Origin of the sequence: Pseudomonas sp. (genome assembly GCF_049300855.1) — a bacterium.
GTDB lineage: Bacteria > Pseudomonadota > Gammaproteobacteria > Pseudomonadales > Pseudomonadaceae > Aquipseudomonas.
Window position 1 is genome coordinate 1 of record NZ_JBAQKH010000052.1, and the last position, 115,343, is coordinate 115,343.

At 60.2% G+C, this 115,343-nt stretch carries 94 protein-coding genes and 1 other RNA gene (1 of these 95 running past the window's edge); 41 read left to right on the plus strand and 54 right to left on the minus strand.

Translation table 11 applies throughout. The features are described from left to right. A partial coding sequence (locus tag WA225_RS24685; RefSeq protein ID WP_422610023.1) for a DUF6531 domain-containing protein occupies positions 1-2,191 on the minus strand: 2,191 nt, incomplete at its 3' end. 245 nt (positions 2,192-2,436) lie between these two features. On the opposite strand from WA225_RS24685, the gene WA225_RS24690 reads away from it, so the two are divergent. Beyond that, complete coding sequence (locus WA225_RS24690) at positions 2,437-3,132, plus strand: HAD-IA family hydrolase (RefSeq protein WP_422610024.1); 696 nt, start codon at positions 2,437-2,439, stop codon at positions 3,130-3,132. Positions 3,133-3,204: 72 nt separating this feature from the next. Here WA225_RS24690 and WA225_RS24695 read toward each other — a convergent pair whose 3' ends face one another. Then, a complete protein-coding gene (locus WA225_RS24695) occupies positions 3,205-3,951 on the minus strand; it encodes a 3-oxoacyl-ACP reductase family protein (protein ID WP_422610025.1) in 747 nt (248 codons plus the stop codon). Positions 3,952-4,078: 127 nt separating this feature from the next. Between WA225_RS24695 and WA225_RS24700 the strand changes: the two genes are divergently transcribed. Continuing rightward, positions 4,079-5,005, plus strand: a complete 927-nt coding sequence (locus WA225_RS24700) for a LysR family transcriptional regulator (protein WP_422610026.1) — start codon at positions 4,079-4,081, stop codon at positions 5,003-5,005. Positions 5,006-5,125: 120 nt separating this feature from the next. Here WA225_RS24700 and WA225_RS24705 read toward each other — a convergent pair whose 3' ends face one another. From WA225_RS24705 to WA225_RS24715, 3 genes are all read right to left on the minus strand, one after another. Then, positions 5,126-5,854, minus strand: coding sequence for an aspartate/glutamate racemase family protein (locus WA225_RS24705; protein ID WP_064116940.1), 729 nt, complete (start codon positions 5,852-5,854; stop codon positions 5,126-5,128). Between the two features lie 55 nt (positions 5,855-5,909). Continuing rightward, the gene (locus WA225_RS24710; RefSeq protein WP_422610027.1) at positions 5,910-7,448 is read right to left on the minus strand and encodes an NCS1 family nucleobase:cation symporter-1; all 1,539 of its coding nucleotides are present in this window, start codon (positions 7,446-7,448) and stop codon (positions 5,910-5,912) included. Between the two features lie 578 nt (positions 7,449-8,026). Next, positions 8,027-8,761 (minus strand): phosphoadenylyl-sulfate reductase, encoded by a 735-nt coding sequence (locus tag WA225_RS24715; RefSeq protein WP_422610028.1) that lies wholly within the window; start codon positions 8,759-8,761, stop codon positions 8,027-8,029. Between the two features lie 164 nt (positions 8,762-8,925). Between WA225_RS24715 and thrH the strand changes: the two genes are divergently transcribed. Further along, on the plus strand, positions 8,926-9,543 hold the full coding sequence (thrH, locus tag WA225_RS24720) for a bifunctional phosphoserine phosphatase/homoserine phosphotransferase ThrH (protein ID WP_422610029.1): 618 nt from the start codon (positions 8,926-8,928) through the stop codon (positions 9,541-9,543). Between the two features lie 131 nt (positions 9,544-9,674). Here the strand turns inward: thrH and pabB are convergent, their stop codons facing one another. The 4 genes from pabB to WA225_RS24740 all read right to left on the minus strand — a co-directional run bounded on the left by pabB (position 9,675) and on the right by WA225_RS24740 (position 14,342). Continuing rightward, a complete protein-coding gene (gene pabB, locus WA225_RS24725; RefSeq protein ID WP_422610030.1) occupies positions 9,675-11,018 on the minus strand; it encodes an aminodeoxychorismate synthase component I in 1,344 nt (447 codons plus the stop codon). Positions 11,019-11,278: 260 nt separating this feature from the next. Continuing rightward, positions 11,279-12,265 carry an alpha-L-glutamate ligase-like protein gene (locus WA225_RS24730; RefSeq protein WP_422610031.1) on the minus strand — a complete coding sequence of 329 codons (987 nt, stop codon included), beginning with the start codon at positions 12,263-12,265 and terminating at the stop codon, positions 11,279-11,281. After that, on the minus strand, positions 12,265-13,800 hold the full coding sequence (locus WA225_RS24735; protein ID WP_422610032.1) for an inactive transglutaminase family protein: 1,536 nt from the start codon (positions 13,798-13,800) through the stop codon (positions 12,265-12,267). Before WA225_RS24735 ends, WA225_RS24730 begins: the two co-directional genes overlap by 1 nt. Before the next feature lie 5 nt (positions 13,801-13,805). Beyond that, on the minus strand, positions 13,806-14,342 hold the full coding sequence (locus WA225_RS24740) for an ATP-dependent zinc protease (protein WP_053116866.1): 537 nt from the start codon (positions 14,340-14,342) through the stop codon (positions 13,806-13,808). Between the two features lie 291 nt (positions 14,343-14,633). Here WA225_RS24740 and WA225_RS24745 point away from each other — a divergent pair, with 291 nt between their 5' ends. The 6 genes from WA225_RS24745 to prpD all read left to right on the plus strand — a co-directional run bounded on the left by WA225_RS24745 (position 14,634) and on the right by prpD (position 23,466). Then, a complete protein-coding gene (locus WA225_RS24745) occupies positions 14,634-15,356 on the plus strand; it encodes a GntR family transcriptional regulator (protein WP_422610094.1) in 723 nt (240 codons plus the stop codon). Further along, complete coding sequence (gene prpB / locus WA225_RS24750; protein WP_422610033.1) at positions 15,353-16,246, plus strand: methylisocitrate lyase; 894 nt, start codon at positions 15,353-15,355, stop codon at positions 16,244-16,246. Before WA225_RS24745 ends, prpB begins: the two co-directional genes overlap by 4 nt. 73 nt (positions 16,247-16,319) lie before the next feature. Next, positions 16,320-17,447: a bifunctional 2-methylcitrate synthase/citrate synthase gene (gene prpC, locus WA225_RS24755; RefSeq protein WP_422610034.1), complete on the plus strand. Its 1,128-nt coding sequence runs from the start codon at positions 16,320-16,322 to the stop codon at positions 17,445-17,447. Positions 17,448-17,653: 206 nt separating this feature from the next. Continuing rightward, the gene (acnD, locus tag WA225_RS24760; RefSeq protein WP_422610035.1) at positions 17,654-20,248 is read left to right on the plus strand and encodes a Fe/S-dependent 2-methylisocitrate dehydratase AcnD; all 2,595 of its coding nucleotides are present in this window, start codon (positions 17,654-17,656) and stop codon (positions 20,246-20,248) included. A 54-nt stretch (positions 20,249-20,302) separates the two neighbouring features. Further along, the gene (gene prpF, locus WA225_RS24765) at positions 20,303-21,493 is read left to right on the plus strand and encodes a 2-methylaconitate cis-trans isomerase PrpF (RefSeq protein WP_422610036.1); all 1,191 of its coding nucleotides are present in this window, start codon (positions 20,303-20,305) and stop codon (positions 21,491-21,493) included. A gap of 488 nt (positions 21,494-21,981) precedes the next feature. Beyond that, positions 21,982-23,466, plus strand: coding sequence for a 2-methylcitrate dehydratase (gene prpD, locus WA225_RS24770; RefSeq protein ID WP_422610037.1), 1,485 nt, complete (start codon positions 21,982-21,984; stop codon positions 23,464-23,466). Here the strand turns inward: prpD and WA225_RS24775 are convergent. Then, positions 23,459-24,388 (minus strand): DMT family transporter, encoded by a 930-nt coding sequence (locus WA225_RS24775; RefSeq protein WP_422610038.1) that lies wholly within the window; start codon positions 24,386-24,388, stop codon positions 23,459-23,461. The genes prpD and WA225_RS24775 overlap by 8 nt on opposite strands. Before the next feature lie 90 nt (positions 24,389-24,478). On the opposite strand from WA225_RS24775, the gene WA225_RS24780 reads away from it, so the two are divergent. Continuing rightward, positions 24,479-25,888: a PLP-dependent aminotransferase family protein gene (locus WA225_RS24780; RefSeq protein ID WP_422610039.1), complete on the plus strand. Its 1,410-nt coding sequence runs from the start codon at positions 24,479-24,481 to the stop codon at positions 25,886-25,888. Between the two features lie 119 nt (positions 25,889-26,007). Here WA225_RS24780 and ppsR read toward each other — a convergent pair whose 3' ends face one another. Then, complete coding sequence (ppsR, locus tag WA225_RS24785) at positions 26,008-26,826, minus strand: posphoenolpyruvate synthetase regulatory kinase/phosphorylase PpsR (protein ID WP_034152875.1); 819 nt, start codon at positions 26,824-26,826, stop codon at positions 26,008-26,010. Between the two features lie 174 nt (positions 26,827-27,000). On the opposite strand from ppsR, the gene ppsA reads away from it, so the two are divergent. From ppsA to WA225_RS24825, 8 genes are all read left to right on the plus strand, one after another. Continuing rightward, complete coding sequence (gene ppsA, locus WA225_RS24790) at positions 27,001-29,376, plus strand: phosphoenolpyruvate synthase (protein ID WP_422610040.1); 2,376 nt, start codon at positions 27,001-27,003, stop codon at positions 29,374-29,376. A gap of 98 nt (positions 29,377-29,474) precedes the next feature. Continuing rightward, complete coding sequence (locus WA225_RS24795; RefSeq protein ID WP_422610041.1) at positions 29,475-30,464, plus strand: alpha/beta fold hydrolase; 990 nt, start codon at positions 29,475-29,477, stop codon at positions 30,462-30,464. Between the two features lie 226 nt (positions 30,465-30,690). Then, positions 30,691-31,182 carry a ribonuclease E activity regulator RraA gene (gene rraA, locus WA225_RS24800; RefSeq protein WP_422610042.1) on the plus strand — a complete coding sequence of 164 codons (492 nt, stop codon included), beginning with the start codon at positions 30,691-30,693 and terminating at the stop codon, positions 31,180-31,182. Between the two features lie 22 nt (positions 31,183-31,204). Next, on the plus strand, positions 31,205-32,200 hold the full coding sequence (locus WA225_RS24805; protein ID WP_064116924.1) for a zinc transporter ZntB: 996 nt from the start codon (positions 31,205-31,207) through the stop codon (positions 32,198-32,200). Positions 32,201-32,263: 63 nt separating this feature from the next. Beyond that, entirely contained in the window at positions 32,264-32,512 is a 249-nt protein-coding gene (locus WA225_RS24810) for a hypothetical protein (RefSeq protein WP_008076827.1), read from the plus strand. A 2-nt stretch (positions 32,513-32,514) separates the two neighbouring features. Continuing rightward, positions 32,515-33,339: a mechanosensitive ion channel family protein gene (locus tag WA225_RS24815; protein WP_064116923.1), complete on the plus strand. Its 825-nt coding sequence runs from the start codon at positions 32,515-32,517 to the stop codon at positions 33,337-33,339. Between the two features lie 90 nt (positions 33,340-33,429). Beyond that, positions 33,430-34,020, plus strand: a complete 591-nt coding sequence (sigX, locus tag WA225_RS24820; RefSeq protein ID WP_064116922.1) for an RNA polymerase sigma factor SigX — start codon at positions 33,430-33,432, stop codon at positions 34,018-34,020. A 107-nt stretch (positions 34,021-34,127) separates the two neighbouring features. After that, positions 34,128-35,162, plus strand: coding sequence for an OmpA family protein (locus tag WA225_RS24825; RefSeq protein WP_422610043.1), 1,035 nt, complete (start codon positions 34,128-34,130; stop codon positions 35,160-35,162). 62 nt (positions 35,163-35,224) lie between these two features. On the opposite strand, the gene cobA is transcribed toward WA225_RS24825, so the two are convergent. From cobA to WA225_RS24865, 8 genes are all read right to left on the minus strand, one after another. Further along, a complete protein-coding gene (cobA, locus tag WA225_RS24830) occupies positions 35,225-35,992 on the minus strand; it encodes a uroporphyrinogen-III C-methyltransferase (protein WP_422610044.1) in 768 nt (255 codons plus the stop codon). A 13-nt stretch (positions 35,993-36,005) separates the two neighbouring features. Further along, positions 36,006-38,720 carry a molybdopterin-dependent oxidoreductase gene (locus WA225_RS24835; RefSeq protein WP_422610045.1) on the minus strand — a complete coding sequence of 905 codons (2,715 nt, stop codon included), beginning with the start codon at positions 38,718-38,720 and terminating at the stop codon, positions 36,006-36,008. Then, complete coding sequence (gene nirD, locus WA225_RS24840; RefSeq protein ID WP_422610046.1) at positions 38,720-39,037, minus strand: nitrite reductase small subunit NirD; 318 nt, start codon at positions 39,035-39,037, stop codon at positions 38,720-38,722. The genes WA225_RS24835 and nirD overlap by 1 nt, the downstream gene beginning before the upstream one ends. Then, on the minus strand, positions 39,034-41,487 hold the full coding sequence (nirB, locus tag WA225_RS24845; RefSeq protein ID WP_422610047.1) for a nitrite reductase large subunit NirB: 2,454 nt from the start codon (positions 41,485-41,487) through the stop codon (positions 39,034-39,036). Before nirB ends, nirD begins: the two co-directional genes overlap by 4 nt. A 423-nt stretch (positions 41,488-41,910) precedes the next feature. Beyond that, positions 41,911-43,581: a protein kinase domain-containing protein gene (locus WA225_RS24850; RefSeq protein WP_422610048.1), complete on the minus strand. Its 1,671-nt coding sequence runs from the start codon at positions 43,579-43,581 to the stop codon at positions 41,911-41,913. 7 nt (positions 43,582-43,588) lie between these two features. After that, on the minus strand, positions 43,589-44,800 hold the full coding sequence (locus WA225_RS24855) for a nitrate/nitrite transporter (RefSeq protein ID WP_422610049.1): 1,212 nt from the start codon (positions 44,798-44,800) through the stop codon (positions 43,589-43,591). A gap of 536 nt (positions 44,801-45,336) precedes the next feature. Further along, on the minus strand, positions 45,337-45,912 hold the full coding sequence (locus WA225_RS24860; RefSeq protein ID WP_007916390.1) for an ANTAR domain-containing response regulator: 576 nt from the start codon (positions 45,910-45,912) through the stop codon (positions 45,337-45,339). Between the two features lie 15 nt (positions 45,913-45,927). Further along, entirely contained in the window at positions 45,928-47,139 is a 1,212-nt protein-coding gene (locus WA225_RS24865; protein WP_422610050.1) for a CmpA/NrtA family ABC transporter substrate-binding protein, read from the minus strand. A 223-nt stretch (positions 47,140-47,362) separates the two neighbouring features. Between WA225_RS24865 and WA225_RS24870 the strand changes: the two genes are divergently transcribed. Next, positions 47,363-48,382: a quinone-dependent dihydroorotate dehydrogenase gene (locus WA225_RS24870; protein WP_422610051.1), complete on the plus strand. Its 1,020-nt coding sequence runs from the start codon at positions 47,363-47,365 to the stop codon at positions 48,380-48,382. Between the two features lie 154 nt (positions 48,383-48,536). Here the strand turns inward: WA225_RS24870 and rmf are convergent, their stop codons facing one another. Further along, a complete protein-coding gene (gene rmf / locus WA225_RS24875; RefSeq protein WP_003223300.1) occupies positions 48,537-48,752 on the minus strand; it encodes a ribosome modulation factor in 216 nt (71 codons plus the stop codon). Between the two features lie 532 nt (positions 48,753-49,284). Here rmf and rlmKL point away from each other — a divergent pair. Together rlmKL and WA225_RS24885 are read left to right on the plus strand one after the other, a co-directional pair. Then, positions 49,285-51,555 (plus strand): bifunctional 23S rRNA (guanine(2069)-N(7))-methyltransferase RlmK/23S rRNA (guanine(2445)-N(2))-methyltransferase RlmL, encoded by a 2,271-nt coding sequence (rlmKL, locus tag WA225_RS24880; protein ID WP_250603989.1) that lies wholly within the window; start codon positions 49,285-49,287, stop codon positions 51,553-51,555. Between the two features lie 145 nt (positions 51,556-51,700). Further along, positions 51,701-54,082, plus strand: a complete 2,382-nt coding sequence (locus WA225_RS24885) for a sensor domain-containing diguanylate cyclase (protein WP_422610052.1) — start codon at positions 51,701-51,703, stop codon at positions 54,080-54,082. Between the two features lie 135 nt (positions 54,083-54,217). Here WA225_RS24885 and dacB read toward each other — a convergent pair whose 3' ends face one another. Beyond that, entirely contained in the window at positions 54,218-55,678 is a 1,461-nt protein-coding gene (gene dacB / locus WA225_RS24890) for a D-alanyl-D-alanine carboxypeptidase/D-alanyl-D-alanine endopeptidase (protein WP_422610053.1), read from the minus strand. Between the two features lie 233 nt (positions 55,679-55,911). Here dacB and WA225_RS24895 point away from each other — a divergent pair, with 233 nt between their 5' ends. Further along, positions 55,912-56,256, plus strand: a complete 345-nt coding sequence (locus WA225_RS24895) for a YggL family protein (protein ID WP_007916365.1) — start codon at positions 55,912-55,914, stop codon at positions 56,254-56,256. A gap of 278 nt (positions 56,257-56,534) precedes the next feature. Here WA225_RS24895 and WA225_RS24900 read toward each other — a convergent pair whose 3' ends face one another. After that, positions 56,535-57,725 carry a benzoate/H(+) symporter BenE family transporter gene (locus tag WA225_RS24900; RefSeq protein WP_422610054.1) on the minus strand — a complete coding sequence of 397 codons (1,191 nt, stop codon included), beginning with the start codon at positions 57,723-57,725 and terminating at the stop codon, positions 56,535-56,537. 246 nt (positions 57,726-57,971) lie between these two features. On the opposite strand from WA225_RS24900, the gene WA225_RS24905 reads away from it, so the two are divergent. Continuing rightward, complete coding sequence (locus tag WA225_RS24905) at positions 57,972-58,736, plus strand: GntR family transcriptional regulator (RefSeq protein ID WP_422610055.1); 765 nt, start codon at positions 57,972-57,974, stop codon at positions 58,734-58,736. Between the two features lie 181 nt (positions 58,737-58,917). On the opposite strand, the gene guaD is transcribed toward WA225_RS24905, so the two are convergent. The 4 genes from guaD to xdhA all read right to left on the minus strand — a co-directional run bounded on the left by guaD (position 58,918) and on the right by xdhA (position 65,060). Further along, the gene (gene guaD / locus WA225_RS24910) at positions 58,918-60,222 is read right to left on the minus strand and encodes a guanine deaminase (RefSeq protein ID WP_422610056.1); all 1,305 of its coding nucleotides are present in this window, start codon (positions 60,220-60,222) and stop codon (positions 58,918-58,920) included. A gap of 13 nt (positions 60,223-60,235) precedes the next feature. After that, positions 60,236-61,093: a xanthine dehydrogenase accessory protein XdhC gene (gene xdhC / locus WA225_RS24915; protein WP_422610057.1), complete on the minus strand. Its 858-nt coding sequence runs from the start codon at positions 61,091-61,093 to the stop codon at positions 60,236-60,238. Positions 61,094-61,219: 126 nt separating this feature from the next. Next, positions 61,220-63,613, minus strand: a complete 2,394-nt coding sequence (xdhB, locus tag WA225_RS24920; protein WP_422610058.1) for a xanthine dehydrogenase molybdopterin binding subunit — start codon at positions 63,611-63,613, stop codon at positions 61,220-61,222. Next, positions 63,606-65,060, minus strand: coding sequence for a xanthine dehydrogenase small subunit (xdhA, locus tag WA225_RS24925; RefSeq protein WP_422610059.1), 1,455 nt, complete (start codon positions 65,058-65,060; stop codon positions 63,606-63,608). The genes xdhB and xdhA overlap by 8 nt, the downstream gene beginning before the upstream one ends. Positions 65,061-65,350: 290 nt before the next feature. Between xdhA and WA225_RS24930 the strand changes: the two genes are divergently transcribed. From WA225_RS24930 to ffs, 6 genes are all read left to right on the plus strand, one after another. Next, the gene (locus WA225_RS24930) at positions 65,351-66,010 is read left to right on the plus strand and encodes a GntR family transcriptional regulator (protein WP_008082296.1); all 660 of its coding nucleotides are present in this window, start codon (positions 65,351-65,353) and stop codon (positions 66,008-66,010) included. 2 nt (positions 66,011-66,012) lie between these two features. After that, on the plus strand, positions 66,013-69,501 hold the full coding sequence (gene smc, locus WA225_RS24935; protein ID WP_422610060.1) for a chromosome segregation protein SMC: 3,489 nt from the start codon (positions 66,013-66,015) through the stop codon (positions 69,499-69,501). 261 nt (positions 69,502-69,762) lie between these two features. Then, entirely contained in the window at positions 69,763-70,626 is an 864-nt protein-coding gene (zipA, locus tag WA225_RS24940; protein ID WP_422610061.1) for a cell division protein ZipA, read from the plus strand. A gap of 87 nt (positions 70,627-70,713) precedes the next feature. Further along, positions 70,714-73,071, plus strand: a complete 2,358-nt coding sequence (ligA, locus tag WA225_RS24945) for an NAD-dependent DNA ligase LigA (RefSeq protein WP_422610062.1) — start codon at positions 70,714-70,716, stop codon at positions 73,069-73,071. Between the two features lie 155 nt (positions 73,072-73,226). Then, positions 73,227-74,390, plus strand: coding sequence for a zinc-binding metallopeptidase family protein (locus WA225_RS24950; RefSeq protein ID WP_422610063.1), 1,164 nt, complete (start codon positions 73,227-73,229; stop codon positions 74,388-74,390). Positions 74,391-74,524: 134 nt separating this feature from the next. Next, an RNA gene (gene ffs / locus WA225_RS24955) (signal recognition particle sRNA small type) lies at positions 74,525-74,621 on the plus strand. Between the two features lie 210 nt (positions 74,622-74,831). On the opposite strand, the gene WA225_RS24960 is transcribed toward ffs, so the two are convergent. Beyond that, positions 74,832-75,581: a substrate-binding periplasmic protein gene (locus WA225_RS24960; RefSeq protein WP_422610064.1), complete on the minus strand. Its 750-nt coding sequence runs from the start codon at positions 75,579-75,581 to the stop codon at positions 74,832-74,834. 145 nt (positions 75,582-75,726) lie between these two features. On the opposite strand from WA225_RS24960, the gene dnaX reads away from it, so the two are divergent. The 5 genes from dnaX (at position 75,727) to WA225_RS24985 (ending at position 81,634) form a co-directional block, all read left to right on the plus strand. Further along, a complete protein-coding gene (dnaX, locus tag WA225_RS24965; protein ID WP_422610065.1) occupies positions 75,727-77,874 on the plus strand; it encodes a DNA polymerase III subunit gamma/tau in 2,148 nt (715 codons plus the stop codon). Between the two features lie 67 nt (positions 77,875-77,941). Next, complete coding sequence (locus WA225_RS24970; protein ID WP_016984747.1) at positions 77,942-78,280, plus strand: YbaB/EbfC family nucleoid-associated protein; 339 nt, start codon at positions 77,942-77,944, stop codon at positions 78,278-78,280. A 276-nt stretch (positions 78,281-78,556) separates the two neighbouring features. Next, positions 78,557-79,591 carry an NADP-dependent oxidoreductase gene (locus tag WA225_RS24975; protein WP_422610066.1) on the plus strand — a complete coding sequence of 345 codons (1,035 nt, stop codon included), beginning with the start codon at positions 78,557-78,559 and terminating at the stop codon, positions 79,589-79,591. Positions 79,592-79,658: 67 nt separating this feature from the next. Then, entirely contained in the window at positions 79,659-80,261 is a 603-nt protein-coding gene (gene recR, locus WA225_RS24980) for a recombination mediator RecR (RefSeq protein WP_064116893.1), read from the plus strand. Positions 80,262-80,485: 224 nt separating this feature from the next. Next, entirely contained in the window at positions 80,486-81,634 is a 1,149-nt protein-coding gene (locus WA225_RS24985; RefSeq protein ID WP_422610067.1) for an acyl-CoA dehydrogenase family protein, read from the plus strand. Positions 81,635-81,743: 109 nt separating this feature from the next. Here WA225_RS24985 and WA225_RS24990 read toward each other — a convergent pair whose 3' ends face one another. After that, positions 81,744-82,292: an adenine phosphoribosyltransferase gene (locus tag WA225_RS24990; RefSeq protein ID WP_003223345.1), complete on the minus strand. Its 549-nt coding sequence runs from the start codon at positions 82,290-82,292 to the stop codon at positions 81,744-81,746. 78 nt (positions 82,293-82,370) lie between these two features. Next, entirely contained in the window at positions 82,371-83,105 is a 735-nt protein-coding gene (gene fnr, locus WA225_RS24995) for a fumarate/nitrate reduction transcriptional regulator Fnr (RefSeq protein WP_007918332.1), read from the minus strand. Positions 83,106-83,259: 154 nt separating this feature from the next. Between fnr and WA225_RS25000 the strand changes: the two genes are divergently transcribed. Further along, a complete protein-coding gene (locus WA225_RS25000; protein WP_422610068.1) occupies positions 83,260-83,742 on the plus strand; it encodes a hypothetical protein in 483 nt (160 codons plus the stop codon). Here WA225_RS25000 and hemN read toward each other — a convergent pair. The 16 genes from hemN to ccoN (WA225_RS25080) form a co-directional block, all read right to left on the minus strand. Continuing rightward, positions 83,739-85,121, minus strand: coding sequence for an oxygen-independent coproporphyrinogen III oxidase (gene hemN, locus WA225_RS25005; protein WP_422610069.1), 1,383 nt, complete (start codon positions 85,119-85,121; stop codon positions 83,739-83,741). The genes WA225_RS25000 and hemN overlap by 4 nt on opposite strands. A 199-nt stretch (positions 85,122-85,320) precedes the next feature. Beyond that, a complete protein-coding gene (locus WA225_RS25010; RefSeq protein ID WP_064116888.1) occupies positions 85,321-86,004 on the minus strand; it encodes a sulfite exporter TauE/SafE family protein in 684 nt (227 codons plus the stop codon). Next, complete coding sequence (gene ccoS / locus WA225_RS25015) at positions 85,997-86,209, minus strand: cbb3-type cytochrome oxidase assembly protein CcoS (protein ID WP_422610070.1); 213 nt, start codon at positions 86,207-86,209, stop codon at positions 85,997-85,999. Before ccoS ends, WA225_RS25010 begins: the two co-directional genes overlap by 8 nt. 24 nt (positions 86,210-86,233) lie before the next feature. Continuing rightward, on the minus strand, positions 86,234-88,684 hold the full coding sequence (locus tag WA225_RS25020; protein WP_422610071.1) for a heavy metal translocating P-type ATPase: 2,451 nt from the start codon (positions 88,682-88,684) through the stop codon (positions 86,234-86,236). A 135-nt stretch (positions 88,685-88,819) separates the two neighbouring features. Next, positions 88,820-89,359 carry a FixH family protein gene (locus tag WA225_RS25025; protein ID WP_422610072.1) on the minus strand — a complete coding sequence of 180 codons (540 nt, stop codon included), beginning with the start codon at positions 89,357-89,359 and terminating at the stop codon, positions 88,820-88,822. Positions 89,360-89,370: 11 nt separating this feature from the next. Further along, positions 89,371-90,786: a cytochrome c oxidase accessory protein CcoG gene (gene ccoG / locus WA225_RS25030; protein ID WP_422610073.1), complete on the minus strand. Its 1,416-nt coding sequence runs from the start codon at positions 90,784-90,786 to the stop codon at positions 89,371-89,373. Between the two features lie 296 nt (positions 90,787-91,082). Beyond that, positions 91,083-91,502 carry a type II toxin-antitoxin system VapC family toxin gene (locus WA225_RS25035; protein ID WP_422610074.1) on the minus strand — a complete coding sequence of 140 codons (420 nt, stop codon included), beginning with the start codon at positions 91,500-91,502 and terminating at the stop codon, positions 91,083-91,085. After that, positions 91,502-91,756: a type II toxin-antitoxin system Phd/YefM family antitoxin gene (locus WA225_RS25040; protein WP_422610095.1), complete on the minus strand. Its 255-nt coding sequence runs from the start codon at positions 91,754-91,756 to the stop codon at positions 91,502-91,504. Before WA225_RS25040 ends, WA225_RS25035 begins: the two co-directional genes overlap by 1 nt. Before the next feature lie 509 nt (positions 91,757-92,265). Continuing rightward, positions 92,266-93,249 carry a cytochrome-c oxidase, cbb3-type subunit III gene (gene ccoP, locus WA225_RS25045; protein WP_422610075.1) on the minus strand — a complete coding sequence of 328 codons (984 nt, stop codon included), beginning with the start codon at positions 93,247-93,249 and terminating at the stop codon, positions 92,266-92,268. Next, positions 93,246-93,431: a CcoQ/FixQ family Cbb3-type cytochrome c oxidase assembly chaperone gene (locus WA225_RS25050; protein WP_003175465.1), complete on the minus strand. Its 186-nt coding sequence runs from the start codon at positions 93,429-93,431 to the stop codon at positions 93,246-93,248. The genes ccoP (WA225_RS25045) and WA225_RS25050 overlap by 4 nt, the downstream gene beginning before the upstream one ends. Before the next feature lie 5 nt (positions 93,432-93,436). After that, a complete protein-coding gene (ccoO, locus tag WA225_RS25055) occupies positions 93,437-94,045 on the minus strand; it encodes a cytochrome-c oxidase, cbb3-type subunit II (RefSeq protein ID WP_285416368.1) in 609 nt (202 codons plus the stop codon). Then, complete coding sequence (gene ccoN / locus WA225_RS25060; RefSeq protein ID WP_129391558.1) at positions 94,045-95,487, minus strand: cytochrome-c oxidase, cbb3-type subunit I; 1,443 nt, start codon at positions 95,485-95,487, stop codon at positions 94,045-94,047. Before ccoN (WA225_RS25060) ends, ccoO (WA225_RS25055) begins: the two co-directional genes overlap by 1 nt. A 481-nt stretch (positions 95,488-95,968) precedes the next feature. Continuing rightward, the gene (gene ccoP / locus WA225_RS25065) at positions 95,969-96,922 is read right to left on the minus strand and encodes a cytochrome-c oxidase, cbb3-type subunit III (RefSeq protein WP_422610076.1); all 954 of its coding nucleotides are present in this window, start codon (positions 96,920-96,922) and stop codon (positions 95,969-95,971) included. After that, on the minus strand, positions 96,919-97,116 hold the full coding sequence (locus WA225_RS25070; RefSeq protein ID WP_008082033.1) for a cbb3-type cytochrome oxidase subunit 3: 198 nt from the start codon (positions 97,114-97,116) through the stop codon (positions 96,919-96,921). Before WA225_RS25070 ends, ccoP (WA225_RS25065) begins: the two co-directional genes overlap by 4 nt. A 3-nt stretch (positions 97,117-97,119) precedes the next feature. Further along, positions 97,120-97,728, minus strand: a complete 609-nt coding sequence (gene ccoO / locus WA225_RS25075) for a cytochrome-c oxidase, cbb3-type subunit II (RefSeq protein WP_008082031.1) — start codon at positions 97,726-97,728, stop codon at positions 97,120-97,122. Between the two features lie 10 nt (positions 97,729-97,738). Beyond that, complete coding sequence (ccoN, locus tag WA225_RS25080) at positions 97,739-99,163, minus strand: cytochrome-c oxidase, cbb3-type subunit I (RefSeq protein ID WP_008082029.1); 1,425 nt, start codon at positions 99,161-99,163, stop codon at positions 97,739-97,741. Between the two features lie 95 nt (positions 99,164-99,258). Between ccoN (WA225_RS25080) and WA225_RS25085 the strand changes: the two genes are divergently transcribed. Together WA225_RS25085 and WA225_RS25090 are read left to right on the plus strand one after the other, a co-directional pair. Beyond that, complete coding sequence (locus WA225_RS25085; RefSeq protein ID WP_422610077.1) at positions 99,259-99,939, plus strand: alpha/beta family hydrolase; 681 nt, start codon at positions 99,259-99,261, stop codon at positions 99,937-99,939. Positions 99,940-101,340: 1,401 nt separating this feature from the next. Beyond that, positions 101,341-101,706: a DUF6124 family protein gene (locus WA225_RS25090; RefSeq protein ID WP_422610078.1), complete on the plus strand. Its 366-nt coding sequence runs from the start codon at positions 101,341-101,343 to the stop codon at positions 101,704-101,706. Positions 101,707-101,895: 189 nt separating this feature from the next. On the opposite strand, the gene WA225_RS25095 is transcribed toward WA225_RS25090, so the two are convergent. The 4 genes from WA225_RS25095 to inhA all read right to left on the minus strand — a co-directional run bounded on the left by WA225_RS25095 (position 101,896) and on the right by inhA (position 106,080). Further along, positions 101,896-102,366: a hypothetical protein gene (locus WA225_RS25095; protein ID WP_422610079.1), complete on the minus strand. Its 471-nt coding sequence runs from the start codon at positions 102,364-102,366 to the stop codon at positions 101,896-101,898. A 337-nt stretch (positions 102,367-102,703) separates the two neighbouring features. Continuing rightward, positions 102,704-104,269, minus strand: coding sequence for a methyl-accepting chemotaxis protein (locus WA225_RS25100; protein WP_025110374.1), 1,566 nt, complete (start codon positions 104,267-104,269; stop codon positions 102,704-102,706). Positions 104,270-104,371: 102 nt separating this feature from the next. Continuing rightward, a complete protein-coding gene (locus WA225_RS25105; protein WP_422610080.1) occupies positions 104,372-105,163 on the minus strand; it encodes a CPBP family intramembrane glutamic endopeptidase in 792 nt (263 codons plus the stop codon). A gap of 230 nt (positions 105,164-105,393) precedes the next feature. Beyond that, positions 105,394-106,080: an isonitrile hydratase gene (gene inhA / locus WA225_RS25110; RefSeq protein ID WP_422610081.1), complete on the minus strand. Its 687-nt coding sequence runs from the start codon at positions 106,078-106,080 to the stop codon at positions 105,394-105,396. Positions 106,081-106,169: 89 nt separating this feature from the next. Here inhA and WA225_RS25115 point away from each other — a divergent pair, with 89 nt between their 5' ends. Continuing rightward, positions 106,170-107,153, plus strand: a complete 984-nt coding sequence (locus WA225_RS25115; RefSeq protein WP_422610082.1) for a GlxA family transcriptional regulator — start codon at positions 106,170-106,172, stop codon at positions 107,151-107,153. Here the strand turns inward: WA225_RS25115 and WA225_RS25120 are convergent. The 5 genes from WA225_RS25120 to WA225_RS25140 form a co-directional block, all read right to left on the minus strand. Beyond that, positions 107,122-108,021 (minus strand): alpha/beta fold hydrolase, encoded by a 900-nt coding sequence (locus WA225_RS25120; RefSeq protein ID WP_422610083.1) that lies wholly within the window; start codon positions 108,019-108,021, stop codon positions 107,122-107,124. The two genes, WA225_RS25115 and WA225_RS25120, sit on opposite strands and share 32 nt — an antisense overlap. A gap of 12 nt (positions 108,022-108,033) precedes the next feature. Then, a complete protein-coding gene (locus WA225_RS25125; protein WP_422610084.1) occupies positions 108,034-108,666 on the minus strand; it encodes a BRCT domain-containing protein in 633 nt (210 codons plus the stop codon). A 12-nt stretch (positions 108,667-108,678) separates the two neighbouring features. Next, a complete protein-coding gene (locus WA225_RS25130; RefSeq protein WP_422610085.1) occupies positions 108,679-109,068 on the minus strand; it encodes a hypothetical protein in 390 nt (129 codons plus the stop codon). A gap of 393 nt (positions 109,069-109,461) precedes the next feature. Continuing rightward, entirely contained in the window at positions 109,462-111,288 is a 1,827-nt protein-coding gene (locus WA225_RS25135) for a glycoside hydrolase family 15 protein (protein ID WP_422610086.1), read from the minus strand. Next, the gene (locus tag WA225_RS25140) at positions 111,281-112,081 is read right to left on the minus strand and encodes a glucose 1-dehydrogenase (protein ID WP_422610087.1); all 801 of its coding nucleotides are present in this window, start codon (positions 112,079-112,081) and stop codon (positions 111,281-111,283) included. Before WA225_RS25140 ends, WA225_RS25135 begins: the two co-directional genes overlap by 8 nt. Before the next feature lie 162 nt (positions 112,082-112,243). On the opposite strand from WA225_RS25140, the gene WA225_RS25145 reads away from it, so the two are divergent. The 3 genes from WA225_RS25145 to WA225_RS25155 form a co-directional block, all read left to right on the plus strand. Continuing rightward, entirely contained in the window at positions 112,244-112,984 is a 741-nt protein-coding gene (locus tag WA225_RS25145; RefSeq protein WP_422610088.1) for a thioesterase II family protein, read from the plus strand. 39 nt (positions 112,985-113,023) lie between these two features. Then, on the plus strand, positions 113,024-114,007 hold the full coding sequence (locus WA225_RS25150; RefSeq protein WP_422610089.1) for a TauD/TfdA family dioxygenase: 984 nt from the start codon (positions 113,024-113,026) through the stop codon (positions 114,005-114,007). Positions 114,008-114,185: 178 nt separating this feature from the next. After that, on the plus strand, positions 114,186-115,343 hold the beginning of the coding sequence (locus WA225_RS25155; protein ID WP_422610090.1) for an amino acid adenylation domain-containing protein. It continues 2,244 nt past the right edge of the window; 1,158 of the gene's 3,402 nt are visible here — the first part of the coding sequence; it begins with the start codon at positions 114,186-114,188; its stop codon lies beyond the right edge, outside the window.

Below are 115,343 nucleotides of genomic sequence, written 5' to 3' on the forward strand. Positions count from 1 at the left end.
CCAGCCGCGCACGCTCGTCGTGGACGTAAACCTCTTCGGTGCCATCGACGTAATGCACCGCGACACTGCCGTCGTCCGCCCAGACGTAACGGGTGTTCATCTGCGAGAACGAGGCCCAATGGCGCACACATCGGGCCGATTTCCCCGCGCGCTCCCATTCCCAGAAGAAACTCGCTCCGCCGGTGAGCTGCCGCTGCAGAATCACGTGGGCGTCGTCGTAGTCGTAACGTTCGCTGTCGCCGATAGCATTGGTCGCTTCGATCAAGCGGTGCTGCGCGTCGTAGTGGTAGCTGGCGAGGGTCTGTTCGGTGAGCCAAGGCTCGGCAAGGTTCTGCGCCGGATCAAAACGCTGGTAATCAACTGCGACCAGGTGAGCCCGCTCATAGCGCAACAACAGCGAGCGTCCAGCCCCGTTGTCCAGTCGCTGAACCCTGTCAGACCGATCGCGCTGCACGGTCAGACGATTGCCATACGCATCGCTGATCGCGGTCAGCCGCCCGGCACGAAAGTGATAAAACCGTGGTGCTTGCCCCGCCAGCGCAAGGATCAATTCCTCCGGCGCATCGCCGAGAAAAATCGCCGCCCGCGACAGGCTGTTGTGAATCGCCGGGCGCTCGACATTCGGCAGCGGAAACCGCGTACGGCGGTTTTCATGGTCGACCCAGACCACCTCATCCTCGGCAAACTCCAGCCGATGCGCCAGCGAATGACTCCAGCCAAACCCCAGCCCGACATCAATCTCGACGGCGCTCGAGCGATACAACCGGGAGAACTCAAACGGCAACACGCCATCGAGCACCGCATCGGTCAGGGTCAGCAGTTCCTCGCCGGTGACCATCGACACCGGACAGCCGTTGGTGCAGGTGAGCGGTACGCAATCTGTGCTGTCGCCGTTGGGGTTTTTCGCCTGATCCGAGGCATCGTCATGAGGTTCATGCCGTTCCATGCGGGCCGAACCGCCAGGCTTGTCCCGCACAACAGGCGCCGGATTCGGCACCGTCAACACCAGCGAATCGGCCTGACGAATGTTCAGCGGTATCGACGGTGTCGGTTTCAACTCGACTTCACGTGCGTGAAGCATCAGCGGCCGCAAGGCGCTCGCGTGTTTGTTCAGCTGCGGCGCAGACGTCAGCTCCGCCAAGCGCAAGGCGGAAGCCGCCAGCCATTCCCGTGCGCGCGGCGACTTGATCTTCGCCAGCACCTTGCTGCTCAGGCGCAATGGCACACCGACGCCACCCGACAACGCCGTCAGCAGAAAACCGATCAGCAGTTCGGCACGCACTTCGGCGACCACTTCGGCCAAATGTTGCGGCGCCAGCATCTTCAGCCAACTGGTGAACGCGGCCAGATGAATGAACAGCAACGGCTCGTCACTGAGGATCAGCAGGCCGTTGGCGATGGCGTCGCTGGAGGCATTCAACAACGCCTCAAGCTCGGCCTCGCTGAGGTACGCCAGCAGTTTTTCACTGTTGGCCTGCAAGTCAGCGAGCAGGGCGAAGAGCTGTTGGATATCGTCCCAAACGCCGTTCAGGGCTTTCTCGAACCCGCGCCAGTCGGCCTGTTGCAACTGACCGTAACGATCGAGAAATCCGGCGCTGGAGAATTCCGTCCACTGTGGTTGAAACCCTGCCCACTCAGCGCGCAGCCAGCCTTCCAGGCCTGCAATGACACCCTCGTAAGAAGCATACAGAGCACGCACATGGTCGCTGGAAACATCGGGAAAGAAGGTGATGCGATAACGCTGGCCCCGATCGCAGTCAGTCACCTGCAGAATGCCGCTGGGGCCGATGGTGTGGTGCAGCGGCTCGCCGAACGTCAGCTCACCGCCGACATCGGCAATCACCGGCTCGAGCGTCACCGGGGTGTTGCCGATCGGCACAAACCGCGCGGTTTCGAACATGTGCACCAGCGTCAGCGGCCCACTGGCCGAGCACATGACCACCGACGCACTGACAGGCTTGCGCGTGGTGATTGGAACACTGAGGCGCACGTCGTTGCCGACGGTAAATACCTGCTCGACATCCAGCGCGGTCCCGGTCCAGAACTGTTCGGCCCAGGCCTCGTAATTGTTCAGGCACAGGCGAAACTCATGGATCAGGTTTTCAAAATCCGGTTTATCGGGATTCAAGGCAGCGACAACGAGCAGGCCGATGCTGTTGTTCAGAGCCAGAAGACGATCGGGTTGAAACATTGGCAGGCACTCGCGCACGTAAAAGAGGTGCGCGGACTTTGCGGGGGATCAAACGGGAAAGAAGTCGGGCGAGTAGGCAATGCCTGTAGGGCGTTTCGCTAAATTGCCGCGAGTAGTTCATCGCTCAACGGACATTGCCCGTTGCTCAATGTCCGTCGCGCTCGTTATGCTGCTGAACCCTTTAATCAGATCCGCGCAGCGGCGCCAAGCGTGCCGCCGGGATGTCTTTGTTAACGGATCCGATGATGAATGCACCGCTGAAGGCGTTCGGCCCGATCAAGGCCGTGATTTTCGATATGGACGGTTTGCTGCTGGACACCGAGGGCATTTACACCGAGGTCACCTCGCTGATTGCCCAGCGTTACGGGCGCACCTTCGACTGGAGCATCAAGCAGAACATCATTGGTCGCGGTGCCAACGATCTGGCGAATTATGTGGTGCAAGCGCTCGATCTGCCGATCACCGCTGAAGAGTTTCTGGTGATCCGTGAGCCGCTGATGCGTGAGCGTTTTCCCCAGGCGCAGGCAATGCCCGGTGCCGAGGAGCTGATCCGTCACCTCAAGGCGCACAACATCCCAATCGCCGTGGGCACCAGCTCGTCGCGCCAATCGTTCGGGCAGAAAACCACGCTGCACCGCGACTGGTTTGCGCTATTCGATTTCATCGTCACGGCGGACGATCCGGAAGTCGGCGCGGCGAAACCAGCGCCGGATATTTTCCTGACCGCTGCTCGACGACTGGGTGTGGCACCTGAGGACTGTCTGGTGTTCGAGGATTCGCCGTTTGGCGTGACCGCCGCGAAAGCCGCAGGCATGACCGCCATCGCCATTCCCGATGCGGCCATGGCCGATGAAAAGTACGCACACGCTGACGGGATTCTGCGCACGCTCAAAGCCTTCACCCCGAGTGCCTGTGGTTTGCCGGCGCTGGAATGGGCCTGAACAGCTGACACAAAAAACGCCGCCGCTCTGTAAAAGAGCGGCGGCGTTTTTCGTTCAGGCGACTCAGAAAGGTCAGGCGCCGAAACCACCGTCGATGGTCAGGCTGGCACCGGTGATGTAACCGGCTTCCGGGCCTGCCAGATAGGCAACGAAACTGGCGATTTCTTCGGCTTTGCCGTAACGACCGACCGCCATCAACGGGATCAGGCTTTCGGCGAAGTCACCGTGTGCCGGGTTCATGTCGGTATCGACCGGGCCGGGCTGCACGTTGTTGACGGTGATGCCGCGTGGGCCGAGATCGCGGGCCAGACCTTTGGTCAGACCGACCAGTGCCGATTTGCTCATCGCATACACACCGCCGCCGGCGAAGGGCATGCGGTCGGCGTTGGTGCTGCCGATGTTGATGATGCGCGCGCCTTCGCCCATGTGTCTGGCCGCTTCCTGGGAGGCGATGAATACGCTGCGAATGTTGATCGCCACGGTCTGGTCGAAGTCTTCGAGTTTGAAGTCTTCCAGCGGTGCGACGGCCAGGACGCCGGCGTTGTTGACCAGAATGTCGAGGCGGCCAAAGGCTTCGACGGTGGCGTTGACGGCGTGACGGATGGCGTCGGCGTCGGCGCTGTCGGCCTTGATCGCCAGGGCTTTGCCGCCGTCGGCGGTGATGCTGTTCTGCAACTCTTCGGCTTTGGCGGTGGAGCTGACGTAAGTGAAGGCTACTGCTGCGCCTTCAGCGGCCAGGCGTTTGACGATGGCAGCGCCGATACCACGGGAACCGCCTTGAATCAGAGCAACTTTACCGCTGAGGTGTTGAGTGGTCATGTTCGATCTCCAGAGTGTTCAAGGCGGGAATGCCTTGGTATTGGTGGCGAGTATCGGCGTGCCATCGACAACTGTGTAGACCATGGTTGCTATAGTCTGTGTAAACCAGAAGTTTATAGTGGCGACCATGGAAACCTTCAGCAGCATCGAATGCTTCGTGCGCAGTGCCGAGGTCGGCAGCTTTGCCGAAGCCGCGCGACGCCTGAGCCTGACCCCGGCGGCCGTCGGCAAAAGTGTGGCCAAACTTGAGGTGCGGCTCGGCGTACGGCTGTTCCAGCGTAGTACACGCAGCCTGACGCTGACGGAGGCCGGGCAGCTGTTTTTGAATCAGGTCAGCGGCAGTTTGACCACCATTCAAAATGCCGTGGCCAATCTGTCCAGCGTCGAAGGGCTTCCGGCGGGGACGCTGAAAGTCAGCATGGGCGCAGCGTTTGGCTGCCTGCACATCGTGCCGCTGCTCGGTGAGTTTTTGCGGCGCTATCCCGCGATCAGTCCGGACTGGCATTTCGATAATCGACAGGTCGATCTGATCGGGCAGGGCTTCGATGCGGCCATCGGCGGTGGCTTCGAACTGCCGCAAGGGGTGATCGCGCGCAAGTTGAGCCCGGCGCATCGAATCCTGGTGGCGTCTGCTGACTATTTACAGGCCAATCCCGAGATCATCGAGCCGGACGACCTGAGCCATCACGACGGGATTCTGATCCGCTCGCCGCAAACCGGACGTGTGCGTTCCTGGCAACTGGTGGGGCGCAATCCACAGAACTGTCGGCCGTTGATGCTCAAGGCGCGGATGACCATGAGTGATTCCGAAGCCGCTTGCAGAACGGCGGCGCAAGGCTTGGGGATTGCGCTGGTGAGCATGCCGTTTGCGGTGGGGTATCTGGAGGCGGGGACGTTACAGCGGGTGTTGCCGGACTGGTATGTCGATGACGGCAACATTTCGATCTATTACGCCGAGCATAAGTTGTTGCCGGGCAAGACGCGGGCGTTTGTCGATTTTGTGATTGAGCAGTTCGTGGAGCGGGGGTTGGCGCAGCGGTTCAGTGCGATTTGAGTAGGGCTTCGGACCGAGTTGACACCATTCGCGAGCAAGCTCGCTCCCACAGGGAAATGCATTCCAGATGTGGGAGCGAGCCTGCTCGCGAATGGGTCGACTCGGTTTTCGTTGATGACCTCAGCGGGCAAACCGCCCCGGCCAGCCAATGATGTTCTTCGGCCGTGGCGTCGCATAAGTCCGCACTTTGGACGTCGACAAACGCAAGCGCACCAGCGATTCGGCAATCGTCACCGCCGCCGTCACGCCATCCACCACCGGCACACCCGTGCGTCGACGAATCTGCTCATCCAGCCCGGCCATACCACCGCAACCCAGGCAAATTACTTCGGCCTTGTCCTGCGTCACCGCCAATTCAGCCTGCTGCACGATCGCTTCCAGCGCACGCTGCGGCTCGTGTTCCAGCTCCAGAACGGCCAGACCACTGGCGCGCACTGACGCGCAACGATCCCACAGACCCGACAATTTCAGCCGATCCTCAATCAGCGGCACGGTGCGATCCAGCGTGGTCACCACCGAATACGCATGCCCCAAAAACATCGCCGTACTCGCCGCCGCATCGGTGATATCCACCACCGGCACGTTGAGCAATTCCTGCAAGCCTTCACGACCGTGCTCGCCATAACCGGCCTGAATCACTGCATCGAACGGTTGGTCGTAGGACATCACCCGGTCCATCACGGCGATTGCCGCCAGATAGCTTTCGAAGTTGCCTTCAATCGAATCGGCGCCGAAGTACGGGGTCAGGCCGACAATCTCCGTTCCGGGAGATGCGACAGCTTGGGCCGAGCGGGCGATGGCGTCGGTGATGGATTCGGTGGTGTTGACGTTGACCACGAGAATACGCATGTGGAAATCCTTATAGCGGGCAGTTCTGCGGCCCGAAAACCGGGCCGCCAAGGGATTAATGGCAAACGTTGTCGACGGCGATCGATTCGCCGCTGACGTCGGCGTAGTGCGGCTGGCGTTTGGCGATGATCAGATAAAGCATTCCGGCGATGCCGGCACCGATCAGCCAGGAGAACGGCGAAACACTGTGGAAACCCGGTACCAGCGCCAGGACGATGGCGATCAGCGCCGCAGGAATAAACGCCGCCACCGCGCGGAAATTGATCCCGTGGCTGTAGTAATAAGCGCCGTTGGGATCTTCGCTGTAGAGTTGCGGGACGTTGACCCGGCCTTTGCGGATCAGCCAGTAGTCGACCATGATCACCCCGTACAACGGGCCGAGCAGGGCGCCGAGGCCAGACAGGAAGTACACGATGACCAACGGGCTGTTGTAGAGATTCCACGGCAGGATCAGCACGGCGATGGTTGCGCTGATCAGCCCGGCGCGGCGGAAGGTCAGGTACTTCGGCGCCAGGTTGCTGAGGACGAACGCCGGGGCGACGAAGTTGGCCATGATGTTCACCGCCACGGTGACGATCAGGAACGCCAGGCAACCGAGCACCAGGAAGAACGTGTTGGGGATCGAGGCGATGATCTCGGTCGGGCTTTCGATGATCCGGCCATTGATCTGAAATTGCGCGCCGCAGAGCAGGACAGTAATCGCGGCGAACACCAGAATATTCACCGGCAAACCCCAGAAGTTTCCTACCTTGATGGTCTTGCGGCACGGCGAGGAACGGGCGAAGTCGCAGAAGTTGAGGATCAACGTGCCGTAGATCGCCAGCCACAAGGCGCCGCCAGCGAAGATGTTGCGCCACATCTCGCCACCGGTCAGCGGTTCGCGGGTCGACCAGGCGATGGTCGCGTTGGCCTGGAAGTACATCCATGCGGCGAGGGCGGCAACGGTCAGCAGAATCACCGGTCCGGCGAAGGCTTCGTAACGGCGGACCATTTCCATGCCATAGGCGAGGATCGCCAGTTGCACGAACCAGATCGCCACGAAACACACCCAACCCAGTGTCGACAATCCGAGGATCGAGTTGTGATCGTATTCGGCGAATCCGGGATGGACGGCGGTGAGTAACACGCGGAACACCACCGAAGCCAGATACGTCTGAATGCCGAACCAGGCGATGGCGATCACCGCGCGGATCAATGCAGGAATTTGCGCGCCGTGAATGCCGAAACTGATCCGGCTGATCACCGGAAACGGCACGCCGGTTTTCTGCCCCATGTAACCGGACAGGTTCATGAAGAAATACACCAGCGCCGCGCCGATCCCCAGCGACAACAGAATCTGCCAGCCACCCAGGCCCAGGGCGTAGAGGCCAATGGCAAACGAGTAGTTGGCAATGTTGTGCACATCGTTGGTCCACAGGGCGAAGATGCTGTACTTGCCCCAGCGCCGACCTTCGGCCTTGGTGGGCGCCAGATCACTGTTGTGCAGACGGGGGCTCAGTTGCAGCGGTTCGGTCAATCCGTCATGGGGTAACGGTTGATCAACGGCAGAGGCAGGCAGATTCAGCGCGATGTTGTTGGAGAGACTTGTACGCATTCCGGCAGGCTCCTGATGTTCAGGGCCGCGATGACTGTGCATAAGCCGTCAGGCTCGACAAATCTTCGTCGCGGCAGTGAAAACATCACTGGTTACGGGGCATCTGCAGCCTGTACGGGATAGGGCGCTTCAGGCTTGCGGATCGAAAGTGTGTATGTTTTGCAGTTTTGTATACAAAACATGTATGCACTAAAGCCAGATTTGTGCCAGTTAGCGATCTATGTGCAGCCGTATTCATTTCGAAAAGTTATCGATAAGCGCTAAGTGGTTGAAAGTGATTGGTTAAAAATTGACCGTTCGAACAGGTATTTATTTTTCGCGGGGGATATTGTCGGCAGACGTGAGCGAGGATTGTTCAGGCTTGATGTAACTTTTCAGGGCGCGGAAACAAAAAAGTGCACACATAAATGGCACCGATGGTGACATTCGTGTGTACACATTTTTAGAGTCGCTAAAGGACCTTGTGGGAGCGAGCTTGCTCGCGAATGCGGTATATCAGTGACGTAAGTCAGTGACTGACACGACGCTTTCGCGAGCAAGCTCGCTCCCACAGGGAATGGCGTAACAATTCAGAAGGTTTACGCCTTGCTGATGATATTCCCGGCATGCAACCCGCACTCTTTCTGCGTCGCTTCTTCCCACCACCAGCGGCCTTCGCGCTCGTGCTGGTTCGGCAGCACCGAGCGGGTGCACGGTTCGCAGCCGATGCTGATGAAGCCGCGTTCATGCAGGCTGTTGTACGGCAGCTCGAGCATGCGGATGTAGCCCCAGATTTCTTCGCTGGTCATCTGTGCCAACGGGTTGAACTTGTACAGGGTGCGCTCCGGCGTGGAGAACGCAGTATCGATTTCCATCACCGCCACCGCACTACGGGTGCCCGGGCTCTGGTCGCGGCGCTGGCCGGTGGCCCAGGCTTTGACGTCGGAGAGTTTGCGCCGCAGCGGTTCGATCTTGCGGATGCCGCAGCATTCGCCGTGGCCGTCCTTGTAGAAACTGAACAGGCCTTTTTCCTTCACGAACGGTTCGAGTTTCGTGTAGTCCGGCGACACCAGTTCGATGTCGATCTTGTAGTGCTCACGCACCTGATCGATGAAGCGGTAGGTCTCCGGGTGCAGACGGCCGGTGTCCAGGCTGAACACCTTGACGTTCTTGTTGAGCTTCCAGGCCATGTCCACCAGCACCACATCCTCGGCGCCGCTGAAAGATATCCACAGCTCATCGCCGAACTCGGCGAACGCGAGTTTGAGGATGTCTTGCGCGGATTTGTTGGCATAGGTCGTGGCGAGTTGCACGACGTCGAACGTTGGGCTCATCAGGGCGGCTTCCTACAGGTCGGTGGCGCTGGGCGCTCTATATGGGGCCGATGGTAACAAAAAGCAGCCGCGCTCGGGGCCTCCTGTGCGTTGCGCGCCGGGGGTGGAGTCGCTAGAGTTCGGCCTCGCTCGACTCAAATAATCAATACAAACGGGAGTGTCTTGTGGAAATTGCTTGCCTGGATCTTGAAGGGGTGTTGGTGCCGGAAATCTGGATCGCCTTCGCCGAAAAAACCGGAATCGACTCCCTCAAGGCCACCACCCGGGACATTCCCGATTACGACGTGCTGATGAAGCAGCGTCTGCGCATCCTCGATGAGCACGGCTTGAAGCTGTCGGACATTCAGGAAGTGATCGCCACCCTGAAACCGCTGGAAGGCGCGGTGGAGTTCGTCAACTGGCTGCGCGAGCGCTTTCAGGTGGTGATTCTGTCGGATACGTTTTATGAGTTTTCGCAGCCACTGATGCGGCAACTGGGCTTTCCGACCTTGCTTTGCCACCGTCTGATTACCGACGAAACCGGGCGGGTGACCAGCTATCAACTGCGTCAGAAAGATCCCAAGCGCCAGTCGGTGCTGGCGTTCAAGAGCCTGTATTACCGGGTGATTGCGGCGGGGGATTCGTACAACGACACGACAATGCTGGGCGAGGCGGACGCGGGGATTCTGTTCCATGCGCCGGAGAATGTGATTCGCGAGTTTCCGCAGTTTCCGGCGGTGCATACGTTTGCCGAGTTGAAACAGGAATTCCTCAAGGCGTCGAATCGCGACATCAGCCTGTAAGCCTGGCTACCTGATGTTCGTTCCCACGCTCTGCGTGGGAATGCCTCAACGGACGCTCCGCGTTCGGCTTTGGATGGGACGCGGAGCGTCCCGGGCTGCATTCCCACGCGGAGCGTGGGAACGATCATTCCTCAGAGGTTCTGCAGGGTTTCGAGGAGAATTCTGACTTTAGTGATCGACTCCTGATACTCAGCCTGCCAATCCGAATCGGCAACAATCCCGCCACCGCCCCAGCAACACACCTGCCCATCCTTGACCAACAGACTGCGAATGGCGATGGAGCTGTCCATTTCGCCGCGCACGTCCAGGTACAGCAACGAGCCGCAATACAAACCGCGCCGGGTCGGTTCCAGCTCATCAATGATCTGCATTGCGCGAATCTTCGGTGCGCCGGTGATCGAGCCGCCGGGGAAACTGCCGGCAATCAAATCCAGCGCATCGCGATCAGCCGCCAGCTCGCCGGTGACGCTGCTGACCAGGTGATGCACGTTCGGATAGCTTTCCAGACTGAACAACTCCGGCACTCGCACCGAGCCGATGCGGCAAGTGCGGCCGAGGTCGTTGCGCAGCAGGTCGACGATCATCAGGTTTTCCGCACGATCCTTGGGGCTGGCCAGCAGTTCGGCGGCGTTGGCCGCATCTTCGGCTGGGGTCAGGCCACGCGGTCGGGTGCCTTTGATCGGGCGGGTTTCGACCTGACGCTGACTGACTTTGACAAAGCGCTCCGGCGACAGGCTCAGCACCGCGCCGCCGTCGGGCAGGCTTTGGAAGCCGGAAAACGGTGTCGGGCAGGCTTCGCGCAACTTGCAGTACGCCAACCATGGATCGCCCTGACACGCCGCGCGGAAACGCTGAGCGAAGTTGACCTGATAGCAGTCACCGGCCTGGATGTAATGCTGAATGCGTTCGAAGGCTTGACGGTAATCGTCGGCCGAGAGGTCGGCGGCCATCGGTGTATTCAGTTTGAACGGTGTCAGCGCTTCAGTCTGAGGCTGGGTGAACAGCGCGATCAGCCGTTGTTTCTCGCCATCGACTACGCACGGGTGGAAGATCAATTGGCTGGTGGCCGCTTGGTGATCGCTGATCAGTGCCCAGTCGTACAGGCCAAAACGCGCATCCGGCAATTGCAGATCATCGAGGGCCTGGCTCGGCAGATTTTCCAGATGCCGACCGAAGTCGTAGCTCAGGTAGCCGATCAAGCCGCCAGCGAATGGCAGTTCGAAACCCGTTGGCAAATCAGCCTCGCCCAAACGACCGAGATTGTCGCGCAGCCGTTGCAGGAAATGGCTGCCGCTCTCGTCCGGCAACACCGCCAGTTGTTCCAGCGGCCAGGCGCTGAGCAGGTCATAACGGCCACGGTCGGCACTTGGCCGGCCGCTGTCGAGCAGCACGGCGCCGGGGGCGTTGCGGATGGCCGCGAAGTAGTCGGCGGGATTGGTGCGGTAGGGCAGCGGGTGTACGGAACAGGTCAACATGGGCGGGGCAGATCGGCCGTTGAGGCGGGGAGGGGATTGTAGTCCTCTCCGATGCCAGATCAAAGTCAAAAGCCTCCCCCTCACCCCAACCCTCTCCCCCAAGGGGGCGAGGGGGAAGGGAGCAGATCGGGGGCTTTTCAAAACTTGGATTCGGCTCGGTATCTCAGGTCATTGTTAATCGAATAATCGACTCGGACAGTCCCCTCTCCCTCTGGGAGAGGGATAGGCGGGCGGCGTTCCGATGAGGGGCTTTTCAGCTTTTAGCCTTCGACCGCAGGAATATGCCCAAACATTTCCTGAGTAAACGCCACCCGCTCTTCAGCCGTCTCCGTCACCCCACGCGCCTTCAGCTCTTCCAGGCGCGCCTCGACGGCATGGGTACGCAACGTCAGCCCACAGTCGTTAGCGATCTGAATATTCAACCCAGGCCGCGCATTCAACTCCAGAATCAGCGGACCTTTCTCCTGATCCAGCACCATATCAACGCCGATATAGCCCAACCCGCACAGCTCATAGCAGCCGGCGGCGAGTTTCATGAAACCGTCCCAGTAGGGCAGTTGCACGCCGTCCACCGCGTTGGTGGTGTCGGGGTGTTTGGTGATGATGTTGTTCAGCCAGGTGCCGCGCAATGTCAAACCGGTGGCCAGATCGACACCGACGCCAATGGCGCCCTGGTGCAGGTTGGCCTTGCCGCCGGACTGCCGGGTCGGCAGGCGCAGCATCGCCATCACCGGGTAACCCATCAGCACGATGATGCGGATGTCCGGCACGCCTTCATAACTGATGCTTTTGAAGATCTGGTCCGGGGTCACCCGATATTCGATCAGCGCACGGTCACGGTGGCCGCCCAGCGAGTACAAACCGGTGAGGATGCTCGAGATGTGATGCTCAAGCTCTGCATGATCAATGATCTTGCCCGACACCGTGCGATAGCGGCCCTCGAAACGGTCGGCAACGACGATGATGCCGTCGCCGCCAGCGCCCTGCGCCGGTTTGATCACGAAGTCGCTGCGCCCGCCGATGATCTCGCCGAGCTTGTCGATTTCCTTCTCGGTGGAAATCACGCCATACAGCTCCGGCACGTGAATGCCGGCCTCGATGGCGCGTTCCTTGGTGATGATCTTGTCATCGACGATCGGGTACAGGCTGCGCTTGTTGTACTTGAGCACGTAGTCGGCGTTACGCCGATTGATGCCCATGATGCCCCGCGCCTCCAGAGCCTTCCAGGTCTTCCAGAAACCGAACATCAGGCGTCAGCCTTCTTCAGGAACGCCTTGAAACGCACCAGCTCCGTCAGGCGGTAGCCGCGATAACGCCCCATCGCCAGCATGAAACCGACCAGAATCAGCAGGATCGCCGGGAAGGTGAACACGAAGTACACCAGCTCAGGCACGGTCATGATCAAGTGCGCCAGAGAGGCGGCGAACAGCGTGCCGATCGCGACTTTCAGTGCATGGTTGGCGCCACGTTCTTCCCAGGTGATCGACAGGCGTTCGATGGTCATGGTCAGAATCACCATAGGGAACAGTGCCACCGACAAGCCGCGCTCCAGACCGAGCTTATGGCTGAACAGACTGATCGCCGCGATCAGCACCACGACAAAGGTCAATACCACCGACAGTCGCGGCAGCATTTGCAGCTTCAGGTGTTCCAGGTACGAACGTAATGACAGACCCAGCGCCGTGATCACGGTAAACAGCAGAATGCCGAAGCCCAGTTGCGTTTCGCGGAAGGCGAGGGCGATCAGCACCGGGGTGAACGTGCCGAGGGTCTGCAGACCGATCAGGTTGCGCAGGATCAGGATCACCAGCACGCCGATCGGGATCATCACCATGATCATGAACGTTTGCTGAGTCTGCAGCGGCAAGCCGTACAGCGAATATTCGAGGAAGTTGGCGTCGGTGTTTTCGTCGGTCAGCTTGGCCAGACGAATCGCGTTCATCTCGCTGTTGTTCAGGCTGAAGGTCACGTTGGCTTTTTTGCCGCCATCGACGGTGATCAGGTTTTCATCGCCGGTCCACCACAGCAGGCGGTCGGTTGGCAGGCCTTGCTCGCCGGTTTCCGGGTTGAAGTACAGCCAGTCGTTGCCGTTGAAGCTGCGCAGCCACAGTTCCGGGGTTTGCGGCTGGTCGGCAACGAGGCGGATGGTGTGGACTTTTTCCACCGGCACGTGGGCGATGGACAGCAGCAGTTCGACGATCTTGGCTTTGTGCGCGGTCGACGGATCGCCGGCCAGCAGCAGCTTCACGTTGTCATCGTTGAGGTTGTTGACGCGTTTGATCGCCTCGCCAATAAAGGTTTCGACGTCGGCGGAGTGCTGGCGGATCGGCGCGAGCAGGGCTTCGGCGGCGATTTTTTCCGGGCCTTCGATGGCGATGCTGTCGCGGAAGGTCGGGCCTTTGATCTTGGATTTTTCAGCGGTGTAGCGCTTGGTCAGCACCAGACGGTAATAAAGGGTCTGGTTGCCCTTGGCCCGGCGTGCCGACCAGGTGACCTTGCGGTTGCCGTCGACGCGGTTCACGGCGACGCCGTAATTATTCGAGATAAAACTCTCATTGAGGCTGACGTAGTCGCGGCTCAACGGTGGTACGAACATCTGGATCTTCACCGGATCCTTGGTGCTGGCGACGAACTCGACTTTGGCGTCGATGTTCCACAAGTCGTCGGTCGCATCTTCGGTCACCGGGATGCCGAGCACGAAAATCTGATAGGCCGTAACCGAAACGCCCAGCAACACCAGGATGGTGATCAGGATTTTCAGGTGGAAGGTTAGAGAACGCATGGAAATTACTCGGCGGTATGAGCGGCGATGGTGCAGGCGGGTTTGCCGGCAGCGTATTTAAGACTGGGGTCGACCAGCGCGTCGAAGCGTTTCAGCGCTTCGGAGCCAATCAAAAGCGGGTATTGGAACGCACTTCGGTCGGTCAGGTTCACTTCGATGCTGCGCATTGCCGTGCCCATGCAGATATCCAGCTCGATCACCGGACGGGCGGTGTACTTCTTGCCTTCTTCCGGGTCGTAATCGCCGGCGCGGCGCTTGATCTTGCTGACCCGGGCCAGCGGCCGTTCGATCGGGTGCGAATGCGCGGCGTCGATCGCCAGGTAGAAACGTACCCAGGACTCACCGTTGCGCTTGAAACGTTTGATGTCGCGGGCGCTGAGCGAGGCGGTTTTCGCCCCCGTATCGAGTTTGGCCGCGACTTCCAGATTAATGCCGTCAAGCGAAGCGTATTCGTTGAGGCCGTACACGGTTTTTTCCCCCGCGGCGGCAAGGCCGGGCAGGCAAAACAGGGCAAAGAATGTGGGAAAAGGCTTGAGTCTCATAAATCCTGGTGCGCAGCGTTCCGTGGTCGGTTCAGGCCCTTGGCAAAACTTGCGCAAGACCCTTCGTGTGCCTGGCAGCTTTTTATGACAAGCCGTACAAATGGCCAGCAAATGCGGGCGGCATTCTAGCACGGTGGTTTTATGGCGCCAGCGCCGGGGGCGGTCTATAACCCTTGGGGATGTCAGGCGCTGTTATTAGACGATTGTCGACAATACCTATTTATCCTTTGACTGATGCAGGCGAATTGGCTAGTTTTTGCCGCATTGGATTTAAAGGTGTCGACAATCATGCTGGATCAACTCGATCCCCCGGTCATCAGCGGCGACGATGCCGAGACGCTCTCGGAAAACGTCTTCCGGCGCATTCAGGCGGCCATCGTCAAAGGCGAGATCGCCCCGGGCAGCAAGATCTCCGAGCCGGAGTTGGCGCGCACTTACGGCATCAGCCGCGGGCCATTGCGTGAGGCGATCCACCGTCTCGAGGGCCAGCGCCTGTTGGTGCGCGTGCCGCACGTCGGCGCGCGGGTGGTCTCGCTGAGCCATGCCGAATTGCTCGAACTCTACGAAATCCGTGAATCCCTCGAAGGCATGGCCTGCCGTCTGGCGGCCGAGCGCATGAGTGTCGAAGAAATCGACGAACTGCGCCGGGTGCTGGAAACCCACGAGCGCGACGCCGCGTTTCAGGCTGGCGTCGGCTACTACCAGCAGGAAGGCGATTTCGACTTCCATTACCGGATCATCCAGGGCAGCGGCAACCGTACGCTGACGCAGATGCTCTGCGGCGAGCTGTATCAACTGGTGCGCATGTACCGCATCCAGTTTTCCACCACGCCGAACCGCCCGCGCCAGGCGTTTGCCGAACACCACCGGATTCTCGATGCCATCGCCGACCGTGACGGCGAGCTCGCGGAATTGTTGATGCGCCGTCACATCGGCGCCTCGAAACGCAACATCGCCCGTCATTACCAGGACGGCGCCCACAATAAGACAGCCACTGAACGAGGTGAGTCATGAGTTCCAAGCACAGCACTCCAGGCCAGCGTTTCCGCGATGCGGTCGCCAGCGAGCACCCATTGCAAGTGGTCGGCGCGATCAATGCCAACCATGCGCTGCTGGCCAAGCGCGCCGGTTTCAAGGCGATCTACCTGTCCGGTGGCGGGGTGGCCGCAGGCTCGCTCGGCGTGCCGGACCTGGGCATCACCGGTCTGGATGACGTGCTGACCGACGTGCGCCGCATCACCGATGTTTGCGATCTGCCGCTGCTGGTCGACGTCGACACCGGTTTCGGCTCCTCGGCGTTCAACGTCGCGCGCACCGTCAAGTCGATGATCAAGTTCGGCGCGGCGGCGATTCACATCGAAGATCAGGTCGGCGCCAAACGCTGTGGCCACCGTCCTAACAAAGAAATCGTCAGCCAGCAGGAAATGGTCGACCGCATCAAAGCCGCCGTCGATGCCCGCACTGACGACAGCTTCGTGATCATGGCGCGCACCGATGCGCTGGCGGTGGAAGGTCTGGAATCGGCACTCGACCGCGCTGCGGCGTGCATCGAGGCTGGCGCTGACATGATCTTCCCGGAAGCCATCACCGAGCTGGACATGTACAAGCTGTTCGCCAACCGCGTGAAGGCGCCGATCCTCGCCAACATCACCGAGTTCGGCGCGACGCCGTTGTACACCACCGAGCAACTGGCCGGCGCCGACGTATCGCTGGTGCTCTATCCATTGTCGGCGTTCCGCGCGATGAATAAAGCGGCGGAAAACGTCTACACCGCGATCCGCCGCGACGGCACGCAGCAGAATGTCATCGACACCATGCAGACTCGCATGGAGCTTTACGATCGTATCGATTACCACACGTTCGAGCAGAAGCTCGATGCGTTGTTTGCACAAAAGAAAGGCTGAATTCAAACCCTGTGGGAGCAAGCTCGCTCCCACAAGTTTTCCCCATACAAATTTAAAAAGATTGGAGAACACAATGGCCGAAGCAAAAGTACTCAGTGGCGCCGGGCTCCGTGGCCAGGTTGCCGGGCAAACCGCACTGTCCACCGTGGGCCAGGCCGGTGCCGGGCTGACCTATCGCGGCTACGACGTACGCGAACTGGCAGCCGATGCGCAATTTGAAGAAGTCGCCTACCTGTTGCTCTACGGCGAACTGCCGACCCAGGCGCAACTCGCCGAATACCAAGGCAAGCTGAGCAAGCTGCGCGACCTGCCGCAAGCGCTCAAAGAAGTGCTTGAACGCATCCCCGCCGACGCCCACCCGATGGACGTGATGCGCACCGGTTGCTCGTTCCTTGGCAACCTCGAGCCGGAGAAAGACTTCTCCGAGCAACGCGACAAGACTGACCGCTTGCTGGCCGCGTTCCCGGCGATCATGTGCTACTGGTATCGCTTCAGCCACGACGGCAAGCGCATCAACTGCGTCAGCGACGAGCCAACCATCGGCGGCCACTTCCTGCATTTGCTGCACGACAAGAAGCCGAGCGAACTGCACGTCAAAGTGATGAACGTCTCGCTGATCCTTTACGCCGAGCACGAATTCAACGCCTCGACCTTCACCGCCCGTGTTTGTGCCTCGACCCTGTCCGATCTGTATTCCTGCGTGACTGCAGCCATCGGTTCGCTGCGTGGCCCGTTGCATGGCGGCGCCAACGAAGCGGCGATGGAAATGATCGAGCGCTTCTCGTCGCCGGAAGAGGCGATCAAAGGCACCCTCGGCATGCTCGAGCGCAAAGACAAGATCATGGGCTTCGGCCACGCGATCTATAAGGACAGCGATCCGCGCAACGAGGTGATCAAAGGCTGGTCGAAAAAACTCGCGGATGAAGTCGGCGACAAGGTGTTGTTCGCGGTTTCCGAAGCCATCGACAAGACCATGTGGGAGCAGAAGAAATTGTTCCCCAACGCCGATTTCTACCATGCCTCGGCGTACCACTTCATGGGCATTCCGACCAAGCTGTTCACGCCGATCTTCGTCTGCTCGCGCCTGACCGGCTGGGCGGCGCACGTGTTCGAACAGCGCGCCAACAACCGCATCATCCGTCCGAGCGCCGAGTACATCGGCGTTGAGCAGCGCAAGTTCGTGCCAATCGAACGTCGCTGAAATGGTGAGTGCCGAATACTGATCTCGAAGCTCACCTAAATCCCTGTGGGAGCTGGCTTGCCAGCGATGACGGCGTCACATCCAACAATGATGCTGACTGACCCACCGCATCGCTGGCAAGCCAGCTCCCACAGGGTTCAGTGTGAATTTTGAGGTCGGTGTCTGGCCCCACCCTTTGCAACCACCGTGACCCGAGTCCTGACCCGATGAACACAGAATTCCGCAAAACCCTGCCCGGCAGCCCTCTGGATTATTTCGACGCCCGTGCGGCCGTCGAAGCGATCCAGCCCGGCAGTTACGACACCCTGCCGTACACCTCCCGCGTGCTGGCGGAAAACCTTGTGCGTCGCTGCGCCCCGGCCACGCTCACCGATTCGCTCAAGCAACTGATCGAGCGCAAACGCGACCTCGACTTCCCGTGGTTCCCGGCGCGCGTGGTCTGCCACGACATTCTCGGCCAGACCGCACTGGTCGACCTCGCCGGCCTGCGCGACGCGATCGCCTTGCAGGGCGGCGACCCGGCACAGGTCAACCCGGTAGTGCCGACGCAATTGATCGTCGATCATTCGCTGGCGGTGGAGGCGGGCGGTTTCGACAAGCAGGCGTTCGAGAAAAACCGCGCCATCGAAGACCGTCGCAACGAAGACCGTTTCCACTTCATCAACTGGACCAAAAAGGCCTTCAAGAACGTTGATGTGATCCCGCCGGGCAACGGCATCATGCACCAGATCAACCTGGAGAAAATGTCTCCGGTGATCCAGGTGCGTGAAGGCGTGGCGTTCCCCGACACCTGCGTCGGCACCGACAGTCACACCCCGCACGTCGATGCGTTGGGCGTAATCGCCATTGGCGTTGGTGGCCTCGAAGCCGAAAGCGTAATGCTTGGCCGCGCCTCGTGGATGCGCCTGCCGGAAAGCGTCGGCGTCGAACTGACCGGCAAGCTGCAACCGGGCATCACCGCCACCGACATGGTGCTGGCGCTGACCGAATACCTGCGCAAACAGAAAGTCGTCGGTGCGTGGCTGGAGTTCTTCGGCGAAGGCGCCGCGGCGCTGACCCTCGGCGACCGCGCGACCATCTCCAACATGGCCCCGGAATACGGCGCCACGGCGGCGATGTTTTACATCGACCAGCAGACCATCGATTACCTGAAACTCACTGGCCGTGAAGACCAGCAAGTGCAATTGGTCGAGCAGTACGCCAAGCTCACCGGCCTGTGGGCAGACAGCCTGAAAGGCGCGCAATACGAGCGCGGCCTGACTTTCGATTTGTCCTCGGTAGTGCGCAACATGGCCGGCCCGAGCAACCCGCACGCTCGCGTTGCAGTGTCGGATCTGGCCGCCAAAGGCATCTCCGGCCAATGGGATGACGTGCCGGGGCAAATGCCCGACGGCGCGGTGATCATCGCTGCCATCACCAGTTGCACCAACACCAGCAACCCGCGCAACGTCATCGCCGCCGGCCTGCTGGCGCGCAACGCCAACAAACTCGGCCTGACCCGCAAGCCGTGGGTGAAATCCTCGCTGGCGCCGGGTTCGAAAACCGTCGCGCTGTACCTCGATGAAGCAGGGCTGACCACTGAGCTGGAGCAACTCGGTTTCGGCGTCGTCGCCTTCGCCTGCACCACCTGCAACGGCATGTCCGGCGCGCTCGATCCGCTGATCCAGCAAGAGATCATCGATCGTGATCTGTATGCCACCGCCGTGCTCTCGGGCAACCGCAACTTCGACGGCCGCATCCACCCGTACGCCAAGCAAGCGTTCCTCGCTTCGCCGCCGCTGGTGGTCGCGTACGCCATCGCCGGGACCATTCGTTTCGACATCGAGAAAGATGTCTTGGGCGTGGTCGACGGCAAGGAAATCCGCCTCAAAGACATCTGGCCGAGCGACGAGGAAATCGATGCCGTGGTGAAATCTTCGGTCAAGCCTGAGCAGTTCCGTCAGGTCTACATTCCGATGTTCGCCGTCCATGAAGACACCGGCCCGAAAGTCACGCCACTGTACGAATGGCGCGAGATGAGCACCTACATCCGCCGTCCGCCGTACTGGGAAGGTGCGCTGGCCGGCGCGCGTCCGCTGAAGGGCATGCGCCCGCTGGCGGTGCTGCCGGACAACATCACCACCGATCACCTGTCGCCATCCAACGCGATCATGCTCGACAGCGCCGCCGGCGAATACCTGGCGAAAATGGGCTTGCCGGAAGAGGACTTCAACTCGTACGCCACCCACCGTGGCGACCACTTGACCGCGCAGCGCGCGACCTTTGCCAACCCGAAACTGTTCAACGAAATGGTCGTGGAAAACGGCCAGGTCAAACAGGGTTCGCTGGCCCGTGTCGAGCCGGAAGGCAAAGTGATGCGCATGTGGGAAGCCATCGAAACCTACATGGAACGCAAGCAGCCGCTGATCATCATCGCCGGCGCCGATTACGGTCAGGGCTCGTCCCGCGACTGGGCGGCGAAAGGCGTGCGTCTGGCCGGTGTCGAGGCGATTGCCGCTGAAGGTTTCGAGCGCATTCACCGCACCAACCTGGTGGGCATGGGCGTGCTGCCGCTGGAGTTCAAGCCTGGCACCGACCGTCACACCCTGGCCATCGACGGCAGCGAAACCTACGACGTGATCGGCGAGCGCAAACCGCGCGCGGACCTGACGCTGGTGATCCATCGCAACAACGGCGAGCGCGTTGATGTGCCGGTCACTTGCCGTCTGGATACCGCTGAAGAAGTGTCGATCTACGAGGCCGGCGGCGTGTTGCAGCGCTTCGCGCAGGACTTCCTTGAAGAGTCGGCGGTTGCCGTTTAAATCAACTGTCACGGGCATGGGACCTCAGGTTCCATGCCCCGGTTAAGGAGCATCATGGCTCACGCACCACAAATCAAAATCCCTGCGACCTACATGCGCGGCGGCACCAGCAAAGGCGTGTTCTTCAGCCTCAAGGATCTGCCCGAAGCGGCGCAGATTCCCGGCCCGGTTCGCGACGCTTTATTGCTGCGCGTGATCGGCAGCCCCGACCCGTACGACAAGCAAATCGACGGCATGGGTGGCGCGACGTCGAGCACCAGTAAAACCGTGATCCTGTCGAAAAGCATCAAGGCCGATCACGACGTCGATTACCTGTTCGGTCAGGTCTCCATCGACAAGCCCTTCGTCGACTGGAGCGGCAACTGCGGCAACCTCTCGGCAGCGGTCGGTTCGTTCGCCATCAGCAACGGTCTGGTCGACGCCAGCCGCATTCCGCACAACGGTGTTGCGGTGGTGCGCGTGTGGCAGGCCAACATCGGCAAAACGATTATTGCCCACGTGCCAATCACCAACGGCGAAGTGCAGGAAACCGGTGATTTCGAACTCGACGGCGTGACCTTTCCGGCGGCCGAAGTGCAGGTCGAATTCATGGACCCGGCGGCAGAAGAAGAGGGCGGCGGTGGCTCGATGTTCCCCACCGGTAACTTGATCGATGAGCTGGAAGTGCCGGGGGTTGGCACCTTCAAGGCGACCATGATCAACGCCGGCATCCCGACGATTTTCGTTAACGCTGAAGACATCGGTTACACCGGCACCGAGTTGCAAGGCGCGATCAACAGCGACCCGAAAGCATTGCAGATGTTTGAGACGATTCGGGCTTACGGCGCCTTGCGCATGGGCCTGATTGCCAATCTCGATGAAGCGGCCAAGCGTCAGCACACGCCGAAAGTCGCATTCGTCGCCAAGCCTGCGGATTACGTGGCATCGAGTGGCAAAGCGATTGGCGCGGGTGATGTGGATTTGCTGGTGCGCGCGTTGTCGATGGGCAAGCTGCACCACGCGATGATGGGCACGGCGGCGGTGGCGATTGGGACGGCGGCGGCGATTTCCGGCACCTTGGTGAACCTTGCGGCGGGTGGTGTTGAACGTAGTGCGGTGCGCTTCGGGCATCCGTCCGGGACCTTGCGCGTTGGCGCTGAAGCCAGTCTGGAGAACGGCGAATGGGTGGTGAAGAAAGCCATCATGAGCCGCAGTGCGCGTGTGCTGATGGAAGGCTATGTGCGCGTTCCGGGCGATTCCTTCTGATTCGAAAGTTTTACCCTCACCCCAGCCCTCTCCCAAAGGGAGAGGGGGCCGACCGCGGTGTCTAGGGTTGTACATCGACCTGAAGGACCGAGTCGATTATGGATTCAGGGGCCGACCGGGGTGTCTGGAGATGTACATCGACCTGAAAGATCGAGTCGATTATGGATTCAGGGGCCGACCGAGGTGTCTAGGGTTGTACATCGACCTGAAAGATTGAGGCGATTTTGGATTCAGGGGGCCGGCCGAGGTGTTTGAAATTGTGCGTTGACCAGATCGATTATGGATTCAATGGATATCGCTCACGTCGGTGAACCTCTACAGCATCCCCCAATCGGTTCCCTCTCCCTCGGGAGAGGGCTAGGGTGAGGGGCCACCCACTGAAGAAACCCAAAACAAGCAGGCACCCCAGACCTGCAATCAGCCAGACCAAACCAGCCAAGCCCTGAGGAAGACCACACCACTCATCATTCCCGCACAGGAGAACCGCAATGAGCGCCAACGTCGACCTGAACAACCGCCCCGACTACGACCGTGTCCTGCAGGACATCGCCGATTACGTCCTCACCTTCAAAGCCCCCTCTGCCGAAGCCCTCGACGCCGCCCGCAACTGCCTGATGGACACGCTGGGCTGCGGTTTGCTGGCGCTGCGTTTCCCCGAATGCACCAAGCATCTTGGCCCGATTGTCGAAGGCACCGTCGTGCCGTTCGGCGCACGCGTCCCGGGCACCTCCTATCGCCTCGACCCGGTCAAAGCCGCGTGGGACATCGGCTGTATCGTCCGCTGGCTCGACTACAACGACACCTGGCTCGCCGCCGAATGGGGCCATCCATCCGATAACCTCGGCGCGATTCTCGCGGTGGCCGATCACCTCTCGCAAAAACGCGTGGCCAACGCTGAGGCACCGCTGACGATTCGCGATGTGCTCGAAGCGATGATCATGGCCCACGAGATTCAAGGCGTGATCGCCCTGGAAAACTCCTTCAACCGCGTAGGACTCGATCACGTCATTCTGGTGAAAGTTGCCTCAACTGCCGTCACCGCCAAACTGATGGGCGCCAATCGCGAGCAATTGCTGTCGGCGTTGTCCCATGCGTTCGCCGATGGCCAGGCGCTGCGCACTTATCGCCATGCACCGAACGCCGGCTCGCGGAAATCCTGGGCAGCGGGGGATGCGTCGAGTCGCGGTGTACGTCTGGCTGACATTGCCCTGCGTGGCGAAATGGGGATTCCGGGCGTTTTAACCGCGAAGCAATGGGGTTTCTATGACGTGTTGTTCAGCCACACCAACAGCGATCTGGCGCTGAAACCGGAAGATAAACGCACCTTCACTTTTTCGCGCGCGTTCGGCAGCTATGTGATGGAAAACGTCCTGTTCAAGATCAGCTTTCCCGCCGAATTCCACGCGCAAACTGCGTGCGAAGCCGCGGTGACGCTGCACCCGCAAGTGCGCAATCGCCTGCACGACATCGACAAAATCGTCATCACCACCCACGAATCGGCAATCCGCATCATTTCCAAGGTTGGACCGTTGGCCAACGCCGCCGACCGCGACCACTGCATCCAGTATATGACCGCCGTGCCACTGGCGTTCGGCAATCTGGTCGCCGAGCAATACGAAGACGATTTCCACCGGGCGCATCCGATCATTGATGTGCTGCGCGAAAAAATGGTCATCATCGAAGATCCGCGTTTCACCCGCGAATATCTGGAGGCCGACAAACGCTCGATTGCCAACGCCGTGCAGGTGTTTTTCAAGGACGGCAGCAGCACTGAAAACGTTGTCGTCGAGTACCCGATCGGCCATCGTCGCCGTCGCGCCGAGGGCATTCCGTTACTCGAAGATAAATTCAAAGCCAATCTGGCCACGCGTTTCACCGGCCAGCGCAGCGGCGAAATCTTCGCGTTGTGCAAGGATCCGGCGCAGCTCGAAGCGACGCCGGTCAACCGCTTTGTGGATATGTTGGTTATCTGAACCACTTTTCCACAGGCAGTTTGGTGATCGCAAAACCGCTCAACAAAACCGCCGAATAGATCATCAGCTCCCGGGACAGGGTTTGCCCCTCGTACCAGGCGCCGATGATCACGGCGAACACCGGGAAAATGATAAACACGAATGACAGAATGATTGGGCTCAAGCGTTTAAGCAGTAAAAAGTAAACGATGAATCCACCGACCGATGCCACCAGCCCGAGATACAGCAGGGCGCCCCACGAACGCGTGGTCACTTGCGCAAACACCGGCGCTTCAACACTCAAGCCGACAATAAATAACATCAACCCGGCGATGCCGATCGGCAACGTGTTGTAGGTGATCACGCTGATCGCGCTGCCGTGTTTTTTCGTCACCACGTAACACAGCGCATGCATCACCGCCGCACACAAAATCGCCAGTACTCCCAGCCATTCGGCCTGATCCAGATGCAGACCCTGGCTGCGAATAATCATGAACAGACTGCCAAAACCGATGGCGATGCCGAGCATCTGCGACGGGTAGATTTTCTCGCGCAGAAACAGCGCGGAAAACAGCAGGATAAACACCGGCATGCAACTGAACAGTAACGCAGTCAGGCCAGACGATACGTGCATCTCGCCGTAGTTGAGCAGGTAGTAGGGCAGGCTGAAATACGACAGCGTGACGAACACAAAAAACCAGCGACTTTGCCGAGGAAACAGCAGCGGTTCCTTACGCACCAAGGCGAAGCTCAGAAACAGCGGAAAGGCAATCAGAAAACGCAGGCCGGCGGCCGTCAGCGGAGGCACGCTTTCCACGGCAATCTTGATCCCCAGCCACGTCGTGCCCCAACTCAGGCAGACGATGAGAAACAGCGCGCTGGTGATCAATCCGGCGAGCCAGGGTTTGCTGATGTTTATCGGTGCGCTGACAGCTGTCGACATTATTTGTACTCCGAACGGCAGAATTGACCTGATCACAGAAAGAGTCTATTTCTGATTGAACCTGTTTAAAGCACGCTATTCGGGGCGAGAATGACTGTCAAAGTAAGTATTGCCATGGTGTCAATCCTCCGTGATGGCCTCAGCAACGGCGTCGGCGTGAAGTACAAACGTCTCGCTGATGCGGTAGAGCAAGCCATCGACGAAGGCGTTATCGAAGCCGGCAGCAAACTGCCTCCGCACCGGTTATTGGCCGACAGCCTTGGTGTGACCATCGGCACCATCAGCCGTGCTTACGGCGAACTGGAGCGCGTGGGATTGGTCGTCGCCCGTGTCGGAGATGGCACCTACGTGCGTCAGCGCGGGATGGAGCGGCCGCAGGACAAAGGCTTTCGCAATGTCAGCGATGAGCCGTCAGCGTGCTTCGACATGAGCCGCAACCAGCCGATTCCGGCGCAGGAAGCGGCGTTCTTGAGCCAGAGCCTGCAAGACCTCGCCAGTGATCCGCGGGTGTTGCAGCAATTGACCGGGTACACCGCTGAAGCCGGGTTGGCCCGCCACCGATTGGCCGGGGCGGTATGGTTGCAGCATGCGGAATTTGTCCCGCACGCCGATCAGGTGTTGTGCGTCAACGGTGGCCAACATGGACTGTTGTGCGCGTTGATGGGCTTGCTCAAGGCCGGCGACACCGTTGTGACCGAGCATTTGTCCTACCCGGGATTGATCGGCGTCGCACGTCAGTTGGGGATAAAACTCATTGGCGCGGCGATGGATGACGAAGGGCTGCTCCCGTCGGCGCTGGAGGAGATCTGCCGTCAGCATCGGGTTTCGGCGCTGTATTGCACGCCGACGATCCAGAATCCTACGGCGGCGGTGATGTCCGTCCCACGGCGCGAGGCGCTTGCCGAGGTCTGTCGCCAGCACAATCTGCTGATCATCGAAGACGAAGCCCATGCGGTGCTGGATCGCCAGCGCCCGTTGCCGCTGAGTTACTTTGCGCCGGAGCGCTCAGTGCTGATCGGCAGTTTGAGCAAGGCCGTTTCAGCGGGTTTGCGCGTCGGTTATCTGCACGCGCCGCAAGCGTTGGTCGGGCGTTTGAGTGCGGCCATTCGCGCAACGTGCTGGATGGCCAATCCGTTATCGATGGAAGTGGCCAGTCTGTGGATCGAAAGCGGCATGGCGAAACAGTTGCTGGACGAGCAGATCAGCGAGATTGCTCGACGCAAGGCCTTGGTCGCGCCTGCGCTGCGGGGTTTGAACTACAAGACTCACCCTTACAGCCCGCACTTTTGGGTGGAAGTGCCTGAGCTGTGGCGGGCGTCGCAGATTGCGGCGGAGTTGAAGGAAAACAACTATCTGGTGGCCACCGCTGAGGCATTTGCGGTGGGGCATGCAGCGGTGCCGCAGTTTATTCGGGTGAGTGTGTGTAATGCGGTGGGGGATGATCGGTTGTTGCTGGCAGGCTTTGAGGCTCTGGCCAAGGCATTAACAGACACCGTGTAATCGTTCTTCGCGAGCAAGCTCGCTCCCACAGTGGACCGCATTCTTTCAGTTGGAATGCATTCCCCCCTGTGGGAGCGAGCGAGCTTGCTCGCGAAGGCGTCAGCCCAGGCACTACAACTCTACTTGAAACGCCGCTCCACACCTTTCTCCACCAGAATCTTCGCCGAAATCTCTTCCACCGAAAAATGCGTGGAGTTGATGTTGGGGATGTTCTCGCGGCGGAACAGGTTCTCCACTTCACGCACTTCGAACTCGCACTGGGCGTAGCTCGAATAACGGCTGTTGGGCTTGCGCTCGTTGCGGATTGCGGTGAGGCGGTCCGGGTCGATGGTCAGGCCGAACAGCTTGTGCTGATGGGCGCGCAGGGCCGTCGGCAGGGTCAGACGCTCCATGTCGTCTTCGGTCAGCGGGTAGTTGGCCGCGCGGATGCCGAATTGCATGGCCATGTACAGACACGTCGGCGTTTTACCGCATCGCGACACGCCCACTAGTATCAGGTCGGCTTTGTCGTAATAGTGCGTGCGCGCGCCGTCGTCGTTGTCGAGGGCAAAGTTGACCGCCTCGATGCGCTCCATGTAATTGGAGTTGTGCCCGATGGAGTGGGACTTGCCGACGGTGTAGGAAGAATGCTCGGTCAGTTCCTGCTCCAGCGGGGCAAGGAAGGTCGAGAAAATGTCGATCATGAAACCATTGGACGTTGCGAGAATCTCACGGATGTCCTGATTGACGATGGTGTCGAAGATGATCGGGCGAAAGCCGTCGGTTTCAGCGGCTTTGTTGATTTGTTGTACCATGGCCCGCGCTTTTTCAACGCTGTCGATGTACGGTCGCGTGAATTTGCTGAAGGTAATGTTTTCGAACTGCGCCAGAAGGCTTTGACCCAGGGTTTCGGCGGTAATGCCGGTGCCATCGGAGATGAAGAAAGCAGATCGTTTCATTTGCACCTTGGGCCTTAAGCTAATGAGCATTTCTGGATATGATAGGCGCGATTTGTCGGCCGCGACTGGCCCGCATTCTCACTTATTTTCCAGGTCCAGGCCATACAACCGGCCATGGCTCCCCCGGGCCGCCGGTTTCTGAGCTTTTCCAACACAGTTAGTGGAGAGATCACCTTGGTAGAGTACGTAGTTTCCCTCGATAAGCTCGGCAAACACGATGTTGAGCATGTGGGGGGCAAGAACGCATCCCTGGGCGAGATGATCAGTAACCTGGCAGGCGCCGGTGTTTCGGTCCCCGGCGGTTTCGCCACGACGGCTCAGGCTTATCGTGATTTCCTCGAACTGAGCGGCCTCAACGACCAGATCCACCAGGCCCTCGACGCGCTCGACGTTGACGACGTCAACGCCCTGGCCAAGACCGGCGCGCAGATCCGCCAATGGATCATGGACGCCGAATTCCCCGAAAAACTGAATGCCGAGATCCGCACCGCGTTCGCCGCGCTGTCGGCCGGTAATCCTGATGTGGCCGTGGCCGTGCGTTCTTCCGCCACCGCCGAAGACTTGCCGGACGCCTCGTTCGCCGGTCAGCAGGAAACCTTCCTGAACATCCGTGGTGTGGAAAACGTTATCCGCGCCGCCAAAGAGGTGTTCGCATCGCTGTTCAACGACCGTGCGATTTCCTACCGCGTGCACCAGGGCTTCGACCACAAACTGGTCGCCCTGTCGGCTGGCGTGCAGCGCATGGTGCGTTCGGAAACCGGCACCGCCGGCGTGATGTTCACCCTCGATACCGAATCCGGTTTCCGTGACGTGGTGTTCATCACCGGCGCCTACGGCCTGGGCGAAACCGTCGTACAAGGCGCGGTCAACCCCGACGAATTCTATGTGCACAAGGGCACGCTGGAAGCCGGTCGTCCGGCGATCCTGCGTCGCAACCTGGGCAGCAAAGCCATCAAGATGATCTACGGCGACGAGGCCAAGGCCGGTCGTTCGGTCAAGACCGTCGATGTCGACAAGGCTGAGCGCGCGCGTTTCTGCCTGAGCGACGCTGAAGTCAGCGAACTGGCCAAGCAAGCCATGATCATCGAAAAGCATTACGGCTGCCCGATGGACATCGAGTGGGCCAAGGACGGTGACGACGGCCAGCTGTACATCGTGCAGGCGCGTCCGGAAACCGTGAAAAGCCGCACCCAGGCCAACGTCATGGAACGTTACCTGCTGAAAGAAACCGGCACCGTGCTGGTGGAAGGTCGCGCGATTGGCCAGCGCATCGGCGCCGGCAAAGTGCGGATCATCAAAGACGTCTCCGAGATGGACAAGGTCCAGCCGGGCGACGTGCTGGTGTCCGACATGACCGACCCGGACTGGGAACCGGTGATGAAGCGCGCCAGCGCCATCGTCACCAACCGTGGCGGCCGTACTTGCCACGCGGCGATCATCGCTCGTGAGCTGGGTATTCCGGCTGTTGTGGGTTGCGGCAACGCCACCCAACTGCTGAAGGATGGCCAAGGTGTGACCGTGTCCTGCGCCGAAGGCGACACCGGCTACATCTTCGAAGGCGAACTGGGCTTCGACATCAAAAAGAACTCCGTCGACGCCATGCCGGAGCTGCCGTTCAAGATCATGATGAACGTCGGCAACCCGGACCGCGCCTTCGACTTCGCGCAACTGCCGAATGCCGGTGTGGGCCTGGCTCGTCTGGAGTTCATCATCAACCGCATGATCGGTGTGCACCCGAAAGCGCTGTTGAACTACGACGGTCTGCCGCAGGAAATCAAGGAAAGCGTCGACAAGCGCATCGCTGGTTACGACGATCCGGTCGGTTTCTACGTCGAGAAACTGGTTGAAGGCATCAGCACCCTCGCGGCTGCGTTCGCACCGAAGAAAGTCATCGTGCGTCTGTCGGACTTCAAGTCCAACGAATACGCCAACCTGATCGGCGGCAAACTGTACGAGCCGGAAGAAGAAAACCCGATGCTGGGTTTCCGTGGCGCTTCGCGTTACATCAGCGAATCGTTCCGTGACTGCTTCGAACTCGAATGCCGCGCGCTGAAACGTGTGCGCAACGAGATGGGCCTGACCAACGTCGAAATCATGGTGCCGTTCGTCCGTACCCTCGGCGAAGCCAGCCAGGTTGTCGATCTGCTCGCCGAAAACGGCTTGAAGCGCGGCGAGAATGGTCTGCGCGTGATCATGATGTGCGAACTGCCTTCCAACGCGATTCTGGCCGAAGAGTTCCTCGAATTTTTCGACGGTTTCTCGATCGGCTCCAACGACCTGACTCAGCTGACGCTGGGCCTGGACCGCGATTCCGGTATCATCGCGCACCTGTTCGACGAGCGTAATCCGGCGGTCAAGAAGCTCTTGGCCAACGCGATTGCCGCGTGCAACAAGGCCGGCAAGTACATCGGTATCTGCGGTCAGGGTCCTTCGGACCACCCGGATCTGGCCAAGTGGCTGATGGAGCAGGGCATCGAAAGCGTGTCGCTGAACCCGGACACCGTGCTGGAAACCTGGTTCTTCCTCGCGGAAGGCCAGGCGCCGGCCTGATCAGTATGTGAACGGCCCGTTCCCCCTGTGGGAGCGGGCTTTGAGATTTGAGTAGGGCGGGCTCCTGTAGATGCCGCCCTTTTTTGTGCAAGAGCATTATGCAAAGCAGCAGCAACCTGTTTCCTGTCGCCCTGATCAGCGCCGAACGGCGTGGCGATCTGAGCGAAGACGTTTACCGACTCAAACCCGGCAACAGCCCGGACTGGTCCGTGGAGATCGCCGTCACCCGTCTGGGCATGGCCGACGACTCGGCGCCGCGCGGTGTGCCAGTGATTCTGCTGCATGGCAGTTTTTCCAATCGACGCTTCTGGTTTTCACCCAAAGGCCTGGGCCTGGGCGCGTATCTGACGCGTCTGGGCTACGACGTGTGGATTCCGGAGATGCGCGGTCACGGCTTGTCGCAGCGCAACGAGCAATACCGCCGCAACCGTGTCGCCGACTATGCCCGTTACGATCTGCCGGCGATTGCCGCATTCGTGCGTGAGCAGAGCGGGCAGATTCCGCACTGGATCGGCCATTCGCTGGGCGGCATCACCCTGGCGGCGGCGCTTGGTGGCGAGTACTTGGGCGAGCCGGCGGTGGCTTCGGCGGCGTTTTTCGGTACGCAGGTCAGCCGTACGTATTGGCCACTGAAAATTCCGCCGGTGGAGTGGAGCAGCCGCTTTATTCTCAAGCACTTCGCGCAACTGTCCGGTTCGCGCCTTAAACGGGGCCCGGAAGACGAACCGATCGGTCTGGCGCTGGAAAGCATGCGCTGGTATGGCTTGTTCGGTCGTTTCGGTGACAAGGACAAGGACTGGTGGGCAGGCCTGGCCGATGTTCAGGTGCCAGTGCTGGCAGTGACGGCGGCGGGGGATCATCAGGATCCGGCGTGGGCCTGTCGCAAACTGTTCGAGCAGATCGGCACCGAGCACAAGCAGTTCATCAATCTGGGGCGCGAGCAGGGCTTCAACGACAATTTTGGCCATGTTGAAATGCTGGTGAGCAAAGCGGCGCAGACTGAAGTGTGGCCGCTGGTGGCGCGCTGGTTGAGCGATCAGCACACGCCGTTGCTGGGTGAGAAGCCGGATCTGGCCGCAGCAGTCTGAAGTCGCGCCGCTGAATTGGGCGTTTCGTTCAGATTGGCTTGCGGCTAAGATATGACGCATTGTGCGGTTCTGGTCATATTTGGTGGCTGTTTAGCTATTACGTTTCAGCGTTTGTTCAGGTTCGTTCAGCGACCATGGGATGGACTAAGGTAAACAGCGACCACCGGATCTCGTCTCAACAGAATGCGTCATCCTTGATCGTCTTCCTTGTTACAGGAGTTTTTCGATGAACCATTACCTCACGCCTGACCTGTGCGACGCCTATCCGGAGCTGGTCCAGGTGCTGGAACCGATGTTCAGCAATTTCGGCGGCCGTGATTCGTTCGGCGGCGAAATCGTGACCATCAAATGTTTCGAAGACAACTCGCTGGTCAAGGAACAGGCTGAACTCAAAGGCAACGGCAAGGTGCTGGTGGTCGATGGCGGCGGTTCGCTGCGCCGGGCGCTGCTGGGCGACATGATCGCCGAGAAGGCTGCGAAAAACGGTTGGGAAGGGCTGGTGATCTACGGCTGCATCCGTGACGTTGACGTGATCGCCCAGACCGACCTGGGTGTGCAGGCACTGGCCAGCCATCCGATGAAAACGGAAAAACGCGGCATCGGCGACCTCAACGTCCCGGTGACGTTTGCCGGCGTGACGTTCCACCCGGGCCACTACATTTATGCGGACAACAACGGCGTGATCATCTCGCCGAGTCCGCTGAAGATGCCTGAATAACAGTTTCGACAAAGGGATGCGGATGTTCGAGGAAGAAAACGCGCAATGGGGGCTGGTGCATGCCCTGGTGCTGGACGGAAAAGGCGGTGCGCGTTCGATAGCCCGGACTGAGCTCGACGATTTGCAACTGCAGGCCCATGAAAGCCTTTGGCTGCATTGGGATCGCAGCCATCCGCAGACCCAGACCTGGCTGCGCAAATCCAGCGGCCTGAATGAATTCACCTGCGACCTGCTGCTGGAAGAGAACACTCGACCGCGTCTGTTGCCGTTGCCCGATTCCGAGCTGCTGCTGTTTCTGCGCGGGGTCAATCTCAACCCGGGTGCCGAGCCGGAAGACATGGTCTCGGTGCGGATTTTCGCCTCTGCCCAACGGGTTATTTCCCTGCGTTTGCGGCCATTGCGCGCCACCGATGAGCTGCTGGCTCAGTTGGCGGACGGCAAGGGCCCGAAAACGGCCTCTGAACTCATCCTTTATCTGGCGCAGTTCCTCACCAACAAGGTGCAGGATCTGGTCACGTGCCTCTCGGAAATCGCCGATGAGGAAGAAGAAAAGATGGATGCCGACGAACGGTATACCCCCGAGCATGGCGCCATTTTGCACATCCGTCGGCGCGCCGCCGGGCTTAAGCGTTTCCTTGCGCCGCAGCGGGATATTTTCGGGCAGATGACGCGGATAAAACTGCCGTGGTTTGTCGATGACGATGCCGATTACTGGAACGAATTGAACAACAGTCTGACCCGCTATCTCGAAGAGCTCGAATTGACCCGAGAGCGCGTGGGGCTTGTGCTGGAGGCCGAAGACCGGCGTTTGAGCGAGCGCATGAATCGCACGATGTACCGCTTCGGGATCATCACCTGCATCTTTTTACCGATGAGTTTCATCACCGGTCTGTTGGGCATCAACGTTGGCGGAATTCCATTCTCCAGCAGCCCTTATGGTTTCCTGATCGCCTGTTTGACCGTGCTCGCCCTGGCCTTCGGTCAGTGGTGGTTATTCCGTCGTTTGCGCTGGGTCTGAACATGGCACATGTGACCCGACCAAATCTGCCCGCGTCTTTCACAGACATCACGAGAGGTGCGTATGCACGATCCGTTTGAACAGTCTTTGCGCGACATGCTCAACGCCTCGCCGTCCAGCCGCGACGACGATGCCTGTCTGGGCCGCGTACTCAAAACCGCCAACCGCCAGGTCGGCGCCGGTGATCTGTTCAGCCTGCTGGGCCGCTGGCTGCCCGCGCTGATGATCGCCTTGAACAACGGATCGGCCCATGTCTCGCCGGTTTCCCGTCTTCGTAAACCTACCGCTCGCACTGCTGATAAGGCTGATTGAATATGGAACTCGACCTCTGGACTCAGAGCCTCGTCACTGCAATGACTGCGTTGTGGACCAAAGTAGCCAACTTCATTCCGAACCTGTTCGGCGCACTGGTTGTGCTGCTGTTGGGTTTCGTCGTGGCCAAGCTGCTCGATACCTTGCTGTCCAAGTTGCTCGCCAAACTCGGTCTTGATCGCCTGATGGGCGGCACCGGCCTGACCAAATTGATGTCGCGAGCCGGGTTGCAAGTGCCGATTTCGACCTTGATCGGTAAAATCGTCTACTGGTTCGTTCTGCTGATTTTTCTGGTTTCTGCAGCAGAATCCCTTGGCCTTGAGCGAGTTTCAGCTACGCTGGATATGTTGGCGCTCTATTTGCCGAAAGTATTCGGTGCGGCGCTGGTGTTGCTGGTAGGTGTTTTGCTCGCGCAACTGGCCAACGGGCTGGTGCGCGGGGCGGCAGAAGGCGTAGGCCTGGACTACGCTTCGGGGCTGGGGCGCATTGCGCAGGGGCTGGTCATTATCATCAGCCTCTCGGTCGCGATCAGTCAGCTTGAGGTCAAGACCGACCTGCTGAACCATGTGATTGTCATCGTGTTGATTACCGTTGGTCTGGCCGTTGCGCTGGCCATGGGTTTGGGAAGCCGGGAAATTGCCGGTCAGATTCTTGCGGGAATCTATGTGCGTGAGTTGTATCAGGTTGGGCAACAAGTGCGTGTTGGCGAGGTCGAAGGCCAGATCGAAGAGATCGGCACGGTTAAAACCACATTGCTGACCGATGAGGGTGAGCTAGTCTCTCTCTCCAATCGGATCCTGCTGGAACAGCATGTGAGTAGCCGCTAATCCGGCAAACCCTGCTAATGTATGCCGCCGCAAAATGCCAGCTGACGCTGGCTGCGGCGGACATTGACCTGACTGTCGGCACGACTTGTTTTGAATAAAGCCCAAACGCTATCCACGCGCTACGACCCCCGCGAGCTCTCTGATGAGGAGTTGGTCGCGCGCGCGCATACCGAGCTGTTTCACGTAACGCGTGCCTATGAAGAACTGATGCGGCGTTACCAGCGAACATTATTTAACGTTTGTGCGAGATATCTTGGGAACGATCGCGACGCAGACGATGTCTGTCAGGAAGTCATGTTGAAGGTGCTGTATGGCCTGAAGAACTTCGAGGGTAAATCGAAGTTCAAGACGTGGCTCTACAGCATCACGTACAACGAGTGTATTACGCAGTATCGGAAGGAACGGCGAAAGCGTCGCTTGATGGACGCATTGAGTCTTGACCCCCTCGAGGAAGCGTCCGAAGAAAAGGCGCCAAAACCCGAGGAGAAGGGCGGACTTGATCGCTGGCTGGTGTATGTGAACCCGATTGACCGCGAAATTCTGGTGCTACGATTTGTCGCAGAGCTGGAATTTCAGGAGATCGCGGACATCATGCACATGGGTTTGAGTGCGACAAAAATGCGTTACAAACGTGCTCTAGATAAATTGCGTGAGAAATTTGCAGGCATTGCTGAAACTTAGTTCAGCGCAAATATCTCTTACGTGTAGGCAAGTTCTGATAGACTTGCCGCCGAGTTGTCCCCCGGTTTGCGGGACTGCTTCACAATCACCAGATGGGGATTTAACGGATGAAACTGAAAAACACCTTGGGCTTGGCCATTGGTTCTCTGATTGCCGCCACTTCGTTCGGCGCTCTGGCACAAGGCCAAGGCGCAGTTGAAATCGAAGGCTTCGCAAAGAAAGAACAATTCGACAGCGCTCGTAACTTCAAGAACAACGGCAACCTGTTCGGCGGCTCGATCGGTTACTTCCTGACCGACGACGTTGAACTGCGTCTGGGCTACGACGAAGTGCACAACGTGCGTTCCGACGACGGTCGTAACATCAAGGGCGCGAACACCGCTCTGGATGCTCTGTACCACTTCAACAACCCAGGCGACATGCTGCGTCCATACGTATCGGCTGGTTTCTCCGATCAGAGCATCGGTCAGAACGGTTCCGGCGGTCGTGACCGCTCCACCTTCGCCAACCTGGGCGCTGGTGCCAAGCTGTACTTCACCGAGAACTTCTACGCCCGTGCTGGCGTTGAAGCTCAATACAACATCGACCAGGGCGACACCGAGTGGGCTCCTAGCGTCGGTATCGGTGTGAACTTCGGTGGCGGCTCCAAGCCTGCTGCTGCTCCAGTTCCAGCACCAGCTGAAGTCTGCTCCGACAGCGACAACGATGGCGTTTGCGACAACGTTGACAAGTGCCCAGACACCCCAGCCAACGTAACTGTTGACGCTGATGGCTGCCCGGCAGTTGCTGAAGTTGTTCGTGTTGAGCTGGACGTTAAGTTCGACTTCGACAAGTCGGTTGTGAAGCCAAACAGCTACGGCGACATCAAGAACCTGGCTGACTTCATGAAGCAGTACCCATCCACCACCACTACTGTTGAAGGTCACACTGACTCCGTCGGTCCTGACGCTTACAACCAGAAACTGTCCGAGCGTCGTGCAAACGCCGTTAAGCAAGTTCTGACCAACCAGTACGGTGTTGAATCGTCCCGCGTTCAGTCTGTTGGCTACGGCGAATCCCGCCCAGTTGCTGACAACAAAACTGAAGCTGGCCGCGCTGTAAACCGTCGCGTAGAAGCGCAGGTTGAAGCCCAAGGTAAGTAATTACCCGCCGCTCTGAGAAAAGCCCGGCTTAGGCCGGGCTTTTCTTTGCCTGCGATTTGAGTTTACGGCAGGCACGCGGCCCCTGCGTGGGCGTTGCTGCAGGCGGCGATCCTTTGATCTTCAACAACAGCCGCCACCGCACCAATCACCAGAATCGCCGGGCTTTTCAATCCAAAAGCACACGCATCCTCACCCATGCTGCGCAGATTGCTCCGGCATTCCCGATGCTGCGGCAATGACGCATTCTCGATCATCGCCACCGGCGTATCCGCCGCCATCCCGCCCGCCAACAACTGATCACGAATCTCCTCCAGCTTTGCCACACCCATATAAACCACCAACGTCGTGCCGCCCTGCGCCAGCGCCTGCCAGTTCAATCGGCTGTCATCCTGAGTGTGCGCGGTGACCAGCGTCACGCCTCGCGCGACACCGCGTAGCGTCAGCGGAATATCGCACTGCGTCGCTCCGGCCAGTCCGGCGGTGATGCCATTGACCAACTCCACTTCGACCCCACGCTGACGCAGCCACTGCGCCTCTTCGCCACCCCGGCCGAAAATGCACGGATCACCACCCTTGAGCCGCACCACACACTTGCCGTGACGGGCATAGCGCAACATCAATCGGTGGATGAACGCTTGCGGGGTCGAGCGGCAACCACCGCGTTTGCCCACCGTGATAATGCGCGCGGCGGGGCAGTGCTCCAGTACCGCGACGTTGACCAGGTCATCGATCAGCACCACATCGGCTTCGCGCAAGGCACGCACCGCTTTGAGGGTCAGCAGTTCCGGATCGCCGGGGCCTGCGCCTACCAGCCAGACTTTTGCATTCATGCTGCTTTCCTCATCAGATGACGGCGACCGGCTGCAACTCGGCAGCCAGCAAACGTTTTATTTCCGGGACGCACGAGCCGCATTGCGTGCCGCAGCCCAGCGTGTTTTTCAAACCCTGCAAATCCAAACCTTGGCGGATGCCGGCGCACACCGTGTTGAGGCTGACGTTCTTGCAGTTGCACAGGGTTCTATCCGCATTAATCTGCGGCCCGGCATTGCCCGGCGGCGCACTCATCGGCGCCAGAAGCCAGCGCCGCAGTTGCTCGTCCGCCCGGCCTTCGAGCCACAGGCTTTGCAGCCAATGCTGTGCAAGTGTTTCGCCGGCCAGTCGAATCGCGGTGATCCGGCCGTTTTCGATGCGCACGCGTTTACCGATAGCCCGACGCGGGTCGTCATAGGCCAATACCGGGCCGTCGATCAGCGCCAGGCAACGGTCGATTTCACCCAGTAACTGTGGATTCGGCGCCTCGTTGCTGGCTGCGCGTATCAGCAATGCCGATCGTTCACGTCCGACAAGGCTGAGACTCACGTAGGAAAATGCCTCACAGAGCGGTCGTAGCGCCTCGAAATGCCGTTGAACATCGCCCTCGATCAGTGCGAAAAGCTGCCACGGCAGATCGACCGGTTCCAGGCGCACGCCGCTGTGTTTGAGCTCCGGTTGTTTCGACAGTGGATCAAACGCCGGCAGGGTCAGGCTGTTTACACCGCCCTTGAGAAACCGGTCACCCCAGTGCATCGGCAGAAAGGCCTGACCCGGGCGCACGCTGTCGTCGCTGCCGACCGCGACAATCACTGCGCCGCGACGACTTTTCAGATTGACCAGATCGCCCGGCTGCAAGCGCTGCCGGCGTAATTCGTCCGGGTGCAGACTCAACACCGCTTCGCTGACATGCCCGAACAACTGCGCCGCCGTGCCGGTGCGGCTCATACCGTGCCATTGATCACGCAGGCGGCCAGTGATCAACGTCAGTGGAAAGCGTGCATCGCGCTGTTCCTTGGCGGCGCGATACGGGTCGGCAATGAACTGCGCGCGCCCATTGGGCGTAGGAAAAATGCCGTCCTCGTACAGGCGTGGCGTGCCTTCGCGGGCACCGACAGGGAAGGGCCACTGCTGCGGTCCGATCTCGTCGATCAATGCATGACTGATCCCGGACAAATCCAGATCCCGCCCGCGCGTCAGTCCTTTGAATTCATCGAACAACTGCGACGGTTGATTGAACGAAAACAGGCTCGGCTCACCGCAGCGAAGACGTTTCTCCAGACGCTGTGCAAAATCCACGGTGATCGCCCAATCCGGCCGCGCTTCACCCGGTGGGAGAATGGCTTTGCGCACGTGGGAAATACGCCGCTCGGAGTTGGTCACCGAGCCTTCCTTCTCGCCCCAACTGGCGGCGGGCAACAGCAGATCGGCGAACGCAGCGGTTTCAGTGGTGCGGAAGGCTTCTTGCAGAACCACAAACGGGCAGGCTTGCAGCGCTGCGCGCACCGAATGTTGATCCGGCATTGATTGCGCCGGGTTGGTACAAGCAATCCACAGCGCTTTGATCTTGCCGCTGCGCACCTGCTCGAACAGTTCAATGGCGCTGAGTCCGGTGCTCTCCGGCAATTGATCGACACCCCAATAAGCTGCCACTTCGGCGCGATGGTCAGGGTTGGCCGCCTCGCGGTGGCCGGGCAACAAGTTCGACAAGCTGCCGGTTTCACGCCCGCCCATGGCATTTGGCTGACCGGTGAGGGAGAAAGGTCCTGCACCCGGACGGCCGATTTGCCCGGTGGCCAGGTGCAGATTGATCAGCGCGCTGTTCTTCGCGCTGCCAGCGGTGGACTGGTTCAAACCCATGCACCACAGCGACAGAAAACTCGGTGAGGTGCCAACCCATCCGGCGCACTGCTGCAATTGCTCGACACTGATTCCGCACAGTTGCGACACCATCTGCGGGGTGTAATCGCGCACCAGATTCTTCAGCTCTGGGAGGCCTTCGGTGTGGGTCTTGATGAAGTCACGATCAATCCAGTCTTCCCACAACAACAGATGCAAAATCCCATGGAACAACGCGACATCGGTGCCGGGCAAAATCGCCAGATGCAGATCGGCAAGATCACAGGTGTCGGTGCGCCGTGGATCAATGACGATGACTTTCATCTGTGGCCGGCGCGATTTTGCCTCTTCCAGTCGACGGAAAAGTACCGGATGGGCGTAGGCCATGTTACTGCCAACGATCATCACGCAATCGCTGAGCTCCAGATCCTCATAACTGCAGGGCGGGGCGTCGGCGCCGAGGCTGCGCTTATAGCCGACCACCGCTGAAGACATGCACAGGCGTGAATTGCTGTCGATGTTGTTGGTGCCGACCAACGCCCGCGCGAGTTTGTTGAAGGCGTAGTAGTCCTCGGTCAGCAACTGTCCGGAGATATAGAACGCCACGCTGTCCGGGCCGTGTTCGACGATGGTTTCTGCGAACACGTTGGCGGCATGTTCCAGCGCGGTGTCCCAATCCGTGCGGCTGCGCGTCAGGCCTTTGCCCAGTCGCAGTTCCGGGTACAGCGCGCGGGCCGCGAGGTCGCCGGTCAGGTGCAGGGTCGAGCCTTTGCTGCAGAGTTTGCCGAAGTTGGCCGGATGCGCCGGATCGCCGCTGACGCCGAGAATGCGCTCGCCGTCATGTTCGATCAGCACGCCGCAGCCGACCCCGCAATAACAGCAGGTCGAGGCGGTCGTCTGGCGGTTCATCAGTTGGCGTCCCGCAGGGCCAGTTGCACCCGACCGTTCTCGACCCGCGCCGGGTGATGGTGCGCGCAACCGATGTCCGGCGCCTGCGCTTCACCGGTCTGCAGGTCGATCTGCCAGTTGTGCAGCGGGCAGGCCACACGTTTGCCGTAGATCAAGCCTTGCGACAACGGCCCACCCTTGTGCGGGCAGCGGTCGTCGAGGGCGAAAACCTCATCGTCGCTTGTACGAAAAATCGCGATATCACCTTTCGGCCCGGCAATGATTCGCGAGCCGAGGGCGTTGATTTCTTCGAGGTCACAGATATCCAGCCAGTTCATGCCGGCACCTCCAGATTTTTCACCGGGATCACGTCGAATTCTTTCTTCAGTTGCGGCTGGGCCAAGCGTTCTTTCCACGGATCCTGTTCGAACGACAAGGAGAATTGCAGGCGCTCGTTCAGCGCTTTGCGGCGCTCGGGGTCTTGCAGCACGGCTTTCTTGATGTGTTCCATGCCGACTCGTTGCAGGTAGTGCACGGTGCGTTCGAGGTAGAAGGCTTCTTCGCGATACAGCTGCAGGAACGCACCGTTGTATTCGCGGACTTCTTCGGCGGTTTTCAGCTTGACGAAGAATTCGGCGACTTCGGTTTTGATCCCGCCGTTGCCGCCGATGTACATCTCCCAGCCGGAGTCGACGCCGATGATTCCTACGTCCTTGATCCCCGCCTCCGAGCAGTTGCGTGGGCATCCGGAGACAGCCAGTTTCACTTTGTGCGGCGACCACATGTTGAACAGGTCGTGCTCAAGCTCGATGCCCAGTTGCGTCGAGTTCTGCGTGCCGAAGCGGCAGAACTCGCTACCAACGCAGGTCTTCACGGTGCGGATGGATTTGCCGTAAGCGTGGCCGGATGGCATGTCGAGATCCTTCCACACACCGGGCAAGTCCTGCTTTTTGATGCCGAGCAAATCGATGCGCTGCCCGCCGGTAACCTTGACCATCGGCACGTTGTACTTGTCGGCCACATCGGCAATCCGCCGCAGTTCTGACGGATTGGTCACGCCGCCCCACATCCGTGGCACCACCGAATAAGTGCCGTCCTTCTGGATGTTGGCGTGCGCGCGTTCGTTGATCAGGCGCGATTGCGGGTCGTCCCTGGCTTCGCCGGGCCAGGTGGAAATCAGGTAATAGTTGAGGGCCGGGCGGCACGTTGCGCAACCGTTCGGCGTGCGCCAGTTGAGGTAGCTCAGGGTGCCGGCGATGGTCAGCAGATGCTGTTCGCGAATCGCTTGGCGAATCTGCCCGTGGCTGAGATCGCTGCATCCGCAGATGGCCTTTTCGCTTTTCGGTTTGACGTCGGCCGCACCACCCACGGTGTTGATCAGGATCTGCTCGACCAGCCCGGCGCAGGAGCCGCAGGAGCTGGCGGCTTTGGTGTGTTTCTTCACCTCATCGACGCTGAACAGGCCGTGTTCCTGAATGGCTTTGACGATGGTGCCTTTGCACACGCCGTTGCAGCCGCAGACTTCGGCGGTGTCGGCCATGACCATGGCTTTGTCCTGGCCCTGATGTCCTACGTCGCCCAAAGCGTTTTCGCCAAACATCAGGTGATCGCGGATCTCGCCGATGGCGTGATTCTCACGAATCTGGCGGAAATACCAACCGCCATCTGCCGTATCGCCGTACAGACAGGCGCCGACCAGCACGTCATCCTTGATCACCAGTTTTTTGTACACACCGCCGATCGGGTCGGAGAGGGTGATGGTCTCGGTGCCTTCGCCACCCATGAAGTCGCCAGCGGAAAACAGGTCGATGCCGGTGACTTTCAATTTGGTTGACGTCACCGACCCCTGATAACGGGCGAAGCCCAATTGTGCGAGATGGTTGGCGCAAACCTTGGCCTGTTCGAACAATGGCGCGACCAGACCATAGGCAATGCCGCGATGGCTGGCGCATTCACCGATGGCATAAATACGCGGGTCGTAGGTTTGCAGAGTATCGTTGACCAGAATCCCGCGATTGCACGGGATGCCGGCCTTTTCCGCCAGTTCGGTGTTAGGGCGAATGCCAGCAGCCATCACCACCAGATCGGCGGGGATGATCTCGCCGTTCTTGAATTGCACCGAGCCGACCCGGCCATTGCCGGCGTCGTGCAGGGCTTGGGTTTGTTCGCATAGACGGAAGTGCAAACCACGGGATTCGAGTGCCGTTTGCAGGAGTTGGCCGCTGGTTTTGTCCAGTTGCCGTTCCAGCAACCACTCACCGATATGCACCACAGTGACGTGCATGCCGCGCAGCATCAGGCCATTGGCGGCTTCGAGGCCGAGCAAGCCGCCACCGATGACCACCGCGTGTTTGTGGGTTTTCGCGGTGTCGATCATCGCCTGGGTGTCGGCGATGTCGCGGTATCCGATCACGCCGTGCAGGGAGTTGCCGGGGATCGGCAGGATGAACGGTGTCGAGCCGGTGGCGATCAGCAGGCGATCGTATTCGGCTTCAGTGCCATCCTCGGCGATCACCCGGCGTTTGACCCGATCGATCTCCACCACTTTGCGGTTGAGCAGCAATTTGATGTTGTTTTCCAAATACCAGTCGAGGTCGTTAAGGACGATCTCTTCGAAGGTCTGCTCGCCGGCCAGCACTGGCGAGAGCAGGATGCGGTTGTAGTTGGTGTGCGGTTCAGCGCCGAAGACGGTGATGTCGTACAGCTCGTTGCTCAGTTTGAGCAGTTCTTCGAGGGTGCGGACCCCGGCCATGCCGTTGCCGATCATCACCAGTTTGAGTTTTTTCATCAGGTTCTCCGGGGAGCGTTGGCTGGCCTCTTGTGGGCAGTCAGGCCTTGCTCGAGAAATTTTGCGCAAACAAAAAAAGGCGTCCCGCTAGTTGCCTAGCGAGGACGCCTTTGTCCTGGTCCCGTTCTCTCGGGAAGCGCAGCCTTCGTCGTTGAAGGTTGGGCTTTATGGGTGTGTTGAGAGGGTTAATGCAGTGGTTGTGCCAAGTGGGGACGATGGCGGGTTTATTGGGGTTTGGCAGGTTCTGAGGATGATTTTTTGCACTGAATCGAGGCGGGTCGCTCGGTCGTGGGGCGCTCAGGTAGATGGGTTTGTGGTGATTGGGCTGACGCCTTCGCGAGCAAGCTCGCTCCCACAGGGGATTTGCGAACGACACGAATCCCTTGTGGGAGCGAGCTTGCTCGCGAATGGCGTGACGCGGTGTCAGCCATGAAACAACAAAACCAGCAGCACCAGATTCCCCAGCAGAGCCACGATCGCCATCGTCTGCCACACCTTCAACGGCTCTCGCTCCAGTAACGGCCGAGGCCGCACGCTCAAACTCCGCCGCTCGCCCTGTTCCAGCACCAGCAACCACTCTTCAGCCGTTTCAAAGCGATGTCGCGGATCAGCCGCCACGCCACGCTCCAGACTCTGCGCCAGCCATTCCGGCAGTTCAGGCCGGAAGCGATTGGCACTCACCGGCAGACCAAAGCGCGGCCGTTGAAACGCTTCAATCTCGCCATAAGGAAAATGCCCGGTCAGCAGGAAATACAAAGTCACACCGGCCGCATACAAATCCTGCGGCACACTCGGCGGATCACCGCGAAATGCTTCCGGGGCGATGTAGCTTGGGGTTCCCGGCAACGTCGACGGCGCGTCTTCGGACAGCCCCGGGCAATACGCCAGGCCAAAGTCCAGCAAGCGCAGTTCGCCTTCGTCACCCCAATGCAGATTTTCCGGTTTGATGTCGCGGTGCAGAATCTGCCGCCGATGCAGCAACCCGACGGCACGTAACAAGCGCTCGGCGATGTCCTGCCACTGTGCCAAGGGCAACGGGCCGTGCTGTTGAAACAACTGCGCCAGCGTCGTCCCGGAATATTCGCGCATCACGTAGTACAAATGCTGACGCTGATTGCACCCATGGACTTCAGGGAAATGGCGACCAGCCACACGCCTGAGGAACCATTCTTCCGACAACAAGGCTTGTCCGGCTTGAGGATCATCCGCCAGGCGCGCAGGCAAGGTTTTCAGCAGCCAGTGCTGGCCCTGAGCGTCGGCGACTCGATAAAGCAGCGATTGCTGGCTCTGCGCGACAATCCCCTGCACCTGCCAGCCTTCGAACGATTGACCGGATTTCAATGGCGGCGGCAGTGGCCACTGCTGCAAATGGATCAACGCATCGCCAATGTTGGCCTCGCCGACGGCATCGACCCGCACCAGCAATGCACTGGCATTGTCCTGACTCCCGGCCAGATGCGCTGCGTTGACCAGCGTTTGCGCAGCACTGTGCAGATCCGGCTGGTCACGCAGAATCGCCGCAATCGCGGTATCACCCAACGTCGACCAGACGCCGTCGCTGAGCAGCACAAAGCTTTCACCGTCACGCAGTTCGCCATCGAGAAAGTCCAGCACCAGATGCTGATCCAGCCCGAGCGCACGCTTGAGCACATGCTGCATGCCCGGCTGCTCCCAGACGTGGTCTTCGCTGATCCGCTGCAAACGCTCGGCGTGCCAGCGATACACCCGGCAATCGCCGACGTGGGCGAGGGTGAAGCGCCGACCGCGCATGACCACAGCACTGACCGTGGTGAGCAACGGCTGGCCACCGCCATTGGCCTGCAACCAGCGATTTTGCGCGAGCAGCAGACGATCCAGCGCCTGCGCCACGCTCCAGGTTTGCGGCGTGGCGTAGTAGTCGAGCGCCAAGGCCTGCAACGTCGAACGGGCGGCGAGTCCGCCATCGGCGCACTGGCTGACACCGTCGGCGATGGCGAACAGAAAACCCTTGCTCGCCGCCAGTGCCGGCGCCGGTGTCACCGAACGCAAGGCATCCTGATTCTCCGCGCGCGGCCCGGTGGCGCTGGCTTCGGCAAAGCTCAGTTGCAGGGCCATCGACGCCTCAGACCCGCGCCGCCGTCACCGCTGCCGAACCCCACGTGGTTCTCCAGCGCCGCTTGACGCCGTGCAGGCCAAACCACGCCAACATGCCAAGGCTGGCGAACAACCACAGGGCCAGTTGATAGCTGCCGGTGCTCTGTTTGATTGCGCCCATGCCGGCCGCCAACGCGAAACCACCGATGCCGCCGGCCATGCCGATCAAACCGGTCATGACGCCGATTTCCAGACGAAAACGCTGCGGCACCAGTTGGAACACCGCGCCGTTGCCTGCGCCTAAACCGAGCATGGTGCAGACGAAAAGTGCCAGCGCGGCGTAGGAACTCGGCAGATTGAAACCCACTGCAGCAATACAAATGGCAGCCACCGTGTACATCGCCAGCAAGGTGCGGATACCACCGAAACGGTCCGCCAGCGCGCCACCCAGCGGCCGCATCAAGCTGCCGCCGAACACACAGGCAGCGGTGTAGTAACCGGCAGTCACCGGGCTCAAACCGTATTGATCGTTGAAGTAGCCGGGCAGGGCGCTGGCCAGACCGATGAAGCCGCCGAAGGTCACGCTGTAGAAAAACATGAACCACCAACTGTCGCGGTCGCCCAGCGCCTTGAAGTAGTCGGCCATGGCTTTGGCTTTCGGCCGTTGGGGCGCGTTTTTCGCCAGCCAGGCGAACAGCACCAGCGTCAGGATCAATGGAATCAGGGCGAAACCGAAAACATTGCTCCAGCCGAACGCGGCGGCCAGCACCGGCGCGAGCAGCGCGGCGAACACGGTGCCGGAGTTGCCCGCGCCGGCGATGCCCATGGCTTTGCCCTGATGCTGCGGCGGATACCATTGCGACGCCAGCGGCAGGGCGACGGCAAACGAGGCGCCGGCCATGCCGAGGAACAGGCCGAGTATCAATGCCTGCTCGTAGCTATGAATGCCGATTTTCCAGGCGCCGAACAGCGCGCAAATCACAATGACCTGACCGATCAGCCCAGCGGTTTTCGGCGACAGTCGATCGGCGAGCATGCCCATCACGAAGCGCAGCACCGCACCGGCAAGGATCGGCGTGGCGACGACGAGCCCGCGTTGTTGCGTGGTCAGGTGCAGGTCGGCAGCAATCTGCACCGCCAGCGGGCCGAGCAGGTACCAGACCATGAAGCTCAGGTCGAAATACAGGAAGGCCGCGAACAATGTCGGGGTGTGGCCGGATTTCCAGAAGCTTGAATTCATCGCGCACCTCAGCTGAAAAGAATCTCGAAAGGAGTCGTGCAACAGCAGATGGCGCGCCACCACGGCCGCACCACCGGCCCCGGTCTGTGGGGCCAAAACGCAAAAACGCCGCTACCTGATGCGCCGGTTGGGCGAACGGGTGAGCGACGTCTTTGTCGTGGGTGGGGCAACCGCCGTTGGTTACCTGTGGGTTTACTTAGCGAGATTTGTGCCAACAGCTGAAAGATCAAAAGCCCCTCACCCTAGCCCTCTCCCAGAGGGAGAGGGGACCGATCGAGGTGTTTGGTGTATGTACGCCGACGTGAAATACCGAGTCGAACACACATTCTGAAAAGCCCCTCACCCTAGCCCTCTCCCGAAGGGAGAGGGGAGTGATTGGGGGATGCTCGCGAAGTACGCCGACCTGTGATTTTTTGCTGTGAATCCATAATCGACTCGGTCTTTCAGGTCGATGTTTGACGCCGGACACCTCGGTCAGTCCCCTCTCCCTCCGGGAGAGGGCTAGGGTGAGGGGCTTCTCAAGCGACCAGAACTTTTCAGCCCAACAACTCACTCATCGCAATAATCTGCTCCGCCACCTGAATCAGCTTCTGCTGCCGACTCATCGCCTGGCGCCGCATCAAGGTGTAAGCCTCTTCCTCATTGCAATCCTTCATCTTCATCAACAACCCCTTGGCCAGCTCAATACGCTTGCGCTCGGCCAGTTGCTGATCCCGCGCCTGCAACTGCGCACGCAAGGCCTGATCGCTCTCGAAGCGTGCCATCGCCACATCCAGAATTGGCTGCAAACGCTGGGCGTGAATGCCTTCGACGATGTAGGCACTGACGCCGGATTTGATCGCCTGACGCATCACCCCCGGGTCATGTTCGTCGGTAAACATCACGATCGGCCGGGGCTGGTCGCGGCTGACCAGCACCACTTGTTCCATGACATCGCGGCTCGGTGACTCGGTATCGATCAGGATCACGTCCGGGCGCACCGTTTCGACGCGCGCGGGCAGGTCGATGGTCAGGCCGGACTCGTCGATGACCTCGAAACCGGCTTCAGTCAGCGCGGCTTTCAGGCGGCCGACTTTTTTCGCTGTGTCGTTGATCAGCAGAATGCGCAACATGTTCGCGGTCTCCTGTCAGCGGCGGGCGAGAAGGGCAGCGTCGTCGTTCAACGCGTGCAGCTTGAAACTGCGCGCGTAAGCCGCCGGGTCGCTGCCGTCCCAGATTTTGCCGTCGAGCAACTGGCTGCTGCGCATGTCCGTGCCCCACGCCGCTACGCCGACTGCCGTCGCTGCATCGCGGTAGATATCCAGTTGCTGAACCTGGCGGGCGACGGCGAGGTAATCCGGGTCTTCGCGCAGCAAACCCCAGCGGCGGAACTGGGTCATGAACCACATGCCATCGGACAAGTACGGCAAATTGACTTCACCTTTGCCGTGAAAGCGCAGCGCGTGCGGGTCTTGCCAGCGATTGCCCAGGCCATCGGCATAGTCGCCGAGAAAACGCGGCTCGATGCACGACAGCGGCGCGTCGAGATATTCCTGCGCACTGAGCAATTGCGCGGTGCTGCGACGGTTCTCCGGACTTTCCTCGATGAAGCGGCTGGCTTCAAGGATCGCCATCACCAGTGCTCGCGCGGTGTTCGGGTATTGCTCGACGAATTCGCGGGTGCAGCCGAGGACTTTTTCCGGGTGATCTGACCAGATGGTCTGGCTGGTGGCGAGGGTGAACCCCAGATCCTGCTGCACGGCGCTGGCCGCCCACGGCTCGCCGACGCAAAAGCCGTCGATACGCCCCGCTTGCAGGTGCGCGACCATTTGCGAGGGCGGCACCACCACGCTGTCGACGTCCTGCAACGGATGAATGCCTTGGCTCGCCAGCCAGTAATAAAGCCACATCGCGTGAGTGCCGGTGGGGAAGGTCTGCGCGAAGGTGAGTTTTGCGCGGCTTTGGTGCACGTGGCGGTCCAGCGCTTCAGGACTGGTCACGCCGAGGTTTTGCAGGCCGTGAGAGAGGTTGAGGCTCTGGCCGTTCTGGTTCAGGCCCATCAGCACGGCCATGTCGGTCGGGGCGACCCCGCCGATGCCCAGGTGCACCGCATAGATCAGGCCGTACAAACTGTGCGCGGCATCCAGTTCGCCGCTGACCAGGTTATCGCGCAGATTTGCCCATGAGCTCTGGCGCTTGAGGTTCAGCGTCAATCCGTAAGGCTGGGCGAAGCCCTGTGTGGCTGCGACGACGACCGAGGCGCAATCGCTCAGGGCCATGAAGCCGAGGTTGATCGCACTTTTTTCCGGGGCATCGCTGCCATTGACCCAGGCCAGCGGCCCTGCCGAAGATTCATTCATCCAACGCTACCTCGAAAAAAAGCGTCGCCGCGGAGTTTGCACAGGCAAACCCCGAAGACGACGCCATTGTCTTTGTCCGCCTGCCGCCATTGGCCTGCGCGCTGATGGCAAGGCGGGTGCAAGGCATATGCCAGTGACAGCGATTTGCGCGTGCGCCTCGCGCGGCAGGTCGATGCCCGGCTATAATCGCCGCCTCTTTTCGCCGCCCGAGTCATCGCCGCCCATGTACACCCTGGCCCGTCAGCTGTTGTTCAAACTTTCCCCGGAAACCTCCCACGATCTGTCGCTGGATCTGATCGGCGCGGGTGGGCGTTTGGGCTTAAACGGCTTGCTGTGCAAGGCGCCGGCGAAGAAACCGGTAACGGTCATGGGCCTCGAGTTCCCGAACCCGGTGGGTCTGGCAGCCGGTCTGGACAAGAACGGCGCGGCCATCGACGGCTTCGCCCAACTGGGTTTCGGTTTTGTTGAAATCGGCACCGTGACCCCACGTCCGCAGCCGGGCAACCCGAAACCACGGATTTTCCGCCTGCCGGAAGCCGACGCGATCATCAATCGCATGGGTTTCAACAACCTCGGTGTCGACAACCTGCTCGCGCGGGTTGCAGCGGCGAAATACAAAGGCGTGCTGGGCATCAATATTGGCAAGAACTTCGACACGCCGGTCGAGCGCGCAGTCGACGATTACCTGATCTGCCTGGACAAGGTCTACGCCCACGCGAGCTACGTGACGGTCAACGTCAGTTCGCCGAACACCCCGGGCCTGCGCAGCCTGCAGTTCGGCGATTCGCTCAAGCAACTGCTCGCCGATCTGGCCACACGTCGCGCCGAACTGGCCTTGCGTCACGGCAAGCATGTGCCGCTGGCGATCAAGATCGCGCCGGACATGACCGATGAAGAGACTGCGCAGGTCGCGCAGGCACTGATCGAAACCGGCATGGACGCGGTGATCGCGACCAACACCACCCTGAGCCGTGTTGGCGTTGAAGGCATGGAGCATGGCGACGAGGCGGGCGGTCTGTCGGGCGCGCCGGTGCGGGAGAAGAGCACGAATACCGTTAAGGTGCTGGCCGGTGAGTTGGCCGGGCGGTTGCCGATCATCGCGGCTGGCGGGATTACCGAAGGCAAGCATGCGGCCGAGAAGATGCTGGCCGGTGCGAGCCTGGTGCAGATCTATTCGGGCTTCATCTATAAAGGCCCGGCGCTGATCCGTGAGTCGGTAGACGCGATCGCCGCCCTGCGCTGATCTCCTACAGGTTTTGTGTATGTCACAAATAATGTGACAGGCATAAAAAAGGGCTCCTCGAAGGAGCCCCTGGGCCGCAGCCCGCCGTCCGGGAAGGACGTGCATGGTAAGTCGTTACAAATTCAGATTGTCGTGTCGGAGTTAATGCCCTGTGTCAGCCGACGGCGTGAAGTTCGTTGAGTCTGTGGATTCCCGCAGTGCCGGTCATACCGTCCCAGTTGTCGCCGCGTCCTTCTCGCCAGCCGTTGATCCAGGCTTGACGTACCGACGGTAGAGTAAATGGGCAAAGCTCACGGGATTTGCCACCAACGCCATATTGATATCCGCGCAAAAATGCTCTTTCCAACGGATCACGCTTAAGTCTTCTCATAGGGTGTTTCCCTCACTTGTTGACTGTTTTGTGTCGCGTTGACCTCAACTGAGGTCTGGCAGAAGAAACCTGCCATGGTGCGGCTCGCTGCCGGCGTGGCGAGCCAAGGTGTTGACGCCGTTGCGACGTCAACCTGTGTTCAGTTCTAACCAATGAGTCACACCGAGGGAATGATCGTTTTGTCATAAGGACGTAACGAAATTAGTGCTACAGCCATAAGTAACGACGGGTTTCATGCACGGTTTTTCAGCAAACCCCGGTATGATCGGCCCCGCGCTGCATGATGGGGTTAATTCTTTAGTGAGAATGACCCACGTTTGCGCTGGGGTATAAAGCGACGAAGGGTCGCTTTAAGACTTTTTGTTTCATCAACTTTTTTATCTGTCCCGGCATCTAAGCTCTTTTAACCCGAGCAGCGGGGATGGAACGGCACACCTTCGTGCCACGCGGGCGTTCTTTTAGAAAAGCGCCTGATTGAAAACCGGATCGGCAATGCGTTGCCGGTTCACTAGCCAAAGGCTCTGGAAATACCATGTCCGACCGTTTCGAACTCTTCCTCACTTGCCCTAAAGGCCTTGAAGGCCTGCTCATCGAGGAAGCCGTCGGGCTTGGCCTTGAAGAAGCGCGCGAGCACACTTCCGCCGTGCGTGGCATGGCGACCATGGAAACCGCTTATCGCCTGTGCCTCTGGTCGCGTCTGGCCAACCGCGTGTTGCTGGTGCTCAAGCGCTTCCCGATGAAGGACGCCGAAGACCTGTACCACGGCGTGCTCGACATCGACTGGCAGGATCACATGCTCAGCGACGGCACCCTGGCCGTTGAATTCAGCGGTCACGGCTCCGGCATCGACAACACCCACTTCGGCGCGCTGAAAGTCAAAGACGCCATCGTCGACAAACTGCGCACGCCGCAGGGCGACCGTCCGTCGATCGACAAGCTCAACCCGGACCTGCGCATTCACCTGCGTCTGGATCGCGGCGAAGCGATTCTCTCCCTCGATCTCTCCGGCCACAGCCTGCACCAGCGCGGCTATCGCTTGCAGCAAGGCGCGGCGCCGCTGAAGGAAAACCTCGCGGCGGCGATCCTGATCCGTTCCGGCTGGCCGCGCATTGCTGCCGAAGGCGGCGCGCTGGCTGACCCGATGTGCGGTGTCGGCACGTTCCTCGTCGAGGCGGGGATGATCGCCGCCGACATGGCACCGAACCTGCGCCGTGAGCAGTGGGGTTTCACCGCATGGCTGGGCCACGTCCCGGCGCTGTGGAAAAAACTCCACGAAGAGGCCGTCGAGCGCGCCGCTGCCGGTCTGGCCAAGCCACCGCTGTGGATTCGTGGCTACGAAGCCGATCCGCGTCTGATTCAACCGGGCCGCAACAACGTTGAGCGTGCCGGCCTGAGCGAGTGGATCAAGATCTACCAGGGCGAAGTCGCGACCTTCGAGCCGCGTCCGGATCAGAACCAGAAAGGTCTGGTCATCTGCAACCCGCCGTACGGCGAGCGTCTCGGTGACGAAGCCAGTCTGCTCTATCTCTACCAGAACCTCGGCGAACGTCTGCGTCAGGCCTGCCTGAACTGGGAAGCAGCGGTGTTCACCGGCGCGCCGGATCTGGGCAAGCGCATGGGCATTCGCAGCCACAAACAGTATTCGTTCTGGAACGGCGCGCTGCCGTGCAAGCTGCTGTTGATCAAAGTGCTGCCGGATCAATTCGTCACCGGCGAACGTCGTACCCCGGAACAGCGTCAGGCCGAGCGTGAGCAAGCAGCTTACGACCAGACCCCGGACGAGCCGCAAGAGCGCAAGTTCAACAAGAACGGCAACCCGATCAAACCGACGCCAGCCCCGGCGCCAGTGATCGAGCAGCCGCGCTTGAGCGAAGGCGGGCAGATGTTTGCCAACCGCCTGCAAAAGAACCTCAAGGCCATGGGCAAGTGGGTCAAGCGCGAAGGCATCGATTGCTACCGTGTCTACGATGCCGACATGCCTGAGTACGCGATGGCAATCGACCTGTACCACGATTGGGTGCACGTGCAGGAATACGCCGCGCCGAAGTCCATTGATCCGGAAAAAGCCTCGGCGCGCATGTTTGATGCCTTGGCGGCGATTCCGCAGGCGCTGAACGTCGACAAGAGCCGCGTGGTGGTCAAACGCCGCGAGCGCCAGAGCGGCACCAAGCAGTACGAGCGTCAGGCTGCGCAAGGCAAGTTCAATGAAGTCAGCGAGGGCGGCGTGAAGTTGCTGGTCAACCTCACTGACTACCTCGACACCGGCCTGTTCCTCGATCATCGGCCAATGCGCATGCGCATTCAGAAAGAGGCCGCCGGCAAGCGCTTCCTCAATCTGTTCTGCTACACCGCGACCGCCAGTGTGCACGCGGCCAAGGGCGGCGCGCGCAGCACCACCAGCGTCGACCTGTCGAAGACCTACCTCGACTGGGCACGCCGCAACCTGTCGCTGAACGGCTTCTCGGACAAGAACCGTCTGGAACAGGGTGATGTGATGGCGTGGCTGGAAAGCAGCCGCGACGAGTACGACCTGATCTTTATCGATCCGCCGACGTTCTCCAACTCCAAGCGCATGGAAGGCATCTTCGACGTGCAACGTGACCAGGTGCAGTTGATTGACCTGGCCATGGCGCGTCTGGCAACCGGCGGTGTGCTGTATTTCTCCAACAACTTCCGCAAGTTCCAGTTGGAAGAAAACCTCGCCGAGCGTTACGCGGTTGAGGAAATCAGCGCACAGACCATTGACCCGGATTTCGCCCGTAACACCAAGATCCACCGCGCCTGGAAAATCACGGCTCGTTGACGCTTTGCGCAATTGGATCCACAGAGCCTTGATTTTTAAAGGCTCCGTGGATCTGCCCGCGCTAGCTAAATTAGTGGCTAATAGCTATAACTCACACACGGTCAATGGGGTTTTCCCGTAAATGCTGGCGTAGTGAGTTGTCTTTATGTCGTTGCACCCCGTGCGCCCAAAGATTCTGGGTTTCATCAGTGAAGACGTCTCGGCCTGGCTGGTCGCGCTACTGGTATTGCTCGCCGGCGGGATTCTCACGGGGCTGCTCGCCTGGGCCACCCTCAATCAGTTCCAGCAACAAACCCGTCAGCGTTTTCAACTGCTGGCCAACGAACGTTACACCCGCATCGAAGAACGCTTTCAGGATCAGGAACAACGCCTCGACGGCCTGCGCCGCTTCTTCGCCAACTCCGAATCGGTGTCCCGCGCCGAATTTGACGGTTACACCCAACCTTTATTGATGCGCACCCAGGCCTATTCGTTTGCGCTGCGGGTCAGGGGTGCCGAGCGCGCGGCGTTCGAGCAGCGCGTGCGTGACGAAGGCCTGAGCACTTTTACCATCCGTGAACTGAATGCGCAGGGCGAGCTGCAACTGGCCGCGGTTCGCGATGAATACGTGCCGGTGCTGTATAGCCAGACGCAAAGCCGCCTCGGTTCACCCTTGGGTTATGACCTGCTCGCACAACCGCTGCGTCGCGACACCCTGCAACGCGCCGACAAACTCGGCAGTCTGGCGGTGTCGCAACCGATGCATCTGGTCAGCATCGAACCGTCGTATGCGCGCGGCGTGTTGCTGGTGGCGCCGGTCAGTCGTGAGGGTGCGCGGCAGTCGTTTGGCTATGTGATGGCCGTGATCAGCATGCGTCAATTGCTCGCCGATGGTTTGCCGGATGCTTTTCATGATTACCTGTCGGTGCGCATTCTCGACATGTCGACCAATGATCAGCATGAAGTGCTGTTCGAGTCGACCAACGAGCCGGCGCCGAGCGATCTGTCGGCAACGCGCCTGTTACGCATGGCTGACCACGATTATCAGGTCGATATCCTGCCGAGCGAAGCGTTCGTTCAGGCCAACCATTCGTCGGTCGGCAGCGTGGTCATCCTGGGCAGCCTGCTCAGTTTGCTGCTCAGCGCTCTGCTTTACGTATTGGTCAGTCAACGTCAGCGCGCCTTGCGCATGGTCGAACAGCGCACGCAGGAGTTGCATGCCAGCGAACAGGAGCTGCGCGGCACCCACGGGCAATTGCGCGGCGTACTCAACGCAGCGACCCAGGTGGCGATCATCGCCACTGACCTGCGCGGGGTGATCAATACGTTCAACCCCGGCGCCGAACAAATGCTCGGCTACAGCAGCGCCGACGTCGTCGGGCACATGACCCTGGAAAACCTGCACCTGCCCCGCGAGCTGAGCGCGCGCGCTGCCGAGTTGAGTGCGCGTTACGGCAAAAGCATCCCGACCTGCCACGCGATGCTGGTCGAGGGCGGTGAGGTCGGCGGTCACGAGGCGCGGGAATGGACGCTGGTGCGCAGCGATGGCAGTCATTTACCGGTGAACATGCTCGCCACCCCGGTGCTCGATGAGCAGGGTTTGTGGGTCGGGCATCTGGCGATCTGCATCGACATCACCGAGCGCAAACGCGTGCATGAGGTGCTGGCAGCGCGAGATGTGTTGCTGAAAAAGCTCAGCGCCCACGTGCCCGGCGGCATCTATCAATTCAAGATGGAATTCGACGGACGCTTCAGCGTGATCTACGCCAGTGACGGCATTCGCGAGATCTACGAACTGGAGCCGGACGTGCTGCTGTTCAATGCCGAGGCGATCTTCACGCGCATTCATCCACAGGACATTACCCGTGTGCGTACCTCGATTCGCGCGTCAGCGGACAGCCTCAGCCCGTGGCGCGAAGAGTACCGCGTGCAATTGCCCGAGCGCGGTCTGCGTTGGGTGCGCGGCGAAGCGACACCGGAAGAGCTGCCGGGCGGCGGCGTGTTGTGGCACGGCTATATCTCGGACATCTCCGACCTCAAACGCGTGGAAGAAGAACTGCGTGCGCTGTCGGTGACCGACTCGCTGACCGGCATTCATAACCGCCGCTACTTTCAAGAGCGCCTGACCACGGAAATGGCCCGGGTCGAGCGCGGTGGCGGCGAGCTGTCAGTGATCATGCTCGACATCGACCACTTCAAACGCATCAACGACCAGTATGGCCACGCCGTCGGTGACCGGGTGTTGCAAGCGGTGTGCGAGCGCATCGGCCATCGTTTGCGGCGTACCGATGTGTTCTGTCGATTGGGTGGCGAGGAATTCATGGTGCTGTGCCCGGACATCGACGGCGAGCACGCGTACATGTTGGCGGTTGAGCTGTGGCAGGGCTTGCGCGGCGCGCCGGTGGATGTGGTCGGCGTGGTCACGGCGAGTTTTGGCATTGCCAGCTGGCGGCCGGGGGAGGGCGCGGATGCGCTGCTGCTGCGGGCGGATTCGGGGGTGTATATGGCGAAGCAGCGCGGGCGTGATCGCGTCGAGCAGATGAGCTAGACCCTGCCACCCATCCCCTGTGGGAGCGAGCTTGCTCGCGAAGGGGCCCGAACAGTCAAGGACGATATCGACTGTACTGACGTCTTCGCGAGCAAGCTCGCTCCCACAGGGTTTTGTGGTGTTGCTTGAAAGGCGTTACAGGACCGAAGCGGTCTGCGGCAGTTTCGGCTGCTTGTACAGATCCAGCAGCACCTGATCGAGCACCGACGACGCACCAAACGGCGCCTTGTCGTTGAGGATCGCCACCACCGCCCAGGTATTGCCATTGACGTCACGGCTGAAGCCGGCGATTGCGCGCACGGTGTTCAGGGTGCCGGTCTTGACGTGGGCTTCGCCGCGCATCGCCGTGGTTTTCAGGCGTTTACGCATGGTGCCGTCGGTACCGGCGATCGGCAGCGAGCTGATGTATTCCGCGGCATACGGGCTGTGCCACGCGGCTTGCAGCATTGCCGCCATCTCGCGGGCGCTGACGCGTTCGGCACGCGACAGGCCAGAGCCGTTCTCCATCACCAGGTGCGGCGCGGTGATGCCTTTCTTCGCCAGCCACTGACGTACTACGCGTTGTGCGGCTTTCGCATCATCACCGTCGGCGTCGTTGCGAAATTTCTGGCCGAGGCTGAGGAACAGCTGCTGGGCCATGGTGTTGTTACTGTATTTGTTGATGTCGCGGATGATTTCCGCCAGATCCGGCGAATAGGCGCGAGCCAGCAGTTTGGCGCTGCTCGGCGTCGGGGCCAGACGATCCTTGCCCTGAATGCTGCCACCCAGTTCTTTCCAGATCGCGCGCACGGCGCCAGCGGTGTAGGTGGCGTGGTCGAGCAGCGACAGGTAAGTCTGCGAGCTGCAACCTTCGCCCAATTGGCCGGCAACGGTCACGTTGACGCTGCCATCGGCTTGCGGCACCGGGTTGTAGCGCACGCCGCCGGTGCATTGCTTGGACGGCAGCGCCTTGACGGTGTTTTCGATGTGGATGCTGGCAATCGGCGGTTCGACCGAGATCAATACGCGGCCACCGTCATTGCGCGCCACGAAGCGCAGGGCCTTGAGGTTGACCAGCAGCGAATCGGGTTTGACCAGGAACGGCTTGTTCTCGTCGTTGCCGTCATCGTTGAATTCCGGCAGCACTGGTTGCACGAAGAAGTTGCGGTCGAGGATCAGGTCACCGGTGATTTGCGTCACGCCGTTGGCGCGCAGGTCGCGCATCAGCAGCCAGAGTTTTTCCATGTTCAGCTTCGGATCGCCGCCACCCTTGAGGTAGAGGTTGCCGTTGAGGATGCCGCCACTCAGGTCGCCGTCGGTGTAGAACTCGGTTTTCCACTGATGGTTGGGGCCGAGCATTTCCAGCGCCGCGTAGGTGGTGACCAGTTTCATGGTCGAGGCCGGGTTGACCGAGACGTCGGCGTTATACACGGTCGCCGTGCCGGGGCCTTCCAGCGGCACCATCACCAGCGACAGGGCGGTAGGCGGCAGTTTGCTGGCCTTGAGGGCTTTTTCGACGTTGGGGGTCAGGGCGGTGTTAATGGTGGCAGCGGAAACAGGCAGGGCCAGGGGCAGAAGAAGGCCGGCGAGAAGCAGAGGACGCAACGATTTGATCATATGAAATAAAACCCTACAGCCGAGGGGAAAATAACGAGGACATGGATGAAAAAGCCCTCAGTGGTCATGAAAGTGTCGGCATTATGCCCCAAGGTGTTATCGCTTGTGCCTTGTCCGGGCCGGCCAATACGTTATTTTTTTACGGGCGGTCGGCTTCCGGGGCCAGAGAGTCGGGCAATCGGCGGCTTAAACTGGTAAAGTGCCGGCCGTTAATACTTAAGAGGATTGTTCCAATGGCGACTAACCGTTCCCAGCGTCTGCGCAAAAAACTGTGCGTTGATGAATTTCAAGAGCTGGGTTTCGAGCTGAACCTGGACTTCAAAGAAGACTTGTCCGAAGAAGCCATTGACGCTTTCCTCGAAGCCTTCATCAAAGAAGCCATGGAAGCCAATGGTCTGGGTTATGTTGGCGGCGACGACTTCGGTCTGGTATGCCTGCAGAAGCGTGGCTCGGTCAACGAAGAGCAGCGCGCTGCCGTTGAAGCCTGGCTGAAAACCCGTTCCGAGCTGACCAAGTACGAAGTCAGCCCGTTGCTGGACGTGTGGTATCCGGAAAAGCCGATCAACGCGGCCAAGTGATACTGAAAAAAACGGCGACCTGAGGGTCGCCGTTTTTTTTCGTCTGGGGTTTGGGTGTTTGGGTGTTGGGCATGGATATTGTGGTGAGTCTACCCCTCATCGGAGCGCCGCCCGCCCAGCCCTCTCCCCCTGGAGAGGGAGCCGATTTATGGGCTGTTCAAAATTTGAGTTCGACTCGGGATCTCGTCTTGGTATAGCTCGCGCGTCCAACACGGTCAGTCCCCTCTCCCTCCGGGAGAGGGCTAGGCGGGCGGCGTTCCGATGAGGGGCTTTTGACCTTAAGCTTTACGCCAATTCAAAATCACCAGCGTCAAAACCCCCGCCACAATCCCCCAAAACGCCGACCCAATGGAAAACAACGTCAGCCCCGACGCCGTGACCATAAAGGTAATCAACGCCGCCTCCCGTTCCTTCACCTCGGTCATGGCAATGCTTAAACCATTGATGATCGAACCAAACAGCGCCAGCGCGGCAATCGACAGCACCAGTTCCTTCGGCAGCGCGGCAAACAACGCTGCCAAGGTAGCGCCGAACACCCCGGCAATCCCGTAGAAAATCCCGCACCAGACCGCAGCCGTGTAGCGTTTGTTGCGGTCTTCATGGGCGTGCGGCCCGGTGCAGATCGCCGCGCTGATGGCCGCAAGGTTGATGCCGTGGGAGCCGAACGGCGCCAGCAGCAGCGAGGCGATGCCGGTGGTGGTGATCAGCGGCGAGGCCGGGACGGTGTAGCCATCGGCGCGCAGGACGGCGATGCCCGGCATGTTCTGCGAGGTCATCGCCACTACAAATAATGGAATGCCGATGCTGATCGTCGCCGCGAGCGAAAAGTGCGGCGTGGTCCACACCGGCGTCGCCACTTCCAGATGAAAACCGCTGAAGTCGAGCAAACCCATAAAGCCCGACAGTGCAGTGCCGATCAGCAGCGCGGCGAGTACGGCATAACGCGGTGACAGACGTTTAACCACGAGATAAGTGAAGAACATCCCCAGTACCAGACCGGTGCGGTGCTGCGCGGCGACGAAAATCTCGCTGCCGATCTTGAACAGAATCCCCGCCAGCAATGCCGCCGCCAAGGATGCCGGGATCTTTTTCACCAGCCGTTCGAAGCTGCCGGTCAGCCCGCAGATCGTCACCAGCACGGCGCAGGTGATGTACGCGCCAATGGCCTCGCCATAGCTGACGCCGCCAAGGCTGGTGATCAGCAAGGCGGCACCGGGGGTCGACCAGGCAATGGTGATCGGTGTGCGATAGCGCAGCGACAGGCCGATCGAACACACCGCCATGCCGATCGAAATCGCCCAGATCCACGAAGAAATCTGCCCGCTGGTCAGCCCGGCCGCTTGCCCGGCCTGGAACATCAGCACCAGCGAACTGGTGTAGCCGGTCATCATGGCAATGAAGCCGGCGACGATCGCTGAAGGCGAGGTGTCGGTCAGTGGGCGGAGTCGAGTGTGGGTGGCGTCGTTCATGACGGCGGTGTTCCTTATACCAATGAAGGTCCCTTGTGGGAGCGAGCAGCGGATTCTGCGATCAAGCCTAAACTCATTCGTAACGGATCGTTGCAATACAGCCGAGGTCACAAACAGCCATACAGTCGTGTTGCCACCATCCATTGTGTACAATCGCGCTGTTTTTTACGCGATACTTGCCAGCGACCTACTGTGCCGTATTACAGTCACGGTCTATTCGCCGCAGTTCTCCCGACTCGAGTGCCCATGAACGAACAGTTGCAACCCCTCAAGAAACAACCGCGAGCAGGCAAAGCCGGGCGCAGCGGAACCCAGGACGATATTGTCTACGCGCATATCTTCGAGGCCATCCTCGAACAGCGTCTGGCGCCCGGCACAAAGTTGAGCGAAGAAGCGCTGGGGGAAATCTTCGGGGTCAGCCGCACCATCATTCGCCGCGCGCTGTCGCGTCTGGCCCATGAAGGCGTGGTGCTGTTGCGGCCGAACCGTGGCGCCGTCGTCGCCAGCCCGAGCGTTGAAGAAGCGCGTCAGGTGTTCATGGCCCGGCGCCTGGTCGAGCGCGCGATCACGGAACTGGCGGTGCAACACGCCACCGCTGAGCAAATCGCCGAATTGCGCCAGATGGTCAACGACGAGCGCGACAGCTTTTCCCGTGGCGATCGCGGTGCCGGCATTCGTCTGTCGGGCGAATTCCACCTGAAACTGGCCGAAGCGGCGAAAAACGCGCCACTGGTTAGCTTTCAGCGCAGCCTGGTTTCGCAGACTTCTTTGATCATTGCCCAGTACGAAAGCGGCAACCGCTCGCATTGCTCGTACGACGAACACACGCAGTTGATCGACGCGATCGAGAAACGCGACGCTGAGCTGGCGGTGAACCTGATGATGCATCACATGGATCACATCGACAGCAAGCTCAACCTCGACGAGGAAGGCGCGTCGGATGATCTGCATGCGGTGTTCTCGCATTTGTTGCAGACCAAGAAGCCTGGGCGCCCGAGCGCCAAGCTCTAAGTCAGACCGAGTTGCCCCAATCGCTGGCAAGCCAGCTCCCACAGGTTTCTCGCTGAATCGCAGATTTGGTAAACCCCACAAATCCCTGTGGGAGCTGGCTTGCCAGCGATAGCAATCAGACAGGCAACAAAAATCCCCCAGGCTGAAAGGCGCTGGGGGATTTTTTTGTGTCTGTGAAAACTTAGCGCTGATGCACCAAAGCACCCGCCGCATACGTCTGCTGCACCGTGCGGTCATCGCCCAGCGTCATCAGCACAAACAACGTCTCGGCAATGTTGTTGGCCTGCTTCAAACGGTAGCTCAGCAGCGGCGTGGCGTTGTAATCGAGCACCAGGAAGTCAGCGTCGGAACCCGGTTGCAGGTTGCCGATCTTGTCTTCCAGACGCAGCGCCCGCGCGCCACCCAATGTCGCCAGGTACAGCGACTTGAACGGGCTCAGTCGCGCACCTTGCAGTTGCATCACCTTGTACGCTTCGTTCAGGGTTTGCAGCAGCGAGAAACTGGTGCCGCCGCCAACATCAGTGCCCAGACCGACATTCAGCTTGTGCTTCTCGGCCATTGGCAAATTGAACAAGCCACTACCCAAGAAGAAGTTCGACGTCGGGCAGAACGAGATCGCCGAGCCGGTTTCCGCCAACCGCGCGCACTCGTCGTCGCACAGGTGCACGCCGTGGGCGAATACCGAGCGTTCGCCGAGCAATTTGTAGTGATCGTAAACGTCGAGGTAGCCCTTGCGCTCCGGGAACAGCTCCTTGACCCACTCGATTTCCTTGAGGTTTTCGCTGATGTGGGTCTGCATGTACAGATCCGGGTATTCGGTCAGCAGTTGCCCGGCGAGGGTGAGTTGTTCCGGAGTGCTGGTCGGCGCGAAGCGTGGAGTAACTGCGTAGTGCAGGCGACCCTTGCCGTGCCAGCGCTCGATCAGCGCCTTGCTTTCGACGTAGCTCGATTCTGCGGTGTCGGTCAGATAGTCCGGGGCGTTGCGGTCCATCATCACCTTGCCGGCGATCATCCGCAGGTCAAGCTTCTCGGCCGCTTCGAACAATGAGTTCACCGATTGCGGGTGCACGCTGCCAAACACCAGTGCGGTGGTGGTGCCGTTGCGCAGCAGCTCCTTGACGAAAATGTCAGCGACTTCGTCGGCATGCGCCTTGTCGCCGAACTGGCTTTCGCACGGGAAGGTGTAGGTGTTGAGCCAGTCGAGCAGTTGCTCGCCGTAGGCACCGACCATGCCGGTTTGCGGAAAGTGGATGTGGGTATCGATGAAGCCCGGGGTGATCAGCGCGTCTTTGTAGTGCTCGATTTCGATGTCCGCCGGCAGGGTCGGCAGCAAATCACTGGCGTGGCCAAGGGCGCTGATCTTGCCGCCATCGACCACCAGCAGGCCATCCTCGAAATATTCGTAGGAGGCTTCGATGCCGACTTCGGCGGGGTCGGCGATGCTGTGCAGGATGGCGGCGCGGTAGGCTTTGCGAGTCAGAGGCATGAGGGTTCTCTAATCAGTTTGAGGCTTTGAGTTTGGTCGCCTGACTGCGCCGCGAAACCGGCAGCAGCTTGGCAATCGGTTCGGCGCTGGCAGTCTGCTGGCCGAAGTTGGCGTTGTAGGTGGCGATGATTTCGCCGGCGATGGAAATGGCGATTTCCACAGGCAGTTTGCCTTTGACTTCGCCGATGCCCATCGGGCAGCGCATGCGTTGCACGACGCCGCTGTCGAAGCCGCGATCACGCAGGCGATGTTCGAACTTGGCGCGTTTGGTCTTCGAGCCAATCAGGCCGAAGTAGGCGAAGTCGTTGCGCTTGAGGATCGCGGCAGTGAGTTCAAGGTCGAGCTGATGGTTGTGGGTCATGACGATGCAATAACTGCCGGCGGGCAGCTCATCGATTTCGTCCACAGGCTCTTCGGCGACGATTTTACGCACGCCGTGGGGGATGTGTTCGGGGAATTCGGCATCGCGCGAATCGATCCAGCGCACCCGGCAGGGCAGGCTGGCGAGCAGCGGCACCAAGGCGCGGCCAACGTGACCGGCACCAAATACGGCGATCTGCGCCTGCACCTGGCCCATCGGTTCGAACAGCAACACGGTGGCGCCGCCGCAGCACTGGCCCAGGCTGGCACCGAGACTGAAGCGCTCCAGATGGGTGTCCTGCTTGCCGCTGGCGAGCATCTCGCGGGCGATCTGCATGGCTTTGTATTCCAGATGCCCGCCACCGATGGTGTCGAAACTCTGGTTGGCGCTGATGACCATTTTCGAGCCGGCGTTGCGTGGCGTCGAGCCGAGTTCTTCGATGATCGTCACCAGAACGCAGGGTTCGCCCTGGTTCTGCAGGTCGGCGAGGGCGTCGATCCAGTTGTACATACACACCTCTCAGATCGTTCCCACGCTCTGCGTGGGAATGCATCACTGGACGCTCCGCGTCCGCTGTTCAGGATGCGACGCAGAGCGTCGCGGGCTGCATTCCCACGCAGAGCGTGGGAACGATCATCAAACAACCTCGGTTTCAGCTTCAACGGCTTTCACCGCTTTCAACTGACGCATCTGCTCACACCCCCACAACACCCGCTCCGGCGTCGCCGGCGCATCGATCTGCGGTTGATGCTTGTAGTCACCGAGGCTCGCCACCGCATCCTTGATCGCACACCACGACGCAATCCCGAGCATGAACGGCGGTTCACCGACAGCCTTGGAATGGAACACCGTGTCTTCCGGGTTCTTGCGGTTTTCCACCAGCTTCACTCGCAGGTCGAGCGGCATGTCCGCCACGGCCGGGATCTTGTAGCTGGCCGGGCCGTTGGTCATCAGCTTGCCTTTGTTGTTCCAGACCAGCTCTTCCATGGTCAGCCAGCCCATGCCCTGAATGAAGCCACCTTCGACCTGACCGATGTCGATGGATGGGTTCAACGAGGCGCCGACGTCATGAAGAATGTCGGTACGCAGCATTTTGTACTCGCCGGTCAGGGTGTCGACGATCACTTCGCAGCACGCCGCGCCGAAGGCAAAGTAGTAGAACGGACGACCACGCGCCTGGCTGCGGTCATAGTAGATTTTCGGCGTTTTGTAGAAGCCGGTGCTCGACAGCGAGACCTGATTGAAATACGCCTGCTGGATCAGCGCTTCAAAGGTCAGGATATGGTCGCGAACCCGCACGTGGCCGTTGTGGAATTCGACGTCTTCTTCAGTGACTTTGAAGTGACGTGCAGCGAATTCGACCAGACGTTTCTTGATGATTTCCGCCGCGTTTTGCGCCGCCTTACCGTTCAAGTCAGCACCGCTGGACGCCGCCGTCGGCGAGGTGTTCGGCACCTTGTCGGTGTTGGTCGCGGTGATTTGCACGCGGTCGATTTCCACTTGGAACACTTCAGCCACAACCTGCGCGACTTTGGTGTTCAGGCCCTGACCCATTTCGGTGCCGCCGTGGTTCAGATGGATGCTGCCGTCGGTGTAGATGTGGATCAGCGCACCGGCCTGGTTCAAGAAGCTCGCGGTGAAGGAAATACCGAATTTCACCGGGGTCAGCGCCAGGCCTTTTTTCAGGATCGGGCTGTTGGCGTTGTAGCGACGAATCGCTTCACGGCGTTCGTGATACTGGCTGCTTTCTTCCAGTTCGGCGGTCATTTCCTCGAGCATGTTGTGCTCGACGGTCTGGTAGTAATGGGTGACGTTGCGCTCGGTCTTGCCGTAGTAGTTGGCCTTGCGCACCGCTAGCGGATCGAGTTGCAGGTGACGGGCAATCGCGTCCATCACTTCTTCGATCGCGACCATGCCTTGCGGGCCACCGAAACCACGGTAAGCGGTGTTCGACGCGGTGTTGGTCTTGCAGCGGTGACCGTGGATGGTCGCATCGCCGAGGTAGTACGAGTTGTCCGAGTGGAACATCGCGCGGTCAACGATCGACGCGGACAAGTCCGGCGAGCAGCCGCAGTTGCCGGCCAGGTCCATGTTGATCCCGTGCAGGCGCCCGGTGCTGTCGAAACCAACGTCGTACTCGACGTAGAACGGGTGACGCTTGCCGGTCATCAGCATGTCTTCGACGCGCGGCAGGCGCATCTTGGTCGGCTGGCCGGTGAGGTGCGCAACCACCGCGCACAGGCAGGCCGGGCTCGCGGCTTGAGTTTCCTTGCCACCGAAACCACCGCCCATGCGACGCATGTCGACGACGATTTTGTTCATCGACACGTCGAGCACTTCGGCGACCAGTTTCTGCACTTCGGTGGGGTTCTGCGTCGAACAGTAGACGATCATGCCGCCGTCTTCGGTGGGCATCACCGAGGAGATTTGCGTCTCCAGATAGAAGTGTTCCTGACCGCCGATGTGTAGCGTGCCTTGAATGCGGTGTTCAGCCGTTGCTAGCGCGGAGACCGAATCGCCGCGCTGGTGAGTGTGGCTGTCGAGCACGAAGTGGCGTTTGCGCAGGGCTTCGACCACGTCGAGCACCGGCTCGAGATCTTCGTATTCGATGATCGCCGCCATCGCCGCTTTGCGCGCGGTTTCCAGATCTTTCGCGGCCACGGCGAGCACCGGTTGACCGACGAACTGCACGTCATCGATGGCCAGCAGCGGGTCGCCCGGCATCAGCGGGCCGATGTCTTTCAGGCCCGGCACGTCTTCGTGGGTGATCGCGATGCGCACGCCCTCGAAGGCGTAGCACGGCGAGGTGTCGATGCTGATGATTTTCGCGTGGGCGCGGTCTGACATGCGTGCATACAGGTGCAACTGGTTCGGAAATTCCAGGCGATCATCGATGTACTGCGCTTCACCCGACACGTGTTTGGCGGCGCTGTCATGCTTGACGCTGCGACCGACACCGGAGGTCAGGTCCTTGGCGAACAATTCAGCCAGTTCAGCTTGAGTTTTCTCTACGCCGTGATGGTTAGACATAAGCGGTCACCCGAGTCTCGATGTGCGGTGTTTGCAGTTCGATGAAGTATTTGCGCAGCAGATTCTGCGCACCGAGCAGGCGATATTCCTTGCTGGCGCGGAAGTCCGAGAGCGGCGTGAAATCTTCGGCGAGGGCAGCGCAGGCGCGTTCGACCACAGCGTTGTTGAACGGCGCACCGATCAACACGGCTTCGCAGTGAGCGGCGCGTTTCGGGATCGCGGCCATGCCGCCAAAAGCCATGCGCGCATCGGTGATCACACCGTTTTCGACGCGCAGGTTGAACGCGGCGCAGACGGCGGAGATGTCATCGTCCAGACGCTTGGAGACTTTGTAGGCGCGGAACAGTTGTTCGGCGCTGGCGCGCGGGACGATGATCTTCTCGATGAATTCACTTTCCTGACGGGCCGTGACTTTGTAATCGATGAAGTAATCGTCGAGGTTCAGGGTGCGCCGGGTTTCGCCTTTGCACAGCACCACCTGCGCGCCGAGAGCGATCAGCAGCGGTGGCGAGTCACCGATCGGCGAGGCGTTGCCGATGTTGCCGCCGAGGGTGCCCTGGTTGCGGATTTGCAGCGAGGCGAAGCGGTGCAGCAGTTCGCCGAAGTCCGGGTACTCGGCATTCAACGCTTCGTAGCAGTCGGAGAGGGCGGTGGCGGCGCCGATTTCGATGCGGTCTTCGAAGGTGTCGATGCGCTTCATTTCCGCGACGTTGCCGACGTAGATCATCACCGGCAACGTGCGGTGAAATTGAGTGACTTCCAGCGCCAGATCCGTGCCGCCGGCGAGCAGACGCGCTTGTGGATAAGCGTCGTAGAGATCGGCAAGATCAGCGACGGTCAGCGGCACCAGGCAGCGCTTGTCACCGCTGTTGAGTTCGCCGATATCGGTCGGTGCGATGGCTTTCAGGCGCGCGATGGTCTCCGCTTCGCGGGCATCGAACTGATCCGGTTGTTTGCCGCAGCACGATTGCTCGGCCGCCGCCAGAATCGGCCGGTAGCCGGTGCAGCGGCAGAGGTTGCCGGCCAGCGCTTCGTGGGCCTTGGCGTGATCCGGTGCATCGCTGTTCTTTTGCAGGGCGAACAGCGACATGACAAAGCCGGGGGTGCAGAAACCGCACTGCGAACCGTGGCACTCGACCATGGCTTTCTGCACGCTGTGCAGTTCGCCTTTGTGCTTGAGGTCTTCGACGCTGATCAGTTGTTTGCCGTGCAGCGACGAAACAAAGGTCAGGCACGAGTTGAGGCTGCGATAGCGAATGTGCTCGCGACCCTCGTCATCCGTTTGCAACTCGCCGACCACCACGGTGCAGGCGCCGCAGTCACCGCTGGCGCAACCTTCTTTGGTGCCCGATTTACCGACGTGTTCACGCAGGTAATTGAGCACAGTCAGATTCGGGTCCAGGGCGTGCTCGCTACGGAGTTCCTGGTTAAGTAAAAACTGGATCACGGAAGGCCTCGCAGACTCATTATTGTTGTTAACCGACTTGAGCCGAATTTAGCAGGTCTGACTTTTCGGTCAATGGTTTTCTGACTTAAAGGTCAGGAAAATCCATTTCGTCGATCAACAACGTGTCCATTCAGTATTGACCCTCATCGGTCAGCCTGGTTTTTTGTTTGGTTTTCTGAAGAAAACTGCGGGAATCGTGCCAAAAACCGCTGAGTGGGCACTCCGCCATGACCGTGCATTTGCGCTACACTGCGCCGCTTGTGCAGATCGATAGAGTTTGAAGGACAACCATGACGTTCAAGGCGCCGGACAGCCTCGCCGAGCAAATCGCTCACCACCTCGCCGAACGCATCATTCGTGGCGAAATGAAGCCGGGAGAGCGCATCCAGGAACAGAAGGTCACGCTGGCCCTCAATGTCAGCCGCGGCTCGGTCCGCGAAGCCTTGCTGATCCTCGAACGCCGCCACCTGATCGCGATCCTGCCGCGCCGTGGCGCGCACGTCACCGAGCTGACGCCGCACAAGGTGCAGAGCCTGTGCACGCTGATGAGCGAGCTGTACATCCTGCTCGGCAACTCGGTGGCCAACGGCTGGCAAGTGCAGTCGGACATGGCGCCGTTCGTGCAAATCCAGCAGCGCCTGACCGCTAGTTTCGAGCGTCAGGACATCCGCAGCTTCGTCGACGACAGCTTCAGCGTGATGCGCGCCGCCTATCCGTTCGCCAATAACCCTTACCTGCAAGAAACCGTCGAGAACCTGCAACCGGCGATGAGCCGCGCCTACTTCCTCGCCCTCGAACAGCGCAAGGCTTCAATGAGCGAGTTCCTCGAACTGTTCGAACGCCTGCTGGCCGCCGTGCTCGCGCGTGACTTGCCGCAGATCCGCATCGTGCTGACGGCTTACGCCCAGCGCAGTTGCGATCTGGTGGTTTCCGCGCTGACGGTTGCCTAAGCGTGCGGCTCAAGTGCATCAAACTGGCGGGATTCAAATCCTTCGTCGACCCGACCACGGTGAACTTCCCCAGTAACATGGCGGCGGTCGTCGGGCCGAACGGTTGCGGCAAGTCGAACATCATCGACGCCGTACGCTGGGTGATGGGCGAGAGTTCGGCGAAGAACCTGCGTGGCGAGTCGATGACCGACGTCATCTTCAACGGCTCGACCAGTCGCAAACCGGTGAGTCAGGCCAGTATCGAGCTGGTTTTCGACAACTCCGACGGCACGCTGCTGGGCGAGTACGCGGCCTACGCGGAAATTTCCATTCGCCGCAAAGTCACCCGCGACAGCCAGACCACGTATTACCTCAACGGCACCAAATGCCGGCGTCGCGACATCACCGATATCTTCCTCGGCACCGGTCTCGGCCCGCGCAGCTATTCGATCATCGAGCAGGGGATGATCTCCAAGCTGATCGAATCCAAGCCGGAAGACCTGCGTAACTTCATTGAAGAAGCCGCTGGCATCTCCAAGTACAAGGAACGCCGCCGCGAGACTGAAAACCGCATCCGCCGCACCCATGAAAACCTCGCGCGTCTGACTGACCTGCGCGATGAGCTGGAGCGTCAGCTCGAACGCCTGCATCGTCAGGCTGAGGCCGCCAAGAAGTATCAGGAATTCAAAGCCGAAGAACGTCAGCTCAAGGCGCAACTGTCGGCCCTGCGCTGGCAGGATCTGAATGATCAGGTCGGTCAGCGCGAGTCGATCATCGGCACCCAGGAAGTCAGTTTCGAAGCACTGGTTGCCGAGCAGCGCAATGCCGATGCGGCCATCGAACGCCTGCGCGACGGTCACCATGACCTGTCCGAACGCTTCAATCTGGTGCAGGGGCGCTTCTATTCGGTCGGCGGCGACATCGCCCGGGTCGAGCAGAGCATCCAGCACGGTCAACAACGTCTGCGGCAGTTGCAGGACGATCTGAAAGAAGCCGAACGCGCGCGTCTGGAAACCGAATCGCACCTGGGTCACGACCGCACCTTGCTGCTGACCCTCGGCGAAGAGCTGGACATGCTCACCCCCGAGCAGGAAGTCACCAGCGCTGCTGCCGAAGAGGCCGCTGCGGCGCTGGAAGATTCTGAATCGGTCATGCACGGCTGGCAGGAACAGTGGGACGCCTTCAACCTGACCGCCGCCGAACCGCGCCGTCAGGCCGAAGTGCAGCAGTCGCGCATTCAGCAGCTGGAAACCAGCATGGAGCGCCTCGCTGACCGGCAAAAGCGCCTCGGTGAAGAGCGCGCGTTGCTCTCGGCTGACCCGGAAGACGCGGCGATCATGGAACTCAACGAGCAGCTCGCCGAGTCCGAAGCGACGCTTGAAGATTTGCAGACCAGCGAAGAAGCGCAGGTCGAAAAGCTTGAACAGCTGCGTCAGGAATTGCAGCAAGCGCTGACCGCGCAGCAACAGGCGCAGGGTGATTTGCAGCGTCTCAACGGTCGCCTTGCGTCCCTCGAAGCCTTGCAGCAAGCCGCGCTCGACCCAGGCACCGGCACCGCCGAATGGCTGAAGGAACACCACCTCGCCGAGCGCCCGCGTCTGGCCGAAGGCCTGAAGGTCGAGGCCGGTTGGGAGCTGGCGGTAGAGACCGTCCTCGGCGCCGATCTGCAAGCGGTTCTGGTCGACGATTTCAGCGGCTTCGATTTATCCGGGTTCACTCAGGGCGATTTGCGCCTGCTCAGCCCGGCCAGCGATGGCGTGCGCGTCGCCGGCAGCTTGCTGGACAAGGTCGACGCGCAGATCGATCTGTCGCCGTGGCTCGGTCAGGTCAAACCGGTCGACAGCCTTGAGCAGGCCTTGGCCTTGCGCGGGCAGTTGAGCGCCGGCGAGAGCTTGATCAGCCGCGACGGTTACTGGGTCGGTCGGCACTTTTTACGCGTGCGTCGGGCCAGCGAAGCGGAAAGCGGCATGCTCGCTCGTGGTCAGGAAATCGAAGCGCTGCACCTCGAGCGCGAAGAGAAAGAAGCCACGGTCGAGGCCATGGAAACTCGTCTGCAAACCCTGCGCGCGCAACAGCGTCAGCAGGAAAACGGTCGCGAACATCTGCGTCGTTTGCTGCAAGACGAAGCACGTCAGCAAGGCGAATTGAAAGCGCAGCTGTCCGCCGGTAAAGCCAAGGCTGAACAGCTGACCTTGCGCCGCAAACGCCTCGATGAAGAGCTGGTCGAACTCGGCGAACAACGCGAACTCGAGCACGAACAAGTCGGCGAAGCGCGCATGCAGTTGCAGGATGCGCTGGACGCCATGGCGCTGGACACCGAGCAGCGCGAGTTGCTGCTGGCTCAGCGTGACAGCCTGCGCGAACGCCTCGACCGCGTGCGCCAGGAAGCGCGCCAGCACAAGGATCATGCCCATCAATTGGCCGTGCGCCTCGGCTCGTTGCGCGCGCAGCACGACTCCACGCGTCAGGCGCTGGAGCGTCTGGAAATGCAGGCCGAGCGCCTCACCGAAAAGCGCGAACAGTTGAGTCTCAATCTGGAGGAGGGCGAGGCACCGCTGGAAGAGCTGCGCCTGAAACTCGAAGAGCTGCTCGACAAGCGCATGACCGTCGACGAAGAACTGAAGACCGCGCAGATCGCTCTGGAAGATGCCGACCGTGAATTGCGCGATGCAGAAAAACGCCGGACCCAGGCCGAGCAGCAATCACAATTGATTCGCGGCCAGCTCGAACAGCAGCGCATGGAATGGCAAGCCCTGACCGTGCGGCGCAAGGCCTTGCAGGATCAATTGCTCGAAGACGGCTACGATCTGAACGGCGTGCTCGCGACATTGACTGCACAAGCCAGTGAACGCGAAGCCGAAGAAGAACTCGAACGCATCAATGCGCGGATTCAGCGCTTGGGCGCGATCAACCTCGCGGCCATCGACGAATACACGCAACAGTCCGAGCGTAAACGTTATCTGGATGCGCAGGACGCCGATCTGGTTGAAGCGCTGGAGACCCTCGAGAACGTCATCCGCAAGATCGACAAGGAAACCCGTAACCGTTTCAAAGATACCTTTGATCAGATCAATGGCGGTTTACAGGCACTTTTTCCAAAAGTTTTCGGTGGCGGGCGCGCGTATTTGGAACTGACGGGCGAAGATCTACTCGATACAGGGGTAACGATCATGGCGCAGCCGCCAGGGAAGAAGAACAGCACTATCCATTTGCTTTCCGGCGGGGAAAAAGCCCTGACCGCGCTGGCGCTGGTTTTTGCCATCTTCAAGTTGAACCCGGCGCCGTTCTGCATGCTCGATGAGGTTGACGCGCCGCTGGATGACGCTAACGTTGGACGCTACGCACGCTTGGTCAAAGAGATGTCGCAGACCGTGCAGTTCATCTATATCACCCACAACAAGATCGCCATGGAAATGGCCGAGCAGTTGATGGGCGTAACGATGCATGAACCGGGTTGTTCGCGACTGGTAGCCGTGGATGTCGAGGAGGCGATGGCGATGGTGGACGCCTGAGTCAGCGTGGTGTCGGAAAAGGTAATTAGGGGCTGTAGGACTTTTTTACCAACTGCGACTTGCTGGCCAATCGACATATTCGCGCAAGCCAAATGAGACAGACGGTGTAAAGTTGTCTTTGGTCGTGCTAGTTTAATGTCAATTTTTCGTATACGTGGGCAAAACGCCTGTCAGAACATAGAGTTGGCGCCACGTTTTAAAGCGGTTTGCACAGTGTAAACCCCTTATTTTTCAGCATTTTTTATAGAGGCACGGGATTACATGGAAATCGGTCTGCGCGAGTGGCTGATCGTCATCGGCATCATTGTGATAGCCGGTATTCTTTTCGATGGCTGGCGCCGGATGCGCGGCGGCAAGGGAAAACTGAAATTCCGTCTTGACCGAAGTCTGTCCAACCTGCCGGACGAGGACACCAGCGCTGAGCTGTTGGGCCCGGCCCGTGTACTGGATACGCATCAAGAGCCGCAACTGGATGAACACGATCTGCCGTCGGTGAGCATGCCGGCCCGCGAAGCACGCGAGCCTCGCGAATCCGCTTCGAAACGTGGCAAGCGTGGCGGCAATGGCCCGGCTCAGGGCGACCTGAACCTCGACCTGGATCTGGACGGTGGCCCGAGCTTCAGCAGTCGTGACGGCGATTTCGCCGAAGACACCAAGCCTTCGCCGGCGGTGGTCGACAAAGACCAGCCGCAAGCTGAAGAAGTCCTGGTGATCAGCGTGATCTGCCGTGACGCTGCGGGCTTCAAAGGCCCGGCACTGTTGCAGAACATCCTCGAAAGCGGTCTGCGTTTCGGTGAGATGGATATTTTCCACCGTCACGAAAGCATGGCCGGCAACGGTGAAGTGCTGTTCTCCATGGCCAATGCGGTCAAGCCGGGCATCTTCGATCTGGACGACATCGACCATTTCAGCACCCCGGCGGTGAGCTTCTTCCTCGGCCTGCCCGGCCCGCGTCATCCGAAGCAGGCCTTCGACGTGATGGTGGCCGCAGCCCGCAAGCTGTCGCAGGAACTGAACGGCGAGCTGAAAGATGACCAGCGCAGCGTTCTGACCGCGCAGACCATCGAGCACTACCGTCAGCGCATCGTTGAATTCGAACGCCGCGCCCTGACCCAGAAGCGCTGATTGAAAAGATTGCCTCATCATAGAGAGGCAATCGGCAATATCGATTGAGCAGCCTCGGCTGCTCTTTTGCTTTATGAGAGAACACCCATGACCGCCGCCAAAAACCGCATCCTCGAGCTACGTGCTGAACTCGATCAGCACAACTACCGTTACCACGTCCTCGACGAGCCGAGCATTCCGGACGCCGAGTACGACCGGTTGTTCCACGAGCTCAAGGCGCTGGAAGCGGCCAACCCGGAACTGATCACCAGCGACTCGCCGACCCAGCGCGTCGGCAGCGTGGCGCTGACCGCGTTCACTCAGGTGCGTCACGAAGTGCCGATGCTCAGCCTCGGCAACGCCTTCGAAGAAAGCGACATGCGCGAGTTTGATCGCCGGGTCACCGAAGGTCTGGACCTGCCGGCCGGTGATCTGTTCGGCGGCGACGCGGCGGTGGAATACAGCTGCGAACCGAAACTCGATGGTCTGGCGGTCAGCCTGCTTTATCAGGACGGCGTGCTGGTGCGCGGCGCCACACGCGGCGACGGCACCACCGGTGAAGACATCAGCGTCAACGTGCGCACCGTGCGCAACATTCCGCTGAAGCTGCACGGCGAAGGCTGGCCGGCGACGCTGGAGGTGCGCGGTGAAGTGTTCATGTCCAAGGCCGGTTTCGAGCGCCTTAACGCCTCGCAACTGGAAGTCGGCGGCAAGACCTTCGCCAACCCGCGCAACGCTGCGGCCGGCAGTTTGCGCCAGCTCGACTCGAAGATCACCGCCAACCGTCCGTTGGAATTCTGCTGCTACGGCATCGGTCAGGTCTCCCACGATATTTCCGACACGCACATCGGCAACCTCAAGCAATTGCAGAAATGGGGCATGCCGATCAGTCACGAACTGAAACTGGCCAAGGGCATCGGCGAATGTCTCGATTACTACCGCGACATCGGCGCGCGCCGTAACTCGCTGACCTATGAAATCGATGGCGTGGTGTTCAAGGTCAACAGCATTGCCGATCAGCGCGAATTGGGCTTCCGTGCCCGCGAACCGCGTTGGGCGATCGCGCACAAATTCCCGGCGATGGAAGAGCTCACCGAGTTGCTCGACGTGGAGTTTCAGGTCGGTCGCACCGGCGCTGTTACCCCGGTCGCACGGCTGAAACCGGTCAAGGTGGCCGGCGTCACTGTGGCCAACGCCACGTTGCACAACATGGATGAAGTTGCGCGTCTGGGCCTGATGATCGGCGACACCGTGATCATCCGCCGCGCCGGTGATGTGATTCCGCAAGTGGTGCAAGTGGTCATGGATCGCCGTCCGGAAAACGCGCGCGCGGTGCAGATTCCTGAGAGCTGCCCGGTGTGCGGCTCGCACGTCGAGCGCACGCAACTGATCAAGCGCAGCAAGGGCAAGGAAACCGTCAGCGAAGGCGCGGTGTACCGCTGCGTCGGGCGCCTGGCCTGTGGTGCGCAACTCAAGCAGGCGATCATCCACTTCGTCTCGCGTCGCGCGATGGACATCGAAGGCCTGGGCGACAAGAGTGTCGAGCAACTGGTCGACGAAGGTCTGGTCAGTTCGCCGGCCGATCTGTATGCGCTGAAGTTCGATGACATCGTTGATCTGGAAGGCTTTGCCGAGGTGTCCAGCAACAAACTGCTCGCGGCCATCGAAGACAGCAAGAAACCGGGGCTGGCGCGATTCATTTATGCGCTGGGCATTCCCGACGTCGGCGAAGAGACCGCCAAGGTGCTGGCGCGCTCGCTGGGTTCGCTGGAGCGTGTGCAGCAGGCATTGCCGCAAGTGCTGACCTACCTGCCGGACGTCGGGCTGGAAGTGGCGTACGAGATTCACAGCTTCTTCGAAGATGCGCATAACCAGCAGGTGATCACCGAATTGCTCGGCCATGGTTTGCAGATTCAGGATCAGGGCGAGTTGGGCGCCGAGTTTGCGGCCAGCACCACGCTGGGTGGTTTCCTCGACAAGCTGCACATTCCTTCGGTCGGCCCCGGTGGTGCGCAGAAACTCGCGGACAAGTTTGGCTCGCTGGAAGCGGTGATGAATGCGGATTGGCTGGACATGCGTCAGGCCTTGCCGGAGAAACAGGCGAATTCGGTGCGCGAATTTTTTGCCGTTCCGGAGCATCGTCAGTTAGCCGAAGCGTCCGAAAAACAACTGCGCGATTTCGGCATGCACTGGCAGAGCGAGAAGAAAGTCGTCGAAGGCTTGCCGTTGTCCGGCGAGACCTGGGTGCTGACCGGCAAGGTTGAGTTGATGAGCCGTGATGTCGCCAAGGGACATCTGGAAAGCCTCGGCGCCAAGGTCGCTGGTTCGGTGTCGGCGAAGACTCATTGTGTGGTCGCAGGCCCCGGCGCTGGTTCCAAGCTGACCAAGGCCAATGAGCTGGGCGTGAAGGTGATGGACGAAGAAACCTTTATCGCCTTCCTCAAGACCCACGGTATCTCCGTCTGACTGATCGTTCCCACGCTCCCGCGTGGGAATGCCGCCCCGGACGCTCCGCGTCCGCTTTGACGCAGAGCGTCACTGGATGCATTCCCACGCAGAGCGTTGGAACGATCAACCCGCAACAATGATCTAGTCTTGGCAAGCCCCAGGGAGAGATCGCCATGCACCGCTTTTTCGAGCAGCTCAGTTCCCGCATCATCGCGCCGTTCATGGGCGAATCCTCACGCAACAGCAAAGTCTGGCCGTGCCGCTGCGGCCAGTCGCTGTTCTTTCGCAACAGCCAGTGTCTGGCGTGCAATGCCTTGCTCGGTTATCAACCGGAAGAAAGTCGGCTGACGTCACTGCAACCGGGGCCGTACGAAGGCACCTGGACGCTCGACGCCGATCCCGACTCGGGATTGTTCCGCCGCTGCGCCAACCTTGATACGCCTGCCGCGTGCAATTGGCTGCTGCCGGCCAATGACCACGACAGCTTGTGCATCGCTTGCAGCCTCAACCGGACCATTCCCGACCTGTCGGCCCCGGACAACCCCGAACGCTGGCGCAAAGTCGAAATCGCCAAGCGTCGACTGGTCGCGCAACTGATCACCCTCGGTCTGCAAGTCGTCCCAAAAACAGTCGATGAAGACACCGGGCTGGCTTTCGATTTCATCGGCGTCGACCTTGAAGGCAATGCACCGATGACCGGCCACGCCAACGGCCTGATCACCCTCGATATCAAAGAAGCCGACGACGCCCACCGCGAGCAGGTGCGGGCGCAGATGCACGAACCCTATCGCACACTGCTCGGGCATTTTCGCCATGAGGTCGGGCACTATTACTGGGATCAACTGATCGCCAACGGCCCCTGGCTCGACTCGTTCCGTAGCCTGTTCGGCGACGAACGCGCCAGTTACGCCGAGGCGCTCGATCGTCACTACCAGCAAGGCGCGCCACTCGACTGGCCGCAACAGTACGTCAGCGCCTACGCGACCATGCACCCTTGGGAAGACTGGGCGGAAACCTGGGCGCATTACCTGCACATGATGGACGCGGTCGATACCGCGTTGGGTTTCGGCATGAGCGCGCGGGAAATGGATTTCGACTACCAGCCGTTTCCCACCAGCACGTTGTACGACCCCGAGCATCCCGGCGGCGAGGCGTTCCTGTCGTTCGTCAACGCGTGGATCGAGTTGGCGGGGATGCTCAATGAACTGTCACGCAGCATGGGCCAGCCGGATTTCTACCCGTTCGTGCTGCCGGCACCGGCGATTGCCAAGCTGCACTTCATTCATCTGGTGATCCAGCAGGCGGGCGGCAGGGCGGACGAGGTGTTGGCCCTGTAGAAGCTGTCGCCGGCTGCGATCTTTATGTCCTTGAAGCGATTCATGTTTTTAATCTGCAACCAACGGTTGTAACTTCACCTCAGATAGGTACAATGGCGCGGCTCGCCGACAGGCAAGCGTCGTTATGGTGACCCCATCGGTCCCCCCGCAACGATTACCCGTGAACCTGGTCAGAGCCGGAAGGCAGCAGCCACAGCGGGAACATTGTGTGCCGGGGTGTGGCTGGTGGGGTTACCACCTTAACGAACAATCGAACGCCTCAACCAGAACTGCATGGGTTTCGCCCACTGCGGTTTTTTTGTGTCTGCGATTTTCCGTACCGACACAAATCCCAAGGCTGATGAGGATCCTGTGGGAGCTGGCTTGCCAGCGATAGCGGTGGGTCAGGTTCATCTATTTCACTGAAAATCCGCAATCGCTGGCAAGCCAGCTCCCACAAGGTTATGGGGTGTTTTCAGAGCTGCCCGTATACAGCCGGATAATCTCATCAATCTCCCCCGACATTTTCATCCGCAGCAGCGTGCGCAAAATCCGCTGCACCGGCACCTTCGGGTCATTGCGCACATAACAACCGACTTTCTGCTCCTGCAACACGGCGACACCTTGCAGTTGCTGCTCCGGCAGCAAGCGCTGATTAAACCAGTCCAGCGTCCACTGATTGCTCACCGCATAGCGATAACGCCCGGCTAACAGCTTCTCCAGCACCTGCTCCTGATTGCGCGCATCTTCACGTTGCAGGCGATCGGCATCGAACAGCGGTTGCAGGGTGGGGTAGGTGTAGCCGAGGACGGTGCCGATGGATTGGCGGGGCAGAAGTGCGGGGTCGGCGCTGGCGGGTTGATCCTGGCGGCTGATCAACAGATCGCGCTGGAAGAACAACGGCAGACTCCAGATGTAATCCCCCGACTGATTCGGCAGCCATGACTGCGCGGCATAGCAGCGCACGTCGATCTCGCCGTGCTCCATCGCCGTCTGCACACGGGCGCGGGGCAGCACGTGAAACTCGGCCGGTACGCCGACCTGCGTGGCCAGGCTGAGCATCAGGTCGTAGAGAATGCCTTGGGTCGGGCGGCCGCGTTCGAATTGCACCATCGGCATGGCCCAGCTGTCGGGCATGGCGAAGCGCAACGGGGTTTCCGCTGCCGTCACGCTCAGGCTGATTGCCAGTAGTGCCCCCAAGGCCCAACGCATAAACGCTCCGGTAATTCCCGATCCCGAGCCGATAAAAGCCTCTGCTCATGCAGCTTAGCCATATTAGACGAGGACACCGGATGCAATTTTGCCCCTGCTCCGCTAGCATTAGCCGCTTCAGCTTCCTTCGTTGCGACGGTTTTCGATGAGTTATCAGGTTCTTGCACGTAAATGGCGTCCGCGCTCGTTCCGCGAAATGGTCGGCCAGACCCATGTGCTCAAGGCTCTGATCAATGCCTTGGACAGCCAGCGGCTGCACCATGCGTACCTGTTCACCGGTACGCGCGGGGTGGGTAAAACCACGATTGCGCGGATCATTGCCAAATGCCTGAACTGTGAGACAGGTATCACTTCCAGCCCGTGCGGCGATTGCTCGGTGTGCCGTGAAATCGACGAAGGTCGCTTTGTCGACCTGATCGAGATCGACGCCGCGAGCCGCACCAAGGTCGAAGACACCCGCGAACTGCTCGACAACGTGCAGTACGCGCCAAGCCGTGGGCGCTTCAAGGTCTACCTGATCGACGAAGTGCACATGCTTTCCAGCCATTCCTTCAATGCGCTGCTGAAAACCCTCGAAGAGCCGCCGCCGTACGTCAAGTTCATCCTCGCGACCACTGACCCGCAGAAACTTCCGGCAACGATTTTGTCGCGCTGCCTGCAGTTCTCGCTGAAGAACATGACGCCCGAGCGTGTGGTCGAGCATTTGACCCACGTGCTGACCGCCGAAAACGTGCCGTTCGAAGACGATGCGCTGTGGCTGCTCGGTCGCGCCGCTGACGGCTCCATGCGTGACGCTATGAGCCTGACCGATCAGGCGATCGCTTTCGGTGAAGGCAAGGTACTGGCCACCGACGTGCGGGCGATGCTCGGCACGCTGGATCACGGTCAGGTCTATGACGTCCTGCATTCATTGATCGAAGGTGACGCTAAGGCGTTGCTTGAAGCCGTACGTCATCTGGCCGAACAAGGCCCGGACTGGAACGGCGTGCTCTCGGAAATTCTCAACGTGCTGCACCGCGTGGCCATCGCTCAGGCGTTGCCGGAAGGCGTCGACAACGGGCACGGCGACCGCGATCGCGTGTTGGCACTGGCGCAGGCCTTGCCGGCCGAAGACGTGCAGTTCTACTACCAGATGGGCCTGATCGGCCGCCGCGATTTGCCGCTGGCGCCGGACCCGCGTGGTGGCTTCGAGATGGTCCTGCTGCGGATGCTCGCCTTCCGGCCGGCAGATACGGCGGACGCCCCGAGGCAACCGCTAAAGCCAGTGGGGATCAGCCAGGCCACAGTTGATTCCGCAAACTCCGTGGCTGCCGCGCCTAAGCCTGCGCCGGTAGTCGCTGCGGCTGTTGCGCCAACGCCGACGCCTGCTCCTGCTCCTGCTCCTGCGCCGGTGGCTGCACCTGCACCTGCACCGGCTCCCGAGCCTGCGCCGGTTGCTCAAGTTGCACCCGTTGCCGAGCCAGAACCTGCGCCAGCGCCTGTCGTCGCCGAAGCAGTCGTCGATTTGCCGTGGAATGATCCGGTAGAGCCCGAGCCCGAGCCCGAGCCTGAAGCTGAGCCAGAGCCAGAGCCCGCGCAGCAACCTGCCGTAGAGCCCGTGCTGGAAACCACCGCCGAGCAACCCGAGTTGCCGCCGATGCCGCTGCCGACTCCGGACAGCGTCGTTCCGGAGGCGCCCGAGTGGGCTGCCGCGCCGATTCCCGAGCCGTCGGTCGCCGACGTCGATGCCGCTACCTCGGGCATGGACCTGGACGACGAGCCGCCGCTCGACGAGGATTACATCGAGCCGGACATGGATTCGGCCTACAGCTACCTCGACGAACTGGCCAGCGAACACGCCGCTGAACCGGCCCCGGAACCCGAGCCGGAACCGGCGGCGGCACCGGCCACAGGTCTGGCGTTGCAATGGCTGGAACTGTTCCCGAAACTGCCGATCTCCGGCATGACCGGCAGCATTGCCGCCAACTGCACATTGATCGCGGTCGATGGCGACCATTGGCTGATGCACCTCGACCCGGCGCACAGCGCGCTGTTCAACGCCACGCAACAGCGGCGTCTGAACGATGCGTTGAACCAGTTCCACGGTCGCACGCTGAGCCTGACCATTGAACTGATCAAGCCCGAGCAGGAGACCCCGGCGCAGGCTGCGTCTCGTCGCCGTGCCAACCGTCAGCGCGAGGCGGAGGAATCGATACACGGTGATCCGTTCATCCAGCAGATGGTTCAGCAGTTCGGCGCGGTGGTGCGACACGATACTATTGAACCTGTCGAGGCCTTGGTCGCCCAAGGCTAATAACTGAAGGCGCTCGGCCGTGATGGCCGGGCGCTGTTTTGATCCAAGTACTTTTGAGGTGATTCCCATGATGAAAGGTGGCATGGCCGGCCTGATGAAGCAGGCACAGCAGATGCAGGAAAAAATGGCCAAGATGCAGGAAGAACTGGCCAACGCCGAAGTCACCGGTAAAGCCGGCGGCGACATGGTCACCGTGGTGATGACCGGTCGTCATGACGTGAAAAGCGTGAGCATCGACCCAAGCCTGGTCGAAGGCATGAGCGAAGATGACAAAGAAATGCTGGAAGCGGTCATCGCCTCCGCCGTCAACGACGCAGTGCGCAAGATTGAAAAGAACAGCCAGGACAAAATGGGCAACATGACCGCTGGCATGAACCTGCCGGCCGGTATGAAACTGCCATTCTGATTCGCCAACCGGCGGCAGATGAGCTACACAAAATGCCAGGCATTGCGCCTGGCGTTTTTGTTTCTGGCTGATCGTTCCCACGCTCTGCGTGGGAATGCAGCCCGGGACGCTCCGCGTTCCAAGTCCAGAGCCGAACGCGGAGCGTCCGTTGCGGCATTCCCACGCGGAGCATGGGAACGATCAATCCCGGCCAGCTGAATAAACATCGAACGCGCAAAAGCCTCAACGGTCTGCTCCCTATACCCGCTGAATTCACACTTCACAGGAGACGCTGACATGTCCGACCCTCTCACGCTCAACCAACGTTTCGTCCTCGCCTCCCGCCCGGTCGGTGCGCCGATCCCGGAAAACTTCCGCCTCGAACGCGAAGCGCTGCCCGATCTTGCGGACGGCGAGGTACTGCTGAAAACCCTCTACCTGTCCCTCGATCCCTACATGCGCGGACGCATGAGCGACGCACCGTCCTACGCCGCTCCGGTACAGATCGGCGAAGTGATGACCGGCGGCGCGGTCAGCCGTGTCGAGGATTCCCGTCATCCGAAGTTTCATAAAGGCGATCTGGTGGTCGGCGCCACCGGCTGGCAGAGCCACAGCATCAGCGACGGGCGCAATATCATCCCGATTCCGTCCGGGCTGCCAAGTCCGTCGATGGCGCTAGGCGTGCTGGGCATGCCGGGGATGACCGCGTACATGGGCCTGATGGACATTGGTCAGCCGAAAGAAGGCGAAACGCTGGTGGTGGCGGCTGCGTCCGGCGCGGTCGGCTCGGTGGTCGGCCAAGTGGCGAAGATCAAAGGCCTGCGCGCGGTCGGTGTGGCCGGCGGTGCCGAGAAGTGCAAATACGTGGTCGAGGAACTCGGTTTTGATGCCTGCATCGATCACAAGGCGGCGGATTTCGCCGAGCAACTGGCCAAAGCCTGCCCGAATGGCATCGACATCTATTACGAGAACGTCGGCGGTCATGTATTCGACGCCGTGGTGCCGCTGCTCAACGCCAAGGCGCGCATTCCGCTGTGCGGCCTGATCGCCGGTTATAACGCCGCCGAGGCACCAAAAGGCCCGGACCGTCTGCCGATGTTGCAGCGCACGTTGTTGACCAAGCGCGTGCGTATTCAGGGCTTCATCGTGTTCGATGACTATGGTGATCGTCAGCCGGAATTCATCAGCCACATGGTGCCGTGGGTGCGCGAGGGCAAGGTGAAATTCCGCGAGGACGTGGTCGATGGCCTGGAGCAGGCGCCCGAGGCGTTTATCGGTCTGCTGGAGGGGCGTAACTTCGGCAAACTGGTGGTGAAGGTCGCTCAGGACTGAGTATTTGACGCTGGCCGGAGGCGCGGGTATAAACCGCGTCTCGTTGTTTTTGTCGGACTGTTTATCCATGAGCTTCAGCCCTTTGATTCGCCAACTGATCGACGCTCTGCGCACCTTGCCGGGCGTCGGTCAGAAAACCGCCCAGCGCATGGCGTTGCAGCTGCTCGAGCGTGACCGCAGCGGCGGCTTGCGTCTGGCCCAGGCCCTGAGTCAGGCCATGGAAGGGGTCGGTCACTGCCGTCAGTGCCGCACGCTGACCGAAGACGATCTGTGCCCGCAATGCGCCGATACCCGCCGCGACGACACGTTGTTGTGCGTGGTCGAAGGGCCGATGGATGTGTACGCAGTCGAGCAGACCGGTTTCCGTGGTCGCTACTTTGTGCTCAAGGGGCATTTGTCGCCGCTCGATGGTCTGGGGCCTGAGGCAATTGGTATTCCGCAGTTGATGACGCGGATCGAAGAGGCCGGGACGTTTACCGAAGTCATTCTCGCGACCAACCCGACAGTGGAAGGTGAAGCGACGGCGCATTACATTGCTCAGCTGTTGAGCAACAAAGGCCTGATCGCTTCGCGGATTGCCCACGGCGTGCCGTTGGGGGGTGAGCTGGAGCTGGTCGACGGCGGCACGCTGGCGCATTCGTTTGCCGGGCGTAAACCGATTTCCCTTTAAGTTCTTTACTGTCTGTTCTGGCCTTATCGTTGGCAAGTCGAATCGTCGCACCGCAACTCCCACAGGTTTCTTTGTTGAACACAATCTGTGTGTACGCCCGAGATCCCTGTGGGAGCTGGCTTGCCAGCGATGGCCGCACCGCGGTCTATCTGATTCACACAATTAAGTTGAAAACCAAGCAAGCGCTCGGTTAAGTTCGGCGAACCCTTCCGTGGAGCTCGCCCATGCCTGCCTTTCAGGAATACTTCGACCCCAGTCACCAATTGGTCCGCGACAGTGTCCGACGTTTCGTCGAACGCGAGATCCTGCCGGACGTCGACGAATGGGAAGAAGCCGAAAGCTTCCCCCGTGAGCTGTACCTGAAGGCGGGCGCGGCGGGCATCCTCGGCATCGGTTACCCCGAGGCGCTGGGAGGCAGCCATGCAGGCGATCTGTTCGCCAAGGTCGCCGCCAGTGAAGAGTTGATGCGCTGCGGCTCTGGCGGGCTGGTAGCGGGGCTCGGCTCGCTGGACATCGGTCTGCCGCCGATCGTCAAATGGGCGCGTCCCGAGGTGCGTGATCGGGTTGTGCCTCAAGTGCTCAGCGGCGAGAAAATCAGCGCCCTGGCCGTTACCGAGCCCGGCGGCGGATCCGACGTCGCCAACCTGCAGACCCGCGCCGTGCGTGACGGCGATTTCTATCGGGTCAGCGGCAGCAAAACCTTTATCACCAGTGGCGTACGCGCCGATTTCTACACCGTCGCGGTGCGCACCGGTGCACCGGGTTTCGGCGGCATCAGCCTGTTGTTGATCGAGAAGGGCACGCCGGGCTTCACCGTCGGCCGGCAGTTGAAGAAAATGGGCTGGTGGGCGTCAGACACCGCTGAATTGTTCTTCGACGATTGCCGCGTGCCGGTGGGCAATCTGATCGGCGCCGAGAACATGGGCTTCGCCTGCATCATGGGCAATTTTCAGAGCGAACGGCTGGCATTGGCGCTGATGGCCAACATGACTTCGCAACTGGCGTTGGAGCAGAGCCTGAAATGGGCGCGTGAGCGTGAGGCGTTCGGCAAGCCGATCGGCAAATTTCAGGTGATCAAACATCGCCTCGCCGAGATGGCCACGATGCTGGAGGTGTCGCGTGAGTTCACCTATCGGCAAGCGGCGAAAATGGCGGCGGGGCAGAGCGTCATCAAAGAGATTTCGATGGCGAAGAACTTTGCCACGGATACCTCGGACCGGATCACCACGGAGGCCGTGCAGATTCTTGGCGGGTTGGGTTACATGCGCGAGAGTCTGGTGGAGCGGCTGTATCGAGATAACCGCATCTTGTCGATTGGCGGCGGGACGCGGGAGGTGATGAACGAGATCATCAGCAAGCAGCTGGGGCTTTAGGCTTGCGGTGAGGCTGCCGGCCACTTCGCGAGCAAGCTCGCTCCCACAGTTGGAATGCGTTCCCATGTGGGAGCGAGCTTGCTCGCGAAAGCGGTTTAGCAGGCGCTACTTACTTATCAGTCAGGGCAAACTGCGTCAGGCAGAAAGTAGGGATGCCCATGTCTTCCAGACGCTGCGACCCGCCCAGCTCCGGCAGATCAATAATCGCCGCCGCCTCATGCACCCGTGCGCCCATGCGGCGAATCAGGTTGGCCGCCGCAATCAGCGTGCCGCCCGTGGCGATCAAATCATCGAACATCACCACCGAGTCGCCTTCGCACAGGCTGTCGGCATGCACTTCCAGAAACGCTTCGCCGTACTCGGTCGCGTAACCCTCGGCCAGCACGTCCGCCGGCAGTTTGCCTTGTTTGCGGAACAGCACCAGCGGCTTGTTCAACTGGTAAGCCAATACCGAGCCGATCAGGAAGCCGCGAGCATCCATCGCGCCGATGTGGGTGAAATCGGCTTCCACATAGCGGTGGGCGAAGCTGTCCATCACCAGGCGCAGGGCCTTGGGCGATTGAAACAGCGGGGTGATGTCGCGAAAGATCACGCCCGGTTTCGGGAAGTCGATCACAGGGCGGATCAGGGATTTGATGTCGAAGGAGTCGAAGACCATCGTCGAGGTGTCCTGGCAGGGCTGCAAACGGCGCAGTATACCCGCGGCTGAAACGCTTCGCTCAACCGCGGATCGACATTAACCTTCGATCGAGCCGCCCGCCAGCGCGCACAGCTGGATCGGGTCGAGGATGTGAATCTCTTTGCCCTCGGCGGCGATCAGCTCGTTTTGCTGGAAGCGGGTGAACACGCGAGACACGGTTTCCACCGCCAGACCCAGGTAGTTGCCGATTTCATTGCGCGACATGCTCAGGCGAAACTGGTTGGCCGAGAAACCGCGAGCGCGGAAACGTGCCGACAGGTTGACCAGGAAGGTGGCGATGCGCTCGTCGGCGGTTTTCTTCGACAACAGCAGCATCATTTGCTGGTCGTCGCGGATTTCGCGGCTCATCACGCGCATCAACTGGCGACGCAGCTGTGGTAGTTGGAGAGCCAGCTCATCAAGGCGCTCGAACGGAATTTCACACACCGACGTGGTTTCCAGTGCCTGGGCCGACACCGGGTGTTTTTCGGTGTCCATGCCGGACAGCCCGACCAGTTCGCTCGGCAGGTGGAAGCCAGTCAGTTGCTCTTCGCCGCTGTCGCTCAGGCTGAAGGTCTTCAGGGCGCCGGAGCGTACTGCATAAACGGAATCGAACGTGTCGCCCTGACGGAACAGGAACTCGCCTTTTTTCAACGGACGGCCACGTTTAACGATTTCGTCCAGCGCATCCATGTCTTCCAGATTCAGAGAAAGTGGCAGGCAGAGAGGGGCCAGGCTGCAATCCTTGCAGTGAGCCTGGTTGTGAGCGCGCAGTTTAACTGGCTCGGACATTTCTTGGATCCTTGTGGGAAAACACACATAAGCCGTAAGGGTAACCCACGGGAGGACATTCAGGCCAGTCTGGGGCGACTTTGCCCTACAGCCATAAAGCCGCAGGACCAGCAGCCGATAAACAAGTATCAAAGTGCGTACAAGGAACCAATCGATGGCCACCATCGGCACGCTGGGCCCCGGTAACAGCGACGTTGCGGCAGTGCCGGAAACGTTTAAAACTGCGTCGGGCAATGCCCGCGACCCGGCTTCGAGCGAAGAGGCAACCCCGACCTTGGTCGAGGGCGTCAAAGTGTCGCTGTCCGGTGCATCGATCGAGAAATCCGCCGGCGCTGGCGGCGATAATCGCGATATCGAAGAAAGCGGTTTGCCGGAGAACATCCAGCAATTGCTGAAGATGATCCGCAAATTGCAAAAAGAGATCGCCGAGAAAAAGGCGCTCATCGAAGCGGTGATGGCTGACAAACGCCTTTCCAGCGAAGAAAAAATCATCAAGGTTGCCAGCCTGCGCGGCGCCATCGCCGCGTTGAACACGGGGCTGATCACGGCCAATCTTGCCCTGTCCAAAGTGGTCGGGCAGTCGGGACTGACCGCGGATCAGAATATGAAAGTCGGCTCGCTGCTGATGAAAAACTAAATCACCCGCGAAAAGCGCTGGCGGTTCTGCTGTTCCAGGTACGCATCGAACACCATGCACACCGAACGCACCAACAGGCGTCCCGCCGGCGATACCGCGATCCGCTCGCGATCGAGCTCAATCAGGCCATCGGCGGCCATGCCTTGCAGTTGCGGCCATAGCGCACCGAAATAACCCTGAAAATCGATGTTGAACTGCTGCTCGATCTCGGCGAACTCCAGGCTGAAATTGCAGATCAGTTGCTGAATCACGGCCCGGCGCAGACGATCATCGGCATTGCACACCAGGCCCCGACTGGTCGCCAGTTGCGCGGCGGCAAGCGTGTTCTGGTATTGGCTGAGGTCACTGCTGTTCTGGCAGTACAGGTCACCGATCTGACTGATCGCCGAAACCCCCAGACCAATCAAGTCGCAATGACCGTGCGTGGTGTAGCCCTGGAAGTTGCGTTGCAGGGTTTGTTCTTCCTGAGCAATCGCCAACTCATCGTCGGGCAGGGCGAAGTGGTCCATGCCGATGTAACGGTAACCGGCGGCGGTCAGCTGCTCGATGGTGCGCTGGAGCATTTCCAGTTTCTGCGCCGGGCTCGGCAAATCATGGGCGTTGATCCGGCGCTGCGGCATGAAGCGTTCCGGCAAGTGCGCGTAGTTGAACACCGAGAGCCGGTCCGGTTGCAGGCTGATGACTTCCTCGACGGTGCGGGCGAAGTTGTCCGGGGTCTGCTTCGGCAAGCCATAGATCAGGTCGATATTGATCGAGCGAAACTGCAGGGTGCGCGCGGCGTCGATCACCGCGCGGGTTTCTTCCAGACTTTGCAGGCGATTGACCGCGCGCTGCACCGCCGGGTCGAGGTCTTGCAGGCCGATACTGACCCGATTGAAACCCAATTCGCGCAGCAGACCCATGGTCGACCAGTCGGCTTCACGCGGGTCGATTTCGATGCCGTAATCGCCGGAATCGTCGTCGAGCAGATTGAAGTGTTTACGCAGGTGCGCCATCAACTGGCGCAGTTCGTCGTGGCTGAGAAAGGTCGGCGTGCCGCCACCGAAGTGCAGTTGTTCGACCTTCTGCGCCGGGTCGAGGTGGCAGGCGATCAACTGGATTTCCTGCTCCAGCCGCTGCAAGTACGGCAGCGCGCGACCGCGATCCTTGGTGATGACTTTGTTGCAGGCGCAGTAGTAGCAAATGTTCGCGCAGAACGGCACATGCACGTAAAGCGACAACGGGCGCAGGGCCTTGCGGCTGTCGCGCAAGGCGTGGAACAGATCGAACGTGCCGACCTGACTGTGAAATTGCACGGCCGTCGGATACGAGGTGTAGCGCGGCCCCGCCAGGTCGTAGCGGCGGATCAGATCAGAGTCCCAACGAATGGCGTCGAGCATGCGGGCATTCCCCCGGATAGGCTGGCAGTGTGAGCGAGTCTATCGGGGGGCGGCGATGGGGCTGTTGATTTGCATCAACGGGGGAGGAGGTGTGTTGATCATGCAGGCTTCTTCGCGAGCAAGCTCGCTCCCACAGATTTTGTGTACGCCTCAAATCCCCTGTGGGAGCGAGCTTGCTCGCGAACGCCGCGCCGCCGATCTAATGGCCCATCAACCAATGCTGATGCGGTCCCGGCAAAGTCCAGATGCCGAAAAGGATTACCAACAACCCGCCAGCCATGCGCACGCTGCGTTTGCGCAGAATGGCGGTGACGCGTTCTGCCGCAAGGCCCGTGGCCAGCAACACCGGCCAGGTGCCGAGGCCGAACGCGAGCATCAATAACGCACTGTCCAGCGCATTGCCCTGGCTCGCCGACCACAGCAACGTGCTGTAAACCAACCCGCACGGCAGCCAGCCCCACAATGCACCGAGCAATAACGCGCGCGGCACACTCGACACTGGCAGCAAGCGATTGGCCACCGGCTGAATGTAGCGCCACAAACCGCGTCCAAGACTTTCGATGCGCGTCAGCCCGCTCCACCAGCCGGCCAGATACAAACCCATGGCGATCAGTAGCAATCCAGCCAGCACGCGCATGAACAGCGCGGCCGGACTGTTGGCGACAGCCCATCCGGCCAGACCGATCAACAAGCCCGCCGTGGCATAACTGAGAATCCGCCCAAGGTTATACGCCAGCAACAATCTAAATCGTCGACTGCGTTGCTCCTTGGGAATCGCCAGGGTCAGCGCGCCCATCAAGCCGCCGCACATGCCCAGGCAATGCCCGCCACCGAGCAAACCGAGAATCAGTGCAGACACCAACAGCGGCGCCAGTTCAAGCATGAGGGGGGGCCTTGTCGTCCGCTTTGTTCGCGTTGGCTTCGTCCACCGCAGCGGTGTGATTCGGGTCCTGATCGTCGAACAGAATGCTGTGAGCCGGGCCGTCGAGGTCGTCGTACTGACCGCTGTCCACCGCCCAGAAAAAGATGTACACGGCGATGGCCACGATCAGCAGGGCGGCCGGGATCATCACGTAGAGAGCTGGCATCTGTACTCCAGGCGTCCGTGCGGCTCAGGCCGGCAGCGGACGGGTTTCTGACCGGGGGGTGGCGGGCGCCGGGCTCGGCAGGCGAGTCAGGCGCAAGGCATTGAGCACCACGGTCAACGAACTGATCGACATGCCGACAGCGGCCCATACCGGAGTGATCCAGCCGAGGGCGGCGAACGGCAACATGAGGCCATTGTACAGCGCGGCCCACAGCAGGTTCTCGATGATTACCCGGCGGGTGCGGCGCGCGAGTGTAAAGGCTTGAACCAAGGCGTCGAGGCGATTAGACAGCAGCACCGCGTCGGCGCTGGTTTTCGCCAGATCAGTGGCCGAGCCCATGGCCACGCTGATGTCAGCCGCCGCCAGCACTGGCACGTCATTAACGCCGTCGCCGAGCATCAGCACCTTGCGACCTTCCTTGTGCAGCTGTTGCAGGACTTGCAGTTTGTCGTCCGGGCGCAAGCCGCCACGGGCCTCGTCGATGCCCAGTTCCGCCGCGACACTGGCGACCATCGGTGAGCTGTCGCCGGACAGCAGCAATGTGCGCCAGCCGCGTGCCTTGCAGGCGGCGAGCAGCGCAGGAGCGTCGTCACGCAAGCGGTCGTCGAGAACGAACCACGCCAGCGCGCCTTTTTCGTCCGCGAGCAGCAGCCATTGGCCCGCCTCATTGGGCATCGCAGGCACAGCCGCGCCACTGAGGGCGCAGACGAATTCTGCCTGGCCAATGCGCAACCGCTGCTCGCCCACCAAACCTTCAAGGCCAAGCCCGGGTGTGCTGTGGACTTCTTCCGCGGCCAGCGGCGCTCGGCCGAACGCACGGGCAATCGGGTGCTCCGAGCGGTTTTCCAGCGCAGCGGCGAGGCTCAGGCACTGGTCGCTGTCGAGTACGCCGAGCGGGCGGATCGAGCGCAGTACCAAGCGGCCTTCGGTGAGGGTGCCGGTCTTGTCGAAAATCACTGTGTCGATCTGGTTCAGACCTTCCAGCACATGCCCGCGCGTCAACAACAGACCGAGTTTGTGCAGGGTGCCGGTGGCCGCGGTGAGCGCGGTCGGCGTCGCCAGCGACAGCGCGCACGGGCAGGTCGCGACGAGCATGGCGAGGACGATCCAGAACGCCCGCGACGCATCCAGTTCCCACCACAACAGGCCGATGGCCGCCGCGGCGATCAACGACAACAGCAGGAACCATTGCGCGGCACGGTCGGCGATTTCCGCCAGTCGCGGTTTCTCCGCCTGGGCGCGGTCGAGCAGGCGGACGATGGCGGACAATCGGGTGTCTTGCCCCAGCGCCAGCACTTCAACGGTCAAGGCGCCTTCGACGTTGAGGGTGCCGGCGGTCACTGCATCGCCGAGCGTGCGCGGTTGCGGCAGATATTCACCGGTCAGCAACGATTCGTCGATGCTCGACTGGCCGTCGATGATCTTGCCGTCTGCCGGCAGGATCGAACCCGGTTGCACGAGGATTTGATCACCCAGGCGCAATTCGCTGAGCAGGATGCGTTCGCTTTGGCCGCTGCCGTCGAGCCGCAGGCACGAGGCCGGCAGCAGATTGACCAGTTGCGCGGTCGCCGCGGCGGTGCGCTCGCGGGCACGGCGCTCCAGATAACGCCCGGCGAGCAGGAACAGCGCAAACATGCCGACCGCGTCGAAATACAACTCGCCGACGCCGGTAATCGAGGTCCAGATCCCGGCGATGTAGGCGCTGCCGATCGCCAGCGACACCGAGACGTCCATGGTCAGGTGGCGCGTGCGCAGATCGCGCATCGCCCCTTTGAAGAACGGCGCGCAGCTGTAGAACACGATCGGTGTGGTCAGAAACAGCGCGACCCAGCGCAGGATTGTGTGCAACTCGGGGCTGAGGTCGATGTTGAATTCCGGCCACGTCGCCATGGTCGCCATCATCGCCTGGAACCACAGCAGCCCGGCCACGCCGAGCTGGCGCAGGGCGAGGCGGTTTTCGCTGGCCAGTTGTTCGCTGGCGCGGTCGGCCTGATACGGGTGGGCGGCGTAACCGATGTGGCGCAGTTCGGCGAGGATCTGGCTGAGCGGTAATTGCGCATCGGCCCAGCTCACGTGCAAGCGATGGTTGGACAGGTTCAGGCGCGCCTCGGCCACGGCGGGCAACGTGCGCAAGTGTTTCTCGATCAGCCAGCCGCAGGCGGCACAACTGATGCCTTCCATCAGCAGGGTGGTCTCGGCCAGGTCGCCTTCATGGCGGACGAAGGGTTGCTGGACATCGGCGCGGTCGTACAGCGCCAACTCATCGACCAGTTGCACCGGCAGCGCTTCAGGGTTGGCCGAGGCTTCGCTGCGGTGTTGGTAATAGCTTTCCAGTCCGCCGGCAACGATGGCTTCGGCCACGGCCTGACAGCCCGGGCAGCAGAACTCGCGGGACTCCCCGAGCACGACAGCGGTGAAGCGGCTGCCGGACGGGACGGGCAGGGCGCAGTGGTAGCAGGGGAGTGGGGTGGTCATGGCACGCGTTCCGATGATCGTTCCCACGCTCCGCGTGGGAATGCCTCCCCGGACGCTCCGCGTCCGCTTCGGCTGGGACGCGGAGCGTCCCTGGCTGCGTTCCCACGCAGAGCGTGGGAACGATCAGAGTCTGGCTTACTTCTTCAGATCTTCGGCGCCTTGCAGCGGCTCATCACCGAGCAGCAGATCCTTGTCATGGCTGACCAACTCTTCTTCGAACATGCGCCACACATGGTCATCCTGACTGCCGAGCAATTCCACAAAGCGGCGACCTTCAACCTTGTCGTTCAACTGACCGATGTAACGGCCGGTTTCGCTTTCGCTGCGGCTCAGGACGACTTTGCGATCCTTCTCCGGTTGCGTCGGCGAGATCAGGTTCAGTTCCAGGGTCTTCGGCTGACTATCTCCGCTCAAACGCAAATCGACTTCACCGGTCACGTCATCCAGATGCACAGCCGCACGCATCTTCAGATTCTGCGCCAGCAGTTCACGGTCCAGCGAACGGTTGATGCCCTTGCCCGCCTCGTAATAGTTGTCGTTGACCAGGTTGTCCGGGTTGTTCACCGCGATGGTCACCATCGACAGGGTCAGGGTCACCGAACAGGCCAGAATCCCGATGATGATCCATGGCCAAAGGTGCTTGTACCAGGGACTTGCGGCGTTTGCTGCGGGCATGTTCAGTTCTCTCAACGGATTTGTGGGCCGATGAATCGGCTCTTGGCTTCAACGTGGACGCTGTCGTCATCGGCATCCTTAAGGATGAATTTCACCTCGTTGGTGCTCGATGGCAATTGTTCCGGAGCGCTCGACAACTCGACCGGCATGCTGACGATGTCGCCGGCAGCAACTTTGATCTCGCGCTTGCCTTGCAGGCGCAGGTCCGGCAAACCGGCGGCTTCCAGCACATAGGTGTGGTCGCGTTGGTCCTTGTTCATGATCTTCAGGCTGTAGACGTTTTCGATCCGGCCTTCGGCGTTTTCGCGGTACAGCACACGGTCCTTGCTGACGTCGAAACCGACCAGCGAACGCATGACGAACGCGGTAACCAGCAGGCTGATCATCGCCAGCAACACCACCGCATAGCCGATCAGGCGCGGGCGCAGTTTATGGGTTTTCTGTCCCGACAGGTTGTGCTCGGTGGTGTAGCTGATCAGCCCGCGAGGGTAATCCATTTTGTCCATGATGCTGTCGCAGGCGTCGATGCATGCGGCGCAGCCGATGCATTCGATCTGCAGGCCGTCACGGATGTCGATGCCGGTCGGGCAGACCTGCACGCACATGGTGCAGTCGATGCAATCGCCCAGCCCCTGCGCCTTGTAGTCCACGCCTTTCTTGCGCGGGCCACGGCTTTCACCGCGACGCGGGTCGTAGGAAACAATCAGCGTGTCCTTGTCGAACATCACGCTCTGGAAGCGCGCATACGGACACATGTAAATGCACACCTGCTCGCGCAGCCAACCAGCGTTGCCGTAGGTGGCGAGGGTGAAGAAACCGACCCAGAAGTACGACCAGCCATCAGCCTGGCCGGTGAAGAATTCGAAGACCAGTTCGCGGATCGGCGAGAAGTAGCCGACGAAGGTCATGCCGGTGACAAAACCGATCAACAGCCACAGCGCGTGTTTAGCGATTTTACGGGCGAACTTGTTGGCGCTCATCGGCGCCTTGTCGAGCTTGATACGCTGGTTGCGGTCGCCTTCGGTGACCTTCTCGCACCACATGAAAATCCACGTCCACACACTTTGCGGACAGGTGTAACCACACCAGACGCGGCCCGCGTAAACCGTGATGAAGAACAGGCCGAACGCGGCAATGATCAACAGGCCTGAGAGCAGAATGAAATCCTGCGGCCAGAAGGTCGCGCCGAAGATGAAGAACTTGCGCTCGGGCAGGTTCCACCACACGGCCTGATGGCCGCCCCAGTTCAGCCACACCGTGCCGAAATACAGCAGGAACAAGGCGGCGCCGCCCATCATCCGCAGATTGCGGAACAGGCCGGTGAAAGCGCGGGTGTAGATTTTTTCTCGTGAGGCGTAAAGATCAACGCTGTTGTTCGCGTTTTTGCTCGGTGGTGTAACGTCGTGTACCGGAATCTGGTTGCTCATCATTGCATCCCACGGCAGTGGAAAAATGCCTCGGTCGATACGTGCCAACCAAGGTCAAAAAGGGTCATTGCAGTGGCGCAATGATACGCCGGTCGCTCTGGCTCAAGGGTGCGACCTTTGGTCGCGTTGGGTTAAAAACCTGAATGGTGTAGCGAATGCAGCAAAGCCTGATGCAGGTCAATTGACTTGTTGAGTATGGACGGTTTTGGCCTGAGGGCTAATCCAGGGTTGCTCAGCGCGCTGGGGCTCGCCATCATCAAAAAGCCCCGTCAGTGATCTGGCGGGGCTTTTTACGATCAGTTATTGGCCGCGATCCATGGATTGATCAGCGGAACGCCGCTGAGTTGAAAGTCCGCCACGTTACGGGTAACCAAGGTCAGCCCATGGACCAGTGCGGTGGCGGCAATCAAGGCGTCGCATTCATTGCTGCGATCAGGCACATGCAACTGCGCACATCGGGTGGCGACGGCGGTGTCGACCGAGAGAATTCTTCCCGAGAATGCGGGTTTGACGTGACGCTCGAGCCAGTGACGCAGCATCCCGCCTTGTGGCGGGTCACGGCGTTCGATACGCAAAATGCCGGTTTCCAACTCCAGCACAGTGATTGCCGATAAATACAGGCTGGCCGGGGCGACGCTGTTTGCCCAGGTCACCACCTGCTTGTCGGCCTGGGGTTTTCGCAGCTCGGAAACGACATTGGTATCAAGTAGAAACATCAAGACAGGTCCACGCTGCGAGGGGTGATGATTGCGCGCTCTGTTTCGAATTCGATGTCATGCGCATTCGGCATGACCAGCAGGTCGACGATGCTGGTCTGGCTGCCGGTCAGTTTCTGGTACGCCTCGATGCTCAGCAGTACATGGGCAGGTTTGCCACGATCGGTAATGATGACCGGGCCTTGATGCGCGGCTTTTTTGGCTGCACTGGTGTCCTGGTTGAATTCGCGGCTGGAAATGGTCGTGATGGCCATCATGTTCGGCCTCCGGAGATTCTGGTGTAGAAACGTTACTATTTTGGCGGTTTCCCGGCAATCGGAAAAGTGGATTGCGGACGATCGGTTTATCACTGTCATAACGGCACCGGCGCAAGAGCCTCCGCCAGAGGGCGAGGGCGCTGGAGGTTGGAATATTCGGTGTATGTTGCTGCCTGCTATCGGGGCAATCTGCCGCCGCCGAGGCCGTCCAGCCCACCACCGTTGCCTGGACCGTCCAAAGTGCTTTGTGAGGTTGATTGTTCGGGTTGCACAGGCGCTTTGTCAGAGCACGGCTGAGTTTGATGCGGCAGTGTGTTTTCGTCGTTCTTTGACATGTAGGCTTCATCCTTGAAGGTTGCCCCGATGCGGTCATCGGGTTTGGAAAAACCTACAGGGCACTGCTGTTCAGGTCTATCGAGCAAATGTCGCAAGGCATGAATGCCAGCATGCAAAAAGGCCCCGCCAATCTACATTGGCGGGGCCTTTTTTTGCTTCAAGCGTTGGCCTTATTCGGCGTTCGCTTGCGGTGCTTTTTCACCGTGGGACAGGCTGTAAACGTACGCCGCCAACAGGTGAACCTTATCGTTGCCTTGCAGTTGCTCCTGCGCCGGCATCTGGCCCTGACGGCCGTAACGGATGGTCTGCTGCAGTTGGGCGAAGCTCGAACCGTAGATGAACGCGCCCGGGTGGGTCAGGTTCGGCGCGCCCATGGCGGGGGTGCCTTTGCCTTCCGGACCGTGGCAAGCCACGCAGTTGGCGGCGAACAGTTTGCCGCCGTTTTCCGGATCAGCCTTGGTGTCTTCCGGCAGTTTGCGGCCATCGAGTTTGGTCACGACGAAGGCCGCGACGTCGGCAACGCCTTGCTCACCGATCACTTCAGCCCAGGCCGGCATCACCGCGTGACGACCGCCCATGATGGTGGTCTTGATGGTTTCCGGCTCACCGCCCCAGCGCCAGTCGGCGTCGGTCAGGTTCGGGAAACCGTATGCACCCTTGGCGTCGGAACCGTGGCACACCGAGCAGTTGGAGGCAAACAGACGGCCACCCATTTTCAGTGCTTGCGGATCCTTGGCGACTTCTTCGATTGGCATCGCCGCGAACTTGGCGAAGATCGGACCGAACTTGGCGTCCGAACGGGCCATTTCCTTTTCCCATTCGTGCACGCCGGTCCAGCCGGTCTTGCCGTTGGCGAACGCGGTCTGCTTGTCGTTATCGAGGTAGTTATAACCCGGCAGCAGGCCTTTCCAGTTGCCCAGGCCCGGGTACAGCACCAGGTAGCCCAAAGCAAAAATGATCGTGCCAACGAACAGCATGAACCACCATTTCGGCAGTGGATTGTCGTACTCCTCGATCCCGTCGAAGGAGTGCCCGACCGTCTCGTCCGTCTGTTCGCTGCGCTGGCCCTTGCGGGTCGACAGCAGCAGCCAGGTCAGGGCGAAGATCGTACCGAGACTGAGGACTGTGACGTACAGACTCCAGAATGTAGTCATTCTTTGTTACTCCTAGAAGCTTGCTCGACGTGCTTGATGGCTTCGGGATCATCCGCAAAAGGCAACAAGGTCGCGTCTTCAAACTCCGACTTGCGCTTGGGGCTGAACACCCACAAGGCCAGACCGATGAAGGCCACCATCACAACAACGGTGCCCAGGCCACGAATCATCCCGATATCCATCTAATTCACCGTTTGCTTTTGATGATGGTGCCCAGGCCTTGCAGATAGGCCACCAGCGCGTCCATTTCGGTTTTGCCCTTCACGGCATCTTTTGCACCGGCGATGTCTTCGTCGGTGTAAGGGACGCCGAGCGTGCGCAACACTTCCATTTTCTTGGCGGTGTCTTTGCCGTCGAGCTTGTTTTCCACGAGGAACGGGTAAGCCGGCATTTTCGACTCAGGCACCACGTTGCGCGGGTTGTACAAGTGCGCACGGTGCCAGTCATCGGAGTAACGACCGCCGACACGGGCCAGGTCCGGGCCGGTACGCTTGGAACCCCACAGGAACGGGTGATCCCAGACGCTTTCACCGGCGACCGAGTAGTGGCCATAGCGTTCGGTTTCAGCGCGGAACGGACGGATCATCTGCGAGTGGCAGCCGACACAACCGTTGGCGATGTAGACGTCGCGGCCTTCCAGCTCAAGGGCGGTGCGCGGCTTCATGCCTTCGACCGGCTTGTTGGTGACATCCTGGAAAAACAGCGGAACGATTTGGGTCAGGCCGCCAACGCTGACGGCGATGACCATGAAGAAGGCCAGCAGGCCAATATTCTTCTCGACAGCTTCATGCTTCATCAGTGAGCTCCAACGACAGCGATCTGGGCAGCGGCTTCGGCTTCAGCCGGGTTCGAGGCGCGCACGGTGCGCCAGACGTTGTAAGCCATCAGGAACATGCCGCTGGCGAAGAAAGCACCGCCCAGGGCGCGCACGATGTAACCCGGGTGGCTGGCTTGCAGCGCTTCAACGAACGAGTAGGTGAGGGTGCCGTCGTCGTTGATCGCACGCCACATCAGGCCCTGAGTGATGCCGTTGACCCACATCGACGCGATGTACAGCACGGTGCCGATGGTCGCGAGCCAGAAGTGCGCGTTGATCAGGCCGACACTGTGCATCTGCGCACGGCCGAACAGTTTCGGAATCATGTGGTAGATCGCGCCGATCGAGATCATCGCGACCCAGCCGAGCGCGCCGGCGTGTACGTGGCCGATGGTCCAGTCGGTGTAGTGCGAGAGCGAGTTGACGGTCTTGATCGCCATCATCGGCCCTTCGAAGGTCGACATGCCGTAGAACGCCAGCGACACCACGAGGAAGCGCAGGATCGGGTCGGTGCGCAGCTTATGCCAGGCGCCCGAGAGGGTCATCATGCCGTTGATCATGCCGCCCCAGCTTGGTGCCAGAAGAATGATCGACATCGCCATGCCCAGCGATTGGGCCCAGTCCGGCAGTGCGGTGTAGTGCAAGTGGTGCGGGCCGGCCCAGATGTACAGGGTGATCAGGGCCCAGAAGTGCACGATCGACAGACGATAGGAGTAGATCGGACGTTCGGCCTGTTTCGGCACGAAGTAGTACATCATCCCGAGGAAACCGGTGGTCAGGAAGAAGCCCACCGCGTTGTGGCCGTACCACCACTGGATCATCGCGTCGGTCGCACCGGCGTAAGCCGAGTAGGACTTGAAGAAGCTCACCGGCAGGGATGCGTGGTTGACGATGTGCAGCATCGCGGTCACGACGATGAACGCGCCGTAGAACCAGTTACCGACATAGATGTGCTTGGTTTTACGCTTGGTGATGGTGCCGAAGAACACCAGACCGTAGGTGACCCAGACAATCGCCAGCAAAATAGCCAGTGGCCATTCCAGTTCCGCGTATTCCTTGGTGGTGGTGTAACCCAGCGGCAAGGTAATGATCGCGCCGACGATCACCGCTTGCCAGCCCCAGAAGGTGAAGGCGGCGAGGCTGTCGGAAATCAGTCGCGTCTGGCAGGTTCGCTGCACGACATAGTAGGAAGTGGCAAACAGTGCACAACCACCGAAGGCGAAAATCACCAGGTTTGTGTGCAACGGGCGCAGGCGTCCAAAGCTCGTCCACGGCAGACCGAAGTTCAACTCCGGCCAAACCAGTTGCGAGGCGATGAAGACACCAAGCCCCATGCCAAGGATCCCCCAGACCACCGTCATGATGGCGAACTGGCGGACTACCTTATAGTTATAAGCAGTCGGACTGATTGCTGTGCTCATTCTAAGGTTCCACGGTTTGGGTGTTTTATTAGGATTAAAATCGGCCGCAAGTATGCAGAGAGCAGGGGGTCATTGCAACGCGCCATGACCTGGGTCAATGCTTTCCAACGCTGATTCTGCGGCCTTTCCATGCGCCGCGTAAGGACAAAATTGGCCTCGGACAAAATGTCGCAGCGGACGAAAAAAGCGAGGGGTTCAGGTCGCTTGTAACGAGGTATGTTCGAACGGCCAGTTCGGCTGATGAATGGCAATCGGCGCGACAGCCGGTATCTACCGGCCTTTGCGGCGAGTCTGTCAGCCAATTCATCGAACACATCGCTCGGGGTCGACCTGGAACCGGCACGGGCCAGTCCGCATCGAGCAAGCGTAGACCCGAATCCGGGGAACCGAAAGGTGAGGGTGTTAAGGGGTGCGACAATGCGTCGCAAAGGGGCGGGATGCTGCCGCACCGAGAACGGTGCGGCAGAGGTGTATGCAATGATTACTGTTTGTTGTCTTCAGTAATCAGTTTTTCTGTATTCAATCCGTGCGAAAGGCTGTACACATAAGCGGCCAGCAATTGCACTTTATCGTTACCCAACAGCTCGTTCTGCGCCGGCATATGACCCTGACGACCATGGCGAATGGTCTGCTCGAGTTGGGTCAGGCTGGTGCCATAGATAAACCCGGCCGGGTGCGTCAGATTCGGCGCCCCCATGGCTTCAGTGCCGTGGCCGGTTGCCCCATGACAGGCTACGCAGGTGGTGCTGAACGCTTGCTGTCCCGCTTGCAGGTCAGCCTTGTTATCGGCGGGCAATGGCAGACCGGCCAGTTCATGACGCACATAAGCGGCAACGTTCTTCACCCCGGCCTCGCCCAACACTTCGCCCCAGGCCGGCATCGCCGCCATCCGGCCAGCCATGATGGTGGTCTTGATGGTGTCGGCGTCGCCGCCCCAGCGCCAGTCACTGTCGGCGAGGTTAGGGAAACCGAACGCGCCTTTGGCGTCAGAGCCGTGGCATACCGAGCAGTTGGAGGCGAACAGGCGACCGCCCATTTTCAGCGCCTGCGGGTCCTTTGCCACTTCTTCCAGCGGCATGGCGGCGAACTTGGCGAAGATCGGCCCGAATTTGGCGTCGGCCTTGTTCATCTCCTTTTCCCACTCGTGCACGCCGGTCCAGCCATCCTCGTAACCCGGCAGGATGCCTTTCCAGTTGCCCAGGCCCGGATAGAGGATCAGATAGCCCACGGAAAACACCAGCGTGCCGGCGAACAGCATGAACCACCACTGCGGCAGCGGGTTGTCGTACTCCTCAATGCCGTCGAAGCTGTGGCCCATGGTCTGGTCGACGCTCCCCTTGGTTTCGCCCCGGCGCGTGCCGATCAGCAGCCACGTCAGGCCGATCAGGCTGCCGATGGTCAGTACGCAGATCCACGTACTCCAGAAGGTGGTCATGGCCGGGTACTCCTTGTCTCATTTGCTTGGGTTGTTTCGGCTTGCGGTTCATCAGCGAACGGCAGCAGACGTGCTTCGGCGAACTCCGGGGTGCGCTTGCGGTTGAACACCCACAAGGTCAGGCCGACGAAGGCGACGAACACCACGACCGTGCCGAGGCCACGAATCAGGCCTGCACTCATTTCAATGACCATGGCTCACCTCTTGCTCTTGATCGCAGTGCCGAGCACTTGCAGGTAGGAGACGAGCGCGTCCATTTCGGTCTTGCCCTTGAGGCTGGCCACCGCGCCGCTGATGTCGTCGTCGGTGTACGGCACGCCGAGGGTGCGCATGACTTTGAGCTTGGTTTCGGTGTGGCTGCTGTCGACCGCTTGCGTGACCAGCCACGGATAGGCCGGCATTTTCGATTCCGGTACGACGTTGCGCGGGTTGTACAAGTGCGCGCGGTGCCAGTCATCCGAGTAACGCGCGCCGACCCGGGCGAGATCCGGCCCGGTACGTTTCGAACCCCAGAGGAACGGGTGATCCCAGACGCTTTCACCGGCCACCGAGTAGTGCCCGTAGCGTTCGGTTTCGGCGCGGAACGGGCGGATCATCTGCGAGTGACAACCGACGCAGCCTTCGCGGATATAGATGTCGCGACCTTCCAGTTGCAGCGCGGTGTAGGGCTTCATGCCTTCCACCGGTTTGTTGGTGACGTCCTGGAAGAACAGCGGGACGATCTGGGTCAGGCCGCCGATGCTCACGGCAAAGACCATGAGCAACATCAACAGGCCGACGTTCTTTTCAATCGTTTCGTGTTTCATGGTGGACTCCTCAGGCCATCTGCGCGGCAGCAACGACGTCAGCAGGCTGCGAGGCCCGCACGGTGCGCCAGGTGTTGTAAGCCATCAGGAACATGCCGCTGAGGAAGATCGCCCCACCGATCAGCCGCACGACGAAACCAGGGTGGCTGGCCACCAGGGTTTCGACGAAGGAGTAGGTCAGCGTGCCGTCCTCGTTCACTGCGCGCCACATCAGGCCCTGGGCGATGCCGTTGACCCACATCGACGCGATGTAGAGCACGGTGCCGATGGTTGCGAGCCAGAAGTGCGCATTGATCAGGCCGACGCTGTGCATCTGCGCCTTGCCGAAGATTTTCGGGATCATGTGGTACAGCGCGCCGATCGAGATCATCGCTACCCAGCCGAGGGCGCCGGCGTGTACGTGGCCGATGGTCCAGTCGGTGTAGTGGGAGAGGGCGTTGACGGTCTTGATCGCCATCATCGGACCTTCGAAGGTCGACATGCCGTAGAACGCCAGCGAGACCACGAGGAAGCGCAGGATCGGGTCGCTGCGCAATTTATGCCAGGCGCCCGAGAGGGTCATCATGCCGTTGATCATGCCGCCCCAGCTCGGTGCCAGCAGAATCAGCGACATCACCATGCCCAGCGACTGCGCCCAGTCCGGCAGTGCGGTGTAGTGCAAGTGGTGCGGGCCGGCCCAGATGTACAGGGTGATCAATGCCCAGAAGTGCACGATCGACAGACGATACGAATACACCGGACGCTCGGCCTGTTTTGGCACGAAGTAGTACATCATCCCGAGGAAACCGGCAGTGAGGAAAAAGCCTACGGCGTTGTGGCCGTACCACCATTGCACCATCGCGTCGGTTGCACCGGCGTACACCGAGTAGGACTTGGTGAAACTCACCGGCAACTCAAGGTTGTTGACGATGTGCAGAATCGCCACGGTGATGATGAACGCGCCGAAGAACCAGTTGCCCACATAAATGTGCTTGGTCTTACGCTGCATGATCGTGCCGAAGAACACGATGGCGTAGGCGACCCAGACGATGGTGATCAGGATGTCGATCGGCCATTCCAGCTCGGCGTATTCCTTGGAGCTGGTGTAACCCAGCGGCAGGCTGATCGCCGCCAGCAGGATCACCAGTTGCCAGCCCCAGAAGCAGAACGCGGCGATTTTTGGTGCAAACAATTGGGTCTGGCAGGTGCGTTGCACCGAGTAGAACGAACTGGCGAACAGCGCACAGCCACCGAACGCGAAGATCACCGCGTTGGTGTGCAGCGGGCGCAGACGGCCGAAACTGGTCCAGGGCAAATTGAAGTTGAGTTCGGGCCAGACCAATTGGGCCGCGAGAAAAACCCCGAGCCCCATGCCGACGATGCCCCACACCACCGTCATAATGGCGAATTGGCGGACCACCTTGTAGTTGTAGGCGGTACTGATAGAAGTGTTCATGGTTCCCCATCCACGGTTCAGCCGAAGTGAGCGCGCGCAAGACACGCGGCGAATCCTTCGTCTGGAGTTATAGGCAGACTAAAAGCGAGGCAAGCATGGACAAACAGCACAAGGCCAGTATTGACGGGGATCAATGGGCGCAGTGCGTGCTCGATCATGGATGGCTTTGGGACGCCGCGTCGGGCGAGGCTTTTGCGACGCTGATCCTCGCCCACGGTGCGGGAGCGCCGATGGATAGCGAGTGGATGAACGATATGGCTGGGCGCCTTGCCGGGCTTGGGGTGAATGTGTTGCGGTTTGAGTTTGCGTATATGGCGCAGCGGCGGGTGGATGGGGTGAAGCGGCCGCCGAATCCTGCTGCGAAACTGCAGGAATGTTGGCGTGAGGTGTATGCCGAGGTGCGGCGTCATGTCACTGGGGTTTTGGCCATTGGCGGGAAGTCGATGGGCGGGCGGATGGCGAGTCTTTTGGCTGACGAATTGGGTGCCGATGCGTTGGTGTGTCTGGGGTATCCGTTTTATGCGGTGGGGAAGCCGGAGAAGCCTCGGGTTGAGCATTTGGCTTCTTTGCAGACTCGGACGTTGATTGTGCAAGGGGAGCGGGATGCGCTTGGCAATCGGGAGGCGGTTGAGGCTTACACCTTGTCACCGAGTGTTGAGGTGGCGTGGTTAGCGGCCGGGGATCATGACCTCAAACCATTAAAGGTTTCCGGGTTTACCCATGAGCAGCATTTGGCCAGCGCCGCGCAGAAAGTAGCCGAGTTTCTCAGCAAGTGACCGAGCCGGGCTGAGATTTTGAACTGCATGCAGATCTGCTCCCTTTCCCCCTCGCCCCCATGGGGGAGAGGGCTGGGGTGAGGGGGATGGATCTTGGATGCGCTGCAGTCTTTCGTTTTGGGTACATATCCATTGCTGCGGTAACGGCCACTTAGGGTTTCGCCCTGACGGCGACTCACTTTTTTACAAACGCCTAAAAAAAGTAAGCAAAAAAACGCTTGCTCCTGCGTGCGGCCCGCTCGCTAAGGCTCGGGGTTCCTTCGCTCCGGGACTCATCCGGGGGGCATCGCCTACGGTTTGCTGCGCTGCACCTCCTCTCGATGCATTTGGCTGCGCCAAACGGTCGCTGCGCTCCCACCCCCGGATCAATCCCTGCGCTCAGCCTTCCGATGTCGCCCGTGGATCAAGATCAAGAGCAGGCGAGCTGACACTCGGCCTATTGAGTGGTTAAGGGCCAAGCGGTGTTCGGCTATTGATTTGTGTTGTGGCTACCCCTCACCCCAGCCCTCTCCCGAGGGAGAGGGAGCCGATTGGTGGGCCTTTCAAAACCTGAGTTCGACTCGGTATTTCACGTCGGCGTACATTTTCCAAACACAACAGTCAGTTCCCTCTCCCTCCGGGAGAGGGCTAGGGTGAGGGGTTTTTGATCTGTTTCCGATTTGTGTGCTTTTCAGCGCTGGAGTTCAACACGGTATCGCACGTCGGCGTACCTGGCCCAAACACCTCGGTCAGTCCCCTCTCTCTGGGAGAGAGAAGGGCCGATTTGTGTGCTTTTCAGCGCTGGAGTTCAACACGGTATCGCACGTCGGCGTACCTTGCCCAAACACCTCGGTCAGTCCCCTCTCTCAGGGAGAGAGAAGGGCCGATTTGTGTGCTTTTCAGCTCTGGAGTTCAACGCGGTATCGCACGTCGGCGTACCTGGCCCAAACACCTCGGTCAGTTCCCTCTCCCTCCGGGAGAGGGTTAGGGTGAGGGGCTATTTCGCTGACACGATAAAAAACTGGAAGCGCTCACTGTCCAGCATTTCCTGTGCGTAAACATGATTTTGTGATCACGTTTAAATTACACAACCCGTTACGCCACAGGGCCTACAACACCTTGCGCCGTTACCTACGCGTACGCCAGAATCCGCCGGCTTACACGGCTATGAGGTGGGCTATATGGTATGCCTGTCACTGCAAAACAGTGATCGGGTTTGGTAGCCCGCTTCGGTACCGCCGTATGGCGCCACCTTATTCAGCCTCTTTTTGCGGCTGCGTTTTATATGGTGGACATGCGTGGGGCTCATTCGTGAGCGCCGGGTTTCCGTATCGACCGGTCTACCAACCCGCGCATGGCCGCCACCCATCGTTTGGTAGCGAGGGTGATGGCTCTTATTTATTTCGATACGAGACTTCATCTATGTTCAAAATCACACCAAACCCGCCCGTTACCAATCCAATCCCCCACGACCCCGCGCTCAGCCCGCAAAGGCTCAAAGAAGCAACCGATCGCGCCCTCGACTACTACCTCAAACCCGAAGACCTGGCGGCCCCGCCAAGCTCGCCCACGTTTCGCCCGGTCTATCTTGTCGACCCCACGCTGGATGACGAAACCCTGCTGGTCGAGGCTTGCGAGTCGCTTTCCTACGCCCATGCCATGGCCGGCAATATCGCCAACTCAATCGGCGGCCCGGAGCGCAAACCGCTGCTGGCGCTGCAACAGGTGATCATGCTCAACGAGCTGTTGGTCAATCGACTGCTGGATAAGCTGAAGTTGCCTCAGTAATTTCGCTGGCTGTTATGGCCTCATCGCGAGCAGGCGAAGGCCTACAAGGGATTGTCGTCGGACACCAATCTGTGACCATCGCATATCCAATGTAGGAGCGTGCTTGCTCGCGAAAGCGTTTTGCGACAATGAGGTAAGCGATATCGTTTACCTGTCACTAAAAACCTTGTAAGCGCCATTGGAAGAAGATCACAAATCATTTCTCAGTAATTTGAAAGTTCCTTTAGGCTGTGTGCGATATCCATGACTTTTAAACTTTGCTTCAAATGTACCTTTAGCAATCCCTCTGGTGGGATGGATGTCGATCTTGAGTGTGGCTTCATCAGCATCAACGTTGGTAATAATGTAAAACCCGCCAGGACCAGGCGATGAGTGACCATGGCTGAAAGTTAACCCATCTTTTAACGTATAGGTTTTATTGAACGGGGCGTCATTGGTATAGGGGATCGCGAAAAGGTAGCCAAAGAAGTTTTCCTCTTCCATCGTTCCTGTCGACCCTGAGATTGACCAATGCTTTTCGTCTGTCACTGACGAATGGTGTAACTCAAAAAAAGCTATCGTGGCCGTCGTTTCGGGATTGGTACCGAATTGCCAAGTGAGTACATTTTCCCGCGTCTGAATAAAATCTTTTTTCGGTATGTAAATAAGTTTGGCAGTCATCTTTAACTCCTTGGTCATATCGTGGAAACAGTGGCGAGTGATCTGTTCGACGATTTATAGATAAACCCATGAGGTTTGGCTGTCTACTGTCAAACCTGACAGTAGACAGTTGCAATTTTTTGTGGGTTTTTGCCAAGAATTTTGATGTTCAACACAAGATTTTCAGAGAGATACGTCGAGGGTATTAGAGGCTTCGGGGTGGCGGTTTTGGCGAAATTGCTGACTGAGCTTTTCATGCGCAGCCTCAATTCAACCGAACCCCGTATTCGGTCATTTAAATGACACAAAAAAACCCGGAAGCTCTCGCTCTCCGGGTTTTTTGTTATCACCACATCAATCAGCGGTTAAACCGCTCCACCAACGAGTACTGCGTATTCGCCGTCTTCGTCAGTTCTTCACTCAGCAACGCCGAGTTATGCGCTTGCTCGGAAGTCTGATCCGCCAGCTCCGAAATATTGCTGATGTTGCGGCTGATCTCTTCAGCCACCGCACTTTGCTCTTCGGTCGCCGCAGCAATCTGCGTGGTCATGTCGGTGATGTTGGCCACCGCCTCACTGATCCCGACCAATGCCTGATCCGCTTCCAGCACCCGCGCCACACCTTCTTCAGCCTGACGATGCCCGGCTTCCATGGTTTGCACGGCACTCGAAGCTGTCTGCTGCAACTTGGCGATCAGGGCGTGAATCTGCCCGGTTGATTCGCTGGTGCGTTGCGCCAGTTGGCGAACTTCGTCAGCCACAACGGCAAACCCACGACCCATCTCGCCGGCACGCGCTGCTTCAATCGCAGCGTTCAGTGCCAGCAGGTTGGTTTGGTCAGCGATGCCTTTGATCACATCCACCACGCCGCCGATTTCGTCGCTGTCCTTGGCCAGTTGGGTCACGGTCAGGCCGGTTTCGCCGACCACCACCGACAGACGCTGAATGGCTTCGCGGGTTTCCCCGGCGATGTCACGGCCGCGACCGGTCAGGCGATTGGCTTCTTGAGTGGCGTCGGCGGTGCGCTGTACGTGGCTCGCCACTTCCTGGGTGGTCGCGGCCATCTGGTTGACGGCGGTGGCGACCTGTTCGGTTTCCACGCGCTGACGTTCCAGACCGCTGGAGCTGTTGTGCGCCAGGGCGTCGGACTGCTTGGCCTGATCGGTCAAGTGTTCGGCGGTGTCCTGCAAGCGGGTCAGGCAGGTTTTCAGGCGTGCTTCCTGGCTGAGGATCGACATTTCCAGACGCGCTTGGGCGCCACGGCTGTCGGTGTACATCTGCGCGATCAGCGGGTCGGAAGTGGTCTGCTCGGCCAGACGCAGCAGGCGTTTGAGCCCGCGTTGCTGCCATTGCAGGCCCATCAGGCCCAGCGGCACCGACAAACCGGCAGCGAGGGCGAAGCCCCAGTGCGAGTTCAGCGTCGCGCCGATCACGAAGCTCAGTTGGCTGACCAGAATGAACGGCAGCCAGTCCTGCAGCACCGGCAGCCATTTGTCGCTGGAAGGGATCGCCGACTTGCCTTGGTTGATGCGTTGGTAGAGCGCTTCGGCGCGGCGGATCTGTTCGGCCGTGGGTTTGATCCGCACCGACTCGTAACCGACCACCTGATTGCCGTCGAACACCGGTGTGACATAGGCGTTAACCCAGTAATGGTCACCGGTCTTGCAGCGATTCTTGACAATGCCCATCCATGGCAAGCCTTGTTTCAGTGTGCCCCACATGTGCGAAAACACCGCCGCCGGGACGTCGGGGTGACGGACCAGGTTGTGCGGCGCACGGATCAGTTCTTCACGCGAAAACCCGCTGATTTCGACGAAAGCGTCGTTGCAGTAAGTGATCACGCCCTTGGCGTCGGTTGTGGAGATCAACCGCTGCTGAGCCGGGAAAGTCCGTTCGCGTTGTGTAATGGGCTGGTTGTTACGCATGGTTTTTCAATCCGCAAGGCTTTGAAAGGTTGTCGGCGGTGACAGCTTTTTATTGAAATTTTTTTTCAATAATCAGCACAGCGTCGCAAAACAGCGCTTGCTTCAGCCGGCGAGCATCGGATAGGTGAACAAGCCGAAATGCAGCAGGTTCAGGCCGAAATGCGTGGCGATCGCCGCGCCGAGTCCGCCAAAACGGTAGGCCAGACCATAGCCGACCCCCGCCAGCCCTGCCAGCAACACCCAGGTCCAGCCCGCACCGGCATGCACCAGACCAAACAGCAGCGAGGCCAGCAGCAGGGCGAGGTTGTCGCCGTACGGCAGGTGTTTGAAGCGCTGACTGAGGCCGCCCTGTATATAGCCGCGAAACAGCGCTTCCTCGACCAAGGTCACCAGCAGCAGGTTGTTCAGTACCCACAGCCATGCCTGATCCGGCCATTTCGGCGCCCAGGCAATCACACCCAGCAACAGCGCGCCGCCGAGGGCCAGAACCGCGCTCAGGGTCAGAGCGAGGGCGGTGGCGTAGACGCTCAGGCGCAGCGAACGTCGCGCGACAATCCACGGGCACACCAGCAGCAGCCAGAAGCCAATCAGCGGTTTATCGAGATTGAGGTACATCGAGAACGGCACGGCGGCGTCGGTAAAACGCTGCGGGTCGATGGCGCGCCCGTTGGCAAACCCCGGCAGCCAGTGCAATGCCAACGCCACGGCCAGCACGATGAACAGCCCATGACCGAGAAAACGTGCGACCGGCACCTGTTGCTGGCGCACGGCAAAGCCTGCGAATACCAGCAGCCCAATGGAAATCAGCGCCAGCCAGTCGAGATGACCGTAGCTCATCGCCCATCCATAACCGAGGCTGAGAAGCGCCAGATAGAGCCATGGCAAAGCCTTCATCGAAAGTCCCTGTGCAAATTTGTGGAAGGGCTTTCTACACGGGTGGGGGCGTGGGGACAAGTGAAGGTGTGGCGGCAAACCGGGACAGTGCGCGAACCTGCGACCAACACTGATCCCCTGTGGGAGCTGGCTTGCCAGCGATGAGGCCTGCACAGCCGACATCGGCATCGACTGGTACACCGCTATCGCTGGCAAGCCAGCTCCCACAGGGTTTTGTGGATGGCTGGGGATCAGCGCAAGTTGAGTTTCGCCGCCGCGCGCTCGGTAATTTCCGTACGCAGTTTAAGCGATGGCGCGGCACGCAAACGCGCCTCATCGACAACCGCACCCGGCGCCGTCTCCGGGCTGCCCGCGTTGAACGGCGGCGCCGGGGCATATTCCAATTGCAACTGAATCAGCTGCGCCGCATCGGCACCCACCAACTCCTCAGCCAATACCAAGGCAAAATCGATCCCCGCAGTAATCCCGCCGCCGGTAAACAGATTACCGTCACGCACCACCCGATCCTTCACCGCGATCGCCCCCAGCGTCGGCAGCAGATCGTGATACGCCCAATGCGTGGTCGCGCGTTTGCCTTTCAACAAACCCGCCGCGCCGAGGACCAGCGAGCCGGTGCACACCGATGTCACGTATTTCGCCTGCGCAGCCTGACGCTTGATGAAATTCAACGTCACCTCGTCTTCCATCAACGCCCCGACGCCACCGCCACCGGGGATGCATATCACATCCAGATCCGGGCAATCCTCGAACGTGGTGGTCGGTTTCAGCAGCAGCCCGGTACTGGCGGTGACCGGCATCAGATCCTTCCAGATCAGATGCACCTGCACGTCCGGCAACGAGGCAAGCACGTCATAAGGGCCGGTCAGGTCGAGTTGCTGAACCTGCGGAAACAACAGAAAACCGATCTGCAACGTCATCGTTCTTGCTCCATGAAAAGGGGTGGACGGCTTCACTGTAGGCGCGTAGGTTCTGGCGCATACGCCAATCACCCCACGAATTACGCCAAATGCCCAAAGCCATCCACGTACTCGCGTTCGCCAACATGCAGATCCTCGACGTCACGGGGCCGTTGCAGGTGTTCGCCTCGGCCAACGACCTTGCCCGCCAGCGCGGTTTGCCGGTCCCGTACGCGCCGAGTGTAATTGCCAGCGGCGGCGGGGCGGTGATGTCTTCGGCAGGGCTGGCGGTGTTGGCCGAACCGTTGCCCGAAGCGCCCAGCGATACGTTGATCATCGCTGGCGGCTGGGGCATTTATCCGGCGGCCGAAGATGTGCCGCTGGTGGATTGGGTGCGCGAGCACGCGGCGAAATGTCGGCGCGTGGCCTCGGTCTGCACCGGCGCGTTTCTGTTGGCTGCGAGTGGCTGGCTCGACGGCCGCCGAGTCGTCACTCACTGGACGCGCTGCGAGCAACTGGCGCAGCAGCACCCGAATTTGCACGTCGAGGCCAACCCGATTTTCATCAATGACGGCCCGGTGTGGACCTCGGCGGGGGTTACGGCCGGCATCGATCTGGCCTTGGCCATGGTTGAAGAGGATCTGGGCAGCGACATCGCCCTGGACGTCGCCCGCCATCTGGTGGTGTTCCTCAAGCGCCCGGGCGGGCAATCGCAATTCAGCGTGACCTTGTCGTTGCAGAATCAGGGCAATCGCTTCGATGAACTGCACGCGTGGATCGCCGAAAACCTCACCTGCGACCTCGGCATCCCGACGCTGGCCGAGCAGGCGGGCATGAGCGAACGCAGCTTCGTCCGCCACTACCGCGCCGACACCGGCCAGACCCCGGCGCGGGCGATTGAGCTGATCCGTGTCGAAACCGCCCGGCGCTTGCTCAGTGACACTGGCCTGCCGGTCAAACGCATCGCGGCCAATTGCGGGTTTGGCAGTGAAGAGACGTTGCGGCGAAGTTTCCTGCGGGCGATTGGCGTGACGCCACAGGCTTATCGGGAGCGGTTTTCGGTTAGCGCTGCAACAGATCCAGTAGTGCCTTGAGGGTTTGTTCAGGAGCTTCCTCGGGAATGTTATGGCCGACATCGGGCAACACGCGCCGCTCATAGAAACCGGTGAAATGCTCTGCGTCTTCATCCTCTTGTGGCGCAGGGCCGACACCGTCGTCGGCACCGCACAAAGAAATGGTCGGCACGCCAATGGTCGGTTGCCGAGTCAGCAAATCTTCCATCAACTCAAACGCCGGATCTCCCGCGACGTACATGAAGCGGTGGCGATAGGAGTGGATCACCACGTCAACGAAATCAGGGTTGTCGAAGGCAGGCGCGGTCAGGGGAAAACGCTTGGCAGCGTGCGACCAGGTCGGAGACCAAAGCCTCCAGAGCAGCTCACAAAACTCCCGACGATTGTGCTTCAGGCCCTCAACGCCACGTGGCGTGTGGAAGTAATACTGATACCAGAACCGATGCTCGGTCTCGGGATCCAGCGGTCGAATCGAGTTGGGGATGTCCTGCAGGTTGTAGCCATCACCGGTCACCAAGCCGCGCACTCGTTCCGGAAATAACGCCGCGACGATGCATGCCGCGCGACCACCCCAGTCATACCCGCAGAGCGTGGCGTGTTCGATGGAGAGTGCATCCATCAAATTCAACAAATCCTGAGCGAGTGCGGCTTGCTGGCCTGAGCGCGGTGTTTGTGCATCGTTGAAGCGAGTCTGCCCGTAACCGCGCAGGTACGGAACGATGACTCGATAACCCTGAGCGGCGAGGGGCGGCGCGATTTCATCGTAAGCGCGAGGGGAATAGGGGAAGCCATGAAGTAGGATCACCGGCACACCGGTTTCCGGGCCATGCGCCTCATAGGCAATGGTCAGGCTAGCGGTTTTGCAGAACAGAATCGCTTTTCCACTCATACCTGGCTCCTGTTATCCGAACAGCACCTTCTGCCAATGATCTTCACTGATGATGGCGATGGGCACGCCGCTGTCTCTCAGCTCAACGGCTTTTTTGATCTTCGTACCATAGCTGCTGTGCAGCCACTGTTCATTGCCGATGCTGCCGATCACTAGATAATGGATTTTCTTGCTGACACCTGCACCAATCATTCCGCCGCGTTCTACGATCAGCGATTCACACGCTTTGCGCGGCCCGTAAGCCATAACACCGGTAAACAGAAAAACACGATTGGCACAGTCCAGAGATGGGGCTGGACTATCGAGCGGCAGGCTGTTGGGTACGCTGAAGGTTTGTGCTGCGCCCACTGGCAGGCCGGCGAACTGATGAAGAATCTCCAGCAATTCCACCGATTCATCGGCATCCAATACACCGTCGCTAAGCATGCCCTCAAGACGCTTGTAGAGAATATTTACCACCGGATCCCCCAAGTGAACCAAGTGGGTTTCGATCCAGGTCTTGAGAAACTCGGCTTCCTGCTGATTGATCTTGCCATCAGCGGCTAGCCCGGCAGCGACCCCTGCCAGTGCGTCGGCCGAACGCCTGTCAATCCGCGCTTCGTGAAAGAAACGGCTGTTTTGAAACTCCTGATGCAAATCGACCATCGCTGCCTCTCCTTAAGCCTCGGCTTCCGCCACCTGATTGAAATACTTCGTCCGATCCGGGGTAAACGTCACCCGCATCTTCGTCCGCGAACAGGTCAGCGAACGCTCTTCGCTCAAATCAATATTCAGATTCTCGCCACGCAAGCCTTGCCACTGCGCCAGGTATTTCAGCGAGCCATATTTTTCGTTTTTCTTCAGGCTGCGGCTCACGCCACCTTTCCAGCCGAGCACCGGCAGTTCGCCGGCGAGGCATTTTTGTGCGAGGTCGGGGAAGCGTGCGGCGCGCTGGCGGCCGATTTCCCAGCATTTGATCAGGCCTTTGTCGGCAGCTTCCCAGAGCTGGGTGCGGGTCAGGCCCGTACGAAGAGGGGAGTCGATGCTGCGCTGGACGTGCTGGGACATTCTGGTTCCTTGAATTCGGGTTTTATTGGACAGCTCCGCTGTGCCCGTTGCGGTGGATGGTAGGGGCGGATGTAACAGCTGGCAACAGGGTATTTCCGCGTGTGACTGCGAGTTGCGGGGGAGGGATGTGGTGGGGGATGTTGAGCCGCTGTAGTCCGCAGGTGTGTGCGAACTGTGGCGAGGGAGCTTGCTCCCGCTCGGCTGCGTAGCAGTCGCAAAGTCAGGCAATGCGGTCCCTCAGGACGGGTAGGGACGCAGGGTTTGGCGCCGCTTCGCGACCCAGCGGGAGCAAGCTCCCTCGCCACAAAGGGAATTATTCTGCTGATGGCTGCGTAGGACTTGGCCTGGTAAAGCATAGCTTTATGGAATATGTCCTACAGACCGTGGCGAGATTTACGGCTGCCACTCACTCTTTTCCCCGCTCAAGCGTCGATCCAGAAAGCTCGCCGCACTGATCAACGCCAGATGCGTCAGCGCTTGCGGTGTATTCCCCAGGTGACGGCCATGGCTGTCGAACTCTTCGGCATACAACCCGAGCGGGTTGGCGTAACGCAGCAGCTGTTCGAATTCCAGATGCGCTTTTTCCACCTGACCGGCGCGGGCCAGGCATTCGACGTACCAGAACGAACACGCGGCAAACGCGCCTTCGGTGCCGGCCAAACCGTCAATGCCCGAGTCGTCATTGCGATAGCGATACACCATGCCATCGCGCACCAGATGTTTCTCGATGGCTTCAAGGGTCGACAGCCAGCGCGGATCCTTGGCGCTGACGAAACGCACCAGCGGCATCAACAACATCGAGCCATCCAGCGCCGTGCCGCCCTTGTACTGGACGAAATGCCCGCGCTCCTCGTTCCAGAAGTTGTCCCAGATGTCGGCGTAGATCGCCTGCCGGGTCTGGTCCCATTGCGCAAACGGTGCCGGCAGCGAGCGTTTTGAGGCCAGGCGAATCGCTCGGTCCAGCGCCACCCAGCACATCAGCCGTGAATGCAGAAAATGATGTTGCTCACCGCGCATTTCCCAGATGCCGACATCCGTGGTCTGCCACGTCTCACAGACTTGATCGACCACTTCACGCACATGTTTCCAGCCTTCGTGGGAAATCGCATCGCCATATTTGTTGACCAGATACACCGCGTCCATCAGCTCGCCGAAGATGTCGAGCTGGATCTGGTCATACGCGCCGTTGCCGATGCGCACCGGTTTCGCGCCGCCGTGGCCGGACAAGTGATCCAGTTCGGTTTCCGGCAATTCCTGTTGTCCGTCGATGGCGTACAAAATATTCAGTTTCATCGGCTGCCCGTGGCAATCGCTGACCCGTCCGCGCAGCCAGCCCATGTAGGCGTTGGCTTCGCCGACAAAGCCCAGGCGCATGAACGCGTACACCGTGAACGAGGCGTCGCGGATCCACGTGTAACGGTAATCCCAGTTGCGTTCGCCGCCGGGCGTCTCCGGAAGACCGAAGGTGGCGGCGGCGAGAATCGCGCCGTGTTTGCGCGAGGTCAGCAGCTTGAGCGCTAGGGCCGAGCGATTGACCATTTCGCGCCAGCGTCCGCGATAGATCGATTGACCGAGCCAGTCGCGCCAGAACTTCAGCGTGCGCTCCATGCACAATTGCGCGGCGCCTTCCCCGAAACGCGGATCGTCTTCGCCGCCAAGCAGAAACGCCGCCGTTTGATCCTGTTTCAAAGTAAATGAGGCTACCGCTGCGTCGGTCTCGACGTGCAATGGCTGATCCGAGGTCAGTCGCAGGGATGGCTGGCCATCGGCACTGAAAATCACCGATTGCTGGTCCATCCGCGCGCGGGTGGCGGCGCGGGCATAGTCATGACGCACGGCGCAACGAACATGGAAAGTCGCTTCACCGCTGACCACGCGCACCCGGCGCATCAGCAGCGGCAAGTCGTCTTCGTTATCGGCCACTGGCAGCAGGTCGGTTATTTCGACCACCGCGCGCTCACTCAACCAACGGGTTTGCAGGACATTGGTGTCGGGCAGGTAAATCTGCTCGCGGCGCGCATCGGGCAAGTCCGGCGCCAACTGGAAGATCCCTGCGTCGGGGGTGTCCAGCAACGAACAGAAAATCGACGGGCTGTCGAACTCTGGCCAGCAGAAAAAATCCACACTGCCGCGATCATTGATCAGTGCCGCACTGCGCATGTCGCCGATGATGCCGTGGGCGTCGATCGGGCTTTGTCGTTCCAGGTGATGCTCAGCCATTGCCGCGAAACTCCGGATAGAGGCTCATGCCGCCGTCGATGAACAGGGTGGTGCCAACGATGTAATCGGAGGCGTCGGAGGCGAGGAAGACCACCGCGTTGGCGACGTCTTCGACATCACCGATACGGCCGTAAGGGATCAAGTCCAGCAGCTTTTCGCCCGCAGCGCCTTCGGTGGCGTCCTTATTGATAGCCGTGCGAATGGCGCCCGGCGCGATGCTGTTGATGCGAATGCGTTGCTGGCTGACTTCCTGCGCGAGGGTCTGCATCAACTGATCGACGCCACCCTTGGACGCGGCGTAATTGACGTGCCCGGCCCACGGAATCCGTTGGTGCACCGAACTCATGTGAATGATCTTGCCGGCCGCACGGGAAACGCCTTGGCGAACGCCCTGACGAGTGAAAATCCGCAGGGCGGCACGGGCGCAGAGGAACTGGCCGGTGAGGTTGACAGCGATCACCGCGTTCCAGTCGTCCAGCGACATATCCACAGCGGGCGCGTCTTTTTGCATACCCGAGTTAGCCACCAGAATGTCCAGCGAACCGAACGCCGCGAGGGTTTCGGCGAACAGCCGTTCAACCTCGTCTTCCTTCGATACGTCGGCGCCGATGGCCAGCGCCTGACCACCGTCGGCAATGATCTGCCGGGCCAGCGCTTGCGCAGGTTCGGCCTGGCGGTTGTAGTTGATGACGACTGCCGCGCCGGCTGCGGCCAGGGCTTTGGCAGCCGCGTGGCCGATGCCGGAGCTGGCGCCGGTGATCAGGGCAACTTGTCCGGTGAGCGAGATGTGCATGCGGTGGCGCGCCTTGAGTGAGGGCTTACATAGCTGACCGGTTGCCAACGGTGAGAGTTCATTCGGCAGAGTTTCCGCCACCTGAAGTGATCGGCCAGTCGACTAATTCCCGCGTCACCTCATCCGTTCTCTTTTACAGATAACCCTATTGAGGTAAACGCGGTGACAAAGCTGACACTGCTGTGCCTGCCCTATTCGGGCGCCAGCGCCATGGTCTACAGCCGCTGGCGGCGCCAACTGCCGTCGTGGCTGCACCTGCAACCGGTGGAATTGCCCGGGCGCGGTGCCCGTTTCGACGAACCCCTGCAAATCGACATGCGCGCGCTGGCCCGGCAACTGGCCCGCGAGCACAAGCCCGGCTTGCAGACGCCTTACGCGCTGTTCGGGCACAGCCTCGGCGCGCTGCTGGCGTGCGAGCTGGCCCATGCCTTTCGCGAACTCGGTGCGCCGGAGCCGGTGGCGCTGTTCGCCTCAGGCACCGCCGCGCCGACGATGCGCAGTGACTACGATCGCGGCTTTGCCGAAGCGCGCAGCGATGAAGAATTGATCGATCAACTGCGCACCTTCCAGGGCACCAGCGAAGAAGTTTTGGCCAATAAAGAACTGATGAGCCTGACCCTGCCGGTGCTGCGCGCCGACTTCATGATGTGCGGGCGTTTCACGCCGGCGCAGCGGCCCTTGCTCAATTGCCCGGTGCATGTGCTCGGTGGCAAGGAAGACCGCGCGACCACCGAGCAACTGATCGGCTGGAGCAAGGAAACCCTGGGCAGTTTTTCCGTGGACATGATGACCGGTGGGCATTTCTTCATTCATGAACACGAAGCCCGGGTCATTCGCACGATCAAGACCCATCTGGAAGTCCATCACCGCCGTCATGCGCAGGCAGCGGCGCCGGCCTTTTAGCGCGCGGTTTACCTATCGAGTGATTACAGGAGGCCAGTCATGGCTGTTGCTGTGGGATTTTCCGTTCGGCCACTGCTGCCGCAACGGGGGCGCTTGCCGTTGTTGGTGGAAGCGACCGATGCGGACACTGACTTGTTGGTGGTGTTCGATGAATTGAAAGAACTGGTGGACGAGCATCTGCTGCGCGACGGCGGGGTGCTGTTTCGCGGCTTCCGTCTGAACGGTGCCGAACAGTTCCGGCAGTTCGCGGCCAGTTTTGGCCATCCGTTGTTGAACTATGAGTTCGGCTCGACGCCGCGCACCAACGTGACGCAGGGCGTGTACACCTCCACCGAATACCCGGCGCACCAGAGTATTCCGCTGCACAACGAGCAGGCTTATTCCCGCGACTGGCCGATGAAGATCTGGTTCTACAGCATGATCGCGGCCAAGTCCGGAGGCGAAACGCCGATTGCCGACAGCCGTGAAGTCTATCGGCGGATTCCGGCGGCGATTCGCGAGCGCTTCGTCAGCAAAGGGCTGATGTATGTGCGCAATTTCGGCAATGGCCTGGATGTGGCTTGGGAAGATGTCTTCAACACTGAAGATCGCGAAGTCGTCGAGGCCTACTGCAAGGCCCACGGCATTGTCTGCGAATGGAAGGACGACGGTGAGTTGCGCACCCGCCAGACCTGTCAGGCGGTGGCGGTGCATCCGGTGACCGGTGACAACGTCTGGTTCAATCAGGCGCACCTGTTTCACATTTCCAACCTGCAAGCGGAAGTGCGTGAAAGCCTGCTCGATATCGTCGACGAAGAAGATTTGCCGCGTAACGTCTATTACGGCGATGGCTCGGCGATTGAAGACGAGGTGCTGGCGCAGATTCGTGCAGTGCTCGATGAGTGCGCGATCAGCTTCCCCTGGCAGGAAGGCGATGTGCTGATGCTCGACAACATGCTGTCGGCGCACGCACGTTCGCCGTTCGAAGGTCCGCGCAAAGTGATTGTCGCCATGGCCGAGGGGCACTCACAGGGTCCGCTCTGAGCCAACCCCACGCGCAATGGTAAAACTGCCGAAGCCGGTCTTGTACCGGCTTCGGCATTTGTTTGCCTGCCGTCGGGCCGCTGTTGCGCCAGCGCGCTAAATCATCGCGTTTGTCATTCGTTCTTGTTGATACGACCGGGTCTCCTGGTCACGCCGCCGATCAGCAAGGACCCCATGCATGAATGCCGCAGACGCCCAGAAACTAGCCCGTCGCTTTATCGAACTGCCACAGGACAAACGCCGTTTGTTCCTCGCCGGCATGGCCCGTGAGGGCATCGATTTTGCGCAGCTTCCCATGACTGCCTGTGTCGGTGTCGCCGAGCGGGACGGGCTTTCATATGCCCAGCAGCGGATGTGGTTTCTCTGGCAACTGGACCCGCACAGTGCCGCTTACAACTTGCCGATGGCGGTGCGCCTGACGGGCGACCTGCAAGCGCAGGCGCTGGAGCAGGCGTTCAGTCAGTTGGCGGCGCGGCACGAATGCTTGCGCACCACCTTCGGCCAGGAAGGTGAACGTGCATTTCAGCGTGTCGCTGAACCGCAGCCGTTGAAACTGCCGATCAGCGATCTCGGTGCAGTGCCCGAAGCCCAGCGCTGGCCGCTGGCGCAACAGCACATGATGGCTGAGGCCGGTCAGGCCTTCGATCTGGAGAACGGCCCGCTGCTCAGCCTGCGCCTGTTGCGCCTGGCCGAGCAGGAGCATGTGTTGCTGCTGACCTTGCACCACATCATCGCCGATGGCTGGTCGATGAACATTCTCATCGATGAATTCATGCGCACCTACGATGCCCTGGTCGCGGGGCGCGAGCCGTCATTGCCGGCACTCATCGTGCACTACCGCGATTACGCGCTGTGGCAACGCAGTTGGCTGGAGGCCGGTGAGCGCGAGCGTCAGCTGGATTACTGGCGCACGCAGTTGGGCGACGAGCATCCGGTGCTTGAGCTGCCGACCGATCGTGCCTATCCGGCGCAATCCAGTCATCAGGGCGCGCGTCTGGAAACGGTCATCGATGCGGCGCTGCGCCAAGAGCTGAAAAGCCTCGCGCAACGTCAGGGTGTAACGCTGTTCGTGGTGCTGTTGGCCGCGTTCAAAACCTTGTTGCACCGCTACAGCGGCCAGACTGATATCCGCGTTGGCGGGTTGATCGCCAACCGCACCCGCAGCGAAACCGAAGGGCTGATCGGCTTCTTCGTCAACACGCAAATCCTGCGCAGCGAAGTCACCGCGCAAACGCGCTTTGCCGACCTGTTGCAGCGTTTGCGCGAGGCCGCACTCGGCGCGCAGGTTCATCAGGATCTGCCGTTCGACGCCTTGATCGAAGCTTTGCAGCCGGCG

Excerpts from the sequence above, each read along its gene's own strand:
- WA225_RS24690 (WP_422610024.1), top strand. The coding sequence starts at position 2,437 with ATGAATGCACCGCTGAAGGCGTTCGGCCCGATCAAGGCCGTGATTTTC.
- WA225_RS24695 (WP_422610025.1), bottom strand. The coding sequence starts at position 3,951 with ATGACCACTCAACACCTCAGCGGTAAAGTTGCTCTGATTCAAGGCGGT.
- WA225_RS24700 (WP_422610026.1), top strand. The coding sequence starts at position 4,079 with ATGGAAACCTTCAGCAGCATCGAATGCTTCGTGCGCAGTGCCGAGGTC.
- WA225_RS24705 (WP_064116940.1), bottom strand. The coding sequence starts at position 5,854 with ATGCGTATTCTCGTGGTCAACGTCAACACCACCGAATCCATCACCGAC.
- WA225_RS24710 (WP_422610027.1), bottom strand. The coding sequence starts at position 7,448 with ATGCGTACAAGTCTCTCCAACAACATCGCGCTGAATCTGCCTGCCTCT.
- WA225_RS24715 (WP_422610028.1), bottom strand. The coding sequence starts at position 8,761 with ATGAGCCCAACGTTCGACGTCGTGCAACTCGCCACGACCTATGCCAAC.
- pabB (WP_422610030.1), bottom strand. The coding sequence starts at position 11,018 with ATGTTGACCTGTTCCGTACACCCGCTGCCCTACCGCACCAATCCCGCC.
- WA225_RS24730 (WP_422610031.1), bottom strand. The coding sequence starts at position 12,265 with ATGTTCGGTTTCTGGAAGACCTGGAAGGCTCTGGAGGCGCGGGGCATC.
- WA225_RS24735 (WP_422610032.1), bottom strand. The coding sequence starts at position 13,800 with ATGCGTTCTCTAACCTTCCACCTGAAAATCCTGATCACCATCCTGGTG.
- WA225_RS24740 (WP_053116866.1), bottom strand. The coding sequence starts at position 14,342 with ATGAGACTCAAGCCTTTTCCCACATTCTTTGCCCTGTTTTGCCTGCCC.
- prpB (WP_422610033.1), top strand. The coding sequence starts at position 15,353 with ATGAGTTCCAAGCACAGCACTCCAGGCCAGCGTTTCCGCGATGCGGTC.
- prpC (WP_422610034.1), top strand. The coding sequence starts at position 16,320 with ATGGCCGAAGCAAAAGTACTCAGTGGCGCCGGGCTCCGTGGCCAGGTT.
- acnD (WP_422610035.1), top strand. The coding sequence starts at position 17,654 with ATGAACACAGAATTCCGCAAAACCCTGCCCGGCAGCCCTCTGGATTAT.
- prpF (WP_422610036.1), top strand. The coding sequence starts at position 20,303 with ATGGCTCACGCACCACAAATCAAAATCCCTGCGACCTACATGCGCGGC.
- prpD (WP_422610037.1), top strand. The coding sequence starts at position 21,982 with ATGAGCGCCAACGTCGACCTGAACAACCGCCCCGACTACGACCGTGTC.
- WA225_RS24775 (WP_422610038.1), bottom strand. The coding sequence starts at position 24,388 with ATGTCGACAGCTGTCAGCGCACCGATAAACATCAGCAAACCCTGGCTC.
- WA225_RS24780 (WP_422610039.1), top strand. The coding sequence starts at position 24,479 with ATGACTGTCAAAGTAAGTATTGCCATGGTGTCAATCCTCCGTGATGGC.
- ppsR (WP_034152875.1), bottom strand. The coding sequence starts at position 26,826 with ATGAAACGATCTGCTTTCTTCATCTCCGATGGCACCGGCATTACCGCC.
- WA225_RS24795 (WP_422610041.1), top strand. The coding sequence starts at position 29,475 with ATGCAAAGCAGCAGCAACCTGTTTCCTGTCGCCCTGATCAGCGCCGAA.
- rraA (WP_422610042.1), top strand. The coding sequence starts at position 30,691 with ATGAACCATTACCTCACGCCTGACCTGTGCGACGCCTATCCGGAGCTG.
- WA225_RS24805 (WP_064116924.1), top strand. The coding sequence starts at position 31,205 with ATGTTCGAGGAAGAAAACGCGCAATGGGGGCTGGTGCATGCCCTGGTG.
- WA225_RS24810 (WP_008076827.1), top strand. The coding sequence starts at position 32,264 with ATGCACGATCCGTTTGAACAGTCTTTGCGCGACATGCTCAACGCCTCG.
- WA225_RS24815 (WP_064116923.1), top strand. The coding sequence starts at position 32,515 with ATGGAACTCGACCTCTGGACTCAGAGCCTCGTCACTGCAATGACTGCG.
- WA225_RS24825 (WP_422610043.1), top strand. The coding sequence starts at position 34,128 with ATGAAACTGAAAAACACCTTGGGCTTGGCCATTGGTTCTCTGATTGCC.
- cobA (WP_422610044.1), bottom strand. The coding sequence starts at position 35,992 with ATGAATGCAAAAGTCTGGCTGGTAGGCGCAGGCCCCGGCGATCCGGAA.
- WA225_RS24835 (WP_422610045.1), bottom strand. The coding sequence starts at position 38,720 with ATGAACCGCCAGACGACCGCCTCGACCTGCTGTTATTGCGGGGTCGGC.
- nirD (WP_422610046.1), bottom strand. The coding sequence starts at position 39,037 with ATGAACTGGCTGGATATCTGTGACCTCGAAGAAATCAACGCCCTCGGC.
- nirB (WP_422610047.1), bottom strand. The coding sequence starts at position 41,487 with ATGAAAAAACTCAAACTGGTGATGATCGGCAACGGCATGGCCGGGGTC.
- WA225_RS24850 (WP_422610048.1), bottom strand. The coding sequence starts at position 43,581 with ATGGCCCTGCAACTGAGCTTTGCCGAAGCCAGCGCCACCGGGCCGCGC.
- WA225_RS24855 (WP_422610049.1), bottom strand. The coding sequence starts at position 44,800 with ATGAATTCAAGCTTCTGGAAATCCGGCCACACCCCGACATTGTTCGCG.
- WA225_RS24860 (WP_007916390.1), bottom strand. The coding sequence starts at position 45,912 with ATGTTGCGCATTCTGCTGATCAACGACACAGCGAAAAAAGTCGGCCGC.
- WA225_RS24865 (WP_422610050.1), bottom strand. The coding sequence starts at position 47,139 with ATGAATGAATCTTCGGCAGGGCCGCTGGCCTGGGTCAATGGCAGCGAT.
- WA225_RS24870 (WP_422610051.1), top strand. The coding sequence starts at position 47,363 with ATGTACACCCTGGCCCGTCAGCTGTTGTTCAAACTTTCCCCGGAAACC.
- rmf (WP_003223300.1), bottom strand. The coding sequence starts at position 48,752 with ATGAGAAGACTTAAGCGTGATCCGTTGGAAAGAGCATTTTTGCGCGGA.
- rlmKL (WP_250603989.1), top strand. The coding sequence starts at position 49,285 with ATGTCCGACCGTTTCGAACTCTTCCTCACTTGCCCTAAAGGCCTTGAA.
- WA225_RS24885 (WP_422610052.1), top strand. The coding sequence starts at position 51,701 with ATGTCGTTGCACCCCGTGCGCCCAAAGATTCTGGGTTTCATCAGTGAA.
- dacB (WP_422610053.1), bottom strand. The coding sequence starts at position 55,678 with ATGATCAAATCGTTGCGTCCTCTGCTTCTCGCCGGCCTTCTTCTGCCC.
- WA225_RS24895 (WP_007916365.1), top strand. The coding sequence starts at position 55,912 with ATGGCGACTAACCGTTCCCAGCGTCTGCGCAAAAAACTGTGCGTTGAT.
- WA225_RS24900 (WP_422610054.1), bottom strand. The coding sequence starts at position 57,725 with ATGAACGACGCCACCCACACTCGACTCCGCCCACTGACCGACACCTCG.
- WA225_RS24905 (WP_422610055.1), top strand. The coding sequence starts at position 57,972 with ATGAACGAACAGTTGCAACCCCTCAAGAAACAACCGCGAGCAGGCAAA.
- guaD (WP_422610056.1), bottom strand. The coding sequence starts at position 60,222 with ATGCCTCTGACTCGCAAAGCCTACCGCGCCGCCATCCTGCACAGCATC.
- xdhC (WP_422610057.1), bottom strand. The coding sequence starts at position 61,093 with ATGTACAACTGGATCGACGCCCTCGCCGACCTGCAGAACCAGGGCGAA.
- xdhB (WP_422610058.1), bottom strand. The coding sequence starts at position 63,613 with ATGTCTAACCATCACGGCGTAGAGAAAACTCAAGCTGAACTGGCTGAA.
- WA225_RS24930 (WP_008082296.1), top strand. The coding sequence starts at position 65,351 with ATGACGTTCAAGGCGCCGGACAGCCTCGCCGAGCAAATCGCTCACCAC.
- zipA (WP_422610061.1), top strand. The coding sequence starts at position 69,763 with ATGGAAATCGGTCTGCGCGAGTGGCTGATCGTCATCGGCATCATTGTG.
- ligA (WP_422610062.1), top strand. The coding sequence starts at position 70,714 with ATGACCGCCGCCAAAAACCGCATCCTCGAGCTACGTGCTGAACTCGAT.
- WA225_RS24950 (WP_422610063.1), top strand. The coding sequence starts at position 73,227 with ATGCACCGCTTTTTCGAGCAGCTCAGTTCCCGCATCATCGCGCCGTTC.
- WA225_RS24960 (WP_422610064.1), bottom strand. The coding sequence starts at position 75,581 with ATGCGTTGGGCCTTGGGGGCACTACTGGCAATCAGCCTGAGCGTGACG.
- dnaX (WP_422610065.1), top strand. The coding sequence starts at position 75,727 with ATGAGTTATCAGGTTCTTGCACGTAAATGGCGTCCGCGCTCGTTCCGC.
- WA225_RS24970 (WP_016984747.1), top strand. The coding sequence starts at position 77,942 with ATGATGAAAGGTGGCATGGCCGGCCTGATGAAGCAGGCACAGCAGATG.
- WA225_RS24975 (WP_422610066.1), top strand. The coding sequence starts at position 78,557 with ATGTCCGACCCTCTCACGCTCAACCAACGTTTCGTCCTCGCCTCCCGC.
- recR (WP_064116893.1), top strand. The coding sequence starts at position 79,659 with ATGAGCTTCAGCCCTTTGATTCGCCAACTGATCGACGCTCTGCGCACC.
- WA225_RS24985 (WP_422610067.1), top strand. The coding sequence starts at position 80,486 with ATGCCTGCCTTTCAGGAATACTTCGACCCCAGTCACCAATTGGTCCGC.
- WA225_RS24990 (WP_003223345.1), bottom strand. The coding sequence starts at position 82,292 with ATGGTCTTCGACTCCTTCGACATCAAATCCCTGATCCGCCCTGTGATC.
- fnr (WP_007918332.1), bottom strand. The coding sequence starts at position 83,105 with ATGTCCGAGCCAGTTAAACTGCGCGCTCACAACCAGGCTCACTGCAAG.
- WA225_RS25000 (WP_422610068.1), top strand. The coding sequence starts at position 83,260 with ATGGCCACCATCGGCACGCTGGGCCCCGGTAACAGCGACGTTGCGGCA.
- hemN (WP_422610069.1), bottom strand. The coding sequence starts at position 85,121 with ATGCTCGACGCCATTCGTTGGGACTCTGATCTGATCCGCCGCTACGAC.
- WA225_RS25010 (WP_064116888.1), bottom strand. The coding sequence starts at position 86,004 with ATGCTTGAACTGGCGCCGCTGTTGGTGTCTGCACTGATTCTCGGTTTG.
- ccoS (WP_422610070.1), bottom strand. The coding sequence starts at position 86,209 with ATGCCAGCTCTCTACGTGATGATCCCGGCCGCCCTGCTGATCGTGGCC.
- WA225_RS25020 (WP_422610071.1), bottom strand. The coding sequence starts at position 88,684 with ATGACCACCCCACTCCCCTGCTACCACTGCGCCCTGCCCGTCCCGTCC.
- WA225_RS25025 (WP_422610072.1), bottom strand. The coding sequence starts at position 89,359 with ATGCCCGCAGCAAACGCCGCAAGTCCCTGGTACAAGCACCTTTGGCCA.
- ccoG (WP_422610073.1), bottom strand. The coding sequence starts at position 90,786 with ATGAGCAACCAGATTCCGGTACACGACGTTACACCACCGAGCAAAAAC.
- WA225_RS25035 (WP_422610074.1), bottom strand. The coding sequence starts at position 91,502 with ATGTTTCTACTTGATACCAATGTCGTTTCCGAGCTGCGAAAACCCCAG.
- WA225_RS25040 (WP_422610095.1), bottom strand. The coding sequence starts at position 91,756 with ATGGCCATCACGACCATTTCCAGCCGCGAATTCAACCAGGACACCAGT.
- ccoP (WP_422610075.1), bottom strand. The coding sequence starts at position 93,249 with ATGACTACATTCTGGAGTCTGTACGTCACAGTCCTCAGTCTCGGTACG.
- WA225_RS25050 (WP_003175465.1), bottom strand. The coding sequence starts at position 93,431 with ATGGATATCGGGATGATTCGTGGCCTGGGCACCGTTGTTGTGATGGTG.
- ccoO (WP_285416368.1), bottom strand. The coding sequence starts at position 94,045 with ATGAAGCATGAAGCTGTCGAGAAGAATATTGGCCTGCTGGCCTTCTTC.
- ccoN (WP_129391558.1), bottom strand. The coding sequence starts at position 95,487 with ATGAGCACAGCAATCAGTCCGACTGCTTATAACTATAAGGTAGTCCGC.
- ccoP (WP_422610076.1), bottom strand. The coding sequence starts at position 96,922 with ATGACCACCTTCTGGAGTACGTGGATCTGCGTACTGACCATCGGCAGC.
- WA225_RS25070 (WP_008082033.1), bottom strand. The coding sequence starts at position 97,116 with ATGGTCATTGAAATGAGTGCAGGCCTGATTCGTGGCCTCGGCACGGTC.
- ccoO (WP_008082031.1), bottom strand. The coding sequence starts at position 97,728 with ATGAAACACGAAACGATTGAAAAGAACGTCGGCCTGTTGATGTTGCTC.
- ccoN (WP_008082029.1), bottom strand. The coding sequence starts at position 99,163 with ATGAACACTTCTATCAGTACCGCCTACAACTACAAGGTGGTCCGCCAA.
- WA225_RS25085 (WP_422610077.1), top strand. The coding sequence starts at position 99,259 with ATGGACAAACAGCACAAGGCCAGTATTGACGGGGATCAATGGGCGCAG.
- WA225_RS25090 (WP_422610078.1), top strand. The coding sequence starts at position 101,341 with ATGTTCAAAATCACACCAAACCCGCCCGTTACCAATCCAATCCCCCAC.
- WA225_RS25095 (WP_422610079.1), bottom strand. The coding sequence starts at position 102,366 with ATGACTGCCAAACTTATTTACATACCGAAAAAAGATTTTATTCAGACG.
- WA225_RS25100 (WP_025110374.1), bottom strand. The coding sequence starts at position 104,269 with ATGCGTAACAACCAGCCCATTACACAACGCGAACGGACTTTCCCGGCT.
- WA225_RS25105 (WP_422610080.1), bottom strand. The coding sequence starts at position 105,163 with ATGAAGGCTTTGCCATGGCTCTATCTGGCGCTTCTCAGCCTCGGTTAT.
- inhA (WP_422610081.1), bottom strand. The coding sequence starts at position 106,080 with ATGACGTTGCAGATCGGTTTTCTGTTGTTTCCGCAGGTTCAGCAACTC.
- WA225_RS25115 (WP_422610082.1), top strand. The coding sequence starts at position 106,170 with ATGCCCAAAGCCATCCACGTACTCGCGTTCGCCAACATGCAGATCCTC.
- WA225_RS25120 (WP_422610083.1), bottom strand. The coding sequence starts at position 108,021 with ATGAGTGGAAAAGCGATTCTGTTCTGCAAAACCGCTAGCCTGACCATT.
- WA225_RS25125 (WP_422610084.1), bottom strand. The coding sequence starts at position 108,666 with ATGGTCGATTTGCATCAGGAGTTTCAAAACAGCCGTTTCTTTCACGAA.
- WA225_RS25130 (WP_422610085.1), bottom strand. The coding sequence starts at position 109,068 with ATGTCCCAGCACGTCCAGCGCAGCATCGACTCCCCTCTTCGTACGGGC.
- WA225_RS25135 (WP_422610086.1), bottom strand. The coding sequence starts at position 111,288 with ATGGCTGAGCATCACCTGGAACGACAAAGCCCGATCGACGCCCACGGC.
- WA225_RS25140 (WP_422610087.1), bottom strand. The coding sequence starts at position 112,081 with ATGCACATCTCGCTCACCGGACAAGTTGCCCTGATCACCGGCGCCAGC.
- WA225_RS25150 (WP_422610089.1), top strand. The coding sequence starts at position 113,024 with ATGGCTGTTGCTGTGGGATTTTCCGTTCGGCCACTGCTGCCGCAACGG.